This is a genomic window from Phycicoccus flavus (genome assembly GCF_004025965.2).
GTDB lineage: Bacteria > Actinomycetota > Actinomycetes > Actinomycetales > Dermatophilaceae > Phycicoccus > Phycicoccus flavus.
In genome coordinates, this window is record NZ_SAYU02000003.1 from 1 (window position 1) to 110,898 (window position 110,898).

At 72.9% G+C, this 110,898-nt stretch carries 80 protein-coding genes, 1 pseudogene and 2 riboswitches; of the genes and pseudogenes, 27 read left to right on the plus strand and 54 right to left on the minus strand.

All coding sequences use genetic code 11. From position 1 onward, the window contains the following. The first annotated feature begins 322 nt into the window (after nt 1-322). Nucleotides 323-1,177 carry a universal stress protein gene (locus tag EPD83_RS01740; protein ID WP_128367188.1) on the plus strand — a complete coding sequence of 285 codons (855 nt, stop codon included), beginning with the start codon at nt 323-325 and terminating at the stop codon, nt 1,175-1,177. Nucleotides 1,178-1,237: 60 nt separating this feature from the next. Here the strand turns inward: EPD83_RS01740 and EPD83_RS01745 are convergent, their stop codons facing one another. The 24 genes from EPD83_RS01745 to mraZ all read right to left on the minus strand — a co-directional run bounded on the left by EPD83_RS01745 (nt 1,238) and on the right by mraZ (nt 32,739). Beyond that, entirely contained in the window at nt 1,238-3,388 is a 2,151-nt protein-coding gene (locus EPD83_RS01745) for a S9 family peptidase (RefSeq protein ID WP_128367187.1), read from the minus strand. A gap of 80 nt (nt 3,389-3,468) precedes the next feature. Continuing rightward, nucleotides 3,469-5,214 (minus strand): bifunctional metallophosphatase/5'-nucleotidase, encoded by a 1,746-nt coding sequence (locus tag EPD83_RS01750; RefSeq protein ID WP_128367186.1) that lies wholly within the window; start codon nt 5,212-5,214, stop codon nt 3,469-3,471. A gap of 131 nt (nt 5,215-5,345) precedes the next feature. After that, entirely contained in the window at nt 5,346-10,124 is a 4,779-nt protein-coding gene (gene dnaE, locus EPD83_RS01755; protein WP_128367156.1) for a DNA polymerase III subunit alpha, read from the minus strand. Between the two features lie 69 nt (nt 10,125-10,193). Next, nucleotides 10,194-11,117 carry an RluA family pseudouridine synthase gene (locus EPD83_RS01760; protein WP_165566140.1) on the minus strand — a complete coding sequence of 308 codons (924 nt, stop codon included), beginning with the start codon at nt 11,115-11,117 and terminating at the stop codon, nt 10,194-10,196. Further along, nucleotides 11,110-11,703: a signal peptidase II gene (lspA, locus tag EPD83_RS01765; RefSeq protein ID WP_128366921.1), complete on the minus strand. Its 594-nt coding sequence runs from the start codon at nt 11,701-11,703 to the stop codon at nt 11,110-11,112. Before lspA ends, EPD83_RS01760 begins: the two co-directional genes overlap by 8 nt. Continuing rightward, complete coding sequence (locus tag EPD83_RS20925) at nt 11,676-12,728, minus strand: TraR/DksA family transcriptional regulator (RefSeq protein ID WP_165566141.1); 1,053 nt, start codon at nt 12,726-12,728, stop codon at nt 11,676-11,678. Before EPD83_RS20925 ends, lspA begins: the two co-directional genes overlap by 28 nt. A 180-nt stretch (nt 12,729-12,908) precedes the next feature. After that, nucleotides 12,909-14,345, minus strand: a complete 1,437-nt coding sequence (locus EPD83_RS01775; protein ID WP_128366919.1) for a DivIVA domain-containing protein — start codon at nt 14,343-14,345, stop codon at nt 12,909-12,911. 131 nt (nt 14,346-14,476) lie between these two features. After that, nucleotides 14,477-14,770 (minus strand): YggT family protein, encoded by a 294-nt coding sequence (locus EPD83_RS01780; protein ID WP_128366918.1) that lies wholly within the window; start codon nt 14,768-14,770, stop codon nt 14,477-14,479. A 63-nt stretch (nt 14,771-14,833) separates the two neighbouring features. Then, complete coding sequence (locus EPD83_RS01785; protein WP_128366917.1) at nt 14,834-15,307, minus strand: cell division protein SepF; 474 nt, start codon at nt 15,305-15,307, stop codon at nt 14,834-14,836. Nucleotides 15,308-15,362: 55 nt separating this feature from the next. Then, nucleotides 15,363-16,058 carry a YggS family pyridoxal phosphate-dependent enzyme gene (locus EPD83_RS01790; protein WP_128366916.1) on the minus strand — a complete coding sequence of 232 codons (696 nt, stop codon included), beginning with the start codon at nt 16,056-16,058 and terminating at the stop codon, nt 15,363-15,365. After that, a complete protein-coding gene (locus EPD83_RS01795) occupies nt 16,055-16,762 on the minus strand; it encodes a polyphenol oxidase family protein (RefSeq protein ID WP_165566142.1) in 708 nt (235 codons plus the stop codon). Before EPD83_RS01795 ends, EPD83_RS01790 begins: the two co-directional genes overlap by 4 nt. Nucleotides 16,763-16,796: 34 nt before the next feature. Then, entirely contained in the window at nt 16,797-18,098 is a 1,302-nt protein-coding gene (ftsZ, locus tag EPD83_RS01800) for a cell division protein FtsZ (protein ID WP_165566143.1), read from the minus strand. A 275-nt stretch (nt 18,099-18,373) separates the two neighbouring features. Beyond that, nucleotides 18,374-19,123: a cell division protein FtsQ/DivIB gene (locus EPD83_RS01805; protein ID WP_128367490.1), complete on the minus strand. Its 750-nt coding sequence runs from the start codon at nt 19,121-19,123 to the stop codon at nt 18,374-18,376. Further along, the gene (gene murC, locus EPD83_RS01810; RefSeq protein WP_407676009.1) at nt 19,120-20,478 is read right to left on the minus strand and encodes a UDP-N-acetylmuramate--L-alanine ligase; all 1,359 of its coding nucleotides are present in this window, start codon (nt 20,476-20,478) and stop codon (nt 19,120-19,122) included. The genes EPD83_RS01805 and murC overlap by 4 nt, the downstream gene beginning before the upstream one ends. Nucleotides 20,479-20,572: 94 nt before the next feature. Continuing rightward, complete coding sequence (gene murG / locus EPD83_RS01815; protein ID WP_128367488.1) at nt 20,573-21,667, minus strand: undecaprenyldiphospho-muramoylpentapeptide beta-N-acetylglucosaminyltransferase; 1,095 nt, start codon at nt 21,665-21,667, stop codon at nt 20,573-20,575. After that, nucleotides 21,664-22,920, minus strand: a complete 1,257-nt coding sequence (gene ftsW / locus EPD83_RS01820; protein WP_128367125.1) for a putative lipid II flippase FtsW — start codon at nt 22,918-22,920, stop codon at nt 21,664-21,666. Before ftsW ends, murG begins: the two co-directional genes overlap by 4 nt. Before the next feature lie 3 nt (nt 22,921-22,923). Continuing rightward, nucleotides 22,924-24,408 (minus strand): UDP-N-acetylmuramoyl-L-alanine--D-glutamate ligase, encoded by a 1,485-nt coding sequence (murD, locus tag EPD83_RS01825; RefSeq protein ID WP_128367124.1) that lies wholly within the window; start codon nt 24,406-24,408, stop codon nt 22,924-22,926. After that, entirely contained in the window at nt 24,405-25,487 is a 1,083-nt protein-coding gene (gene mraY, locus EPD83_RS01830; protein WP_128367123.1) for a phospho-N-acetylmuramoyl-pentapeptide-transferase, read from the minus strand. The genes murD and mraY overlap by 4 nt, the downstream gene beginning before the upstream one ends. Further along, nucleotides 25,484-26,887, minus strand: a complete 1,404-nt coding sequence (locus tag EPD83_RS01835) for a UDP-N-acetylmuramoyl-tripeptide--D-alanyl-D-alanine ligase (protein ID WP_165566144.1) — start codon at nt 26,885-26,887, stop codon at nt 25,484-25,486. The genes mraY and EPD83_RS01835 overlap by 4 nt, the downstream gene beginning before the upstream one ends. Then, nucleotides 26,884-28,440, minus strand: a complete 1,557-nt coding sequence (locus tag EPD83_RS01840) for a UDP-N-acetylmuramoyl-L-alanyl-D-glutamate--2,6-diaminopimelate ligase (RefSeq protein WP_128366957.1) — start codon at nt 28,438-28,440, stop codon at nt 26,884-26,886. The genes EPD83_RS01835 and EPD83_RS01840 overlap by 4 nt, the downstream gene beginning before the upstream one ends. Before the next feature lie 11 nt (nt 28,441-28,451). Next, the gene (locus EPD83_RS01845) at nt 28,452-30,257 is read right to left on the minus strand and encodes a peptidoglycan D,D-transpeptidase FtsI family protein (protein WP_128366956.1); all 1,806 of its coding nucleotides are present in this window, start codon (nt 30,255-30,257) and stop codon (nt 28,452-28,454) included. A 395-nt stretch (nt 30,258-30,652) separates the two neighbouring features. Next, nucleotides 30,653-31,135, minus strand: coding sequence for a hypothetical protein (locus tag EPD83_RS01850; RefSeq protein ID WP_128366955.1), 483 nt, complete (start codon nt 31,133-31,135; stop codon nt 30,653-30,655). Further along, the gene (gene rsmH / locus EPD83_RS01855; protein WP_128366954.1) at nt 31,132-32,103 is read right to left on the minus strand and encodes a 16S rRNA (cytosine(1402)-N(4))-methyltransferase RsmH; all 972 of its coding nucleotides are present in this window, start codon (nt 32,101-32,103) and stop codon (nt 31,132-31,134) included. The genes EPD83_RS01850 and rsmH overlap by 4 nt, the downstream gene beginning before the upstream one ends. A gap of 186 nt (nt 32,104-32,289) precedes the next feature. Further along, a complete protein-coding gene (gene mraZ, locus EPD83_RS01860) occupies nt 32,290-32,739 on the minus strand; it encodes a division/cell wall cluster transcriptional repressor MraZ (RefSeq protein ID WP_128367899.1) in 450 nt (149 codons plus the stop codon). Nucleotides 32,740-33,188: 449 nt separating this feature from the next. Between mraZ and EPD83_RS01865 the strand changes: the two genes are divergently transcribed. The 3 genes from EPD83_RS01865 to EPD83_RS01875 are packed head-to-tail and all read left to right on the plus strand — an operon-like array spanning nt 33,189 to nt 37,703. Then, nucleotides 33,189-34,115 (plus strand): AAA family ATPase, encoded by a 927-nt coding sequence (locus EPD83_RS01865; RefSeq protein ID WP_128367901.1) that lies wholly within the window; start codon nt 33,189-33,191, stop codon nt 34,113-34,115. Nucleotides 34,116-34,119: 4 nt separating this feature from the next. Beyond that, nucleotides 34,120-35,394 (plus strand): DUF58 domain-containing protein, encoded by a 1,275-nt coding sequence (locus EPD83_RS01870; protein ID WP_128367900.1) that lies wholly within the window; start codon nt 34,120-34,122, stop codon nt 35,392-35,394. Further along, nucleotides 35,391-37,703 carry a transglutaminase TgpA family protein gene (locus tag EPD83_RS01875; RefSeq protein ID WP_165566146.1) on the plus strand — a complete coding sequence of 771 codons (2,313 nt, stop codon included), beginning with the start codon at nt 35,391-35,393 and terminating at the stop codon, nt 37,701-37,703. Before EPD83_RS01870 ends, EPD83_RS01875 begins: the two co-directional genes overlap by 4 nt. Before the next feature lie 75 nt (nt 37,704-37,778). Here EPD83_RS01875 and EPD83_RS01880 read toward each other — a convergent pair whose 3' ends face one another. From EPD83_RS01880 to EPD83_RS01905, 6 genes are all read right to left on the minus strand, one after another. Then, nucleotides 37,779-39,344 (minus strand): RNA polymerase sigma factor, encoded by a 1,566-nt coding sequence (locus EPD83_RS01880; protein ID WP_165566147.1) that lies wholly within the window; start codon nt 39,342-39,344, stop codon nt 37,779-37,781. A 250-nt stretch (nt 39,345-39,594) separates the two neighbouring features. Further along, a complete protein-coding gene (locus tag EPD83_RS01885; RefSeq protein WP_128367312.1) occupies nt 39,595-39,990 on the minus strand; it encodes a universal stress protein in 396 nt (131 codons plus the stop codon). A gap of 52 nt (nt 39,991-40,042) precedes the next feature. Next, nucleotides 40,043-41,173: a homoserine O-acetyltransferase MetX gene (metX, locus tag EPD83_RS01890; RefSeq protein ID WP_128367311.1), complete on the minus strand. Its 1,131-nt coding sequence runs from the start codon at nt 41,171-41,173 to the stop codon at nt 40,043-40,045. Nucleotides 41,174-41,186: 13 nt separating this feature from the next. Continuing rightward, nucleotides 41,187-41,297, minus strand: a riboswitch (SAM riboswitch). Between the two features lie 95 nt (nt 41,298-41,392). Continuing rightward, nucleotides 41,393-42,565: a DUF4192 domain-containing protein gene (locus EPD83_RS01895; RefSeq protein ID WP_128367310.1), complete on the minus strand. Its 1,173-nt coding sequence runs from the start codon at nt 42,563-42,565 to the stop codon at nt 41,393-41,395. Between the two features lie 110 nt (nt 42,566-42,675). Next, complete coding sequence (locus EPD83_RS01900) at nt 42,676-43,056, minus strand: YkvA family protein (RefSeq protein ID WP_165566148.1); 381 nt, start codon at nt 43,054-43,056, stop codon at nt 42,676-42,678. An 84-nt stretch (nt 43,057-43,140) separates the two neighbouring features. After that, nucleotides 43,141-43,875, minus strand: coding sequence for an EcsC family protein (locus EPD83_RS01905; RefSeq protein WP_235950289.1), 735 nt, complete (start codon nt 43,873-43,875; stop codon nt 43,141-43,143). Nucleotides 43,876-44,037: 162 nt separating this feature from the next. Between EPD83_RS01905 and EPD83_RS01910 the strand changes: the two genes are divergently transcribed. Then, on the plus strand, nt 44,038-45,735 hold the full coding sequence (locus EPD83_RS01910; protein ID WP_322095763.1) for a DNA polymerase: 1,698 nt from the start codon (nt 44,038-44,040) through the stop codon (nt 45,733-45,735). 24 nt (nt 45,736-45,759) lie between these two features. Here EPD83_RS01910 and EPD83_RS01915 read toward each other — a convergent pair whose 3' ends face one another. From EPD83_RS01915 to EPD83_RS01935, 5 genes are all read right to left on the minus strand, one after another. After that, nucleotides 45,760-46,668 carry a PAC2 family protein gene (locus EPD83_RS01915; protein WP_128366359.1) on the minus strand — a complete coding sequence of 303 codons (909 nt, stop codon included), beginning with the start codon at nt 46,666-46,668 and terminating at the stop codon, nt 45,760-45,762. A 108-nt stretch (nt 46,669-46,776) separates the two neighbouring features. Then, nucleotides 46,777-50,631 carry an ATP-dependent RNA helicase HrpA gene (gene hrpA / locus EPD83_RS01920; RefSeq protein WP_128366358.1) on the minus strand — a complete coding sequence of 1,285 codons (3,855 nt, stop codon included), beginning with the start codon at nt 50,629-50,631 and terminating at the stop codon, nt 46,777-46,779. A gap of 138 nt (nt 50,632-50,769) precedes the next feature. After that, nucleotides 50,770-51,969: a hypothetical protein gene (locus EPD83_RS01925; RefSeq protein WP_128366357.1), complete on the minus strand. Its 1,200-nt coding sequence runs from the start codon at nt 51,967-51,969 to the stop codon at nt 50,770-50,772. Further along, on the minus strand, nt 51,966-52,253 hold the full coding sequence (locus tag EPD83_RS01930) for a hypothetical protein (RefSeq protein ID WP_128366356.1): 288 nt from the start codon (nt 52,251-52,253) through the stop codon (nt 51,966-51,968). Before EPD83_RS01930 ends, EPD83_RS01925 begins: the two co-directional genes overlap by 4 nt. 95 nt (nt 52,254-52,348) lie before the next feature. Further along, nucleotides 52,349-53,710, minus strand: a complete 1,362-nt coding sequence (locus tag EPD83_RS01935) for a bifunctional o-acetylhomoserine/o-acetylserine sulfhydrylase (RefSeq protein WP_128366355.1) — start codon at nt 53,708-53,710, stop codon at nt 52,349-52,351. Nucleotides 53,711-53,791: 81 nt separating this feature from the next. Then, nucleotides 53,792-53,905: riboswitch (SAM riboswitch) on the minus strand. A gap of 171 nt (nt 53,906-54,076) precedes the next feature. Here EPD83_RS01935 and mgrA point away from each other — a divergent pair. Next, nucleotides 54,077-55,126, plus strand: a complete 1,050-nt coding sequence (mgrA, locus tag EPD83_RS01940) for an L-glyceraldehyde 3-phosphate reductase (RefSeq protein ID WP_164896366.1) — start codon at nt 54,077-54,079, stop codon at nt 55,124-55,126. Between the two features lie 13 nt (nt 55,127-55,139). Continuing rightward, nucleotides 55,140-55,574 carry a nitroreductase family deazaflavin-dependent oxidoreductase gene (locus EPD83_RS01945; RefSeq protein WP_128366621.1) on the plus strand — a complete coding sequence of 145 codons (435 nt, stop codon included), beginning with the start codon at nt 55,140-55,142 and terminating at the stop codon, nt 55,572-55,574. Between the two features lie 22 nt (nt 55,575-55,596). Here EPD83_RS01945 and EPD83_RS01950 read toward each other — a convergent pair whose 3' ends face one another. Continuing rightward, complete coding sequence (locus EPD83_RS01950; protein WP_128366622.1) at nt 55,597-56,046, minus strand: hypothetical protein; 450 nt, start codon at nt 56,044-56,046, stop codon at nt 55,597-55,599. Continuing rightward, nucleotides 56,039-56,401 (minus strand): hypothetical protein, encoded by a 363-nt coding sequence (locus EPD83_RS01955; protein WP_128366623.1) that lies wholly within the window; start codon nt 56,399-56,401, stop codon nt 56,039-56,041. The genes EPD83_RS01950 and EPD83_RS01955 overlap by 8 nt, the downstream gene beginning before the upstream one ends. Nucleotides 56,402-56,506: 105 nt before the next feature. Here EPD83_RS01955 and EPD83_RS01960 point away from each other — a divergent pair, with 105 nt between their 5' ends. Further along, nucleotides 56,507-57,427 (plus strand): alpha/beta fold hydrolase, encoded by a 921-nt coding sequence (locus tag EPD83_RS01960; protein ID WP_128366624.1) that lies wholly within the window; start codon nt 56,507-56,509, stop codon nt 57,425-57,427. A gap of 43 nt (nt 57,428-57,470) precedes the next feature. Here the strand turns inward: EPD83_RS01960 and rocD are convergent, their stop codons facing one another. The 3 genes from rocD to EPD83_RS01975 form a co-directional block, all read right to left on the minus strand. Then, nucleotides 57,471-58,649, minus strand: a complete 1,179-nt coding sequence (rocD, locus tag EPD83_RS01965) for an ornithine--oxo-acid transaminase (RefSeq protein ID WP_235950296.1) — start codon at nt 58,647-58,649, stop codon at nt 57,471-57,473. A gap of 139 nt (nt 58,650-58,788) precedes the next feature. Then, nucleotides 58,789-59,832 carry a patatin-like phospholipase family protein gene (locus EPD83_RS01970; protein WP_128366625.1) on the minus strand — a complete coding sequence of 348 codons (1,044 nt, stop codon included), beginning with the start codon at nt 59,830-59,832 and terminating at the stop codon, nt 58,789-58,791. A 177-nt stretch (nt 59,833-60,009) separates the two neighbouring features. Then, on the minus strand, nt 60,010-60,702 hold the full coding sequence (locus tag EPD83_RS01975; RefSeq protein WP_128366626.1) for a SprT-like domain-containing protein: 693 nt from the start codon (nt 60,700-60,702) through the stop codon (nt 60,010-60,012). A 321-nt stretch (nt 60,703-61,023) separates the two neighbouring features. Between EPD83_RS01975 and EPD83_RS01980 the strand changes: the two genes are divergently transcribed. Both EPD83_RS01980 and EPD83_RS01985 read left to right on the plus strand, forming a co-directional pair. Then, nucleotides 61,024-62,604 (plus strand): OFA family MFS transporter, encoded by a 1,581-nt coding sequence (locus EPD83_RS01980; RefSeq protein ID WP_128368179.1) that lies wholly within the window; start codon nt 61,024-61,026, stop codon nt 62,602-62,604. Between the two features lie 217 nt (nt 62,605-62,821). After that, on the plus strand, nt 62,822-64,513 hold the full coding sequence (locus EPD83_RS01985) for an MFS transporter (protein ID WP_165566149.1): 1,692 nt from the start codon (nt 62,822-62,824) through the stop codon (nt 64,511-64,513). A gap of 67 nt (nt 64,514-64,580) precedes the next feature. Here the strand turns inward: EPD83_RS01985 and EPD83_RS01990 are convergent, their stop codons facing one another. The 3 genes from EPD83_RS01990 to EPD83_RS02000 all read right to left on the minus strand — a co-directional run bounded on the left by EPD83_RS01990 (nt 64,581) and on the right by EPD83_RS02000 (nt 67,078). Then, complete coding sequence (locus EPD83_RS01990; RefSeq protein ID WP_128368017.1) at nt 64,581-65,591, minus strand: aldo/keto reductase family protein; 1,011 nt, start codon at nt 65,589-65,591, stop codon at nt 64,581-64,583. A gap of 60 nt (nt 65,592-65,651) precedes the next feature. Further along, on the minus strand, nt 65,652-66,731 hold the full coding sequence (locus EPD83_RS01995; RefSeq protein ID WP_128367452.1) for a hypothetical protein: 1,080 nt from the start codon (nt 66,729-66,731) through the stop codon (nt 65,652-65,654). A 140-nt stretch (nt 66,732-66,871) separates the two neighbouring features. Continuing rightward, complete coding sequence (locus EPD83_RS02000) at nt 66,872-67,078, minus strand: hypothetical protein (RefSeq protein ID WP_164896563.1); 207 nt, start codon at nt 67,076-67,078, stop codon at nt 66,872-66,874. Nucleotides 67,079-67,135: 57 nt separating this feature from the next. Here EPD83_RS02000 and EPD83_RS02005 point away from each other — a divergent pair, with 57 nt between their 5' ends. Then, entirely contained in the window at nt 67,136-69,535 is a 2,400-nt protein-coding gene (locus EPD83_RS02005) for an ATP-binding protein (protein ID WP_164896564.1), read from the plus strand. Here EPD83_RS02005 and EPD83_RS02010 read toward each other — a convergent pair. After that, complete coding sequence (locus tag EPD83_RS02010; protein ID WP_128367454.1) at nt 69,513-70,190, minus strand: hemerythrin domain-containing protein; 678 nt, start codon at nt 70,188-70,190, stop codon at nt 69,513-69,515. The genes EPD83_RS02005 and EPD83_RS02010 overlap by 23 nt on opposite strands. A 236-nt stretch (nt 70,191-70,426) precedes the next feature. Between EPD83_RS02010 and EPD83_RS02015 the strand changes: the two genes are divergently transcribed. Beyond that, nucleotides 70,427-71,455, plus strand: a complete 1,029-nt coding sequence (locus EPD83_RS02015) for a peptidase (protein ID WP_128367243.1) — start codon at nt 70,427-70,429, stop codon at nt 71,453-71,455. Nucleotides 71,456-71,491: 36 nt separating this feature from the next. Here EPD83_RS02015 and EPD83_RS02020 read toward each other — a convergent pair whose 3' ends face one another. Then, nucleotides 71,492-71,812, minus strand: coding sequence for a putative quinol monooxygenase (locus EPD83_RS02020; RefSeq protein ID WP_128367244.1), 321 nt, complete (start codon nt 71,810-71,812; stop codon nt 71,492-71,494). A 118-nt stretch (nt 71,813-71,930) separates the two neighbouring features. Here EPD83_RS02020 and EPD83_RS02025 point away from each other — a divergent pair, with 118 nt between their 5' ends. Beyond that, complete coding sequence (locus EPD83_RS02025; RefSeq protein ID WP_128367245.1) at nt 71,931-73,073, plus strand: DUF3500 domain-containing protein; 1,143 nt, start codon at nt 71,931-71,933, stop codon at nt 73,071-73,073. A 105-nt stretch (nt 73,074-73,178) separates the two neighbouring features. Then, nucleotides 73,179-74,231: a LacI family DNA-binding transcriptional regulator gene (locus EPD83_RS02030; RefSeq protein WP_128367246.1), complete on the plus strand. Its 1,053-nt coding sequence runs from the start codon at nt 73,179-73,181 to the stop codon at nt 74,229-74,231. 59 nt (nt 74,232-74,290) lie between these two features. Here the strand turns inward: EPD83_RS02030 and EPD83_RS02035 are convergent, their stop codons facing one another. Further along, nucleotides 74,291-76,249, minus strand: a complete 1,959-nt coding sequence (locus EPD83_RS02035) for a glycosyl hydrolase family 28-related protein (protein WP_128368433.1) — start codon at nt 76,247-76,249, stop codon at nt 74,291-74,293. Between the two features lie 175 nt (nt 76,250-76,424). On the opposite strand from EPD83_RS02035, the gene EPD83_RS02040 reads away from it, so the two are divergent. After that, nucleotides 76,425-77,699: a YibE/F family protein gene (locus tag EPD83_RS02040; protein WP_235950290.1), complete on the plus strand. Its 1,275-nt coding sequence runs from the start codon at nt 76,425-76,427 to the stop codon at nt 77,697-77,699. A gap of 441 nt (nt 77,700-78,140) precedes the next feature. On the opposite strand, the gene EPD83_RS02045 is transcribed toward EPD83_RS02040, so the two are convergent. Together EPD83_RS02045 and EPD83_RS02050 are read right to left on the minus strand one after the other, a co-directional pair. Continuing rightward, entirely contained in the window at nt 78,141-79,781 is a 1,641-nt protein-coding gene (locus tag EPD83_RS02045; RefSeq protein WP_128368211.1) for an HNH endonuclease signature motif containing protein, read from the minus strand. An 83-nt stretch (nt 79,782-79,864) separates the two neighbouring features. Continuing rightward, on the minus strand, nt 79,865-80,176 hold the full coding sequence (locus EPD83_RS02050) for a GNAT family N-acetyltransferase (RefSeq protein ID WP_128365301.1): 312 nt from the start codon (nt 80,174-80,176) through the stop codon (nt 79,865-79,867). A gap of 240 nt (nt 80,177-80,416) precedes the next feature. On the opposite strand from EPD83_RS02050, the gene EPD83_RS02055 reads away from it, so the two are divergent. Beyond that, nucleotides 80,417-81,391 carry a hypothetical protein gene (locus EPD83_RS02055; protein WP_128365302.1) on the plus strand — a complete coding sequence of 325 codons (975 nt, stop codon included), beginning with the start codon at nt 80,417-80,419 and terminating at the stop codon, nt 81,389-81,391. Between the two features lie 45 nt (nt 81,392-81,436). On the opposite strand, the gene EPD83_RS02060 is transcribed toward EPD83_RS02055, so the two are convergent. Continuing rightward, nucleotides 81,437-82,741, minus strand: a complete 1,305-nt coding sequence (locus tag EPD83_RS02060) for a nuclease-related domain-containing protein (protein ID WP_128365303.1) — start codon at nt 82,739-82,741, stop codon at nt 81,437-81,439. Nucleotides 82,742-82,922: 181 nt separating this feature from the next. Between EPD83_RS02060 and EPD83_RS02065 the strand changes: the two genes are divergently transcribed. After that, nucleotides 82,923-83,849 carry a PGN_0703 family putative restriction endonuclease gene (locus EPD83_RS02065; protein WP_128365304.1) on the plus strand — a complete coding sequence of 309 codons (927 nt, stop codon included), beginning with the start codon at nt 82,923-82,925 and terminating at the stop codon, nt 83,847-83,849. A 2-nt stretch (nt 83,850-83,851) separates the two neighbouring features. Continuing rightward, the gene (locus EPD83_RS02070; RefSeq protein ID WP_128365305.1) at nt 83,852-84,751 is read left to right on the plus strand and encodes a nuclease-related domain-containing protein; all 900 of its coding nucleotides are present in this window, start codon (nt 83,852-83,854) and stop codon (nt 84,749-84,751) included. Between the two features lie 77 nt (nt 84,752-84,828). Here the strand turns inward: EPD83_RS02070 and EPD83_RS02075 are convergent, their stop codons facing one another. Then, a complete protein-coding gene (locus EPD83_RS02075; RefSeq protein ID WP_235950291.1) occupies nt 84,829-85,752 on the minus strand; it encodes an HNH endonuclease in 924 nt (307 codons plus the stop codon). A 79-nt stretch (nt 85,753-85,831) separates the two neighbouring features. Continuing rightward, on the minus strand, nt 85,832-86,176 hold the full coding sequence (locus EPD83_RS02080; RefSeq protein WP_128365306.1) for a nucleotide pyrophosphohydrolase: 345 nt from the start codon (nt 86,174-86,176) through the stop codon (nt 85,832-85,834). Nucleotides 86,177-86,313: 137 nt separating this feature from the next. Here EPD83_RS02080 and EPD83_RS02085 point away from each other — a divergent pair, with 137 nt between their 5' ends. After that, nucleotides 86,314-88,179 carry a DUF2075 domain-containing protein gene (locus EPD83_RS02085; RefSeq protein WP_235950292.1) on the plus strand — a complete coding sequence of 622 codons (1,866 nt, stop codon included), beginning with the start codon at nt 86,314-86,316 and terminating at the stop codon, nt 88,177-88,179. 112 nt (nt 88,180-88,291) lie between these two features. Then, nucleotides 88,292-89,161 (plus strand): HNH endonuclease, encoded by an 870-nt coding sequence (locus EPD83_RS02090; RefSeq protein ID WP_164896078.1) that lies wholly within the window; start codon nt 88,292-88,294, stop codon nt 89,159-89,161. Nucleotides 89,162-89,170: 9 nt separating this feature from the next. Here EPD83_RS02090 and EPD83_RS02095 read toward each other — a convergent pair whose 3' ends face one another. Both EPD83_RS02095 and EPD83_RS02100 read right to left on the minus strand, forming a co-directional pair. Continuing rightward, complete coding sequence (locus tag EPD83_RS02095) at nt 89,171-89,746, minus strand: GIY-YIG nuclease family protein (RefSeq protein WP_128365308.1); 576 nt, start codon at nt 89,744-89,746, stop codon at nt 89,171-89,173. 42 nt (nt 89,747-89,788) lie between these two features. Next, nucleotides 89,789-90,010, minus strand: a complete 222-nt coding sequence (locus EPD83_RS02100; protein WP_165566150.1) for a PASTA domain-containing protein — start codon at nt 90,008-90,010, stop codon at nt 89,789-89,791. 465 nt (nt 90,011-90,475) lie between these two features. On the opposite strand from EPD83_RS02100, the gene pglW reads away from it, so the two are divergent. Genes pglW through EPD83_RS02135 form a run of 7 tightly spaced genes read left to right on the plus strand, consistent with a single transcriptional unit; the run spans nt 90,476 to nt 110,313 of the window. Next, complete coding sequence (gene pglW / locus EPD83_RS02105) at nt 90,476-94,771, plus strand: BREX system serine/threonine kinase PglW (RefSeq protein WP_164896081.1); 4,296 nt, start codon at nt 90,476-90,478, stop codon at nt 94,769-94,771. After that, nucleotides 94,725-96,755, plus strand: a complete 2,031-nt coding sequence (locus tag EPD83_RS02110; protein ID WP_164896083.1) for a DUF262 domain-containing protein — start codon at nt 94,725-94,727, stop codon at nt 96,753-96,755. Before pglW ends, EPD83_RS02110 begins: the two co-directional genes overlap by 47 nt. A gap of 3 nt (nt 96,756-96,758) precedes the next feature. Continuing rightward, nucleotides 96,759-100,283, plus strand: coding sequence for a BREX-2 system adenine-specific DNA-methyltransferase PglX (pglX, locus tag EPD83_RS02115; RefSeq protein ID WP_128365312.1), 3,525 nt, complete (start codon nt 96,759-96,761; stop codon nt 100,281-100,283). A gap of 25 nt (nt 100,284-100,308) precedes the next feature. Beyond that, entirely contained in the window at nt 100,309-104,052 is a 3,744-nt protein-coding gene (locus EPD83_RS02120; RefSeq protein WP_128365313.1) for a phage resistance protein, read from the plus strand. A gap of 35 nt (nt 104,053-104,087) precedes the next feature. Continuing rightward, complete coding sequence (pglZ, locus tag EPD83_RS02125) at nt 104,088-106,838, plus strand: BREX-2 system phosphatase PglZ (RefSeq protein ID WP_128365314.1); 2,751 nt, start codon at nt 104,088-104,090, stop codon at nt 106,836-106,838. Further along, on the plus strand, nt 106,835-108,190 hold the full coding sequence (brxD, locus tag EPD83_RS02130) for a BREX system ATP-binding protein BrxD (protein ID WP_128365315.1): 1,356 nt from the start codon (nt 106,835-106,837) through the stop codon (nt 108,188-108,190). The genes pglZ and brxD overlap by 4 nt, the downstream gene beginning before the upstream one ends. Then, the gene (locus EPD83_RS02135; protein ID WP_235950293.1) at nt 108,187-110,313 is read left to right on the plus strand and encodes a DEAD/DEAH box helicase; all 2,127 of its coding nucleotides are present in this window, start codon (nt 108,187-108,189) and stop codon (nt 110,311-110,313) included. The genes brxD and EPD83_RS02135 overlap by 4 nt, the downstream gene beginning before the upstream one ends. Before the next feature lie 449 nt (nt 110,314-110,762). Here the strand turns inward: EPD83_RS02135 and EPD83_RS02140 are convergent. After that, nucleotides 110,763-110,898: pseudogene (locus EPD83_RS02140) on the minus strand (IS256 family transposase); the annotation flags it as partial.

Below are 110,898 nucleotides of genomic sequence, written 5' to 3' on the forward strand. Positions count from 1 at the left end.
ACGAGCGTTAGCGTGGGCCACGAGAACCTCCGGGCGGAGTAGGACTTAGACACCCACACCCCACCCGGAGGTTCTCCTCGTCGTCAACGCCTATCCGTCACCAACGTCCTGGCCGGGTACACCTAGGCGGTCGGCTCCCCGGCCCGGACCGGAGGGCGACGGACGACACGGTCCGGCCATGACATCCGTCCCTGGCGGGAAAGGGTGCGGCGGAGCAGGGTCGGAAGTGGGGCCGCACCGGCCCCTGCACGACGACGGACCGTTCCACCGCAGCGCCGCGCCGGCCCGCCGCCGGGTCCTCCACCAGCGGAAAGGACGGACGATGAGCCAGTCCCGTGTCGTCGTCGGAGTCGACGGGTCCCCCCTGTCGACGACGGCGGTCCTCCAGGCCTCCCACTACGCGAGCAGCCGGGGGATGTCCCTCCACGTGCTGCACGCCTTCGCCCCCGACCTGCCGATGCTCGGCTTCGGGGCGCTCAGCGACCGGACGGCGGTGACCGGGCACGGGCGGCAGCTGCTCGCGGCCGCCGCGGCCCGGGCCCACGCCGCCCACCCGGACCTCACCGTGACGACCGGGCTGCAGGACGGCTACGCCAGCCAGGCGCTCATCTCCTCCTCGCGCTCGGCGGACCTCGTCGTCGTCGGCGCCGTCGGGTTCGGGCTGCTGAGCCGGGCGACGATGGGCGCGGTCGCGATGCAGGTGCTCACCCACGCGCAGTGCCCCGTCCTCGTCGTCGGCCACGAGACGGGCGGCGCTCCGGTCCCCGGCAGCCGGGTCGTCGTCGGCGTCGACGGCTCGGACGACTCGCTCGAGGCGCTGCGGGCCGGCGCCCGCGAGGCCGGCGTGCTCGACGGCACCCTCGAGGTCGTGCACACCTGGCAGGCCAAGGGCGCCGCCGACCCCACGCTCGGCCGCGCGTCGAGCTGGGAGGAGTACGAGCGCGTCGTCGAGCAGCGGGTGCGCACCGCCCTCACGAGCACCGAGGTGCCCGAGGTCAAGTGCGAGGTGCACATCCTGCGCGACGAGCCGGTCCACGCCCTGGCGGCGCACACCGAGGGCGCGAGCCTGCTCGTCGTCGGCAGCCGCGGCACCGGCGGCTTCCAGGGGCTGCACGTCGGGTCGACGGCCCTGCGCCTCGTCGCCCGCAGCGCCTGCCCGGTGCTCGTCACCCGCTGACCCTCGTGGAGCCCGCCGGCCGGCGTCACCCGCCGGCCGGCACCGGGCCCGCGCCGCGGGTCAGCGGCCCGTCGGCCCCAGCCGCTCGGTGGCCCCGAGCCGGTCCAGGACGAACGCCCACTCCCAGGCCAGCTGCTCCCACGCGGCGTACCGACCCGAGCGCCCGCCGTGCCCGGCCGACATCTCGGTGCGCAGCACGATGGGCCGCTCGGCGGGGTCGTTGGTCACCGTCTCGCGCAGGCGCGCCACCCACTTGGCGGGCTCGGTGACGTACACGCGCGTGTCGTGCAGGCTGCTCGTCGCGAGAATCGCCGGGTACGTCGTGGCCCGCACGTTCTCGTACGGGGAGTAGGCCCGCATCGCGGCGTACACCGCGGCGTCGTGGAGGGGGTCGCCCCACTCCTCCCACTCCCCCACGGTCAGCGGCAGCTCGGGCTGGAGGATCGTCGTCAGCGCGTCGACGAACGGCACCGCCGCGTGGGCCACCGCGAACAGCTCGGGGGCGCTGTTGAGCACGGCGCCGACGAGCAGCCCGCCGGCCGACCCGCCCTCGAGGCCGAGCCGGTCCGGCGCCACCCAGCCGGAGGACACCAGGTGCCGCGCGACGGCGACGGTGTCGGTGAAGGTGGTGGTCTTGGCCGCCATCTTCCCGCCGTCGTACCAGCGCCGGCCCATCTCTCCGCCGCCGCGCACGTGGGCGGTGGCGTGCACGACACCGCGGTCGAGCAGGGACAGCCGGGCCACCGAGAAGTACGGGTCGCTGGAGATCTCGTAGGCGCCGTACGCCCCGAGCAGGCCCGGGTTGCCGCCGTCGGGGGTGACGCCGCGCCGGCGGACGACGGAGACCGGGACCGGGGTCCCGTCCGGCGCGTCGGCCCACTCCCGCGACTCCTCGTAGTCGGCGGGGTCGAACCCGCCGAGCACCGGCTGGCGCTTCAGGACGGTGCTCTCCCGCGTGCCGAGGTCGACGTCCAGGACGGTCCGCGGGGTCACCCACGACTCGACGACGACCTGGATGGCGCGCTGGTCCGGCTCGGGGTTGTCACCGAGACCGACCGAGGCGACCGCGAGGTCGACCGCCACGTCCCAGGGCGTCCCGTGCCCGGAGACGGACGTGACGTCGCGGGGCAGCACCCGCACCGCCGGCAGCCCGCCGGTCCGCAGCGAGAGCACCGTCGCGGTGTCGAAGGCGTCCACCGACGTGAAGCGCTCACCGTCGCCGGCGGCCAGCAGCGGCACCCACTGCTCGTGGCTCGTCGCCTCCAACGGCGCCCAGGCCAGGTCCGAGTCCGGGTTGTCGGCGTTGTGCAGGACGAGCAGGCGGTCGGCGGCGGGCTCGACGTCGTACTCGACGCCGTCGCGGCGCGGGGCGACGACCCGCCACTCGCCCTCGGGGTCCGCGGCGTCGAGCAGGTGCACCTCGCTCGTCGTCTTCGACCCCAGCACCAGCATGAGCCACCGCTCGTCCCGGCTGGAGCCGACGCCCATCCAGAAGCGCTCGTCGTCCTCCTGATGGACCAGGACGTCCTCGGCGGGGTCGCCGCCGACCCGGTGCCGCCACAGCTGGTGGGGGCGCCAGGCGTCGTCGAGCCGGGTGTAGAAGGCGAAGGACCCGTCACGGCTGAGCTCGACGCCGTAGCCGATGCCGCGCACCGAGTCGTCGAGCACCCGGCCGCTCGCGATCTCGCGGACGACGAGGTCGAAGCGCTCGTCACCGGCCGTGTCGACCCCGAACGCGACGAGCCGGTGGTCGTGGCTGACGGTGAGGGCGCCGACCGCGAAGAACTCCGAGTCGCCGGCCTCGACGTTGCCGTCGAGCACGACCTCCTCCCCCGCGAGCGTCCCGTCCTCGGGCCGGGGCCGGGCATCGCCCTCGGTCCGCGGGACCCGCACGTGGCTCGCGTACTGCTTGCCCTCGGCGGTGCGGCTGAGGTACCACCAGGGCCCGCTGGCGACGGGGACCGAGAGGTCGTCCTCCTGGACGCGCTCGCGGATCTCCTCGAACACCGCCCGGCGCAACGGCGCGAGGGAGGCCGTGACGGCCTCGGCGTAGGCGTTCTCGGCGTCCAGGTACGCCCGCAGCTCGGGGCTCTCCAGGTCGCGCATCCACCAGTAGGGGTCCTCGACGCGGTCGCCGTGGTGCTCGCGCACGTGCGGGTGGCGCGGCGCGACGGGGGGCGTCGGCGAGGCGTCGGGGGTCGGGCTCGGCATGCCGCCACGCTATCCCGGTGCCCCGACGCGGCGAGGGCCGCACCCCGGGTGGGATGCGGCCCTCGTGCGGGTGGGGTCGGTCAGAGACCGGACACCCGGTCCGCCGGGGCGGTGAGCCCCGGGTTGGCCTCGAAGTAGGCGACGAGGTTCGCGAGGTCCTCGTTGCCGCCGAGGATGTTCTTCCCGGCCGAGAAGGCGGTGAAGGAGTCACCGCCGTTGGCGAGGAAGTTCAGGGTGGAGACGCGGTAGGTCGCACCCATGTCCATCGTCTGCCCGTTCAGGGTCATCGAGCCGGGGACGACCCGCGAGCCGGCCGGCTGCGTGGCGTCCCAGGTGTAGGAGAAGCCCTCGGAGACACCGAGCGCCAGCGCGTCGCGGCCGCCCGGACGACCCGGGACGTACTGCTGCTCCAGGACGGCCTTGAGCTCGGCCCCGGTGAGGTCCATCGAGGTGAGGATGTTGCCGAACGGCGCGATGTCGTAGGCCTCCTTGTAGGTGATCTGGCCGGCGCCCTCGGTGTACTTCGGCGCGTAGCGCAGGGAGGCGCGGACACCGCCGATGTTCATGAGCGAGATCTGCGCGCCACCGTTCTCCGGCGCCTGGGTGCCCCAGAGCATCGCGTCGGCGACGAGGTCGCCCATGGGGGTCTCGGCGCAGCGGCAGGTGCTGGAGTCGCCGAGGATGTCCTCGGTGTTGGAGCCGACGACCCGCTGGCCGAGGGCGCCCGCGAGGGAGTTCCACTTGGCGATGATGCTCTGCTGGGTCGGGTCCGCCGGGTAGGTCGACCGGGCGACGAGGACGTTGGTCGCGCTCGTGCGGTCACGCATGACCTCGCCGCTCTTGGTGTTGACCACGAGGGTGGTGTCGGTGACGACCTGGCCGTAGGACGCGGCGCTGGTGACGAGGCGGGGGTTGCCCGCCGGGTCCGGGATGTCGCAGACGTAGGGCTGGTGGGTGTGGCCGGTGACGATGGCGTCGACCTCGGGGGTCATCGTCTCGGCGATCGTCTTGATCGGGTCCGAGATGCCCACGCACTGCTGGTAGGTGCCCGACTGGTAGCCGCCCTCGTGCAGGAGGACGACGATGGCCTTGACGCCCTGCTTCTTCAGGGCCGCGGCCTGCATGTTCGCGGTCTCGACCTCGTCCTTGAAGTCGACGCTCGCGACGCCGGCCGGGTCGACGAGGGTGGGGGTGCCCTCGAGGGTCATGCCGATGAAGCCGACCTTGGTGCCGCCGATGCTCTTCACCCAGGACCCGGGCAGCAGCGTCTGACCGTCGCTCTTCTTGACGACGTTCGCCGCGAGCCACGAGAAGTCGGCGCCGGCGTAGGGCTGGTTCGGGAAGTAGCAGCCGTCGACCGGGTGGCAGCCGCCGTTCTGCATGCGCAGCAGCTCGTCGGTGCCCTCGTCGAACTCGTGGTTGCCGACGCTGCTCACGTCGAGGTGCATCGCGTTGAGTGACTCGACCGAGGGCTCGTCGTGGAACAGCCCGGAGAGGAACGGAGAGCCGGCGATGAGGTCGCCGGCGGCGACCGTCAGCGAGTTCCCGCCGGGCGCGCTCTTGCGCAGCTCCGCGAGCGCCGTGGCCAGGTGGACGCCGCCACCGGCCGGGGTCTGGCTCGGGTCGAGGGTCCTGCTCAGCGGCCCGTCGGTGGGCTCGAGGTGGCCGTGGTAGTCGTTGAACGACAGCAGCTGGATGGAGGTGAGGTTGGGGTTGCCCTTGGTCTCGGGCTTCCCCTTCGCCGCAGCCGGGGTTCCGGCCACGAGGGCCGCGATGGCGGTGGCCGCGATACCGGCACCGAGCACGCGTCGACGAGTCGAGTTCATGTGTTTGGCTCTCCTGGGGTTGGGTCAGGCGCGGCCCACCATAGGTCAATCGCGCGGCGAGGTGAAAGACCCACGGCCGGGGAAACGCGCTGGTCGCGGAGGGTTCACCCGTTCGTGATGTGACGAGCGGGTCAGGAGATACAGCGGGGACCGAGGAGCACCTTGAGGTCCCCGAACAGCCGCTCGTCCGCGGTGACCCGGTAGTCCGGCACGGCCAGGAGGTCCACCGACCGCCCCGGCTGGACCAGCCGCAGCCGCACCTCGGTCTGCCCGGGATGGTCGAGCAGCACCGCCTTGAGCTCGTTGATCGTCTCGTCCGTGGCCCGCCGGGTCTCCATCGTCACGACCACCGGTCCGCGCGGACCGTCCGAGACGTCGGGCAGCGTGAGCTCCTGGGCGTAGATCGACACCGCGTCGTCTCGCTTGTTGAGCTTCCCGCGCACGACGGCGATGAGGTCCTGCTGGAGCATCCCCTGCACGGTCATGTAGGCGCTGGGGAAGAACAGGCACTCGATGGAGCCGGCGAGGTCCTCGACGGTGGCGATGGCCCAGAGGTCGCCCTTCTTCGTGCGCTTGACCTGAAGGCCGGTGATGAGCCCCGCGACCGTGACCATTGCGCCCTCGGGACGCCCGCCCTCGTCGGCGGTGAGGCTCGCGATCTGGGTGTCGGCGTGCGCGGTGAGGACGTGCTCGACGCCGAAGAGCGGGTGGTCGGACACGTAGAGCCCGAGCATCTCGCGCTCCTCCTTGAGCTTGACGCTCTTGTCCCACTCGACCTGCGGCACCGGCGGCAGCCCCATGACGGCCTTCTGGAGGTCGTCCTCCCCGCCGCCGAGCAGCGCGTCGAAGAGGCTGTCCTGGCCGATGACCTGCTGTTTCTGGAGGTTCGCGTACTCGTCGACGTACTGCTCGTAGATCCGGGTGAGACCGAGCCGGGGCTCCTGGAGGCCGTCGAAGGCCCCGCCCTTGACGAGGGACTCGATGGTCCGCTTGTTGAGCGAGGTCGAGCGCTTGCGCTCCTCCTCCGTGGACCCGTGCGGGACCAGCGGCACCTTGGAGACGAAGTCCTCGAAGGACTCGAAGCGGCCCTTGGCCTCGCGGGCGGCGATGATCTCGGCGACGACGTTGGCCCCGACGTTGCGGATCGCGTTGAGCCCGAAGCGGATGTCGGTGCCGACGGCCGCGAACTGGCCGACGGAGTCGTTGACGTCCGGCGGCAGCACCTTGATGCCCATCCGCCGGCACTCGCCGAGGTAGAGGGCGGACTTGTCCTTGTCGTCGCCGACGCTCGTGAGCAGCGCCGCCATGTACTCGGCCGGGTAGTTCGCCTTGAGGTAGGCGGTCCAGTACGAGACCAGCCCGTAGGCCGCGGTGTGCGCCTTGTTGAAGGCGTAGTCCGAGAACGGGACGAGGACGCCCCACAGGGCCGCGACCGAGGCCTCGTTGAACCCCTTCTCCCGCATGCCGGCGGAGAAGGGCTCGTACTCCTTGTCGAGCACCTCCTTCTTCTTCTTGCCCATCGCGCGGCGCAGGAGGTCGGCGGTGCCGAGGGTGTACCCGGCGAGCTTCTGGGCGATCTCCATGACCTGCTCCTGGTAGATGACCAGGCCGTAGGTCGTGCCGAGGATCGGCTCCAGGGCCTGCACCATCTCCGGCTGCAGCTTGCCCTTCAGCTGCGGGTCGAGCGGGACGAGCTCCTGCTTGCCGTTCTTGCGCAGCGCGAAGTTCGTGTGCGCGTTGACGCCCATCGGCCCGGGCCGGTAGAGCGCGAGGGCCGCGGAGATGTCCTCGAAGGTGTCCGGCTGCATGAGCTTGAGCAGCGTGCGCATGCCGCCGCCGTCGAGCTGGAAGACCCCGAGGGTGTCGCCGCGCTGCAGCAGCTCGTAGGCGGGCTTGTCGTCGAGGGTCTTGGTCAGCGCGTCGAGGTCGATGTCCTCGCCGCGGTTGGCCTTCACGTTCTCGATGGCGTCGTCGAGGATCGTGAGGTTGCGCAGGCCGAGAAAGTCCATCTTGACCAGGCCGAGGTTCTCGCAGCTCGGGTAGTCGAACTGGGTGATGACCTGGCCGTCCTGCAGCCGCCGCATGATGGGGATGACGTCGACGAGCGGCTCGCTGGACATGATGACGCCGGCGGCGTGCACGCCCCACTGCCGCTTCAGCCCCTCCAGGCCCTTGGCGGTCTCGACGACCTCCTGGAGGTGGGGCTCGGTGGCGACGAGGTCGCGGAACTCCTTGCCCTCGCCGTAGCGCGGGTGCTCGGGGTCGTAGATGCCCGAGAGCGGCACGCCCTTGCCCATGACGTCGGCCGGCATCGCCTTGGTCAGCTGCTCGCCGACGGCGAACGGGTGACCCATGACCCGCGAGGAGTCCTTGACCGCCTGCTTGGCCTTGATGGTCCCGTAGGTGACGATCTGCGCGACGCGGTCGTCGCCGTACTTCTCGGTGACGTAGCGGATGACCTCACCGCGCCGGCGCTCGTCGAAGTCGACGTCGAAGTCGGGCATCGACGCACGCTCGGGGTTGAGGAACCGCTCGAAGATCAGGCCGTGCGGGACGGGGTCGAGGTCGGTGATCTTCATCGCGTAGGCGCACATCGAGCCCGCACCGGAGCCACGGCCGGGACCGACGCGGATGCCGTTGGTCTTGGCCCAGGTGATGAAGTCGGCGACCACGAGGAAGTAGCCGCAGTTGTGGACGGCGACTCCTTCGGCGACGTAGGTGTGGTCGCCGGACACCGTGAGGTTGTAGACGGTCCCCTCGTAGCGCTCGCGGTCCACGGTCCGGACCCGCACCCACCAGCGGCCGTCGATCAGCCGTGCGTCGTAGGGCTGCTTGCGGTTCTCCGGGATCCACTGGATCTTGTAGGCCCGCTGGCTCGGGCTGCGGGTGACGGTCGCCCACTGCCCCAGGCGCAGGAGTATCCCGCGCAGCTGACGCGCAAGCACGTCGTCGACCGTCGTCACCATCCACTTACCACGCCGGTCGACGTACCCGTCGCCCTCGTGCCATCCCGCGACGAACGCACGGAGGCCGGCCTCGGGCACCGACAGCACCCACTCCGGGACCGACTTGTGGCGGACGCCGCAGCCGAACAGCTCGCGCAGGAGCAGTGCGAGCGGGTGGTTGGTCAGCATGACCGCGACACCCTGGTGCTCGGGCGCGCACGCGGAGGCCTTGGAGTACACCCGAGGCGTGCCGAGGCCCAGACGCTCCGCGACCTCCGTGAGCCGGGAGACGGCGGGCTCGTCGCGGTGCAGGGTCCACCCGACCTGCCCCGGGTTGACCTCGCCGTCGGGGTCGTACAGGTGCCCCTCGGCCACCCACAGCCCGAGGAGCCACATGAGGTCCTCGGACCACTCCACCTTGCCGGGCATGGTGCCGAGGTCGGGTCGCGCGGCCCGCCGCTCGCTCTTGCCCATCCGGGCGACCCGGCCGTCCTCGGTGGTCCGCAGGACCCAGCCGTTGGTCGCCATCATCGACGCCAGATCGAGGTCCTGGTAGGGCGCGACGTCCGGCTGCGGGAGCAGGACCTCGTCGCCCGGCACGACGTCCCGCGCCTCGACCCACCCCCGGTGCGCCACGAGGAACGGGTGCTCGGCCGTCGCCTTGATCGGGAACACCTGGCCGAACGGGCGGATCAGGTGCAGGTCCTCGGCGACCTCGCGGGTGAGGACCCGCTCGACGGTCGCGGCGCGGCCTCGGAAGGACCGGGTGTCGACGGAGGTGACGCGGTCGCCGACCGAGACGTCTGCGATCTCGCGCCAGCCGCCGTCGGCCATGAGGACCGGGGTCTCCGGCGTGAAGCAGTACCCCTTGGTCGTGATGACGTCGGTCTCGTACTCGGCCTGCCGGCGGGCGTAGTCGGGGACGCCCTCGGGGAAGCGCTCGCGCAGGCCCTTCTCGACCTCCTTGACGAACCAGGACTCCTCGGTCTCCCCCGGCGGGCAGGGGAAGCGGGGCATGTACCGGCCCTCGCCCTCGGTGAAGGAGATGTCGCACATCTCGGCGACGAGGAGGGTGTTGTCGCAGGCCTCGGGCAGCTCGCGCCAGGTGTGGCGCATCTCCTCGGCGGACTTGAGGTAGAAGTCGTCGGAGTCGAACTTGAACCGGTTGGGGTCCATCATCGTCGACCCGGACTGCACGCACAGGAGCGCGCCGTGGGCGGTGGCGTCCTCGCGGGCGGTGTAGTGCAGGTCGTTGGTCGCGAGCAGCGGGATGTCGAGCTCGCGGGCGATGCGCAGGAGGTCCTGCTGCACCCGGCGCTCGATGTCCAGGCCGTGGTCCATGAGCTCGCAGAAGTAGTTCTCCGCGCCGAAGAGGTCCCGGTAGTCCGAGGCCGCCTGCTTCGCGAGGTCGTACTGGCCGAGCCGGATCCGGGTCTGGATCTCGCCGGAGGGGCAGCCGGTGGTGGCGACGAGCCCGCTGCCGTAGCGGTCGAGGAGGTCGCGGTCGATGCGCGGCCACTTCGCGTACACCTGGTCCAGCGACGCCTGGCTGTCGAGCCGGAAGAGGTTGCGCAGCCCGTCGTTGTCCTTCGCCAGCAGCGTCATGTGCGTGTAGGCGCCGTTGCCGGACACGTCGTCGCCGGGTCGGGTGCGCTCGTCGCCCCACTTCACGCGGGTCTTGTCGGTGCGGTGCGTGCCCGGCGTGACGTAGGCCTCGACGCCGATGATCGGCTTGACGCCGGTGCCCTGGGCCTTCTTCCAGAACTCGTAGGCGCCGAAGACGTAGCCGTGGTCGGTGGTGGCCAGCGCCGGCATCCCCAACTCGGCCGCGCGGGTGAAGAGGTCACCGATGCGGGCGGCGCCGTCGAGCATCGAGTACTCGGTGTGCACGTGCAGGTGGACGAACTGGTCCGACCCCTTCGGACGGGCGGAGGGGGCGGGGCTGGAGGCGGGCGGGGTCGACATCGCCGCCCATCGTAGATCGGCCCGGTGACACGTCTCGGCGTGTCGTCGTCCGTGTCGCGCGCGGGTGGCTCAGAGACGGTCGAGGGCGTCCTGGAGGTCGCGCGGGTAGCCGCTCTCGAAGGTGACCCACTGCCCTGACCCGGGGTGCTCGAACCCCAGCCCGACGGCGTGCAGCCACTGCCGCTCCAGGCCCAGCCGGCGCGCCAGCGACGGGTCCGCGCCGTACAGCGGGTCCCCGACGCAGGGGTGGCGGACCGCGGCCATGTGCACCCGGATCTGGTGGGTGCGCCCGGTCTCGAGCCGGATGTCGAGCAGGCTGGCGTGCCGGAAGGCCTCGAGGAGCTCGTAGTGGGTGACGGCGGGCTTGCCGGAGTCCATGACCGCGAACTTGTAGTCGTGCCCCGGGTGCCGGCCGATCGGCGCGTCGACCGTGCCGGTGAGCGGGTCGGGCAGGCCCTGCACGAGGGTGTGGTAGGTCTTCTCGACCCGCCGCTCCTTGAACGCACGCTTGAGCACGGAGTACCCGCGCTCGCTCTTGCACACGACCATGAGGCCGGAGGTGCCGACGTCGAGCCGGGAGACGATGCCCTGGCGCTCGCTGGCCCCGCTCGTGGAGATCCGGTAGCCGGCGGCCTTGAGGCCGGCGAGGACGTTCGGCCCGCGCCAGCCGACGCTCGGGTGCGCGGCGACGCCCACGGGCTTGTCGACGACGACGACGTCCTCGTCGTCGTGGACGACCCGCATGCCGGGCACCGGCTCGGCGACGACCTCGAGGCTCGGGCTCGTCGGACCGCTCGGGATCGCGACCTCGAGCAGGTCGCCGGCAGTCACCCGGTGGCTCTTGCCGACGCTGCTGGCGTTGACCGACACCTCACCGGCGGCGGCGAGGTCGGCGGCCTTGGTGCGGGAGAGCCCGAACAGCCGGGCGATGGCCGCGTCGACCCGCTCGCCCTCGAGGCCGTCGGGCACGAGCATCGTGCGCTGCTCAGGCATCGGCGTCCTCGTCGGTCCCGGCGTCCGCCGCCGTGGCCGGGCGCCCGAGCGGGACGCCGCGCTGGGCCAGGAGCACGACGACGCCGGCGGCGAGCACGATGGCGATGTCCGCGACGTTGCCGATGAACCAGCCGAAGTAGTCGATGAAGTCGACGACGTGCCCGCGACCGGGGCCGGGCTCGCGCACGAGCCGGTCGACGAGGTTGCCGATGGCGCCCCCGAGGAGCATCCCCAGCGCCACCGCCCACGGCCGGTTCGCGACCCGGCGGGCGGCGACGACGACCCCGACGAGGATCGCGAGGGAGACGATCGTGAGCACCCACGTGGACCCGTCCCCGAGCGAGAACGCGGCGCCGGGGTTGCGGATGAGGTTGAGCCGGATCGCGGAGCCGATGACGTCGACCGGCTCACCCGGGGTGAGCAGGGCGAGGGCGAGGATCTTGGTCGCCTGGTCCGCGAGGAGCACGACGACGGCGATGAGGACGAGCAGGGTGCGCGGCCGCCGCCGCCCGGCGCTGCCGGCCGGGGCGGCGGGGGGCGGAGCCGGCTCGGCCGCCGTCAGCGGCGTTCCTGCTTCGTCTTGCACGGCATGCACAGGGTCGCGCGCGGAGCCGCCTGGAGCCGCAGCTTGCCGATGGGGTTCCCGCACGACTCGCAGGTGCCGTAGGTGCCCGTGTCGAGCCGCTCCAGGGCGTGCTCGGTCTGTTCCAGCATCTCGCGGGCGTTGTTCGCGAGGCTGATCTCCTGCTCGCGCTCGTAGGTCTTGGCGCCCGCGTCGGCCTCGTCGTCGCCCGCCCCGTCGCCGGAGTCGCGCATGAGGTCGACGAGGTCGCTCTCGGCGTGCCGGAGCTCGTCGGTCAGCTGCTCGATGTCGCGCTCGAGCTCGGCGCGCACCTCGCGGACCTCTGCCGCGGTCCACGCGGACTCGCCCTCACGGACCGGCAGGGTCGCCGGGGTCGCCTTCTTCGCGGACTTCTTGGCTGCCTTCTTCGCCGGCGTGCCGGCGGTGGTCGAGGGGTCGGCGGTCGTGGTCTTCGTCGCGGTGGTCGCGGCGGACTTCTTCGTGTTCGTCGTCTTCTCCGTCGTCGTGGCCTGGGCGGCCGGAGTGGTCGTGGTCCCGGCGGTGCCGGTCGTGCTCGTCCCGGCGGTCTTCTTGCCGGCGGTCTTCGTGCCGGCGGTCTTCGTCGCGGCCGTCGTCTTCGACGCGCTCTTCGTCCCGGCGGTCTTCGTCGCGGACGTGGCCTTCGACGCAGTCTTCGTCCCGGTGGTCTTCGTGCTGGCGGTCTTCGTCGCGGCCGTGGCCTTCGACGCGGTCTTCTTGCCGGCGGTCTTCGTCGCACCGGTCTTCTTGCCGGCGGTCTTCGTCGCGGCGGACGTCTCGCCGGCGGCCTTCTTCCCGGCGGTCTTCTTGGCGGCCGTGGCCTTCGACGCCGGCGCCTTCTTCGCTCCCGAGGACGTCGTCGCCGTGCTCCTCGTCGCCGCGGCACCGTCGGTCGCGGACGCGTCGGCGGCCGCCGTCCCGGAGCGGCCGGTGCCCGCCTGCCGGGCGACGGCCCGGGCGGCCGCCGCGCCGACCTTCTTCGCGGCCGACACCGTCCGCTTGACAACCATGAGGAGCCTTCCGGGGGTCGGGCCGGTCCTGACGACCGGCCGGTACGAGGAGGAGAACTGCGAACGACCTGAGGGCGGGCGGCCCGGAGTCGCGAGGACGCCGGTGAGCCTACCGTCCGGTGACAACGGCCGAGGGGCCCGGGACGTGCCCGGACCCCTCGTACCGTCGTGCGGTGGGTGTCAGCCCTGGTGCTCGTGCTGCGGCTCGTTGGCCTCCTGCACGGACTCCTCCTCGTCCCCGCCGACGCTCCGCAGGTCGTTGAGCTGACCCTGGATGTAGTCGTGCAGGCGGGTGCGGTAGTCGCGCTCGAAGCCGCGCAGCTCCTCGATCTTGCGCTCGAGCAGCCCGCGCTCGCGGCCGAGCTCCTCGAGGATCGAGGCCTTCTTCTGCTGCGCCTCGGCCACCATGCCGGTGGACCGCTCGCGGGCCTCGGTGAGCATCTCGTCGCGCTGCGTCGTCGCGGTGCCGATCATCTCGTCACGCTGCGAGGTCGCGGTCGACACGAGCTCGTCGTGCTGGGACTGGCCCGTGGAGACGAGCTCGTCGTGCTGCGACTGCCCCGAGCTGATCAGCTCGTCGTGCTTGCGCTGCGCGGTGCCGAGCATCTCGTCGTGCTTGCGCTGCCCCTCGGACACGAGCTCGTCGCGCTTGGACTCACCGGCCGCGACGTGCTCGTCGTGGAGGCGCTGCGCGAGGGCGATGACCCCGGCCGCGCTGGCGCCGCCGCCGGCACCCGCGAGGGCCGCCGCACCGACGCCGTCGCCGCCCTGCTGGGCGTTGCGCTCGGCCTGCTCCGCACGGTTCTCGGCCTCGCGGAGGCGGTTCTCGGCGTCCTCGAGGCGGCTCTGGATCTCCTGGGCGCGACCCTCGGCCTCCTGCTGGGCCTGGGTGGCCTCCTGCAGCCGGGCCTCGAGCGTCGAGATCTGCTCGGAGGTCTCGGCGCCGGCGTCCTCACGGGCGGACGCCAGGGCCGCCGCGTGCTGGTCGCGCTCGCCGACGGCGGACGCGGCCTCCCCGCGGGCCTGCTCCAGCTGGCCCTCGAGGTCGCGGACGCGCTCCTCGAGACCGCCGGCGTGCCGCTCGATCTGGGTGGCGTGGTGCTCGAGCTCGGTGGCGCGACGCTCGGCGTCCGCGACCCGGGCGTCGGAGTCACCACCGGCGGAGCGCAGCTCCTCGAGCTGCTGGCGCAGGTCGGCGGACTGCTGCTCGAGCTCGGCGTTGCGGTGCTCCAGCTGGCTCACCGTGCCCTGCAGCTCGGCGGCGCGGGCCTCGCCGTCGCCGCTCTTGTTCTCGAACTCGCCGAGGCGGGCGGTGAGCTCGCTGCGGGTGCCCTCGAGCTCGGAGACCCGGGCGGCCAGCGTCGCGTTCTTGGAGCGCAGCTCCTCGAGGTCGCGGGTCGCGGCGTCGGCGTCGGCGCGCGAGTACGCGGGCGCCATGCCCTTGCCCTCGCGGCAGGTGCTGAGCTCGCCGCGCAGGTCGTCGGACTCCTTGGTCATCCGCCGCATCTCGGCGACGATGTCGTCGAGGAAGTCGTCGACCTCGCGCTCGTCGTACCCACGACGGAACTGGGTCTGGGTGAACGTCTTGTTGAGGACGTCCTCGGGAGAGAGAGCCATGTGAACTCCTGGTGGCCGGTCGGTCACGATCGGTCCCGCGGCTTTCGCCATGGTGCTCGCCGGGGGTCCGCCGGACAGACTACGCGATCGGGGGGCTCGCGTGACAGGTGTGTACGGAAGTGACGCGGCGGTCAGCGGTAGGCGAGGCCCGACAGGATCGCCTGGAGGATGATGACGCCGAAGAACAGGATCATGAAGGACAGGTCGACGTTGACCGCCCCGAGCCGCAGCGGCGGGACGATCCGGCGCAGCGCCTTCAGCGGCGGCTCGGTGAGGGTGTAGACGGGCTCGGCGACGAGCAGCACGGGGCCGCGCGGACGCCAGTCACGCGCGAAGATGCGGATCCAGTCGAAGACCACCCGCCCGATGAGCACGACGAGGTACAGGAAGACCACGAAGGCGAGGATCGCGAGGACGGGCTTCATGAGGACGAGTGTGACCCATCCACCTGCGGCGGAGTCGCCCGGGGGCGCTGCGGTCCGGCCCGGTCAGCTCTGGTTGAAGACGGCCCGGCCGCCGGCGGCGACGGGACCCTCCTCGGCGTTGACCTCCACGGCCTCCGGCGAGAGGAGGAACACCTTGGAGGTGACCCGCTCGATGCTGCCGTGCAGACCGAACACGAGGCCGGCCGCGAAGTCGACGAGGCGCTTGGCGTCGGCGTCGCTCATGTCGGTGAGGTTCATGATCACCGGCACGGAGTCGCGGAAGTTCTCACCGATCGTCTTGGCCTCGTTGTACGTCCGCGGGTGGATCGTCGTGATCCGCGAGACGTTCGTGGCGTCGTGGCTGCGCACGACCTCGGCGACCGGGCGGCGGGTCGGCAGGGGCGTGACCTCGGCCCGGTGCTCGGTGCGCTCGTCGACCTCGGGCTCGTCGTAGCCCTCGTAGTACTCGTCGTCGTAGTGGCCCTGGTCCTCGGCGAGGCCCAGGTAGACCATCGTCTTGCGCAGTGCGCCAGCCATCACGTGCTCCTCGGTCGTCGGCCCCACCTGTCGGTGCCGTGCGTCGTGACCGAAGTTACCGGTGTGACTCGCGAGATCCGAGGATTGCGGACCCGACACGCAGGTGTGTCGCCCCCTCCGCGACCGCGTCCTCGAGGTCGGCGCTCATGCCGGCCGAGAGCCACGTCGCGTCCGGGTGGTCGGCCCGCAGGTCGGCGGCCAGGGCGGCGAGCCGGGCGAAGGCGGGACGGGCGGGCTCCTCGCGCGGCGCGACGGCCATGAGGCCGCGCAGCCGCAGGTGCTCCAGGCCCGCGACCTCCTCGGCGAGGGCGGGCAGCGCGGCGGGCTCGACGCCCCCGCGGCCGCCGGAGGTGTCGAGGCCGACCTGGAGCAGGACGTCGAGGACGCGGCCCTCCCGCGCGGCGGCGCGGTCCAGGGCGTGGGCCAGGCGGTCGCGGTCGAGGGAGTGCACGACGTCGGCGTAGCGCGCCACCGACCCGGCCTTCTTCGTCTGCACCTGCCCGACGAAGTGGACGGTCAGCCGGCCCGGGTCCGCGACCTCCTCGAGCTTGGCGCTCGCCTCCTGGTCGCGGTTCTCACCGACGTCGGTGACCCCGAGGTCGGCGAGCAGGTCGACGTCGCTCGCGGGGAACCACTTGGTGACGGCGACGAGCGTGACGGGGTCCTCGCGCCCGGCGGCGGCCAGCGCCGACTCGACCCGGGCCCGCACGGCGGCCAGCCGCTCGGCCAGCTCCTCGCGGCGGCCGGTCACGCGGCCTCCCGCCGGACGACGCCGGCGAAGCGTCCGGTGGTGCGGGCGCCGCGGTAGGAGTACAGGTCGGGGTGCTCCCTGCTGCAGCCCGGCAGCCGGCGGACCGTGACGCCGAGCCCCTCGAGGACGGCGACGACCCCGGCGCCCACGTCGAGCGCCGGCGTCCCGGTCCACGACTCCGCCGCGGCCGCGGGGTGGCGGGCGACGACGTCGTCGCGCATGGCGGCCGGCACCTCGTAGCAGCGTCCGCAGACCGAGGGTCCGACGACGGCGTCGACGGTGGTGGCGCCGAGGTCGCGCACGGCCTCGAGCGCCGCCGGGACGACACCGGCGACGAGGCCGGGACGGCCCGCGTGGACGGCGGCGAGGACCCCCTCGGGGCTGGCGAGCAGGAGCGGGACGCAGTCGGCGACGAGCACCGCGAGCGTGAGCCCCGGCGTCGTCGTCACGAGGGCGTCGACCGACGGTGCCCGCTCCGGCACGGCGTCGACCACCGCCACCTGCGCGCCGTGGCACTGCTCCATGTAGACGACGGGGTCACCGACCTCCTGCGCGAGCAGACGCCGGTTCTCGTCCACGGCGGCGTCCTCGTCCCCCACGTGCCGGGCGAGGTTGAGCCCGGCGAAGTCGCCGGTGCTCACTCCCCCGCGCCGGTCGGTGACGGCCCGGCGGACCCCGCCGGCCTGCTCGTCCCAGATGAACACGGGTCCACCGTAGACGGCGGCCCGGCGACGCGGCTCAGCGCAGGAAGTCGGGCACGTCGAGGTCGTCGTCACCCTCGAAGGTCACCGTCCGCGGCGGCTGCTGGCGGGCGGGCTCCGGCGCCGTCGTCTCGCGCTCGGTGCGGACGGGGGCGTCGTCCTCGCGGGGCGCGGCGGCGGGCTCGGGACGCTCGGCGGGGGCCGGCGTCGGCGTGCTCGGCGCCGGGGCGGCGTAGGGCGCGGACCCCGGGCTCGGCGGGGCGCCGGGCGTCGAAGGCGCGGCCGGGGCGCTGGGCGGCGGGTCCGCGGGGACCGAGGCGGGCGGGACGGCCGGCGGCACCGGACGGCCCTGGATCGTCCCCAGGGCACGGTCGTCCTGGCGACGGACGGGGGCCCCGCCGTCGAAGCCGGCGGCGATGACGGTGACGCGCACCTCGTCGCCGAGGGCGTCGTCGATGACCGCACCGAAGATGATGTTCGCCTCCGGGTGCGCGGCCTCCTGGACCAGGCGCGCGGCCTCGTTGATCTCGAACAGGCCGAGGTCGCTGCCGCCCTGGATCGACAGGAGCACGCCGTGCGCGCCGTCGATGCTCGCCTCGAGGAGCGGGCTGGAGATCGCGAGCTCGGCGGCCTGGACGGCGCGGTCCTCGCCGCGCGCCGAGCCGATGCCCATGAGCGCCGAGCCGGCGCCCTGCATGACGGACTTGACGTCGGCGAAGTCGAGGTTGATCAGGCCCGGGGTGGTGATGAGGTCGGTGATCCCCTGGACACCCGAGAGCAGCACCTGGTCGGCGCTGCGGAAGGCGTCGAGCATCGACACGCCGCGGTCGCTGATCGACAGCAGCCGGTCGTTGGGGATGACGATGAGGGTGTCGACCTCCTCGCGCAGCCCGGCGATGCCGGTCTCGGCCTGGTTGGCGCGACGGCGGCCCTCGAAGGTGAACGGACGGGTGACGACGCCGATGGTCAGAGCCCCGAGGCCCTTGGCGATGCGGGCCACGACGGGCGCGCCGCCGGTGCCGGTGCCGCCGCCCTCGCCGGCGGTGACGAAGACCATGTCGGCGCCCTTGAGGACCTCCTCGATCTCCTCGGCGTGGTCCTCGGCGGCCTTCTTGCCGACGTCGGGGTCCGCGCCGGCGCCGAGGCCGCGGGTGAGCTCGCGGCCGACGTCGAGCTTGACGTCGGCGTCGCTCATGAGCAGCGCCTGGGCGTCGGTGTTCACCGCGATGAACTCGACCCCCTTGAGGCCGACCTCGATCATCCGGTTGATGGCGTTGACACCGCCGCCGCCGATGCCGACGACCTTGATGACGGCGAGGTAGTTCTGGGGTGATGCCACGGCTGGGGCCTTCCACTTCGGCAGGGTCGGGGCGATGCGGCCGGGGTGACTCTCGACCTCAGGTCGAGCGTTACGGTTCGGTCACGTGCTGTCGAGGGACGACGCTACGTCCGTCCCGGGGGTCTGACCTGACACGGGGTAGGCGTGTCGCGACATCCCGTGGGCGAAATCCTGCCACGCCGATCGCCGTGCGACACACCCGCCTCACGAGTCACACGGACCACACGGCTCACACGCGTCCGGCTGTTCGGCTGCGCGCCGCGACGTCGACGAGGTCAGCGGGTGACCGGGGTCTCGGGCGCGCTGACGTCGATGGTCCGCGCCCGGGTCGTGAGCAGCGTCCGCAGCACCCGCACCTTGAGCTCGCCCTGCGACTCCCCGCCCCAGACGACGGTGCGCCCCGGCATCCGGAAGGTCACGAGGTTCGCGCTGCTGACGCCGACGGCGGTCACCTGCCGCTCGAGGTCCTCGGGCAGCGCCTCGAGGAAGGCGAGCGCGGCGTGCAGGGCCTCCGGGGTCATCGCCTCCTCGCCGCGGGCGGTGACGAGCGGGACGCCGCGCGGCGCCTTGCGGACGGTGCCGAAGGCGACCCCCGTGGCGTCGACGACCTCGAGCCGGTCGTCCGGGGTGCGCACGACGATGGACGCGGTGCGCGGGACGACGTCGACCTCGAGCGTGCGCGGCCAGGCCCGGTGCACGGAGACCTCGGCCACGGTGACCCGGCGGCGGACCGCGGCCTCGACGGCCCCGGTGTCGACCCGGGCCAGCGGCGTGCCCTCGGGCACCCCGACGAGCCGGCGGACGGCGCGCTCCTCGGCCCCGCTCACCCCGACGACCTGAACGTCGTGAACGCCGAGCAGGTCGGTCCACCCGGCGACGTACCCGCCCCCGGCGACGACGGCGGCGGCGAGCAGGCCACCGAGCACGCGGCGCCAGGGTCGGCGGCGCCGGTCGATGGCCCGGTCGCGGAACCGGGTGGCCGACGACGCGAGGCCGACGGCGGGGTCGGTGCGGGTGGCGGTCACGCGTCGTCCTCCCCCTCGGCCAGGGCCGCGAGCAGGTGGGGCCCGAGCGCGGTGACGTCACCGGCGCCGACGGTGAGCACGAGGTCCCCGGGCGCGGCGAGCCCGGCGACGTGCCGCACGGCCTCCTCGGGCGAGAGCCCGACCCGCACCGACCGCTCCCCCGGCAGCGCCGCGAGCGGGTCGCCGACCAGCGCCGAGGACACCCCGGGCATGGGCTCCTCGCGGGCGCCGTAGATCTCGAGGAGCACGACGTGGTCGGCGGGGGCGAGACCCTCGGCGAAGCCCTGCGCGAAGTCGCGGGTGCGGCTGTAGAGGTGCGGCTGGAACACGACGAGCACCCGGCCCCGCCCGGCGCGCCGGACGACGTCGGCGGCGGTGGACACGACGGCGGCGACCTTGGCCGGGTTGTGCGCGTAGTCGTCGACGACGGTGACGCCGCGGACCTCGCCGCGGACCTCGAACCTCCGGCGCGCGCCGGTGAACGCCGCGAGGCCGGCGAGCACCGAGGCGGCGTCGGCCCCGAGGCCCTCGACGGCGGCGGTGAACGCGGCGACGGCGTCGAGGACGTTGTGCGGCCCGGGGACGTGGAGGGTGAGCGGCTGCTCTCCACCGGACCAGCGCAGCACCGACTCCGAGCCGAGCCCGACCGCCCGGCTCTGCAGCACCCGCACGTCCGCGTCCTCGGCGGTGCCGTAGGTGAGGACCCGCCTGCCGGCCGCGCGCACCGCGTCGGCCAGCGCGCGGGCGCCCGGGTCGTCCTGGCAGGCGACGAGGAGGCCGTCGGCGGCGATCGTGGCGGCGAACTCCCCGTAGGCGGCGGCGACGTTCTCGGCCGTGCCGTAGAAGTCGAGGTGGTCGGGCTGGACGCTCGTGACGACGCCGATCTCGGGCCGGTAGACGACGAAGGTGCCGTCGCTCTCGTCGGCCTCGACGACGAACGCGTCCCCGGAGCCGATGGCGGCGTTCGTCCCCAGCCGGGCGACCTCGCCGCCGCAGGCGAAGGACGGGTCGGCCCCGGCGAGGACGAGGGCGTCGGCGAGCATCGCGGTCGTCGTCGTCTTGCCGTTGGCCCCGGCGACGGCCACCCCGCGCGAGCCGGCCATGAGCGAGGCCAGCGCCTGCGAGCGGTGCAGCACCCGCAGTCCGGCGGCGCGGGCCGCGGCGAGCTCGGGGTTGTCCTCCCGCACTGCGGAGGAGACGACGAGGGTGTCGGCGCCCTCGACGTGCGCGGCGTCGTGGCCGACCCAGGTGCGGGCCCCGGCGGCGGTCAGGGCGCGCAGGCCGGGGGTGTCGGCGGCGTCCGAGCCGCTCACGGCGACCCCGCGAGCCAGGAGGAGGCGCGCGACGGCGGACATCCCCGCGCCCCCGATGGCGACGAGGTGCACGGCGCCGAGCGCGTCCCACGGCGGGACGGGCGCGTCGAGGTCGAACCGGGAGCGGCCGGGCACGTCAGCGCCCCTGCGCGGCGCGCACGACGAGGTCGGCGAGCTTCTCGTCGCCGTCACGCTCCCCCACCGAGGCCGCGGCCGCGGACATCGCCGCCACCCGCGGGGTGTCCTGCGCCAGCGGGACGACGACCTCGCGCACCCAGTCGGCGTTGACCGCGGCGTCCTCGACGAGCAGCCCGCCGCCGGCGTCCAGCACGGTGGCCGCGTTGAGCCGCTGCTCGCCGTTGCCCACCGGCAGCGGCACGTAGACGGCCGGCAGCCCGACGGCGCTGAGCTCGGCGACGGTGTTCGCCCCGGAGCGCACGACGGCGAGGTCGGCGGCGGCGTAGGCGAGGTCCATCCGGTCGCAGTAGTCCAGGACCCGGTACGTGGCGCCGGTGACGTCCTGCGGGGTGACGTCCTTGCCGGCCCCGGTGACGTGGAGGACCTGGACGCCGGCCGCCGACAGCGCGCCCGCCGCCCCGGCGAACGCGTCGTTGAGCCGCTGTGCCCCGAGCGAGCCGCCGGTGACGAGCAGGGTCGGGCGGTCCTCGAGCCCGAAGTGCTCCAGCGCCTCCGCGCGCCGGGCGGGGCGGTCCAGGGTGGCGATCTCCTGCCGCAGCGGGATGCCGGTGACGACGGCGCGGCGCAGCGGGGTGCCCGGGAAGGCGACGGCGACGTGGGCGGCCATCCGGGCCCCGAGCCGGTTGGCCAGGCCGGGACGGGCGTTGGCCTCGTGGACGACGACGGGGGTGCCGGTGCGGCGGGCGGCGAGGTAGGCGGGCGAGGCGACGAAGCCGCCGAAGCCGACGACGACCTGGGCCCCGGTGGTCTCGATGGCGCGCTCGGCCGCAGTGACGGCGCCGCCGAGGTTCTTCGGCAGCCGCAGGAGCGCGGCGTCGGGCCGGCGCGGGAAGGGCACCCGGGGCACCTCGTGCAGCGGGTAGCCACGGGCCGGGACGAGCCGGGCCTCCAGGCCGGTGTGGGTGCCGAGGGCGGCGACGTCGACGTCGGGGTCGTGGCGGCGCAGGCAGTCGGCGAGGGCGAGCAGCGGCGAGACGTGCCCGGCCGTGCCGCCGCCGGCGAGCAGCACCGAGCGCAGGGCGGCGGCGCTCACGTGGCGCGTCCCCGCCGGACGGCGCCGGAGACGACGGCCATCGACCGTCGCAGCGAGGACGAGCGTGCGCGCAGGGACTCGGCGCAGCCGGGCTCGTGCCGGGCGAAGGACAGGAGGATGCCGAGGGCGCCCATCGTCGTGATGAGCGAGGACCCGCCGGAGGACACGAGCGGCAGCGGCACGCCGATGACCGGGAGCAGGCCGATGACGGCACCGATGTTCACCGCCGCCTGGACCACGATCCAGGTCATGACCCCGGCCGTGACGACCCGGACGAAGAAGTCGTCGGACCGGCTGACGAGCCGGTAGCAGGTGAGCGCCAGGCCGCCGAAGAGCAGGAGGATCGCGAGCGTGCCCGGCAGCCCGAGCTCCTCGCCGATGATCGCGAAGATGAAGTCGTTGTGCGGCTCGGAGAGCAGGCCCCACTTCTCGCGGGACTGCCCAAGGCCGAGGCCGAGCCAGCCGCCGTCGGCGAGGGCGTAGCGGCCGTGGATCGGCTGACGGGCCGGCCCCCACGGGTCGGTGTCGCGGCCGAGCCAGACCTCCAACCGGCCGAGCCGGTTGGAGCTGGAGAGGACGAACGCGACGACCATGCCGACGAAGGGGACGCCCGCGACGGCGAACCAGCGCACCGGGACCCCGGCGGCGTAGAGGACCCCGGCGACGATGGCGCCGAGCACCATGACGGTGCCGAGGTCGTGTCCGAGGGCGACGAGCCCGACCGCGACGGCGACCATGGGCACGAGGTAGGGCACGAGGACGTGGGTGAAGGAGCGCAGGTGCCGGCGCTTGCGGGCCAGGACCGCGCCGCCGGCGAGGACGAGCCCGATCTTGACGACCTCGCTGGGCTGGATGCTCACCGGCCCGAGGCGCACCCAGTTCCGGTTGCCCTGGAAGGCGTCGCCGAGCGGGGTGAAGACGAGCATCTGCAGGGCCATGCCGCCGAGCAGCACCGGGACCGCCAGCCGCTTCCAGCCGCCGACGGAGATCCTCGAGGCGACGAGGAGGACGACGGCGCCGAGCGTCGCGTAGACCGCCTGGGTGGTGAAGATCGAGTACGCGGACCGGGTCTCGTCGAGGGAGACGATGGCGCTCGCCGACAGCACCATGATGAGGCCGAAGACGACGAGGGCCGCCGTGAGCGCCAGCAGCAGGTAGTACGTGGCGACCGGGCTGTCCAGCCGCTGCGCCCAGCCCCGCAGGCCCGTGGCGCCGCGGACCGGCTCGCGCGCCGGCGCGGTGGTGCTCGTCACCCGCTACTCCCGACCGAGCCGCCGCACCGCCTCGCAGAAGGCGTCGCCGCGCGCACCGTAGTTCGCGAACATGTCCATGGACGCCGCGGCCGGGGCCAGCAGCACGACGTCACCCTCGTGGGCGAGCGCCAGCGACTGCTCCACCACCGCGTCCATGGCACCAGTGTCGGTGCGGGACACCTCGACCACGGGGACATCCGGCGCGTGTCGGGACAGAGCCTGCGCGAGCGCGGCCCGGTCCCGGCCGATGAGGACGACCCCCCGCAGCCGGCCCGCGGCGCCGGCGACGAGGTCCTCGACGTCGGCCCCCTTGAGCAGCCCGCCGGCCACCCAGACGACGTGCTCGTAGGCGGCCAGGCTCGCGGCGGCGGCGTGCGGGTTCGTCGCCTTGCTGTCGTCGACCCAGCGCACCCCGCGCACGACGCCGGCGTCGGCGATCCGGTGCGGCTCGGGGACGAAGTCGCGCAGGCCCTGCCGGACGGCGGCGGGCGGGACGCCGTGGGCCCGGGCCAGGGCGGCGGCGGCCAGCGCGTTGGCGAGGAGGTGCGGCGCGGGCGGCGGGGCGTCGGGTCCGCCGCGCAGGTCCTCCAGGGTGCCGAGCTCGGCGGCGGAGGTCGCGCGCTCGGCGACGAAGGCGCGGTCGGCGAGGACGTCCTCGACCAGACCCACCTCGGAGAGCCCGGGCGTCCCGAGGGTGAAGCCGACGGCGCGGCAGCCCTCGCGGACGTCGGCCTCCTCGACGAGCCGTCTCGTGGCCGGGTCCTGGACGTTGTAGACGCAGGCGACCTCGGTGCCCGCGTAGACCTTGCCCTTGGCGCGGGCGTACTCCTCGAGCGAGCCGTGCCAGTCGACGTGGTCCGGCGCGATGTTCAGGCAGGCCGAGGCGCGCGGCACGATCGAGTGCGACCAGTGCAGCTGGAAGCTCGACAGCTCGACGGCGACGACGTCGTAGGGGTCGGGGTCCATGACGACCTCGAGCAGCGGCGTCCCGACGTTGCCGGCGCTCGTGGCCCGCAGCCCGGCCGCCCGCAGCATCGCCGTGAGCATCTGCACCGTCGTCGTCTTGCCGTTCGTGCCGGTGACCGTGAGCCAGGGCGCGGCGCCGGTGGCGGGCCGCATCCGCCAGGCGAGCTCGACCTCGCCCCACACCGGGACCCCCGCGGCGGCCGCGGCGGCGAGGAGGGGCTGGTCCGGGCGCCAGCCGGGCGAGGTGACGACGAGGTCGAGCGGCTGCCCGGGCAGGCCGGACACCGCGTCCTCGCCGTGGCGCAGGTCGGCGCCGAGGATCTCGAGGATGCGGGCCCGCTCGGCGAGGACCGAGCCGCCCGCGGGCTCCTGGGCGTCGACGACGAGCACGTGCGCGCCGCGCTCGAGGAGGGCGTCGGCGGCGGCGAACCCGCTGACGCCGAGCCCGGCGACGAGGACGCGCAGCCCGGCCCAGTCGGCGTCGCGGTGGGTCAGGGTGGCGAGGCGGTCGGGCCCGCTCATCCGGCGGCCACGACCCACTCGGCGTAGAACAGCCCGAGGCCGAGGGCGACGAACAGTCCGGCGATGATCCAGAACCGGATGACGATCGTCACCTCCTGCCAGCCGAGCAGCTCGAAGTGGTGCTGCAGGGGCGCCATCCGGAAGACCCGCTTGCCGGTCGTCTTGAACGAGGCCACCTGGATGATGACCGACAGGGTGATGGTGACGAACAGGCCGCCGAGGATGACGACGAGCAGCTCGGTGCGGGTGAGGATGGCCAGGCCGGCCAGCGCCCCGCCGAGGGCCAGCGAGCCGGTGTCGCCCATGAAGATCTTGGCCGGCGAGGCGTTCCACCACAGGAACCCGAAGCAGGCGCCCATGCCGCAGGCGGCGACGATGGCCAGGTCGTGCGGGTCGCGGACCTCGTAGCACTTCGTGCCCGGGTTCCACTGGCAGTTCTGGTTGAACTGCCAGATGCCGATGAGCACGTAGGACGCGAAGACCATGACCGAGGCGCCGGTGGCGAGGCCGTCGAGGCCGTCGGTGAGGTTCACCCCGTTCGAGGTGCCGGCGACGATGACGTTGGCCCAGATGACGAAGAGGATGACCCCGAGGACGGTCCCCGCGAACGCGAGGTTGACCGGGGTGTCCCGCACGAAGGACACGAACGTCGAGGCCGGGGTGCGGAAGGACTCGTTGGGGAAGCGCAGCGCGAGGACGGCGAAGACCGTGGCGACGAGGGTCTGCCCGGCGAGCTTCTGCCCCGAGCGCAGGCCGAGGCTGCGCTGCTTGCTGATCTTGATGTAGTCGTCGAGGAACCCGACCAGCCCCATGCCCGCCATGAGGAAGAGGACGAGCAGCCCGCTCACCGACGGGACCTGCACGGTCACCAGGTGCGCGACGAGGTAGGCCGCGAGCGAGGACAGGACGATGACCGCCCCGCCCATCGTCGGGGTGCCGCGCTTGGTGTGGTGCGAGGTCGGCCCGTCGTCGCGGATGAACTGGCCGTAGCCCTGCCGGACGAGGAAGCGGATGAGGGTCGGGGTGCCGAAGAGGGAGAGGACGAGGGAGACGACGGCGGCGATGAGGACGGCCTTCACGTCGTCTGCTCCTCCGTGCTCGCGAACCGGTCTCCGAGCCACCGTAGACCGGCGTCCCGGGAGGACTTGAACAGGGCCACGTCGCCGGCGCGCAGCTCTGCGCGCAGCAGGGTCTCGGCCGCGTCGGCGTCCTCGACGTGACGCACCCGGGTCTCTCCGCCGGCCGCGCGCGCGGCGTCCGCGAGGGGCCGGGCGGCCGCGCCGACGACGACGAGCTCGTCGACGCCGCGGGCCGCGGCCTCGGTGCCGACCTCGGCGTGGAGGGCGTCGGACTCCTCCCCGAGCTCGAGCATCGTGCCGAGCACGGCCCAGGTCCGCCGCCCCTCCCCCATCCGCTCCAGGGTGGCCAGGGCCGCGCGCATGGAGTCGGCGTTGGCGTTGTAGGCGTCGTTGACGACGGTGACGCCGTCGCGGCGCTCGGTGACCTCCATCCGCCAGCGGCTGCGCGGCCGGGCGGCGGCGAGGGCTTCGGCGACGTCGGGCAGGGCGAGCCCGAGCTCGAGGGCCACCGCCGCGACGGCGAGGGCGTTGCCGACGTGGTGGCGGCCGACGAGGCCCATGGTCACCTCGGCGGAGCCGTCCGGGGTCCGCAGCACGAAGGAGGGACGGCCGGCGGCGTCGAGGGCGACGTCGGTGGCGCGCACCTGCGCGTCCTCCGCCTCGCCGACGAGCACGACGCGGGCGGGGGTGACCTCGGCCATGGCCCGCACGGCGGGGTCGTCGGCGTTGAGGACGGCCAGCCCGTCCGCGGGCAGCGCGGCGGGCAGCTCGGACTTGGCCCGGGCGATGGCCTCGCGCGAGCCGAACTCGCCGACGTGCGCGGTGCCGACGTTGAGGACGACGCCGACGCGCGGCGGGGCCATCGTCGCGAGGTAGGCGATGTGTCCGGCGCCGCGCGCGCCCATCTCGACGACGAGGAAGCGGGTGTCGGGCGCCACCCGGCAGACGGTGAGCGGCACGCCGACCTCGGAGTTGTACGACCCGACGGGGGCGATCGTGGCCCCGGCGGTGCCGAGGACCTCGCCGAGCAGGTCCTTCGTGCTCGTCTTGCCGGAGGAGCCGGTGACGCCGACGACGGCGAGCCCGGGGCTGCGGTCGACGACCGAGCGGGCCAGCGCGGCGAACGCGTCCTGGGTGTCGGCGACGACGACGCACGGCAGGCCCTCGAGGGGCCGGGTGGTGAGGGCGGCGACGCACCCGTCGCGGAGGGCGGCGGCGGCGTAGTCGTGGCCGTCGGCGTGCTCGCCGACCCGGGCGACGTACAGCCCGCCCGGTCCGGCCTCGCGGGAGTCGGTGACGACCGGGCCGTCGACGAGCAGGGCGCGGGCCTCGTCCTCGGTGACGCCGGCGAGCCGGCCGCCGGTGAGGACCGCGACCTCGGCCAGCGGGGTCGGGATCACCGGGCCACCGCCCCGGCGGCGAGCCGCAGCGCCTCGCGCAGCTCGTCACGGTCGTCGAAGGGGTGGACGGTGCCGCCGACGTCCTGGCCGCTCTCGTGGCCCTTGCCGACGACGGCGACGGTGGCCTGCTCGCCCTGCGCCCAGACGGCGGCGACGGCCTCGCGGACGGCCCGGCGGCGGTCCCCGACCTCGACGACCTCGACGTCGCGGCCGCCGTCGCGGACCTCGTCGGCGCCGGCGCGCACGGCGGCCCGGATGGCGGCCGGGTCCTCGGTGCGGGGGTTGTCGTCGGTGACGACGACGAGGTCGGCGACGCTCGCGGCGGCGACGCCCATGGCGTGCCGCTTCTCGCGGTCGCGGTCCCCGCCGGCGCCGGTGACGCAGACGAGGCGGCCGGGGGTGACCGGCCGCAGCGCCCGCAGCGCCGCGGCGATGGCGTCCGGGGTGTGCGCGTAGTCGACGAGGGCCAGCGGCTGCTCGCCCGCCCCGTCGAGGACGACGCGCTCCATCCGGCCCGGCACGTGCGGGTCGGCGAGCACGGCCTCGCCCGCCGCGGCCGCGTCCTCGCCGAGCAGGACGAGGGCGGCGGCGGCCATCGCCGTGTTCGTCACGTTGAAGGCGCCGGGCAGGGCCGAGCGCAGCGCCAGCGCCACCCCGTCCGGTCCGGTGAGGACGAAGGCCGCGGGGTCCTCGCCGTCGGGCGTGGCCACCCAGTCGGCCTCGGGCGCGTCGCCGCCGGGCGCGCCCGTGGCCAGGGTCTGCACCGGGACCCGCGCCTCGACGGCCAGCCGGTGGCCCCAGGCGTCGTCGACGCACACGAGCCCTCGGCGTGCGCGCTGCGGCGTGAAGAGCGAGGCCTTGGCCCGGAAATAGTCCTCCATGCCGTCGTGGAAGTCGAGGTGGTCCTGGCTGAGGTTGGTGAAGAGCGCGACGTCGTACACGGCACCGTCGACCCGGTGCTGGGCCAGGGCGTGGCTCGAGACCTCCATGACGAGGGTGTCGAGGCGCCGCTCGGTCATCACGGCGAGCAGCGCGTGCAGCTCGGGGGCCTCGGGCGTCGTGCGGACGCTGTCGACGCGCTCGTCGCCGATCCGGGTCTCGACCGTGCCGATGAGCCCCGGCGCGCGGCCGAGGGCCCACAGCGCGGAGTGGACGAGGTAGGCGGTCGTCGTCTTGCCGTTGGTGCCGGTGATGCCGACGAGCCGCAGCGCCGGGTCCTCGGTGCCGTAGACGCGGGCGGCGACGGCCCCGAGGACGGCCCGCGGGTCGGCGACGACGACGGCCGGCAGGGCGACTCCCGCGTCCGCCGCCCGGCGGGCGCCCTCGTCGTCGGTGAGGAGGGCCGCCGCGCCGGAGGTGGCGGCCGCGGCGGCGAAGTCGGCGCCGTGCGCGCGGGCGCCCGGCAACGCGGCGTACAGGTCGCCCGGGAGCACCCCGCGGGAGTCCAGCGTCACGCCCGTGACGTCCGTCGCGGACCCGGGGACGGGTGCCCCGACGAGCGTCGCGACCTCCGTCAGCGGGGTGCGGCGCGGAGAGGTCGGCCGGGGGAACACGTCGCGAGACCCTACCGTCTGCTGTGCTCGACGCCGTCGCGCAGGAGGGTGGGGTCGGCGAGTGCCTTCTCCGGGTCCACCTCGAGCGTGAGCTTCGGCGACTTGCGCCCCGTCGGGGGGATCTTCAGCTCCTGGAGGGCGTAGGTCGCGATGTCCTTGAACACCGGCCCCGCGACGTAGCCGCCGAAGTAGGGGTAGCGCGGCTTCTGGACGATGACGGCGACGACGATCTGCGGGTCGTCGGCCGGGGCGTAGCCGATGAAGCTCGCCGTGTAGCCGCTGTACTTGCGCTTGGTCTCGTCGTAGAAGTCGGCGGTCCCGGTCTTGCCCGCGATGCGGTAGCCGGGCACCTCGGCCTCCGGCGCGGTCCCCTCGTCGCTGACGACGCCCTCGAGCATCCGCGAGACGTCGTTCGCGGTGCGCGGCGAGACGACCCGCTTGGTCGGCGAGGCCGGCATCTCGTGCGTCGTGCCGTCGGCGTCGGTGACCGAGTCGATGAGCCGCGGCGAGCAGCGGACCCCGCCGTTGGCGATGGTCTGGAAGACGCTGGCGTCCTGGACGGCCGTCACCGAGACGCCCTGGCCGAAGGCGACGGTGGCCTGCTGGGTGCCGCTCCACTTCGAGGACGGGGTGAGGATGCCGCCGGACTCGCCCGGGTAGCCGAGGCCGGAGGTCCGGCCCAGCCCGAACTTGCGGAAGTAGCGCTCCAGCGTCGAGGACTTGAGGGTCTCGCTGACGAGGATGGTCCCGATGTTGCTGGACTCGGCGAGGGTGCCGGCGACCGTCCGGTACTCCGTGGGGTGCTCGTGGCTGTCCTTGAAGCTCTTGTCGTAGCGCGGCAGCCGGTTGGGGATGACGACCGGCGTCGACGGGGTCACCGTCCCCTCCTGAAGCGCGGCGGCCATCGTCATGATCTTCGCGGTCGAACCGGGCTCGAAGACGTCGCTGAAGGCCTTGTTGTCCAGCTGCGCACCGTCCTTGCCGACGTCGGTGTTCGGGTTGAACGTCGGGTAGGAGGCCACCGAGAGCAGGTCGCAGGACTTGGCGTCCATGATGACGACGGTGCCGCTCGTCGCCTTGGTCTGCTGGATCCGCTGGGCCAGCGCGTTCTGGGCGTACCACTGCAGCGAGGAGTTGATGGTGAGCCGGACGTCCTGGCCGTCGACCGCCGGGGTGACGCTGCTCTGCCCAGCCGGGATGGCCGTGCCGTCGGCGCCCTCCTCGTAGGTCTGCTTGCCGGGCGTGCCCTGGAGCTGCTCGTCGGCCATGAGCTCGACACCCCCGCCGGGCTTGCCGTCGTCGAGGACGTAGCCGACGAGCGCGGCGGTCGTCTGCCCCTGCGGGTAGGTCCGCTCGGACCGGGTCTCGCGGCGGTCGCGGGCGATGCCGGGGATGCCGAGCGCCGCGATGCGGTTCCAGGTCAGCGGGGTGACGTCCTTGCTGAGGATGCGGTACCTGCTCGTCCCGGTCAGCTCGGTGACGAGCTCGTCGACCGAGGTGCCGAGCAGTGGCGCGAGCTCCTCGGCGGCGGCCCGGACGGCGTCGGCGCTCGTCGCGGGGTCGCACGTGGGCCGCGAAGTGCCGTACGTGCACACCGCCTGCTGGTTGGCGACGACGACCTCGCGCACGACGCTGGAGGCGAGCACGGTGCCGTCGGCGGAGAGGATCTGCCCGCGCATGGCCGGGAGGATCTGCGCGGCCACCCGCTGGGACTCGGCCTCGGCGGCGACGGCGTGGGCGTCCAGGCCCTGCAGGCGCACGAGCTGGGCACCGAAGATGCTCAGCACGAAGACGACGGCGACGGTCAGGGTGCGCATCCGGCGGCGCGGGCTCGGCCCCGGGCCGCTCGGACGACGCGGCGGGCGACGGGGGTCACGGCCCCCCGGGCCGCGGCCGCCGGGACCCGCGGCCCGGCTCGCCCCGGCGTCGGGCCGCGTGCCGTTCCGGGGTCCGGGCTTCCTGGGCCCGGGCTTCCTGGGCCCGGGCGTCGAGGGAGTGCTGTTCCTCGGCGTGGGACGCGCCCCGGCCGGCGCGCCCGCCGCCGGCCTCGGCCGCGCGGTCCCGCGGGTGCGGGGGGTGCCCCCGGCCTGCCCCGCCGCCCCCTGCGAGCGACGGGGACGACCCGTGGGCGCACCGCGGCGCGGTGCCGGACCGGACGGGCGGCGGCCCGGCGGCGGTGGCTTCGGCGGGGTCACGGTGCTCCTGCGGACGGTCAGCGACGGGGGGCGGTGGGGGCGGCGCGCGGCGCGGGCCGCACGACCTTCGAGGACTCGGTGACCACGCTAAAGCGCTCGTCCGCACGGGCTTTCGACGCCACGCCGAGGACCCGGTCGTCGGAGAGCCGGAGGAAGGCCGCCGTCCGGGCCGGGACCATGCCCAGCTGCCGCGCCTCGCGGGCCAGCGGACCCGGACCGGAGACGGTGTCGAGGGCGTGGCGCAGGTCGTCCTGGGTGTCGGTGAGCTCGTCGGAGCGGTGCTGGAGGTCGCGCATCGTGAACGAGCCCTTGGCCATCGCCGTGTTGAGCAGGAGCACCCCGACGAGCCCGCCGAGGAGCAGGGCGACGCAGAGCGCGACGAACAGCCCGCTGCCGTCGGCGGCGGGCGGGGCGACGACCCGCAGCCGTCGCGGCGTGGGGCCGGTGGCCCGGCGCGGCGCGAGTCGGTGCTGCGGGCGGGCCGCGGCGGTCTGGCTCACGGGTGTCCTCCTGTCGTGAGACGCTCCGCGGCCCGCAGTCGGGCCGAGGCGGATCGGGGGTTGGCGTGCCGTTCGGCGTCGGTGGGTACCTCGGCCCCGCGGGTCAGCAGCCGCAGGTACGCGGCGTCCTCGGGGCGCTCCACCGGCATGCCGGCCGGGGCGGCGCTGCGGGCGCCGGCGGCCAGGACCCGCTTGGCGATCCGGTCCTCGAGGGAGTGGTAGGAGAGGACGACGATCCGCCCGCCCGGGGCCAGGGCCGCGACGGCGGCGTCGGCCGCGTGCTGCCAGACCTCGAGCTCGGCGTTGACCTCGATGCGCAGCGCCTGGAAGGTCCGCTTGGCGGGGTGCCCGCCGGTGCGCTGGGCCGCGGCCGGGATGGCACCGCGGATGGTCTCGACGAGCCGGGCCGAGGTCGTGAACGGCTCGGTCTCGCGCTCCCGCAGCACCGCCGAGGCGATGCGGCCCGCGAAGCGCTCCTCGCCGTAGGTGCGCAGCACCCGCGCCAGGTCGCCGTGGGAGTAGGTGTTGAGGACGTCGGCGGCGGTCCGGCCGGTCCCCTGGTCCATCCGCATGTCCAGCGGCGCGTCGTGCCGGTAGGCGAAGCCGCGCTCCTCCTCGTCGAGCTGGTAGGAGGAGACGCCGAGGTCGAAGAGGATGCCCCGGGCGAGGCCGTCGGCCTCCTGGGCGAGGACGTCGGCGATCTCGTCGTAGACGGCGTGGACGGCGGTGAAGCGCTCGCCGAACGGGGCCAGCCGCGCGCGGGCGATCTCGATGGCCTCGGCGTCGCGGTCGAGCCCGACGACCCGCGCCTGCGGGCAGCGCCGCAGGAGCGCCTCGCTGTGCCCGCCCATCCCGAGGGTGGCGTCGACGCAGACGCTGCCGGCGTCGGCCAGCGCGGGCTCGAGCAGCGTCAGGACGCGCTCGAGGAACACCGGCACGTGGCGGTCGGCGGCGGGCTGGTCGGACATCTCACTCCTCTCGGGGTCCGGGGCGGGGGTGGTCTGCGGGCGGAGGGCCGGGACGACCCGGCGGCGGGTCCCCATCCGATCCACGCCCGGCGCGGGGGAAGACGCGTCGGGAGCGGGTCGGCTGGAGGCCGGCGGCCGGGTCGGTGGTGGGGCGTGGTGGAGGTCGGGGGGCGGAGGTCCGGAGGGTCAGAGGCCGGGGACCACCTCCTCGGTGCCGGCCGAGTAGGCGGAGTAGGCGGGCATGACCTGGTCGAGGTACTCGCCCCAGCGGGCGGTGTCCCACACCTCGAGGCGCGAGCCGTTGCCGATGACGGTGCAGTCCTTGTCCAGCCCCGCGTAGGCACGCAGGGCCGCGGGCACGGTGACCCGGCCCTGCTTGTCCGGCGTGTCCGGGTGGGCGCTGGCGCGGAAGACGCGGACGAAGTCGCGCACGCCCTTGGTCGAGCCGGAGACCGACTGCATGCCCTGGGAGATGCGGTGGAACTCGGCGGTGGGGAAGACGTAGAGGCAGGCCTCCTGGCCGCGGGTGATGACGAGCCCCTCGGCGAGGGCGCCGCGGAAGCGGGCCGGGAGGAAGAGGCGGCCCTTCTCGTCGAGCCGGGGCGTGTGGGTGCCGAGGAACTCGTCCACCGACATCACCTCCTGGCCCGCCCGGTGGCTCCCTCTCGCCTCCGGATTCCCCCACTTTACTCCACCCAGACCCTCCACGACGCGAATTCTGGGCGAGAACGCGCCCCACGTCGCACGAAGGTCCAGGTCAACAGCGGTGGAGCGAAGTGGGGAAGATTCTCGTTGCCGGGGTTGCCCGCCCCGCTCGTCGACCGCGTCGACTCCCGCGCCGGTGCCGCGCGACCGCCGATCGGGCCCGGAGCACGGCCCCAGGTGGGGCACGGTGGGTGGTGGTGGGAGCGGTTCCGTCCTCCTCGTCGCCGGCGTGTAGCAAGATCGAGGGCACTCCGGCACCGCCTCTGTCGTTGGGCGGGGGACGGACCGACGAAGGGACCCCTCGCGTGAGCGACCTCGAGCACGACCGCCGCACGACCACCGACCCCGCACGGGGCGCCTCGCTGGACCAGGTCCTGCAGATGTCCGCCTCGCTGATGTCGGCGATGAACTCGGTCATCGAGGGGAAGCAGTCGGTCGTCCGCACCGCGATCACCGTGCTGCTCGCCGAGGGACACCTGCTCCTGGAGGACGTGCCGGGCACCGGGAAGACGCTGCTGGCCAAGACCCTCGGCCGCTGCATCGACGCCTCGGTCCGCCGGGTGCAGTTCACCCCCGACCTGCTGCCGAGCGACATCACCGGCGTCTCCGTCTACAACCAGGACGTCCGCGACTTCGAGTTCCGGCCCGGCGCGATCTTCGCCAACGTCGTCGTCGGGGACGAGATCAACCGCGCCTCCCCGAAGACCCAGAGCGCGCTGCTGGAGTCGATGGAGGAGGTCCAGGTCACCGTCGACGGGACGACCTACGGCCTGCCCCGGCCCTTCATCGTCATGGCGACCCAGAACCCCATCGAGATGGAGGGCACCTACCCCCTCCCGGAGGCGCAGCGGGACCGCTTCATGGCCCGCATCTCCATGGGCTACCCCTCCGCCCGCGCCGAGCTCGACATGCTCGACACCCACGGCGGGGTCTCGCCGCTGGAGGGGCTGCAGCCGGTCACCGACGCCGCGACCGTGCAGGCCATGGTCGAGGCCGTCCGCCGGGTGCACGCCTCCCCCGCCGTCCGGCAGTACATCGTCGACCTCGCCCACGCGACCCGGTCCAGCTCCGCGCTGCGGCTCGGCGCCTCCCCCCGCGCCACGCTGCACCTGCTGCGCGCGGCCCGCGCCCACGCCGCGCTCGCCGGCCGGGACCACGTGCTGCCCGACGACGTCCAGCAGGTCGCGGTCCCGGTCGTCGCGCACCGGCTCATCCCCACCGGGGAGACCCAGATGGCCCGCCGCACCCCGGCCGACGTCCTGAACGACCTGCTCCAGCGGGTCCGCGTCCCCGCCCCCACCCGCTGAGCCCGTGCGTGCGCTGACGGCCACCCTCACCACCCGCGGGGCCTGCTTCGCCGGCTGCGGGCTCGTGCTCGTCGCCGCGGGCGTCCTCCTCGGCCAGCACGACGTCACCCGGGTCGGGGTCCTCCTGCTCGTGCTCGTCGGGCTGTGCCTGCTGCTCGTGCGGCGCCACGGCCTGCGGGTCGAGGTCGCCCGCACCCTCTCCCCCGGCCAGGTCGCCATCGACCAGCGGTCCCTCGTCACCGTCGCCGTCCGCAACACCGAGGACGCGCCCACCCCGATCCTCATGGCCGAGGAGTCGATGGACTACGCGCTCGGCGACCGGCCCCGCTTCGTCCTGCCGTCGCTGCGCCCCGGTGCGACCCGCGAGGTGCAGTACGCCGTCCGCTCGCACACCCGCGGCGTGCACCGCGTGGGACCCCTGCGGGTCCGGGTGCGCGACCCCTTCGGCCTCACCCTGCGCACCGCGGCGGTGAGCGGCGAAGCCGAGGTCGTCGTCCTCCCCCGCGTGGTCCCCCTGGCGATGGCCCGCTCGCTCGGCAGCGGCATCGGCAGCGAGGGCTCGATCCCGCACATGGTCGCCCTGCACGGCGAGGACGACCAGACCATCCGCGAGTACCGCGACGGCGACGACCTCCGCCGCATCCACTGGCCCGCCACCGCCCGCACCGGCGACCTCATGGTCCGCCAGGAGGACCGGCCCGCGAAGCGCCGCGGGGTCGTCCTGCACGACAGCCGGGCGGTCGGCCACGCCGGCACCGGGCGCGCCGGCTCCTTCGAGTGGGCGGTGACGATGGCCGCCTCCGTCGTCGGGCACCTCGTCGACTCCCGGTACGCCGTGCACCTCCTCGTCGCCGACCCCGGCACCGACAGCGGCACCCGCCACGACGACTCCATGCCCGGCGCCCTCGACGCCCTGGCCCGGATCACCCCGACCGGCGAGGACTCGACCCGGGCGCTGCTCCACGACGCGAGCACCCTCACCGCCCAGGGCGGGCTCGTCGTCTACGTCGGCGGACCGCTGCCGGACGACGACGCGCACACCCTCGCCGCCCTCCGCCAGCCCGGTTCCAGCGCTGTCGCCCTCGTCGTCGAGCCCCGCTCCTTCGCGGGCCGCCGCGCGAGCGGGACCCCGGAGGCCGGCAGCGAGTCCTCGGCCAGGGCGACGACCGGCACCCTGTCGTCCTCGGGCTGGCTCACGGCGGTGGTCGAGGCCGGCACCGACCCGGCGCAGGCCTGGTCGACCGCCGTCGGCGGCGTCCTCGCGGGGGCCGGCCGATGACCCGCTCCCGCCTCGCCGACGTCCTGCTCGGGGTCCTCGCGACCCTCCTCGTGACGCTGCCGCTCGCCGACCTCTTCGCCCCCACCGGCGCCTGGGCCCGCCCCAGCCTGCTGCTCGTCGCGCTCGTCGCCCTCACCGGGCTCGGCCTGCGGGCGCTCACGACGGTCCGCCCGCTCGTCGTCGCCGGGCAGCTGCTCGTGCTCCTCGAGGGCACGGCCCTGCTCCACGGCCGCGGTCACCTGTGGGCCGGGGTCGTCCCGACGACGGACACCGGCGCCGCCTTCGGGGTGCTGCTCACCGACGCCTACACCTCGATCGTCAGCTACAGCGCCCCGGTTCCCGCGGGGCGCGGCGCCGTCCTCGGCATCAGCCTGCTCGTCGGCCTGACCGGCCTCCTCGTCGACGCCGTCGCCGTCACCTACCGCAGCCCCGCTCTCGCGGGCATCCCGCTCCTCACCGCGTTCCTCTCCGCCGCGACGAACACGACCGCCGGCCTGGCCTCCTGGCTCGTCGTCCCGCCGGCCCTGGCCTGGCTGGCCCTCGTCGGCCGGCAGGGGGTCGGCGCGCTGCGGTCCTGGGGCGGCACCGCGTCGGCCGGCGACCAGCGCACCACCGACCCGGCCGGGTCCTTCGCCACCGTCGGCCGGGTCGTCGGCGTCGTGGCCCTCGCCGCGGCGGTCGTCGTGCCCGGGCTCGTGCCCCACCTCCCGACGACCTTCGTCGCCGACGGTCTGGCCCGCGGCAACGGCGGGTCGGGCGGGGGCGGGGCGGTCCGGCTCTCGACGAGCGTCGACATCGCCCGCGACCTCGCCCAGCGCTCCACCGACCCCGTGCTCGTCTACCGCACGAGCGACCCCCGCCCGCAGCCCCTGCGGGTCGGCCTGCTCGACACCTACGAGGGCGGGCAGTGGACCGCCTCCCGCGACGCCACGTTCGTCCCGCTCGACGGCCGGCTGCCCGGCAGCGACGCCGTGCCCGCGGTCGAGCGCACCACCGAGCGGATCGAGGTGTCCCGCTCGACCGTCGGGCTGCCCCAGGTGGCGCTGCCGGAGAACGCCGTCGGGACCCCCTTCGCGCCCGGCTCGTGGCAGGTCACGGCGTCCGGCCTGGTCCAGCTGACCCGGCCGACGAGCCAGTACACCGTCGAGTACGTCTCCCTCCAGCCCGAGCCGGGGCAGTTCGCCGGCAGCGTGGACCCCTCGGGGCCGCTCGCCGACGACCTCGCGGTCGACGCGGCCGCCGGGTCGGAGGTGCGCGCCCTGCTCGACCGGATCACCGCCCCCGGGGACACCCCCCTGGAGACCGCGGTGAAGATCCAGGACCACCTGCGCGGCCCCGGCTACACCTACTCCGAGGACCTCGTCGACGAGACCGCCGACGGCCGCCGTCCCGAGGAGCCGCTGGTCCGCTTCCTCGAGACGCGCACCGGCTACTGCGTCCAGTTCTCCAGCGCGATGATCATGATGGCCCGGGCCGCCGGCATCCCCGCCCGGATGGCGGTCGGCTTCCTGCCCGGCAGCCTGAACGGCGAGGAGCGCGTCATCACCGCCGAGGACGCGCACGCCTGGCCCGAGCTGTACTTCCCGGACCTGGGGTGGATGCGCTTCGAGCCCACCCCCGGCGTCCGCAGCGGCCTGGCTCCCGCCTACGCCGTCGCGCCCGCCGAGGACACCGGCACCGAGACCTCCTCCCCCGAGCCGACGGCCTCCGCGACGCCGACCGACCCGACGCGCCCGGAGGGCGACGTCACCGCCGACAACCAGCCCGACGTCACCGTGACGCCGACGACGACGGCCACCGACGTCGTCCGCGACCACCTCGGCACCGTGCTCGGCGTCCTCGGGGTGCTACTCCTCGCCGCGCTCACCCCGCTCGGAGCGTGGCTGGCCCGTCGTCGTGCCCGCCGCGACGCCCGCGACGACGCCCGGCGGGTCGAGGCCGAGTGGCAGTCGCTGCTCTCCCGGCTCGGCGACATCGGGCTCGTGCCCGGCGACGGCGCCACCCCCCGGCAGGCCTCCCGTCAGATCGGCCGCGCCGCCTATCTCTCCCCCGACGAGAACGCCGCCCTCACCCGGGTCGTCGACACCCTCGAGCAGGCCCGCTACGCCCGGCCCGGCGCCCCGCTGCCGGACGTCGCCGACGACGCGCACACCGTGTGGCGGGCCGCCCTCGGACGCCGGCGCCGGCTCGACCAGGCCCGGGCGCTGCTGCTGCCCGCCGAGGGCCGCCGGCACTGGACCGGGCTGTTCCGCCGCAGCTCCCCCACGTCGGTCGAGGACGACTCCGAGCAGCGCACCCCCGTCGGCTGAGGCTCCTTTCCACCACGACGCGACGGCCGCGACCCCGGGTGGGGTCGCGGCCGTCGTCGGTGCCTGCGGTGGGGCTCAGTCGAGGTAGTCGCGCAGTGCCTGGCTGCGGCTCGGGTGGCGCAGCTTGGACATCGTCTTGGACTCGATCTGGCGGATCCGCTCGCGGGTCACGCCGTAGACCTTGCCGATCTCGTCGAGCGTCTTGGGCTGGCCGTCGGTGAGCCCGAAGCGCATGGACACGACGCCGGCCTCACGCTCGGAGAGGGTGTCGAGCACCGAGTGCAGCTGCTCCTGGAGGAGGGTGAAGCTCACGGCGTCGGCCGGGACGACGGCCTCGGAGTCCTCGATGAGGTCACCGAACTCGCTGTCGCCGTCCTCGCCGAGCGGGGTGTGCAGCGAGATCGGCTCGCGGCCGTACTTCTGCACCTCGACGACCTTCTCGGGCGTCATGTCCAGCTCGAGCGCGAGCTCCTCGGGGGTCGGCTCGCGGCCGAGGTCCTGGAGCATCTGGCGCTGCACGCGGGCGAGCTTGTTGATGACCTCGACCATGTGCACGGGGATGCGGATGGTGCGGGCCTGGTCGGCCATGGCGCGGGTGATGGCCTGACGGATCCACCACGTCGCGTAGGTCGAGAACTTGTAGCCCTTGGTGTAGTCGAACTTCTCGACCGCACGGATGAGGCCGAGGTTGCCCTCCTGGATGAGGTCGAGGAAGAGCATGCCGCGGCCGGTGTAGCGCTTGGCCAGGCTGACGACGAGCCGCAGGTTGGCCTCGAGGAGGTGGTTCTTGGCCTTCTTGCCGTCCTGGGCGATCCACCACAGCTCACGCTTGAGCTTCATGTCGAGCTTGTCGCCCGAGTTGAGCTTCTCCTCGGCGAACAGGCCGGCCTCGATGCGCTTGGCCAGCTCGACCTCCTGCTCGGCGTTGAGCAGCGCGACCTTGCCGATCTGCTTGAGGTAGTCCTTGACCGGGTCGGCGGTGGCACCGGCGGTGACGACCTGTTGGGCCGGGGCGTCCTCGTCGTCGTTGCTCATGACGAAGCCGGAGTCCTCGCCGTCGCCGCCCTTGCCGGCGCCGGCGGCGGGCGTGGGCGTGGCGACGCTGGCGTCCTCGGGGTCGTCCGACCCGGCCGCGGCCTCGGCGGCGGTCTCGTCGTCGATCTCGACGTCCTCGTCGGCGGTGTCGTCGGACGCCGGGGACGCGGCCGCCTTCTTCGCGGTCTTCGCGGTCTTGGCGGCGCTCTTGGTCGTCTTCGCGGCCGCGGACTTCGTGCTCGCGCTCTTGGTGGTCCCGCCCGTGGACGAGGAGTCCTCGTCGGCCGGCGTCGCGGCGGCCTTCTTCGTCGTCGTCTTGGCGGCCGTCTTCTTCGTCGAGGCGGTGGCGCTCGGCTTCTTGGCCGTGCGGGTCGCGGCGGCGGCGACACCGCTGGTGTCGTCGGCCCGCACCTCGATCCCCTGGTCGCCGAGGGCGCGCAGCACGACGCGGCCCCGGCTCGGGCGCACGTCGGCGGCGCGCATCGCGTCGGCGACCTGCTCGCCGGTGACCGAGCCGCTCGTCGAGCCCTGGCGCACCAGGGTCTGCAGGGCGGGGTGGGAGAGCTCCGGCGGGAGGGCGCTCGGTTCCGGGGGGGTCGTGGACACAGGCGACACGGCTACCTTTCGTCGCGGGTGACCGCAGGCCGCGACGGGGTCGCGGGAGCGGGCGGTGAGGGTCCGGGAGGGCACTCCGACCGGTCGGTGATCGCTCCGCCTGGCCAGGTGCTCCCCACCATTATAACTTTCGACCCCCGCCGAGAGCACATCGTCCCCGGGGACGCCGGGGGCCGGGCGCACGGGACCCGGTGCCGGACGGCCGGATCCGCGCGGTGCCGCCCGCGGGCGACCGGCCGGGTCAGCCCTTGACCGCGAGCACCGCGCACGGGGCGTCGAGAAGGATCCGCTGGGCGTTGGAGCCGAGAATGAGCTTGCCCACCGGGGTACGGCGGCGCAGGCCGATGACGATGAGGTCGGCGTCGGTCTCGGCGGCGGCGGCGATGAGGTCCTCGGCGGGCTCGTTGCCCCGGCCGAGCCGGCGCACCTCCACCTCGACCCCGTCGCCGGACAGGCCGTCGGCGACCTGCTGGATCTCGGTCTCCGCCTCGCGGGCGGAGTCGTCGTGCGCGTCTCCCGTGCTGCGGTGGGAGTTGACGACGACGAGCCGCGAGTGCCGCCCCCGGGCCTCCTCGGCGGCCCGCGCGAGTGCCGCGCGACCCTCCTTCGTGGGGACGAAGCCAACGACGATGGTCACGGGTCCTCCTCGGGCGGCCGACTGGGACCCCGACGCTACCGCAGGGAGGCGCTCACGCTCCCGCCAGCGCCGCACGGATGACGGCGCCCACCTGGGCCGTCTCGACGAGGAACCCGTCGTGGCCGTGCGCGGACTCGATGACGTGCAGCGTCGTGCCCGGGCGGGCGGTGACGATGTCCTCCGACAGCCGCAGCGGGTAGAGCCGGTCCGTGGTGACGCCGGCGACGTGCAGCTCGCCCGGGAAGCGCTGCAGCGCGGCGGCGACGCCGCCGCGGTCCCGCCCGACGTCGTGGCTGTTCATCGACTCCGAGAGGACGAGGTAGCTGCCGGCGTCGAAGCGGCGGGCCAGCTTCGTCGCGTGGTGGTCGAGGTAGGACTCGACGTCGTAGCGGCCGCCGCCACCGAGCGGGTCCTCCCCCGCCCGCGGGCGCCGACCGAACCGCTCGTCGAGCTCGCCCTCGTGGCGGTAGGTCGTGTGCGCGATCCGCCGGGCGATGCCGAGCCCGGTGAGGGGCGCGCGGCCGGTCTCGTAGTAGTCGCCGTCCTGGAAGTCGGGGTCGGACCGGATGGACAGCAGCTGCGGCAGGCACCAGGCGACCTGGTCGGCGGTGGCGGCGGCGGTCGAGGCGAGGACGAGGGCGCGCCGGACCCGGCCCGGGTGGGTCACGGCCCACTCGAGGGTCCGCATGCCGCCCATCGAGCCGCCGAGCACGAGCTGCCAGTCCTCGATGCCGAGGGCGTCGGCCAGCCGTCGCTCGACCTCGACCTGGTCGCGGACGGTGACGAACGGGAAGCGGCTGCCCCACGCGCGCCCGTCCGGGTCGGGCGAGGACGGGCCGGTGGTGCCCTGGCAGCCACCGAGGACGTTGGCGGCCAAGACGAACCAGCGGTCGGTGTCCAGGGGGGCGCCGGGCCCGATGAGCCCGGGCCACCAGCCGGGCGTCGGGTGCCCGGGCCCCGGGTCTCCGACGACGTGGCTGTCCCCGGTGAGGGCGTGCTCGACGAGGACGGCGTTGCCGCCGTTCGGGGCGAGGGTGCCCCACGTCTCGTAGGCGACGGTGACCGACGGTAGCCGGCCGCCGCGCTCGTGCTCGAGGGCGCCGACGTCGACGAAGCGGCGGTCGCCGGGAGGGTCGCCGACCCGCCACACGGCATCGGCCCACCGGGTCGTCGTGGCGGTCATCGGAACTGCTCCTCGCTCGCGCTTGCCCCCTCGGCTCGAGGGGGCCGGGTCATCACCCGGGGCACCCCACCGCGAGGAGGGTTGCCGCCCAGCAAACCGGGGTTTGACACTGGGACTCATGACCTGCGCCCATGGTAGCGGGAGGAGGACCCGCCTCCACCCCGGTCCGGGGAGCGAGCGGCACCCGCCACCGGTGCCGGCGAGCGTCGGCCCGCGCGGTCAGCCGGCCCAGCGGTGGACGGTCCGCGGCGCGCGGACGCCGGTCGGTCGGATGCCTTGCGCCACGAGCTGCTCGAGGAGCACCGCGAGCCGGTAGCCCGGGGCGAGACGGAGCGCCCGGTCCAGGCCGGCCCGGGCCAGGGCGCCCTCGCCGACGGACCAGGCGACGTGGGCGGTGACGGTGCACAGGGCCGCGGCCGCGTCCGGCCGGTCGTCCGGCACGGCCCGGCAGGCCTGCCCGAGCAGGGCGAGCAGCAGGCGACGCTCGTCCGAGCGGGTCACCCGTTGCGCCTCCCGTCCCGCGTCGTCACCGTCGGCCGATGCACCGCGGGCACCGCCGGCGCCGTCCGCGTCGTCGACGCCCTCGGCGTCCGGGTCGCCGTCGTCCACGCCCATGCCGCCCCAGCGCGGGAGCGCCTCCAGGAGCGGACGCACGGTCGCGTCCACGGCGTCGGGGGACAGCACACCCGGGACGAGCCAGGCGACGAGCCCGTCGCGGAGGGGGACGTCGAGCAGGCCGGCCGCGGCCGTGGCGACGCGGGCCACCCAGGCGGCGTCGCGGACCGTCGACGTCGGTCCGGCTCCCGGCGGCACGCTGCCGAGCAGGGCGGCCCAGGCCCCCACCACCGTCCGGCGCGACGGACGACGGCCGCGTCCGGCGGGCGGCCGGGGCAGGGCCGGGTCGGGGGCCACGGCGCGGTCGACGGCGTCCCGGTCCGCCAGCGGCGCGCTGCCGAGGGCCACGAGCTCGGCGACGGCGGGGATCGCGTGGGGCGGGGGCACCGGCACCCCGTCCGGTGGGCAGCACCCCGCGCCCTCGCAGAACGGGGCGTACCAGCGGCCGCCGCGCACGGTGGCGACGTCCATGACCCGGGCTCCCCCGGCGCGCACGGCGTCGGCGACGGCCCGGAGGAACGGGAGCGCCTCGCCCTCGTCGTCCTCGTAGCCCACGAGCAGCACGCCGTCCGGACCCTCGCGGCGGAACGGACCGAGGAACGCCTCGACCGCGGCCGGGACGGCGTGGGGCGGTGGGAGGTCGACGCGGGCGACGAGACCGACGGTGCCGCCGTGCAGCCCGACGGCCACGGCGGAGCGCCGGGGGTGGTAGCCCAGCTGGTAGGGAAGGGTGGCGACGAGGTCGCCCGAGCCGCGGAGGCTGATCGGAGTGGTCATGCCGCCAGCCTCGGCGCGCAGCGTGCAACGCGGAAGCGGGGGCGGCGGATCTGTGGACGGCAGGGCCGCCGGAGGCCGCCTGTGGACGACGGCCGGAGCGTCCAGCGGCGTCAGTCGACGACGCCGGAGGGAACGGTGGACGGACCCTGCGGCCCGCGGCCCTGCGCCCGCTCCCACTCCAGGAAGCGCTCGGTCTCCTCGACGACGGTCGTCGCGACCCAGCCGAGGACCATCGCGTCGTCGGCGAGCCCGAGGATGCCGAGGACCCCCTCGGGCAGGAGGTCGACGGGCGAGACGACGTAGGCCGTCCCCGCGGCGACGAGCGCGAGCCTCGTCATCGAGGTGCCGGTGTACTCACCGCTGCGGACGGCCGCGAGCATCCGCGGGAGCGCGGAGGCGCGGTCACCGAGGGAGGGACCGCCGGGACGGGTGGCGAGCTTGTAGGCGCGGCCGAGCGCGCCGACGTAGGCGAGGGTGCGGGCTTTGGCCATGGGGTCCTCCTGGTCGTGGACGCGGGGGTCGGTCGTGCGGGGTGAACGGCCGGCGGGCGGGGCGGGTGCCCCGGCCGACCGGGGTCAGGCGGGCCCGATCTGCTGGGTCACCTGGGGGAACTCCTTCTGCGCGTCCTTGGCGACGCGGCGCAGGAGCACGACGTCGACGCCCGCGCCGACGAGGCCGCCGGCCACCGGGACCCCACGGCCGAAGCGCGCGAGGACGGTCTTGCCGGAGCCCGCGACGATGCGGAAGAAGACGCCCTTCTTGATGACCATCTCCACCGGGCCGGGCAGCCGCTGGGCGGCGAGGTTGATGAGCCGCCCACTGGCCGGGGCCGCGAGCTGGGCCTTCTTGATGAGGTCGTCGGCGTCGGCGCCGACGAGGGTGAGCAGCACCGCGGCGCGGATGGGCTCGCGGTCGATGTCGTGCCCGCGCAGCCGGGCGATGGCGGCGGTCATCCGGGTGGCGACGGCGTAGAACGCGACGACGTTGGACGGCAGCGCGACCGGCAGGGTGACGAACCCGCCGAGGCCGGTGACGAAGCCCTCGACGGCGGCACCGACGGTGTGCGAGCGGACGACGGCGTCGACCGCCTTCTCGACGTCACCGCCGGCCGAGCGCAGCGCCTTGTCCGCGACGGTGGCGGCCGAGGCGAAGGGCCCCTTGCCGTCGATGCCCAGGTCGAGGATGGTGTCGACGACCCGGACGGCCTGCTCGCCGAGCATCCCGTTCTCGTCGTGCGCGTCCGCGGCGCGTTCGATGGCGCTCCGGGTGTCGTCCCGGTCGCCGCGGCGTCCTCGGTCCAGCAGTCCCACGTGGTCCTCCCGCGTCGGGCCGGGGCGGTGCCTGGGCGGACCGCGCACTCACCGGCTCCGCCATCCTGCCACGCACGGGCCCGCGACCTGCGCGTCCGTGCTCCGGGCCTGCCCGCCCGGGCCGTCCGCGTCGTGACGGTGCCCGCCCGTACGCTGCTGCCCGTGCTCGGACCCGACGTCGCCGTGCTCGTCGCCGGCCCGGGCCGCCCCGGGGAGCGGTCCACCGCCGTCCTGCACGCCGGAGGGGTGGAGACGGGTCCGGCCGTGCGGACGGCGCAGCTCGTGGGCCGCATCGAGGAGGCCCATGCGCCCCGCTGGGTCCTGTGGTCGGCCGCCGACGCCGTCGAGGTGGTGGCGGCCGGCATCCCGCTGGCCCGCGCCTGGGACGTCGCCGAGACGCACCGGCTGCTGCACGGCGGATGGGAGGCCGGACCCGCCCTGGCCTGGGCCGCGTCCCAGGGGCTCGCGCCGGACTCGGTGCCGGCGCCGCCGTCCGGCGACCTCTTCGACCTCGTCGCGGCCCCCGACCTCCCGGCCGACGACGTGCTCGTCGATGCCGCGGGCCACCTGCGGGCCGACCACGGACGCTGGCTGGAGGACCCGCGGCGGCTGCGCCCGTGGGCGGAGGCGGCGCTGGCCGTCGCCCGCGCGCAGCTGGCCGCCGCCGAGCGGGTGTCGCCGCGGCTGGTGCGTACCGTCGCGTCGGAGTCGGCGGCCGCCCTGCTGTGCCTGGAGCTCGAGCGCGACGGCCTGCCCCTGGACCGGGCCACGACCGAGGAGCTCGTCGCCGCGGCCGCCGGCCCCCGCTCCGCCACGCCCGCGGACGAGGACGCCGCCCGGCGGGCCCGCGACGCCCGCGTGCTGCGGCACGTCCCCGGCCGCGAGGGCACCGACCTGCGCAACCCGGCCCAGGTCCGCGAGCTGCTCGCGGCCGCCGGCGTCGACGTGCCCTCGACCCGCAAGTGGGTGCTGGAGCCCTACCGGCAGACGCACCCGGTGGTCGACGCGCTGCTGGAGTGGCGCCGCGACGAGCGGATCGTCACGACCTACGGCTACCGCTGGCTCGACGCGCACGTCGGCCCCGACGACCGGCTGCGGGGGCACTGGACGGCCTGCGACGGCGCCGCGGGCCGGATGACGGCGGAGAACGGGCTGCACAACCTCCCCGCCCTCCTGCGGCCGGGTGTCGCCGCGCACGCCGGGCACGCCCTGGTCCGGGCCGACCTCGGCCAGGTCGAGCCGCGGGTGCTGGCCGTCGTCTCGGGGGACACCGCGTTCGCGGCCGCGACCCGGGCCGACGACCTCTACGCCCCGGTGGCGCAACGGCTGGGCGTCGAGCGCCCCGTGGCCAAGGTCGCGGTGCTGGCCGCGATGTACGGCCAGCGCAGCGGCGCCGCCGGCCGGGCGCTCGAGGGTCTCGAGGCCGCCTACCCCGTCGCGATGGGCCTGCTGGAGCGGGCCGCGGCGGCCGGGCGGCGCGGCGAGCCCCTGCGCACCTTCGGTGGCCGGCTCGTCCCCACGGGGCGGTTCCTCACGGCGTCACCGCCGGGCACCGACCCCCGGCTGGACGCGGCGCGCGGCCGGTTCGCCCGCAACGCCGTCGTCCAGGGCTCGGCCGCCGAGCTGTTCAAGGCCTGGGCGGCGACGGTGCGGGCGACCGTCCGCGACCTCGACGCCGCCGTCGTCCTCTGCCTGCACGACGAGCTGCTCGTCCACGTGCCGCGGGAGCACGCCGACGAGGCCGCGCACCGGGTCGACGTCGCGCTGCAGGACGCCGCCCGACGGTGGTCGGGCGGCGCGCCGGTGCGGTTCGTCGCCGACACCTCGGTCATCGCCCGGTGGTCGGACGCCAAGGACTGAGGCGCGGGAACCTCGCGAGCGACCTCAGTCGTCGTCGGAGACGGTGCGCAGGAAGTCCTCGAACTCGGCGCCGAGCTCGTCCGCGGAGGGGATCTGCGAGGCCTCGGTGGCGAGGAGGCTCGGGCGCTCCTGGCCCTCGACGAACGCGTCGTACTGGTGCTCCAGCTGGGTGATGACCGCCCGCGCCTCGTCGCTCTTGTCGACCTCGGCGGCGATGGCCTGCTGGCCGGCCCGGGCCCGCGCGACGAGGTCGTCGTTCGGCAGGTCCAGCCCGGTGGCCTGCGAGATCGCGCCCAGCGCGGCGAGCGCGCCCTCGGCCCACTCGGCGTTCGCGAGGTAGTGCGGGGTGTGGATCGCGAACCCGAGGGCCTGCCGCCCGGCCTCGCCGAGCCGCAGCTCGAGGAGGGCGGCGAACGAGGCGGGCACCTGCACGCGGCCGAACGGGGACCGCGCGTCGCCGACGAGCGCCTCGTCGGTCGCGTGCGCGGTCATGCCGACCGGCCGGGTGTGCGGGACGGCCATGGGGATGCCGTGGGTGGTCACGACCATCGAGACCTCCAGCCGGTCCATGAGCTCGCGGACGGCGTCGACGACCCCCTCCCATCGGTAGTCCGGCTCGGGCCCGGTGAGCAGGTAGTACGTCTGCCCGTCGCGGTCGACGAGCCGGTGCAGGAGCATGGCCGGGTCCTCGTACTCGACCCACCGGTTGGTGTCGAACACCATCGCCGGCCGCCGGTCGCGGTAGTCGAGCAGCCGGTCGACGTCGAAGGACGCGACGACCTCGGGGTCCCCGGACTCCAGCAGGTGGTCGCCGAGGGTGTTCTGGATCTGGCCGGCGTCGACGAAGCCGCCGAGCAGCACGACGAGGACCCCGGGGCGCGGGGTCGTGAGGTCGGCGTCGGACTCGATGCGGTACAGGTCGTTGTGCTCCACGGTGATGCCTTTCGGAAGACGGCTCGTCCGGTGGAACACCTCCCCCGGTGCGGCGATTCCCTCGCGAGGCGACCCGCGCACCGGCCACGGGGAGCCCCGGCGGAACGGTCAGCGGCCGGGCTCGGCGGCCGCGGCGATGGCCCGGCGGACCCGCTTCTCGGACACCGGGTAGGCGGTGCCGAGCGACTGGGCGAACAGCCCCACCCGCAGCTCCTCGACCATCCACGCGATGTCGACGACCTCCGGGGCGCGGCGGCGTGCGGACGGCAGCCCGTCGAGGAGGTCCGCGTAGGCGGACTCGACCGCGTCGACCTGCTCCTGCAGCACCGGTTCGCGGGCGTTGGCGGCGGCGCGCTCGAGCCGGTGCTCCGCGGCTCGCAGGTAGCGGACGAGGTCGCGCAGGCGGGCCAGGCCGGTGGCCGCGACGAAGCCGGGCCGGACGAGGCCGTCGACCTGGGCGCGCACGTCGGCCCGGGTGGTCGCCGTGGCCCGGGCGGCACCGCCCCGCTCCAGCGCGTCGAGGGTGCGGCGCACCTGTGCGGCGAGGGCGAGGACGGGCTCGACCGCCTCGACGACGGTGAGGACGCGGGTGGCGGCGTGGGTGCGCACGGCGGCCAGGGCGGCGGCGAAGTCGTCCTCGGTGCGGACGGCCCCGGTGACGTGCTCGGCGACGAGGTCGTCGACGGCGGCGTCGAGGCAGTCCTGGAGCAGGGCCGGGACCGACCCGTGCGGGTTGTCGGCCAGCGCCAGCTTCTGGGCGTTGGTGAGCCGGGCGAGCACCCGCTTCCACGGCGCCGTCGTCGCGAGCAGCAGCAGCCGGCGGACCCCGGCCCGGTGGGCGGCGGCCGCGGACCCGGGGTCGGGCAGCACCCGCAGCGCCACCGACGTGCCCTCGTCGACGAGCGCCGGGTACCCGAGCACCGTCTGGCCCCCGGCCCGTCCCTCGAAGGTCTCCGGCACCGTGCCGACGTCCCACGTCGTGATGCCCTCGCGCTCGATGCCGCGCCCGGCCCGGGCCATGCCCGCCCGCACCGCGCCGCCGGTGCGCTCCCGCAGCTCGTCGAGGTCCTTGCCGGTGGCGACGACCTGGGGGCCGCGGCGTCCCGGCCGCTCGATCGAGAACGTCACGCGCAGGTGGTCCGGCACCCGGGCCAGGTCGAACTCGGCCGGGTCGACGCGGGTGCCGGTCCGGGCCTGCAGGGCGCGGGCGAGCTCCTCGGCGAGGGAGCCGCGCGTGGGGTCGGCCTCGCGCAGCGCGGCGGCGGCGTGGTCCGGCGCCGGCACGAGGTGGCGGCGGGTGGCCTTGGGCAGCGAGCGGACGAGGGCGACCGCGAGGTCCTCGCGCAGCCCGGGGACCTGCCAGTCGAAGCCGTCGGGGGTGAGCCGGTTGAGGACGGCGACGGGGACGTGGACGGTGACCCCGTCGGCCGCCTGCCCCGGCGCGAACTGGTAGGTGACGTCGAGCGCGATGTCGCCCTGGTGCCACGTGTGCGGGTAGTCCGACGCCGACACCGCCTCGCCGGCGGCCGAGGTGAGGTCGTCCTCGGTGAGGGTCAGCAGGTCCGGACGCCGCCGCCGCTCGCCCCGCCACCAGCGGTCGAAGTGCCGCTCGGAGACGACGTCCGGCGGGATCCGGGCGTCGTAGAAGGCGTGGACGACCTCGTCGTCGACGACGATGTCGCGGCGCCGGGCGCGCTCCTCGAGCTCGGCCACCCGCGCCAGCGTCCGCCGGTTCCTCGCCCAGAAGTCGTGCCGCGGGTCCCAGTCGCCCTCGACGAGCGCCGAGCGGACGAAGATCTCCCGGCTGGCCACCGGGTCGATGCGCGCGTACTGGACGGTGCGGTCGGTGACGAGCGGGACGCCGTAGAGCGTCACCCGTTCGGTGGCCACCGCGGCGCCGGCCCTCTTGCTCCAGCGCGGCTCGCTGACGGTGCGCGTGACGACGTGCGCACCGACCTCCTCGGCCCACTCCGGGTCGATCGTCGCGACCGTGCGCGCCCAGAGCCGCGTCGTCTCGACGAGCTCGCCGGCCATGACGTACTCCGGCTTCCGGCGGAAGAGGGTCGAGCCGGGGTTGATGCCGAACCGGGCGCCGCGCGCGCCGAGGTAGTCGCGCCGCACCTCGTCGCGCACGCCGACGTGCGAGAGCAGTCCGGCGAGCAGGGCCCGGTGCACGGTGTCCCAGTCCGGCTCGGCGTCCTTGGCCGCGGTCGCCCGGTCCGGGTCGATCTTCGCCTGGCGGGCGGCGCGCCGGAGCTGGGCGTGCAGGTCCTGCCACTCCCGGATCCGCAGGTAGTGCAGGTACTCGTTCTTGCACATCCGCCGGAACGCGCTGTGCGAGAGCTCCTTCTGCTGACCCTTGAGGTAGCGCCACAGGGCGAGGTAGGCGGCGAAGTCGGAGCGCTCGTCCTTGAAGCGGGCGTGCTGCTGGTCGGCCTGGGCCTCCTTGTCGGCCGGGCGCTCGCGGGGGTCCTGGATGGAGAGGGCGGCGACGAGGACGAGCACCTCGCGGGTGCAGCCGAGCCGCCCGGCCTCCACGACCATCCGGGCCAACCGCGGGTCCAGCGGCATCCGGGCCAGGGCCCGGCCGGTGCGGGTGAGCCGGCGCGCCCGGCCCCGGTGCCGTCCCGGGCCCCGCTCCTCGGCCGAGAAGGCCCCGAGCTCCTCGAGCAGGCGGACGCCGTCGGCCACCTGCCGGGCGTCCGGCGGGTCGACGAAGGGGAAGCGGGCGACGTCGCCGAGGCCGAGCGCGGTCATCTGGAGGATCACCGACGCCAGCGAGGTGCGCTGGATCTCGGGCTCGGTGAACTCCTCGCGCGCCTCGAGGTCCTCCTGCGAGTACAGCCGCACGCAGACCCCGGGGGCCACGCGCCCGCAGCGGCCGGCCCGCTGGGCGGCGCTGGCCCGGCTCACCGGCTCGATGGGCAGCCGCTGGACCTTGGTGCGCTGGCTGTACCGGCTGATCCGGGCGGTGCCGGTGTCGACGACGTAGCCGATGCCGGGCACGGTGAGCGAGGTCTCGGCGACGTTCGTCGCGAGGACGACCCGCCGCCCGCTCCCCCGCCGGAACACCCGGTGCTGCTCGGCGGCGGACAGCCGCGCGTAGAGGGGGAGCACCTCGGTGCCGGGCAGCCGGCGGGCGGTGAGGGCGTCGGCGGCGTCACGGATCTCGCGCTCGCCGGAGAAGAACACGAGGATGTCGGTGGCGTCCGGGCTGGGCGGGGTCTCGGTCCACAGCTCCTCGACCGCCTCGACCACGCCCTGGGTCTGGTCCTTCTCGGCGACGACGTGCCGCCCGTCGGGGTCGAGCTCGACGAGCGGGCGGTAGCGCACCTCGACGGGGTAGGTCCGCCCGGACACCTCGAGCACCGGCACCTCGCGCACCGTCCGTCCCTCCTCGTCGGTGCCGAAGTGCCGCGCGAAGCGGGCGGGGTCGATGGTCGCCGAGGTGACGACGACCTTGAGGTCCGGCCGGCGCGGCAGCAGCTGCTTGAGGTAGCCGAGGATGAAGTCGATGTTGAGGCTGCGCTCGTGCGCCTCGTCGATGACGATCGTGTCGTAGCGGCGCAGGTCGCGGTCGCGCTGCATCTCGTTGAGAAGGATGCCGTCGGTCATCACCTTGACCCGGGTGGCGTCGCTGCTGTGGTCGCCGAAGCGCACCTGGTACCCGACGAGCCCGCCGAGGTCGACGTGCAGCTCCTCGGCGATCCGCTCGGCCACCGACCGCGCCGCGATCCGCCGCGGCTGGGTGTGCCCGATCTGGCGGCCCCCCGCCCCTCGCCCGAGCTCGAGGCACATCTTCGGCAGCTGCGTCGTCTTCCCCGACCCGGTCTCGCCGGCGACGACGACGACCTGGTGGTCGCGGATCGCCGCGAGCAGGTCCTCGCGGCGGGCGACGACGGGCAGGTGCCCGGGGTAGTGCAGCTCCGCCGCCGGGAGGGCGTCGAGGGGCGGAGCGGGCATGGCCGACAGGATAGGTCGGCCGGCTCCGCGGGCTCACGGGGCTTTCCGGGACACCCCGCCCACCGTCCACCGTCCGCCCGCGCCGACCACCGCCCGGCCGCCCGGCGGTCGCGACCTCCGCCCGCGGCGTCCTGCACGTCACCGCGCGCCCCGGAGCGTCGGGGGCGGCGCCGCCGGGCGCTCCTCGTCCGCGGGCACGACCCGGTCGGCCGAGCGCGAGGCGGCGGTCAGGGTGACCCCGGCCCCGTACAGGCGCTGCGTGCTGCGGCCGCCGGCCGAGGCCAGCGCGAGCTCGGAGCGCACGGCGTCGACCCGCTCCCGGGCCAGCCGGCGGGCGGCGTCGGCCGTCCGGGCGCGCAGCGTCCCGGACCCACGCAGGGCCGGGCCGCCGACGAGCGCGGACGCCGTGGCCCGTTCGTCGACGTCGACCATGCTGCGGGCCGCGCGCACCCGCTCCCGCGCGGTCTGCGTCATCCCGAGCACGATGCGCTCCTGGGCCGACAGCCGGGCCAGGGGGACGGCGGCGCCGTCGGCCCGCAGGACCGCCCCGGCCTTGGCGCCGGTCCGCAGGGCGTCACCGCCGACGCCGAGCACCGAGGCGCCCGCGGTCACCGCGAGGTCGCGCCCGCTGCCCTCGCCGTACCCCACGAGGAGGACACCGTCGGCGGCGAGTCCGACCGCGTCGCCCGCGACGGCGACCGGCTTCGCGGGCGGCGCCACGCGCACCATGAGACCGGCGAGGGACCCCACCCCGTGGCCGACGCCGCTCGCCCCACGCAGCCCCCGGTAGACGGCGCCGTCGGCCAGCTCGTCGTCGGCGAGCCCCCGGAGCACCCGCGCGCAGTGTCCGTCCGCGGCGTGGAGCCGCTCGGTGGCGGCGCGGTGCCGCTGCTCGGCGTCCTGCAGCTGCGCCACCTGTTCGCGCTGGAGCGCTCGCAGCGTGAGCAGCTCCGAGGAGGTCTCGTCCCGCCCGGCGGCCACCAGCGCGGCGGCCCGGTCCTCGAGCACGAGGTAGCGGTCGCCGGCCTCGGCGTGGTCCTCGACGGCCCGCTGGACGACGGCCTGCTCGACCTCGAGGACGTCGGCGAAGGCCCGCAGCGGCGCGGCGGCGCAGACGTGCCGGCGCGCGGCGCGGTCGAGCACGGTGGGCACCGGGCCGATACGGGCGCCGAAGGCCGACCCGCCCGGTCCGTCCCAGACGGCGCCGTCCCGCAGCCGGACCAGGTCCGTGCAGGCGTCGGCCAGCCGCTGCCCGCTCGCCTCGAGCGCGTCGGCGAGCGCCCGGACCCCCGGCGCGTCGCCCGGGACGGGCTCGAGGACCGGCCACACGCCGCTCACGTGCGGCCCCCTCCGAGCCCGTGGGACAGGCCGGCCTCGGTGTCCAGGTACAGCCCGCCGGCGTCCGCCGTGGCCTCCCCCAGCTCGGCCAGGGACGCCGCGAGGACGAGCCGCGCGTGCCGCCAGCCCCCGAGCAGGTCCTCGACGGCGGGGCCGACCTCGCCCGGCCCCAGCGCCCAGCGGTCCGCCGACGGGTCGCCGGCCAGCGTCAGCGCGTCCGCGAGGTCGACGAGGCCGGCCCCCAGGGTGAGGACCGTCGCGGCGTCGACCCGGTAGCTCGTCATCCCGACACGCTAGGCCGGGCCGGCCGGCCGACCTCCGGGTTTTCCACAGGCGCCGGGCGGGGGCCGGGACGCGCGGTCCCGGCCCCCGGGCACCGTCAGGCGTCGGAGGTGGCGAGCTCCGGCTCGCGGGGCCCGCCCGAGCCCAGCGCCGCGGCGAAGCCGGCGTCGAGGTCGGCGAGGATGTCCTCGACCGTCTCGATCCCGACCGCGAGGCGCACGAGGCCCGGCGTCACCCCGGCCGCCAGCCGGTCCTCGTCGCCGCCCTGGCTGTGCGTCGTCGACGCCGGGTGGATCGCGAGCGAGCGCACGTCGCCGATGTTCGCGACGTGGCTGTGCAGGGCGAGCCCCTCGACGAAGCGCCGTCCGGCCTCGACGCCGCCGCGGATCTCGAAGGCGAGGACCGCCCCGGCGCCCTCCGGGGCGTACTTGTCGGCCAGCTCCTTGCCGGGGCTGCCCTCGAGCGAGGCCCACCGCACCGACTCCACCTGCGGGTGCTGCGAGAGGTAGGAGGCGACCCGCCGGGCGTTGGCGACGTGCCGCTCCAGGCGCAGGCTGAGGGTCTCCAGGCCCTGGGCGATGAGGAAGGCGTTGAACGGGCTGATCGCCGTGCCGAGGTCGCGCAGCAGCTGGACGCGCGCCTTGAGGATGTAGGAGAGGTTGGCGCCGAACGGGCTGCCGACGCCGAGGTCCGGGCCGTAGCGCAGGCCGTGGTAGCTCTCGTCGGGGGTGTTGTAGTTCGGGAACCGCTCGGGGTCGGCGGTGTAGTCGAAGGTGCCGCCGTCGACGATGACGCCGGCGATCGTCGTGCCGTGCCCGCCGAGGTACTTCGTCGCCGAGTGGATGACGACGTCGGCGCCCCACTCCAGCGGGCGGATGAGGTACGGCGTCGCGATGGTGTTGTCGACGACGAGCGGCACGCCGACCTCGTGCGCGACGGCCGCGACGGTCTCGATGTCGAGCACCTCGGCCTTGGGGTTGGCGATCGTCTCGCCGAAGAAGGCCTTCGTGTTCGGGCGCACCGCAGCCCGCCAGGCGTCGGCGTCGGTGTGGTCGGCGACGAAGGTCACCTCGACGCCGAGCTTGGCGAAGGTGTACTTCAGCAGGTTCGTCGTCCCGCCGTACAGGGCGGCGCCGGCGACGATGTGGTCGCCCGCCTCGGCGAGGTTGAGCAGGCCGAGCGTCGTCGCGGCCTGGCCGGAGGACAGGAGCAGCGCGCCGACGCCGCCCTCCAGCGCCGCCACGCGCTGCTCGACGGCGTCCTGGGTCGGGTTCATGATCCGGGTGTAGATGTTCCCGAACTGCTTGAGCGCGAACAGGTCCGCCGCGTGGTCGGTGCTGTCGAAGACGTAGGACGTCGTCTGGTAGATGGGCAGGGCCCGGGCGCCGGTGGCGCTGTCGGGCTGCTGCCCGGCGTGCACCTGACGGGTCTCGAAACCCCACTGGGACTGGTCGGTCATCGGGTCGCTCCCAACTCCTGGTGCGTCCGGCCGTGGGCCGGGCGCACGCGCTGCGTGTGCTCGGCGGGGTCCCCGGGAGGTCTCCCGCGCTTGCGGGCGACGGGTGCCGCACGCCAGGTCCTCACCCGGGGCACCCCACCGCGGGTGGAGGGTTGCCGGCCAGCGAGCCGGGGCTTGGCGCTGGCGCTCATGACCTCCCGGCACGGTACGCCCGCGGGCCCGGCGGCAGGAGCGGCGTCCGGTCACCGTCTCAGCACCCGGGCACACCCCGGGGGTATCCCGGGGTATCCCGGGCGCCGGACCGGCGCGGACGTCCGGGTGCGGCCCCGCCCCCCGCGACCCGCCGCGCGTGGGCAGGATGGGCCCATGACCTACCACGCGCTCGACTACACCGCCGCTGCCGACCGCTACGAGGCCGGCATGCCCTACCGCCGGACCGGTCGCTCCGGCCTGGACCTGCCCGCGATCAGTCTCGGCCTCTGGCACAACTTCGGCGACGACGTGCCGCTGGAGCGCCAGCAGGCGACGCTGCGCCGGGCCTTCGACCGCGGTCTCACCCATTTCGACCTCGCGAACAACTACGGGCCGCCGTACGGCTCCGCCGAGCGCAACGCCGGGGCGATCCTCGCCCGCGACTTCCGTCCGTACCGCGACGAGCTCGTCATCAGCTCCAAGGCCGGGTACGACATGTGGCCCGGGCCGTACGGGCAGGGCGGGGGGTCGCGCAAGTACGTCATCGCCAGCTGCGAGCAGTCGCTGCGCCGTCTCGGCCTGGACTACGTCGACATCTTCTACAGCCACCGCTTCGACGAGACGACCCCGCTGGAGGAGACCTGCGGCGCGCTGGACTCCCTCGTCCGCTCCGGCAAGGCGCTCTACGTCGGGATCTCCTCCTACTCGGCCGAGCGCACCCGCGAGGCCCACGCGATCCTGCAGGAGATGGGCACGCCCCTGCTCATCCACCAGCCCTCGTACTCCCTGCTCAACCGCTGGGTCGAGACCGAGGGGCTGCTCGACACCCTCGGCGACCTCGGGGTCGGCTGCATCGCCTTCTCGCCGCTGGCGCAGGGCATGCTCACGGACAAGTACCTCGACGGGATCCCCGAGGGGTCGCGGGCCAGCCAGGGCAAGTCGCTGGACCCCTCGCTGCTCACCGACGAGGCGCTCGAGCACGTCCGCAGGCTGAACGACCTGGCCCGGGAGCGCGGGCAGTCGCTGGCCCAGATGGCGCTGGCCTGGCTGCTGCGCGACGAGCGGGTCACCTCGGTCCTCATCGGCGCCTCCTCGGTCGAGCAGCTCGACGACAGCCTCGACGCGACGCGGAACCTCGACTTCGACGACGCGGAGCTGGAGGCCATCGACCGGTACGCCGTCGACGCCGGCATCAACCTGTGGAAGACATCGAGCGAGAAGTGAGTTGGACCTCGACATGAGCGACGAGTACATCCCCTCCCCCACCGAGTGGGTCCGCGACCAGGTGTCGACGATCGAGGAGACCGGCGACACCCGTTCGGTCCAGGTCATGGACCGCCCGGTCGTCATGCTGACGATGCGCGGCCGCAAGAGCGGTGCGCTGCGCAAGGTGCCGCTGATGAGGGTCGAGCACGAGGGCGTCTACGCCGCCGTGGCGAGCAAGGGCGGCGCCCCCGAGCACCCGGTCTGGTACGGCAACCTCCGCGCCGACCCCCACCTCACCCTCCAGGACGGCACCGAGTCGTGGCCGGCCGTGGCCCGCGAGATCCACGGCGAGGAGCGGGCGCAGTGGTGGGACCGCTGCGTCGCCGCCTACCCGCCGTACACCGAGTACCAGGAGAAGACCGACCGGCAGATCCCGGTGCTCGTCCTGGAGCGCGCGCAGGACTGACGGCTCGTGCTCCCGGCCCGCCTCAGCGCGGGCCGGGGGCCAGCCCGTCGCCGCGCTCGGCCGCCGCGGCGTCGTGCTCGACCTTGCGGAACCACAGCAGGCCGAGGACGGGCAGGACGAGCGGGACGAACCCGTAGCCCTGGCCGAAGTGCGACCAGACGGTCTTGTCCGGGAAGGCGCTCGGCACCACGTAGGACGCCGTGCCGACGACGAGCACGCCGGCCAGCTCGACCGCGCAGGCGACGACGCCGACCCGCACCCAGCGCCCGCCGCGGGCCAGGCACCACGTGGCGAGGACGTAGACGACCGCCGCGACCGCCGAGAGCAGGTAGGCCAGCGGCGCCCGGTCGAAGTACTCGGAGATCTGCAGGACCGAGCGGCCGGTGGCGGCGAGGGCGAGCACCCCGTAGACGACGACGAGCAGGACGCCGGGGCCGCCGAGGGCACGCCGGTCGGGGCGGGGCTCAGCCATAGGACATCCAGATCTGCAACAGGCGGGCGGCCATGACGGCCACCGCGAACGCGCCCACCGCGATCGAGCCCATGGCCCACCGCGACTTCTCCTTGATGGCGAGGAACGCCGTCCCGGCCGGGATCACCGGCAGGCTCACGAGGTAGGCGATGAACGTCGCCTTCTCGGCGGTGTCGCCGATGTGGTCCAGGCCGAGCAGCCCCCCGACGAGGAGGACGACGAGCCCGACCTCGACGAGCCCCGCGACGACGAGCAGGCGGTCGTCGATGAGCCGGTCCCGCGCGGCGTACCAGACGGCCGCGACGCACAGGACGGCGGCGAGTCCCACGACGGCGTACGTCAGGGGCTCGATCACGTCGCCACCCTAGCCGCGCCGCCTGCGGACGCGGGGACGGGCTCGGACCTCGGCCGGCCCGACCCCCTTCCGGCGCACCCCGGTCCGGGTGCCAGACTCTCGCGCATGGGCACGGTCACGGTGGGTGAGGTCGAGATCGCCTACGAGGTCGACGGCCCCGAGGACGGCGAGCCGATGCTCCTCCTCATGGGCCTCGGCACCCAGCTCGTCGCGTGGCCCGCCGAGGTCGTCGACGGGCTGGCCTCCCGCGGGTTCCGGGTCGTGCGCGTCGACAACCGCGACATCGGGCTCTCCTCGCGCACGAGCACGCCGGCGCCCACCCGCGCGGCCGTCGTCCGCGCCCTCGTCCACCGCGGCGCCGCCCGGTCCGACTACCTGCTCGCCGACCTCGCGGCCGACGCCGTCGCCGTCCTGGACCACCTCGGCATCGACCGGGCCCACGTCGTCGGGGTCTCGATGGGCGGGATGATCGCCCAGCAGCTGACCATCGACCACCCGGGACGGGTCCGCTCGCTGGCGTCGGTGATGTCGACCACCGGCAGCCGCCGCCGGGGCAACGTCTCGGCCCGGCTGCTGCCGCGGATGGCGCGCTCGCTCACCGCGCCCCGGCCCACCGACGAGGAGGAGGCGGTCCGGCTCGGGGTCGAGGGGTGGCGCGTCATCGCCGGGCCGCACTTCGACGAGGACGAGATCGAGGCCCAGGTCCGGGCCGCGGTGGCCCGCAGCACGAGCCCGCTCGGGGCCGTCCGACAGCTGCTCGCCATCCTCGCCAGCCCCGACCGCACGCCGGGGCTGCGGCAGGTGCGGGTGCCGACCCTCGTCGTCCACGGTCTCGCCGACCCGCTCGTCGCCTGGAGCGGCGGCGTGGCCACGGCCCGGGCCGTCCCCGGCTCGCGGCTGCTGCTGTTCCCGGACATGGGTCACGACCTGCCCCGGCCGCGCCGGGGCGAGATCGTCGAGGCCATCGCCCGCAACGCCGCCCGGGCCGCCGCACCCACCGCCGACGACGACCGCCCCCGCTCCTGACCCCCCAGCCTCGGCCGGGCTCCGGCGGAGGCCGGGGGTGGCGTCAGGCGAGGCTGTCGGCGACGGCGTCGACGAGGACGCCGATCTCGTCCTCGGTGACCACGAGCGGCGGGGCGATGCGGATCGTCGAGCCGTGGGTGTCCTTGACGAGCACGCCGCGGTCGAGCAGGCGCTCGCTCAGGCCGCGGCCGCTCGGCCCGCCGGGCTCGATGTCGAGCCCCGCCCAGAGCCCGCGCACCCGGATGGCGGCCAGGCCCCGGCCGACGAGCGGACGCAGCCGCTCCTCCAGGACGCCGCCCAGGGTGGCGGCCCGCTGCTGGAACTCGCCCTCGGCGAGCATCGTCACGACCTCGTGGCCGATCGCGGCGGCGAGGGGGTTGCCGCCGAAGGTCGAGCCGTGGGTGCCGGGCTTGATGACGTCGAGCACGTCGTGGTTGGCCGCGATGGCGCTCACCGGGTACAGGCCGCCGCCGAGCGCCTTGCCGAGCACGTAGATGTCGGGGACGACGTCCTCGTGCTCGCAGGCGAAGGTGCGACCGGTCCGGGCCAGGCCCGACTGGATCTCGTCGGCGACCATGAGGGTCCCCGTGGCGTCGCAGATCTCGCGGACCTCGCGCAGGTACCCCTCGGGCGGGATGACGACCCCGCCCTCGCCCTGGATGGGCTCGAGCAGCACGGCCACGGTGCTGTCGTCGACGGCCTCGCGCAGCGCCTGCGCGTCGCCGTAGGTCACGCTGCGGAAGCCGGGGGTGAACGGGCCGTACTCGTCGCGGGCGACCTTGTCGTCGGAGAAGCTGACGATGGTCGTCGTCCGGCCGTGGAAGTTGCCCTCCATGACGACGATGTTCGCGGCCCCCTCGGGCACGCCCTTGACGACGTAGCCCCACTTGCGGGCCACCTTGACGGCCGTCTCGACCGCCTCGGCGCCGGTGTTCATCGGCAGGACGACCTCCTTGCCGGTGAGCTCGGCCAGGCCTTGGGCGAACGGGCCCAGCAGGTCGTTGTAGAAGGCGCGGCTGGTCAGCGTCAGCCGGTCCAGCTGGGCGTGGGCGCGCGCGAGCAGCCGCGGGTGGCCGTGGCCGAAGTTCAGCGCGGAGTAGCCGGCCAGGCAGTCCAGGTACCGCCTGCCCTCGACGTCGGTCACCCAGGCGCCCTCGCCGTGGCTGAGCACCACCGGCAGCGGGTGGTAGTTGTGCGCCGCGTACCGCTCGGTGAGGGTCATGTGGGCGTTCGAGTCGAGCGTCTCGCTCGTCTCCTGCGCGGGCCGGGTCTCGGTCATCGTCTGGGCCTCCTTCATCCGGGCGACTCTAACGAGGGTCCCCCCTCGGGCCGAAAACGCGGCGCCCCCGCCCGCGGCCCGGTCAGCCGTTCCACAGCGCACCGACCCGGCGGGCGATGCGCCGGCCGTGCTCGCGGGCACGGTCCATCGTCGGGCCGCCGCGGCTCACCTCGAGCGGGTTGGCGCCCATGGTCCACACGTCGCGGGCGTCGGGGACGACGAGGTGGGTGCGGCTCTTCGGGCGCAGCGACCAGGCCTGGACCCGGGGCAGCTCGGTGACCTGGCCGCCGACCGGGTAGGGCGCGAGGACGAGCACCCGGGCGTGCCCGGCGGCGAGGTCGACGTTGGCGATGGAGCGCAGCCCGCCGTCGACGTAGCGGCGCCCGGCGATCTCGACCGCGGGGAAGACCCCGGGCACGGCGCAGCTGGCGGCGACGGCGCGCTCCAGCGGCACGCCGCCGGAGCCGTCGAAGACGACCGAGGTGCCGCTCTCGGCGTCGACCGCGGTGAGCAACAGTCGCCGGTCCGGCCACTGGTGGCCGACGAGCCCGTAGCCGACGGTGTCCAGCCACACCTCCTCGGCGACGGTGCTCGCGCCGAGGGCCGCCCGGCCGACGATGGCGCGGCCGCCGCGCGGGTCGCGGCTCAGCTGGGCCCGCAGGTACCGGCCGGCGTCGACCGGGCCGAGCCGTCCGACGTCGGTCATCGGGACGCCGCTGCGGACGAGGTCGAAGGCCTCGTCGTCGGTGCCGAGCCGCAGGTGCGCGGCGACCATGGCCCCGGCGGAGGTGCCGATGACGGTGTCGGCGTCGCGGACGTCGACGCCCTCGTCGCGCAGCCCGAGGACGACGCCGGCCTCCCAGGCGATGCCGGTGACCCCACCCCCGGCGAGGACGAGCGCGCGCTCCAGCGCGGTGTCCGGAGGCTGCCAGTCGGCGAAGACCCGCGACCCGCCGTCGGCGTAGCGGCCGGGCGGCTCGGTGCGGGGGTCCGGCCCGGGCGGGACGGGTCCTCCCGGTCCGAGGCCGCCGGGTCGTGGGCCGTCCGGGCCGGGGCCGACGGCGTCCGGGGCCGTGCGCGGCGGGCTCGCGGCGGGGGTGGCCGTGTCGTCGGTGGTCTCCTGCATACCGTCGATTGTCCGGCCGGGACCCCTGGGGCTCCGAACCCTCCGGGCGTGAGGGTGCTCACGCCCCGACGGCCCGCGGCGCCCGACGGGCGACGGCCGTCCCCGCCGGCGACGGCGCGCCGACACGTCACGCCCGCTCCCGGTCCCGAGCCCGAGCCGGTCCCGCGGCCGACGAGGTCAGGCCGCGCCGTGCGGCACCGGGGCACGCACGGCCTCGACGGGCAGGGACAGCAGGTCCTCCCCGACCCGCACCTGACAGCGGGCGGCGCCGACGAGCTCGACCTCGCCGACGCGCCCCGCCCAGGGCCCGGCCGCGACCTCGACGACGTCCCCGAGCCGGGGCGGCGCGGTGGGCCGGCTCCGGGCCTGCGCGCCGCGGAGGGCGGCGAGCTCGGCGGCGTAGCGCGGCGGCATCGTCGCCGGCCCGCCGCGGTAGGTCCACGTGAACAGGTGGCGCGCGTCGAAGCGGCGGGAGCAGCGGCCGCAGGAGGCGAGCCGGGTCGGAGCCCGGTGCCGTGTCTTCTCGTGCCCGGCGGGACAGCGCCCGACCCAGTCCCCCGGCACCCGCGGGGCGTCCGGGGAGACGCAGCGCTCCCCGCTGCACCCGATGCGCACGGCGGTGGCGCGCCAGACCGCGTCGTGGCCGTGCTCGGGACCGACGAGGGCGTGCGCGATCTCGTGGAGGAGGGTGTCGCGGACCTCCTCCTCGGGGTGCAGGGCGGTGAGCGGACCGCTGATGCCGATCTCCCGGCGGCCGAAGCGGCACACCCCCGCCCGGGTCTTGGCGCGGTCGGCGACGACGGTCCACCCCTCGAGCCCGTGCTCGCGCAGCAGCCGCCGGCCGAGCGCCACCGCGTGCCCCACCTCCACCGCGACCTCCTGTCCGCACGGCCGTCCCTCATCGGTCGGGACCACGGTAGGGCCGGCCACCGACAGCCCCCGGCAGGCCGCACCGGGGCCTGTGGAGAACCTCGCGGGCACCGCCGCCGCCGTCGCCGACGGGACGCTCGACCCGCCGCCCCGCCGGTCCGGTCCCCGCACCCGCCGGCCGCGGACCCGACACGCCGGAGGAACTGCGGTGCGCGCAACCGCCCCGGCGGACCCCGCCCTCCCTACGCTTCGTCTCGGCGCCCTCCCCGGCGCCGACGGCGACGGACGCAACGACGCGTCCGGCCGAGTGGAAGGACGGGCATGACCACGACCACGAAGCACCAGGGCGCGCCGTCCGGCGGGCTCCTGTCGTTCCTCGACCGGCGCCACACCGTGGCCCCACGCGACTACAACCGCTGGCTCATCCCCCCGGCCGCGCTCGCCATCCACCTGTGCATCGGCCAGGTCTACGCGACGAGCGTCTACAAGGCCTCGATGGTGGCCCACTTCGACAGCTCGCTGACCGCCGTCGGTCTCGTCTTCTCCATCGCCATCGTCGTGCTCGGGCTCGCGGCGGCGGTCATGGGGACCTGGGTCGACCGCGTCGGCCCCCGGATGGCGATGTTCGCCGCCGCCTGCGCCTGGGCGCTGGGCTTCCTCGTCGGCGCCGTCGGCATGGCCACCTCGCAGCTGTGGCTCGTCTACCTCGGGTACGGCGTCATCGGCGGCATCGGGCTCGGCATCGGCTACATCTCGCCGGTCTCGACGCTCATTAAGTGGTTCCCGGACCGCCCCGGCCTGGCCACCGGCATGGCGATCATGGGCTTCGGCGGCGGCGCCATGGTCGCCTCGCCGCTCTCGCGCCAGCTCATGTCGTTCTTCGACTCCGGCTACGACCCCTCGACGCCGGGCTCCCTCGCCAACGGCACGGCGCTCACCGGCCTCTTCGTCAGCCTCGGCGTCATCTACTTCCTCATCATGATGATCGGCGTCGCCAACGTCCGCATCCCGCCGCCGGGCTGGGCGCCGGAGGGCTGGGACCCGTCGACGAAGAAGACGAGCTCGCTCATCACCACCGACCACGTCTCGGCGGCCACCGCGATCCGCACGCCCCAGTTCTGGTTCGTCTGGGTCGTGCTGTTCTGCAACGTCACCGCCGGGATCGGCATCCTCGAGCAGGCCTCCCCGATGATCCAGGACTTCTTCCGCGGCTCCGACGGCACCTCGACCGTCGCCGCGGCGGCCGCCGGCGGCTTCGTCGGCCTCCTGTCGCTGTTCAACATGGCGGGCCGCTTCGTGTGGTCCTCGACCTCGGACAAGATCGGCCGCAAGCCGATCTACATGGTCTACCTCGGCGTCGGGATCGTCCTCTACCTCGTCCTCGCGCTCGCGGGCTCGACGGCCACGGCCGTCTTCGTCCTCGTCGCCGCCATCATCATCAGCTTCTACGGCGGCGGCTTCGCCACGGTGCCGGCGTACCTGCGTGACCTCTTCGGCACCTTCCAGGTCGGCGCCATCCACGGCCGGCTGCTCACCGCCTGGTCGGCGGCCGGCATCGCGGGGCCGCTCATCATCAACGGCTTCCTCGACGCCGCCGGCAAGCCCGGCGAGCTCACCGCGGCCGACTACCGCCCGGCGCTCTTCACGATGGTCGGCGTGCTCGCCGTCGGGTTCGCCGCCAACCTCCTCATCAAGCCCGTCGCCGACCGCTTCCACGAGCCGGCCGACCGGGTCGAGGCCGCCGCCGCGGCCGACAAGGAGGCCGTGCGGGACGTCGAGGCGAACACCGGGTCGGCGAGCGCGTCGGCGGTCCGGGTCTACCTGTCCTGGGGCCTGATGATCGCGCTCCTGGTCTACGGCGTCTCCCAGACCCTCGTGACGGCGAGCAAGCTCTTCGCCTGAGCCCTCGAGGCCCTGCCCCGGTCCGGAGGGGCGTCGGCGCCGTGGCGGTCCGTCGTGACCGCCACGGCGTCGTCGGGTCCGCACCCCTGCCGCCCGACGAGGGCCGCGGCCCGCCGTGGCGTGCGCGGATGGCTCGATCGGACTATGGACCGCCGGGATCTCGCCGCCCGATGATCAGCGCACGACATCTCGTCGTCGCGACAAGAGGGGACGTGGTGTGACGGTCGACACCGGTCCCGGTCCGGCGCCCACGTCCGCCGTCCGCTCTGCGTTCACCGACGCCTGGACCTCGCTGCGGTCCGTCTTCGCCAACCCCTCCCTCCGGCGCATCCAGCTCGCCCTCGCGGGCTCGATGATCGGCGACTGGGCCTACTCGACCGCCGTCGTCGTCTGGGCGTACGGGGCCGGCGGCGCGAAGCTCATCGGGGCCTGGGGCGCCATCCGCCTCGTGCTCATGGCCGTGACCTCCCCCGTCGCGGCGGGGCTCGCCGACCGGCTCCCGCGCAAGACCGTGCTCGTCGGCGCCGACATCGCGCGGGCGGTGCTCGTCGCCGTCGCCACCGTCATGCTCGTCGCCGGGTCCCCGACGCTGGCCATCCTCGTCGTCGCCACGCTCGTCTCCCTCGTCGGCTGCCTCTTCCGCCCCGCGCAGATGGCCTGGCTCCCCTCTCTCACCGAGGAGCCCGCCGAGCTCACGGCGGCCAACGGCGCGGCGAGCACGATCGAGAGCCTCGCCTTCTTCCTCGGCCCGGCCATCGGCGCGCTGCTGGTCTCGGTGACGAACGTCGAGACGGTCTTCGTCCTCAACGCCGTCACCTACCTCTGGTCCGCGCTGCTCATCCTCGGCATCCGCCCGCGCCGGGCCACCGCCGCGGAGACCGGTGACGACGGCGAGGAGGCGGGCGGCGGCATGTGGTCGGAGATGGCCGGCGGCTTCGTCCACATCGCCCGCAACCGCGAGCTCGTCATGGTCGCCGTGCTCACGAGCACCCAGACGCTCGTCGCCGGCGCGACGATCGTCCTCGGGGTCGTCTTCGCCGTCGACATCCTCCGGACGGGTCCGGAGGGGGTCGGGGTCATCGACTCCGCGTTCGGCGTCGGTGCCATCGTCGGCGGGTTCGTCGCCATCACCCGGGCGGCCCGGAACCGGATCGCCGGGGACCTCGCCGTGGGCACGGCGCTGTGGTCGCTGCCGCTGCTGCTCGTCGTCGCCTTCCCCTCCCCGGCCACCGTCTTCGCGGCCGTCGTGCTCCTGGGGCTCGGCAACCCGCTCGTCGACGTCAACTTCGCGACGATCGTCCAGCGGCTCACCCCGGACGCCGTCCTCGGCCGGGTGTTCGGCGCCTTCGAGGGCCTGCTCATCGGGACGATGGCCCTGGGGTCGGCGGTCACCCCGCTGCTCATCTCCGGGTTCGGGCTGCGGTGGGCGCTGGTCGTCCTCGCGCTCGTCGTCGGGGTGCCGGCGCTGCTCTTCCTCCCCCGCTGCCTCCGCCTCGACGCGACGCTCCGCCCGCCCGAGGGCGCCGACCTGCTGCGCACCGTCCCGATCTTCGCGCCGATGTCGCCGAGCGCGCTCGAGGCGCTGGCCCGCGGAGCCGTCCGCCGGCAGGTGCCCGCCGGCACGACCGTCGTCCGCGAGGGCGAGGAGTCCGACCTGTTCTACGTCATCGACACCGGCCGGGTCACCGTCACCCAGGAGGGCCGGCACCTGCGCGAGGAGGGTCCGGGCGACTTCTTCGGCGAGATCGGCCTGCTCCAGGACGTCCGGCGCACGGCGACCATCACCGCCCTCGAGGACACCGGGCTCTTCGCCATCAGCCGTGAGGACTTCCTCGACGCCGTCCGCGGTACCGAGGAGTCGATGACCGTGGCCAACGACGTCGTCGTCCGCCGGCTCGGCCGGGCGTAGGACCCCCGGACACGACTCGGGGAGCCCGGCCGGCGGCCGGGCTCCCCGAGCGGGTCGTCCCGGTGGCTCAGGCCACGCGGGTCTTCGGCGCGTTCTCGGCGGTCTGCGCGGGGTCGCGGACGACGGCGTCGCCCAGCGCCTCGTCGATGGCGTCCAGCGCGGACTGCTCGAGCCGCACGCCCGCGGCCTCGACGTTGCTCACGACCTGCTCGGGCCGGGAGGCGCCGACGAGCGCGGCGGAGACGTTGTCGTTCTGGAGCACCCAGGCGATGGCCAGCTGGGCCATGGTCAGCCCGGCCTCGTCGGCGATGGGGGCGAGCTTCTGCACCCGGGTGAGGACGTCGTCGTCCATCCAGCGCTTGATCATGTCGGCGCCGCCCTTGTCGTCGGTGGCCCGCGAGCCCTCGGGCGGGGCCTCGCCGGGCTTGTACTTCCCGGACAGGACGCCCTGGGCCATCGGGCTCCAGACGATCTGGCCGATCCCGAGCTCCTCGCAGGCGGGGACGACCTCGCCCTCGATGACGCGCCACAGCATCGAGTACTGCGGCTGGCTGGAGATCAGCGAGATGCCGAGGTCCTGGGCGAGCGCGTGACCGGCGCGGATCTGGTCGGCGGTCCACTCGCTGACGCCGATGTAGAGCGCCTTGCCCTGCCGGACGACGTCGGCGAACGCCTGCATCGTCTCCTCGAGCGGGGTCTCGGTGTCGTAGCGGTGCGCCTGGTAGAGGTCGACGTAGTCGGTCTGCAGGCGGCGCAGCGAGCCGTCGATCGACTCCATGATGTGCTTGCGCGACAGCCCGGTGTCGTTCTTCCCACCGGGACCGGTGGGCCAGTAGACCTTGGTGAAGATCTCCAGGCCCTCGCGCCGCTCGCCCTTGAGGGCCTCGCCGAGGACGGTCTCGGCCTTGGTGTTCGCGTAGACGTCGGCGGTGTCGAAGGTGCTGATGCCCTGGTCGAGGGCGGCGCGCACGCAGGCCGTCGCCGCGTCGTTCTCGACCTGGGAGCCGTGGGTGAGCCAGTTGCCGTAGGTGATCTCGGAGATCTTGAGTCCGCTGTTGCCGAGGTATCGGAAGTCCATGGTCCGACCGTATGCCCGGGCACCGGTCCCGCGGTGCGGCGGGTGCCGGTCGGGGCGCGCTCAGGCGAAGGCGGTGGCCCGCTCGGGCTCGAGCGCCCGCGGCTCCTCGTCGACGAAGCGGCAGAGCCGGGCCAGGAGCGGGGCGATCTCGGGGACGTCGTCCAGCGGCAGCGCGCGCAGCTCGCCGGTGAGGCCGTCCACCTGCCAGCGCAGCGCGTCGGCGACCCGGGACAGGACGGTCTCGGCGTCGGGGCCGAGGTCCGCGGCCTCGAGCGATGCGCGGGTGACCTCGAGCACGGCGACCGGCGAGACGTCCGCGTGGTGACCGCGGTGGCGCGCCCGGACGACGACGACCCGCACGACGGTCAGGCCCGGGGCGGCGGCCAGCGCTCGGTGGACGGCGGCGACGACGACCCCGGCGACGACCTGGCGGTGCAGCGAGGCCCGGCGCTCGGCCGAGGGCCGGCGGATGGACAGCACGCCGCCGGCGGTCAGCCCGACCGACTGGGCGGGCAGGACGTGCTCGCCGGGCGCGAGGACCGCGACCTCGGCGTACCCGCCGACGACCGTGGTCGGGGTCGCGGGGAGCCCGGCCTCGGCGAACACCTCCCCGAGGCGCGCGATGACGGTCTCGGGGTCGTTCCCGGTGAGGGCGTCCCACCAGGTGACCGGCCCGGGTGCGGCGTCGACCGGGCCGCCGGCCTCGACGAGCTCGGCCGGCTCGACGGACGCGGTCGGCGCGTCCGCGGCGGCGTGACGGCGGGTCGCCCGGTCGATCCACCGGGCCAGGCCGCGCGAGCGGGCCGAGCCGGGCCCGTCCGCGCGCACCAGCAGCGGCTCCGGGGGTGTGGCGGGCGGGTAGGAGACGCGGTGCAGGGAGGTGAGCGCGTCCTCCTCGTCGAGGATGGCCTGGGCCCGTTCGGCCATCTGGGGCGTCACCGGCCCGGCCGCGAGCTCGAGGGTCCGCCGGGTCCGCCGGCGGGTCTCGCCGCCGCGCACCGCGTCGGCGGGCAGGCCGGTGACGGCGAGGCGCGCCGCGCGCAGGGGCTCGGTCAGCGTGCCGAGACCGAAGGCCTCGCGCACCGCAGGGCTCGGGACACGGAACGTCGTTCCCGACACCAGACCGACGGTGACGTCCATCCGGGCACTCTCCACTCTCCCTGCACCACGAACGGTAGGGCCCGGGGGCGGGTCGAGGAAGCGACTGGCCGGGACCTTTACCGTTCCTTGACCGAGTGCCGACCGCGGCGGTGCCGACCAGCGCGCACCCGCCCCACCCGTCACACGACGTCGAGCCGGACCCCGCGGAACCGGAGCACCCCGAGCACCGCCGCGACAACCAGCAGCGCGACGTGGGCGTCGTTCTCGACCCAGCCGACGACGGTCTGCTGCTCCGGGCCGAACATCGAGGGGTAGACGAGCACGGCGACCGCCAGGAGCAGGCCGAGCCCGCCGAGGACGACGGCCTGCGCCGCCCGGGCCGGCACCCGCACACCCGGTCGTGGGGCTCGTCGTGGAGGCCGCTCGCCCACTACGGTCCTCTCGTGAGCGGCGGACCGGACACGGGGCGTGGGGACTTCGCCGTCCTGCTGCGCCGCCTTCGGGAGGCGCGCTCGGTGACCCAGGAGGAGCTCGCCGGGTCCTCCGGCGTCACCGCCAAGGCGATCAGTGCCCTGGAGCGCGGCGAGCGCAGACGGCCGTACCCGCACACCGTCCGGTCCCTGGCCGACGGGCTGGGCCTCACCGACGACGAGCGCGCCGCCCTCGTCGCCGCCGTGCCGCGTCGTGCGACGCCGTCGACCGGCGGCGCGACGACGTCCGGGTCCGCGACGGCGCCGGCTGGTACGGACCCCCCGCCTCCCCCTCGGCCGGTCGCGCCGCCCCCCGCCCCGGCCGCCCCGCTCGTCGGGCGCGAGGCGGACGTCGCGGCCGTCCTCGACCTCGTGACGACGGGGGCGCGTCTCGTCACGCTGACCGGGGCGGGCGGCGTCGGCAAGACGCGGCTGGCGCGCGAGGTGCTGGCCCGGGCCGCCCCCGCCTTCCCCGACGGCACTGGTTTCGCCGACCTCGCCCCCGTCCGCGAGCCCACGGCCGTGCTCCCCCGGCTGGCGACGGCCCTCGGCCTCTCCGAGCCGCCGGGCGGGGTGAGCACGGCGTCGCTCGCCGCGGCGCTGCACGACCGGCGGCTGCTCGTCGTCCTCGACAACCTCGAGCAGGTGCTCGCCGCCGCCCCGGCGGTCGCGGACCTCGTCGAGCGCTGCCCGGACCTCGTCGTGCTCGCCACGAGCCGGGCGCCGCTGCGGGTGCGGGCCGAGCGCGAGATGCCTCTCGCCCCGCTCGGCACCCCCGCCGGCGACGGCGCCGAGGAGGTCGCGGCCTCGCCGGCGGTCCGGCTGCTGCTGGACCGGGCGGCCGCCGCGGGCGCCTCGCTGCCGCTGACCCCCGACACTGCTCCCCTGCTGGCCGCGGTGACGCGGCGGCTCGACGGCATCCCGCTCGCGGTCGAGCTCGCCGCCGCCAGCGCCCGCTTCCTCACCCCCGCCGCGCTGCTCGCCCGGCTGGACCGGCACGGCCTCGACGCCGCGAGCGGGGCGCCCCGCGACCTGCCGGACCGGCAGCGGACGATGACGGCGGTCCTCGACGCCAGCGCGGACCTGCTCGACCCCGACGACGCCGCGCTGCTCGGCCGGCTCGCCGTCTTCGCGGGAGGCTTCTCGCTGGACAGCGCCGAGGCCGTCGCCGACGACCCCGGCGGCGCGGACGTCGTCGGCGGCATCGGCGCCCTCGTCGAGCAGTCCCTCCTCGTCCCCGTCCCCGCCCCGGACGACGTGCCGCGCTTCCGGCTGCTGGAACCGGTGCGCCAGTACGCCGCGGTGCGCCTGCGCGACGCCGAGGCCGCCCTGTCCACCGCGACCGCGCACGCCGACCACCTCCTGGACCTCGGGACGGCGGCCCACCGGCGCCTGCAGACGGCCCGCATCGGGCCACCGCTGGACCGTCTCGAGGCCGACCACGCCAACCTGCGCTCGGCCTTCCTGCGGCTGCTCGAGCTCGACCGCCCGGACGACGCGGCGCGCCTCGCGGGCGGCGTCTGGCTCTACCTCGGGCTGCGCGGGCGGGCGCGCGAGGGGCTGGACTGGCTGGGCCGGCTGCCCGGCGGAGAGTCCGACGTCGGGGTCGCGTGGGCCGCGGTGGCCCGGATGGGGCTGCGGCTCGTCGTCGGGGACGTGGCCGGCCTGCGGCAGGAGGCCGCCGTCGGGGTGCCGGTGGCCGCCCGGTGCGGCGACCCCGTGCTGGCGAGCGAGGCCTCGGTGCTCGCCGGGCTCGGGGCCGTGTTCGCGGGCGACCTCGCGGCCGCGGACGACCTGCTCACCCTGCACCCGGGCCTGCACGCGGCCGACGCCCCATGGGCGCAGATCCTGCGCGACTTCGGCCGCGGCCAGCTGGCGCTCGTGGCCGGGGACGCGCCCCGGGCGGCGCGGCTGCTGGACGCGAGCCTGGCGGCGGCGCGGGACCTCGGCAACGAGTTCACGGTCGCCACCGCCCTCAACGTGCGGGCCAGTGCGGCCGAGATCCTCGGCGACGACGTCCGCGCCGCCGTCCTGCTGGGTGAGGCGCTCGAGCTGTCGGTCCGGCTGCGGCTCGGCTGGACCCTCGGCTACGCCGTCCCGCAGCTGGCCGGTGTCGCGGCCCGCTCCGGCCACCCGGTCGTCGCGGCCACGCTCTTCGGCGCCGCCGCCACCCTCACCGTGTCCGACGCGGTCGACGCCCACTTCCCGCCGACCCGGGTGACGACCGACCGCGGCCTGGCCGCCGCCCGGGAGGCCCTCGACGAGCGCGCCTTCGCGCAGGCCTGGGAGGCCGGACGCTCGGCGACCCCGGCGGGGGTCGCCGAGCTCGCGGCCCGGGTCGTCGCCGACGTCACGCGCCGCGGACCCGCCTGACGTAGCGGCGGTACTGCCACGCGCCGACGGTGCGAAGGAGCAGCCGCACCGGCGCCGGGACCTTGCCGAGCATGGCGCGGCGCTCGGCCGCGTCGCACTCCTCGAGGATGGCGCCGAAGAGCAGCGGCAGCTGGGACCGCTCGATCGAGGCCTGGCCGTGCTCGCCCAGGCTGTCCCACTCGGCCACGGTGACGTGGCGCAGGCACAGGGGCAGGATCTCCCGCTCCTCGAGGTCGAGGTGCTCGAACAGGGCCACCGCCAGGGCGTGGACGGTGTCCGCGAGCGCGGTGCCCGCGGCGCGCGAGGGGTCGCGCTCCCAGGCGTCGATGCCCGCCTCGACGCGCTCGAGCAGCTCCTCGACGCGGTGGTGCTGGGCCTGCATGGTCTCGACGAGCCCGGTCGACGGCGCGGCCCGCTCCAGCAGCGCCGGCCAGAGGACGGCGTCCTCGCCGGTGTGGTGCTGGTGCAGGCCGCCGAGGACGAGGCGAAGGGCGCCCGCCAGGGTGGCGGCCCGCTCGGCGTCGCCGTCCGATGCCCGGCGCACGAGCCGCGGCAGGACGACGAGCTCGCGCCGGAAGACGCGGTGGACGATGACCATCTCGTGGACCCACGGGCGGTCGGTGGTGGGGGTGGTGCTGAAGGTCGTGCTGCTCACGGCGGTGCCTCCCGGCTCGGTGCTGGTGTGTGCCTCCAGCCTCGGCCGGGGGCGTGCCCCGCCCCACCCACGGCGGGTCCCACACCACCCCCCCACCCGGTGGGGACGCGACGCCTGGCGGAGGCGGTCCGTCGCCGCCACCCGGCCCGGCCGCCCATCCCGGGCCCGTGGACCGAACGGCCGACGATCGGGCCGAACGCCCCTGCCCGGCACGGACCCGGACGTAGCCTGACCGGGTGCCGAGCGGGGGATCCGAGGACTGGTGGGACGCCCCGCCCGAGGACGACCGTGCCCGACCGGGCGCCCTGCTGCGGCTGGGACCGGCGGACCACCGCCCGCCGTCGTCGGGGCCCTCCGGCCCGACCGACCGGCCGCCGCACCTGCCCGACCGGCCGCCGCACCTGCTCGACCCGCCGCCGCACCTGCTCGACCCGCCGCCGGGACAGTCACCGGGGACGTCCGGACGCTCGTTCGGTGTCCTCGTCCTCGTCGTGCTGCTCGGGGCGCTCGTGGCGCTGCTGCCGCGCATCTCCCGGCTCGTCGAGGAGTCGATGCTCGGCCCGCCCTCCCCCGCCGTGACCCCGGCCGGCGGCGCCCAGGGCGTCGGCGGGGCCGAGGGCCGGCTGCTGCCCCCGGTCGACGCCGAGGACGTGCCCGCGGCCTCGCAGTACGCCTTCATGCAGACCCAGGACGGCAGCGCCGAGCCGGTCACCTGGGACCCCTGCGACGCCATCCACTACGTCGTCCGCGAGGCGCCCGGGGTCGGTGCGGCCGGCCGGGAGGCGGTCGAGGGCGCCGTCGCGCAGATCTCGGCGGCCACCGGGCTGGCCTTCGTCAGCGACGGCCTGACCAGCGAGGCGCCGAACGAGAGCCGCCCGCTGGTCCGGACCGACGCGGGTGGCTCGCGCGTCGCGCCGGTTCTCATCGCCTGGAGCGACCGGGCCGAGACCCCCGAGCTCGGGGACGACGCCATCGGCCTCGGCGGCGGGCGGTCGGTCCGGGCGCCGGACGGACGGCGGGTGTACGTCTCGGGGATGGTGCGGCTCGACACCCCGGCGCTGCGGGAGATGCTGGACAGCCGGCGCGGCCGGGCCGAGGTGCAGGCCGTCATCGCCCACGAGCTCGGGCACGTCGTCGGCGCCGGCCACGCGAGCAGCGGGACAGAGCTGATGTCGGCGGAGAACCGCGGCCAGACCTCGCTGGGCACGGGCGACCGCTACGTCCTGTCGGTCCTCGGCCGGGGCCGATGCGTGCCCGGGCTCTGACGCCGGGACGGTGACGCCCGGGACCCGGCGCCCCGGTCAGGCGATGCGGCGCACCCGGTTCACGGTGAGCCCGTCGCCGTCGAGGAGGTCGGGGATGCGCTCGGCGAAGGCGACGAGGTGCGGCGCCGCGAGGTGGGCATCGAGGTGCTCGCCGGAGTGCCAGTTCTCGTAGAAGAAGAAGCGGCCCGGGTCCTCGACCGACTCGTGGAGGTCGTAGTTGACGTAGCCGTCCTCCTGGCGGGTCGGCTCGATGAGCTGTTCCAGCGCCGCGCGCAGCTGGTCCTCCTTGCCCGGGGCGGCCTTCATGGAGGCGATGACGGTGAGCAGGTCGCGGTTGTCGTCGGTGGGCGTGGTCATCGGTCCTCCAGGGGGAGCTGGCCGCCGCGGGACGCCGGTGTCCTCGCGCGTCGGATGCTGCCGAACCTAGCCCCGTGGAGGGCGCCGCACCACTGCCCGCCGGACTAGGGTTCCGGGCATGCCAGACCAGCTCCCGGGCCGGCGCGAGGTGGCGTCGGCCATGGCCGAGGCGGCGTCCGCGTGGCTCGCGACGCTCACCCCCGACCAGCGCGCCGACGCCGTCGGCGCCGGTCCCACCGACGGGCCGGAGGACGCCGAGCGACGCCGCTGGTTCTACACGCCCACCGACCACGGCGGGCTCACCGTGCACGCGCAGCGCCCGGCGCAGCAGCGGGCGGCGATGCGGCTCGTCGCGTCCGGGCTGTCGATGGCCGGCTACGTCACGGTGTCGACGGTCATGGGGCTCGAGAACGTCCTGGACCGGGTCGAGGGCTTCGCCGCGATCTTCGACCGCGAGCGCGGGCGCGACCCCGGCCTGTACTACCTGCGGGTCTTCGGCGACCCCGCGTCCGGCACCTGGGGGTGGCGCTACGGCGGCCACCACGTGTCGCTCAACAACCTCGTCGTCGACGGCGAGCTGGTGTCGACGACGCCGTGCTTCCTCGGCGCCGACCCCGCCACCTCGCCGCTGCTCGGCGGCGCCCTCAACCGTCCGCTCGGGCGCGTCGAGGACCTCGGCCGCGAGCTGGTCCGCTCCCTCGACCCGGACCTCGCCCGCCGTGCCGTCCTGCACCCGGTCGCGCCCTCGGACCTCGTCACCGCGAACCGGACGCGCGTCTCGCCCGGCGACCGGGTCGTCCCGCTGGCCGGGATCTGGCGCGACGCGCGCTTCCCCGACGACGAGCAGCAGGCCAGGCTCCAGGCCCTGTCCGACGCCATCGACGACGCGGCCGGCTACACCGACGCCGACCACGCGAGGCTCGAGTACACGAGCACGCCCCAGGGCGTCGCCGGCCGCGAGCTCGACGCCGGCCAGCGCGAGCTGCTCGTCGCCCTGCTCGGTACGCACTTCGACCGGGTGCCGGACGGGGTGTCGCCGGCGCCGGCGTACGACGACGCCGCCCTGGACGAGGTGCATCTGGCCTGGGCCGGGCCGACCGACGCCGGCGAACCGCACTACTACCGGGTGCAGGGTCCCGGGCTGCTGCTGGAGTGGGACAACACCCAGCGCGGCGCGAACCACGCGCACTCGGTGTGGCGGGACCCCGACCGCGACTTCGGACTGGACGTGCTGGCCCGGCACCACGCCCGCCACCACTGACGCCGCCCGTCGACGGCTCCGGCATGCCCTCGGCGGGGGTGGGGTCCTGGCTACCATCGGGGCCATGCCGTCCCCGTCCCGCCGTCGACGCCGGACACCCGCGGCATGACCCCCCCTCGCTCCCCCCGGCCGACCCTGGAGCAGGTCGCCGCGCGCGCCGGTGTCTCGCGCGCCACGGTCTCGCGGGTCGTCAACGGCTCGGAGTCGGTGGACGCCGGCCTGGCCGACGTCGTCCGCCGCGCCGTCGACGAGCTGGGGTACGTGCCCAACCCGGCCGCCCGGGCGCTGATGACCCGGCGGGTCGACACCGTGGCCCTCGTCGCCGCCGAGGCCCCGAGCCGGGTGTTCGGCGACCCGTTCTTCGCCGCCGTCGCGCGCGGCGCGAGCCAGGAGCTCGCCCGGTCGGGGCTGCACATGGTGCTCTCGATGGTGCAGACGCCGGAGGACCGCGCGCGCCTCGCCGCGTTCCTGCGCGGCGGGCACGTCGACGGCGCGCTCGTCATCTCCGAGCACGGGGACGAGGACGTCGTCGGGGCGGCAGTCGGGGCGGGCATCGCCGTCGTCGTCGGGGGGCGGCCGGTGACGCCGCACGAGGGCGTCGCGTCGGTCGACCACGACAACGTCGAGGGGGGCCGGCTGGCGGCGCAGCGCCTCCTGGACCGCGGGTGCCGGTGCGTCGGCACCGTCGCCGGGCCGCAGGACATGTCGGCCGGCGTCGACCGGCTCGTGGGGTTCACCGAGGCCCTGGGCGCGCGGTTCGACCCCGCGCTCGTCGAGGCCGGGGACTTCACGACGACCGGGGGCGGCGCGGCGGCCGAGCGGCTGCTGGCGCGCGCGCCGGGGCTCGACGGGCTGTTCGTCGCCAGCGACCTCATGGCGCTCGGCGCGCTGGGGGCGCTGCGGGCGGGCGGCCGGCGGGTGCCGGAGGACGTCGCGGTGGTCGGGTTCGACGACGCGTCCGTGGCCGCCGTCGCCGCTCCCCCGCTGACGACGGTGCGTCAGCGCACCGAGGTGCAGGGACGGCTCATGGCGCAGCTGCTGCTGGACGGGCTGGGCCGGACCGTCGCCGACCCGCTGCCCGAGCTCGTGTCCGGGGACGGGGCGGCGGGGGCCGGCGTCGTCCTGCCGGTCGAGCTCGTCGTCCGCGACAGCGCCTGAGCGGGGAACCGCGCCCTGGGGCTGCCGCGGACGACGAGGTCAGCGGGACCGGCGGTCCGTCACGGGTACTCGGTGACGTAGGCCGGCGTGCCGGTGTTGCTGTTGTCGACCTGGCCGCCGGTGTCGTTGACGACGTGGCGGATGGTGCCCGCGCCGAGGTTGACCGTCAGCAGGTGGTGCAGCTTCACCCCGGGGGTCACCGGCACCTGGAAGCCGTGCTCGGTGACGATGTCCGGGTTGTTGCGGTTGTAGACGTAGGACCCGCCGCCCCAGAGCTCGTGGGTCTTGACCGTCGGGGAGACGACGTAGCCCGCGTAGCCGAGGGTGCCGTCCGGCTGGGTCCAGTCCGCCTGGGTCGGCGGGTCGTACGGCAGCTCGTTCTGGTAGAGCACCGTCCGGCCGTTCTCGCCGTTCCAGATCGTGTTGTGCTGCTGGAAGTGCTCGACGAACAGGCCGGTCGCGGTCACGTCGTCGCCGTCGACGATGACGCCGTTGGTGCCGGTGTTGACCGCCCAGCGCTCGTCGTCGCCGAGGAAGCCGCCGCTGAAGTCCTCGACGCCGTGGTCGGCGCGCCACACCCAGGTGTGGTCGATGAGGACGTGGTCGGCGTCGACCTCGAGGGCCACCTTGGTCTTGCCGATGTGCGGACCGCCGACGCGGAAGTACACGTCGCTGAGGGTCAGCGGGTCCGCGGGGCTCGAGCCCCGGCCGGACGCCGTTCCGCCCTTGCCCTGGTCGTGCCGGGCGACGTGCAGCAGGGTGTCGGAGAGCTTCGTCCCGGCGTCGATGGTGACGCCGGCGACGACGGTGCCGGCGCCGTCGGACACCTCGAGCGGCGTGGCGCCGTTCTGGGCGGTGAGGGTGGCGTGGCCCATCCCGAGCACGACCGTGCCGGGGCGCTTGACCTTGATGCTCTGCGCGACGTCGTAGATGCCGGGCGTGAGGAGGAGGTTCTTGCCCCGGGCCAGCGCGGCGTTCATGGTCTTGACCGAGTCACCGGGCCTGGCGACGTGGAACGCCGACAGGGGCAGGGTGCGGCCGTCGCTCGCGTCGTCGGACCAGCTCGTGCCGCGGGTGTCGGTGTGCGCCGCGGGGACGTGCACCGACCAGGAGTCGCCGTCCGCGGTGAGGAACGGCTTCTCGCGGCTGACCGGCGTCGTGTCCAGCGTCGTGTAGGGCGGGTCCGGGAAGGAGGCGTCGTCCGGCGCGCCCTCGACCCCGGCGAAGACCTGGTTCCAGACGGCGTTGCTCCAGCCGCCGACCTCGCTGTTGCGGGTCAGCCACTGCTGCTGCGAGCCGTTGATGACGAAGTCGGCCTTGGTGTCGGCGATGAAGCCGCCGCTGGCGTACTGCGGACCGGCGGTGCAGTAGTCCATGAGCGAGAGGTTGCCGCCGTGGACGGCGACGCGGCGCATGGAGACCGCCTGGGACACGGCCCAGAAGTTCGCCGAGGCCCGGCAGCCGTCCTGACCGGCGCCGTTGACATCGATCGTGAGGTTGGACAGGGTCCGCCAGAAGTTGTTGAGGGCGATGCAGTTGCTCGTCCCGTTGTCCTCGAGGCAGCGGTTGTAGACCTCGATCTTGCCGTTGATGTGGACGTCGTCCGGGGTGGCGCCGAGGCCCGCGACCTCGGTGTAGTAGCCGACCTTCAGCTGCAGCGGCTCGGCGGCGGTGCCGTAGGTGCCGGGCTTGAAGAGGATGCTCCAGCGGTTGGTGCCCATCTCGTCGTCGGTCTGGACGTCGCTGATGGAGTCGACCGCGGCCTTGATCTCGGCCGTCGGCATGCTCGGGTCGAGGACGAGTACGTGCTCGCCGAGCGGGCTGTCGGTGCCGGGCAGCGCGGCGGCCAGCGGCACGGCGGCCAGGGGCGCGGCCGGGGCGGGGGCAGCGGCGGCGGGGGCGCTCGCGGCGGCCACGCCACCGCCGAGGACGAGGCCGGCGGTCGCGACGGCGACCCCGACCCGGGCTCTCGTCGGGCGCTGCGGCGTTCGTGCAGGTGGGGACAGGTGTCGCGTCATCGGGGTCCGTTCCGTGCGGGGGCTCCCTCGCCGATGAGAGAGCGCTCTCTAGCGCGGTACCCAACCACATGACGTCGGCGATGACAACCGGAGCCGCCCGCACCCTCGACGGGTGACGTGGGACGCTGTCCCGGCATCCCGACACCCGACCCCAGCACCCGGAAGGTGGAGCCGAGTGGGCGCGCACGGACACGACGGCGAGACCGTCCTGCCGATGACCCGGATCGCCTGGGTGGTCCTGGTCCCCCTCGCGGTCCTCACCCTCGTGGGGCTCGTCGTGCTGTGGCCGTCGGGGGCGCCGGCCGCCACCGAGCGCTCCTCCGCGGTCGAGTACGACGGGGTCGTGCTGTCCGTCAGTGAGGAGGCGTGCCCGCCCACCGTCCCCGACCCGGCGGCGCAGTGCGGGACGGTGTCGGTGCGAATCGACACGCCCGAGGGGTCGCGGGACGTCGAGGCGCCGCTGTCCGGCAACCCGGGGGCGCCGGACCTCGAGGCCGGAGACGAGGTCGTCGTCGCGGCGGCCGAGACGCCGGACGGGTTCCTCTACGGGGTCGTCGACCACCAGCGCGGGACGGGGCTCGTCGTCCTGCTGGCGGCGCTCGCGGTCGCGCTGCTCGTCTTCGGGCGGTGGCGTGGGCTCAGCGCGCTCGTCGGGCTGGCCATCACGTTCGTCGCCCTCTTCGTCTTCATCGTGCCCGCGGTCATCGGCGGCGAGTCGCCGGTGCTCGTCGCGCTCGTCGGCGCGTCGTTCGTCACCCTGTCGGTCCTCTACCTCACGCACGGCGTCTCCCTGACGACGACGGTCGCGGTCATGGGGACGATGGCGAGCCTGGGCCTCACGGCCGCGCTGTCGGAGCTGGCCGTCGGCGCCCTGCGGCTCACCGGGGTCACCGACGACATCTCGACGGCGGTCGCCACGAACTACGGCGTCGACACCCGGGGCCTGCTCGTCGCCAGCACCATCATCGGCTCGGTCGGCGTTCTCGACGACGTCACGGTCACCCAGGCGGCCACCGTCGCCGAGGTCGGGCGCGCCAACCCCACCTACCGCTTCACCGAGCTCTACGGCGCCGGCTCCCGGGTCGGCCGCTCGCACATCGCGTCCGTCGTCAACACCATCGTCCTCGCCTACGCCGGCTCCTCGCTCCCCCTCCTCGTGCTCGTCGTCGCCGACAACGGCTCGCTCACCGGCGCGGCGACTACGCAGCTGATCTCCCAGGAGGTCGTCCGCAGCGCGGTCGCGACGATCGGGCTCATCGCCGCCGTCCCCCTCACGACCGCGCTCGCCGCGCTCGCCACGCGCACCGCACCGACAACGACACCGACGGCCCACGACGACGGCCGGAGCGGCGGCCCCTCCGACACCGACCCGACCGGCCCCGCCGACGACCGCCCGCACCCCACGACCCGGCGCGAGGCCAGGGAGGCACGCGAGGCGTCCGGTCACTGACGTCCCCCGCCTCCTCCAGAGACGTCCCACCCACGGGAGTCGCGACGGTCGTCCGGCCACCGACGTCCGGCGCGCCCAACGACCCGAGGCCCATCGGGGCGGAGCGAGGACCTCCGGCCGCCGACCCTGCGCACCCGTGGACCACTCGCCCATCGCGACGTCGTGAGAGCAGTCCGGCTGCTGACGTCCGACCCACGGGAGTCGCGACATTCATCCGGCCGGCGCCGGCCCGGGGCGCGCCCGCTGTCCAACACTGTTCTCCCCCGCCCCCCGGACCACCCCCTGTCCGTCACGCTGCTCCCTCGACCCCGGACTCCCTCCTGTCCATCACGCTGCTCCCTCGACCCCGGACTCCCTCCTGTCCATCACGCTGCTCCCTCGACCCCGGACTCCCTCCTGTCCATCACGCTGCTCCCTCGACCCCGGACCACCCCCTGTCCATCACGCTGCTCCTTCGACCCCTGACTTCTCTGTGGCACAGGTCGACTCGTCCCCAGAGTCGAACCGCGGCCCTCCCGACTCGTCCCCGCCGTCGAAACGCGGCGCTCGACACTCGGCCCACGCCTCGAACCACGGGGCTTCCCTCTCGTGCGAGAGATCCGGCTCGTCCCGGCCGATCCGGGACCTTGCCCACCGACGCACGCCGGGGTCCTTGTCGACCACGGCGTCGATGAGCGACTCCAGTCGCTGCGGCGTCATCGGTGGCGGGTCAAGCGCCGCGCGTTCCGCCCGCAGTTGGTCGAGCCGGCGGTCGTAGCTGCCGGGGCTCAGGTCCCACAGCACGTACCGCCCGCGGTCGTCGGGTCTGCGTCGGACCTCGGCGACGAGGCGGCGCTCGTGGACGTGGGTGTGGTGGCGCTGGCACAGCAGGGCGGCGTTGTCGAGGTCGGACGGGCCGCCGTCGGCCCAGTGCAGGACGTGGTGGGCCCTGGTCCACGCCGCCGGAGCCGCGCAGCCCGGATAGGTGCAGCCGCGGTCCCGACGCCACAGCCGCCGGCGCTGGGCGCGCGTGAAGAGACGTACCACCCGGCCGAGGTCGAGGTCCTCCCCCGCGACGCCGAGGACGACCGGGACGAGGTCGGCCTCGCAGCAGATGCGGCGCAGGATCTCGGGTGACAGCACCGTGCCCGACGCGGTCGACCCGAGCACCTCGCCGCCTCCGACCCGTTCCTGCAGCTCGGTGAGCCCGATCGTCACGTGCACCGCGGCGGCCGCCCCGGCAGCGCCGTCCGGGCCGACGCCGTCGGCGTCGAGGGCCGACGAGCGGCGACACACCTCGGCCAGCGCCTCGACGCGCCGTTGTCCGGCGGGCCGCAGGTCGCGCTCCTTCGTCTCCTCGTTCGGGCAGGGCGCGCTGAGCGGGCCGATGGCCGCCTCCAGGGCCGCGGCCTGCTCCGGAGTCATGAGCAGCTGGTACTCGGTGAGGTCGCCGGACTCGACGACCGGCGAGGACAGCCGCGCCGCCGACACCAGCCGCTGCTGCAGGTCGTCGAGCTCTCCGGGCCTTCCGTACTCGGCGAGCAGCCGCGGACGGAGGCGTCGCATCAGACCCGGGCCCCACTGCAGACCGAGGTCCACGAGCGCGCGGGCCACCGTCGGGAGGGCGTCGTCACGCAGGTGCGGGGCCAGCCGCTCGAGCTCGCGGCTCACGGCGGTCGCGAGTCCAGGCGACACCGAGCCGTCGAGCACCCCCTCGGCCACGACCGCCGTCGCCGTGTCGACGCCCTCGTCGCCGGTCTCCGCACCCGTCGCCCGACGCCAGACCGGGGAGACCCCGGCGAGAGCCGAGGCGGCCGCGGCGACGTGGGCCGCGCCGCCCTGTCGCAGGGACGGGGCGTGCTCGAGGACCCAGGTGTGCGCGGTGTCACCGGAGGCGGAGACCTCGCCCCGGCTGAGCGCCTCGGCGGTGATGGCGACCCGCGCCGCCGAGGCCTGGGCCGCCACGGAGTCGACGACGGTCAGCAGCTGCGCGAGCTCGGCACCGGACGCCTCGTGCAGCACGCGCGTGATGCCGGTCAGGCGCTCCCCGGCAGCCTCGATGACGGAGCGACGCTCCGCGAGACCGATGACCCCCTCATCCATGCACCGACACTACGACCGACCACTGACAGCCCTCCGACCTGCGACGACGCGCCCACCACGGCCCTTGGCCATCACCGGCCCGGTCAGTCGCGGGCGGTGCCGGCCGGCCGGTCGTAGAGCAGGTCCGCGTAGTCCCAGTGCCGCTCGATCCAGCCCTTGATGAACGGGCAGATCGCCAACACCTTGCGCCGCCCGTCGGCGCGGACGAGGTCCAGCGACTGCCGGGCCAGCGCCGAGCCCACGCCCTGCCCCTCGCAGCGGCCGTCGACCTCGGTGTGCGTGAACACGACGAGGGCGTCGGTCAGCTGGTAGGCCGCGAAGCCCGCCGGCTCCCCGTCCACCTGCGCCTCGAACCGCGACGCGTCCCTGTTGTCCGTGACGACGACCTCGCTCATGCCCCGACCTCCCGTGCGTCCTCGGCCGCGGGCCACCCGCCGCCGCTGGACCCAACACCGAGAGCGCGCTCGTTCGTCCCGCCCCGCCCCGCCACGGGAGGGACCAGCGCGTCCACCCCGCTCGCGACGTCGGCGCTCCACGGTCCCCCCGCGTACAGAGGACGGCGCCGGGGCCTGTGGACAACTCCTCACGTCGTGCGCGCCGACATCGCAGAGTGGTCCCTCGACGGAAGGACTGCCATGACCGAACCCATCCCGCTCACCCCGTCCGACGAGGAGCTCGAGTCCACCGCCCTGCTCGCCCTCGCCGACGGCCCACTCCCCGCCACCGACCTCGCGTCGCGCATGCGCCGACGGTTCCGCTCCCGAACCATGGACGCGCGGCTCGTGGAGATGCTCGTCGAGCGCAGTGAGCTGCTCGTCGGCCGACCGGACGGGTCCGTCATCCGGCTCATCGACCTGCTCGAGGGGTCGGTGTTCACCCAGCGGATGCCGCACTCCGACGGCAGCCGGCGCGACCTGTGGAGCGACCTGGCGCTCGCCCCGCTCGTGTCCTGGCTGGTCCGCGAGGGGTTGTGCCTGGCCTCCGGGGACCCGCTCTCGCTGGGGCAGCTCGGGCACGCCACGATCGTCGGACCTGCGGGGTGGCTCCCGCCCGTCAGACCCGGCGGCCTCGTCTCCCTGACCGTCCGCGGCGGGTCGGTCGCCGTCGCCGCGGTCGACGACGACGACCTCCTGGATCCGAGGGCGGAGGGCCGGGTGAGACGGGCCCTCACCCGCCATTACCGGACGAGCACCTGGTGGACCGAGGAGGACCTCGCGGAGCAGCCCGTCGCGCTGACGGCGGCCGTGGCCCACGCCCTCGTCGAGGATCCGGACCTGCTGGAGCGACCCACGCTTCCCCTAGACGAGCTGCTGTACCTCGCCGTGCGGACGTGCGAGCAGGACCACCACCTGCGCGACCTGGCCGCCTGGAGACCCGGGGAGAACGTCAGCTTCAGCATCTCCGGCATGCCCGACGCCCTGCACCACGAGATCCAGGCGCGCGCCCGGCGGTACGGCATGTCCGGCGACCAGTACGCGATCCTCGCCCTCGGTCACCTCTGCTGGCGCACGCCGTTCGCCGAAGACCTCGGCGGCGACGAGTGGGGCTGGGAGCCGCCGCATGTCCGACCGGGCCCGTCGTCCGACCCGCCGCGGCTGAGGCCGGTCTGACAACTCCCCGCCAGGTGTCGAGCACCGTACTTCTGCGGGCGTCGGTCAGCGATCATGGGCCGCATTCGCCGACCTGGCCACGGCCCGCGCCACGGACCGTCCCTCCGTCGCCGACAGCCCGAGAGCCTGGTGCGAGACGTGGACGACGACGCTGAGCGACATCGTGGTCGAGCCCTCCGTGGTCGTGAGCGGGTAGCCCTTCGGAGCCCACAGGACGGACGCCTCACCCTGCCCGGTCGGCACCGTGTGCAGACCGGCGACGCCGTCGTCGCGGGCGCGCTGCAGCATCGGGTCGAGCTGGTCGGTGATCTCGGTGAGGCCGAGCATGCGCACGACCATCACCTGACGGCCGCCGTCGGTGGTCAGGGACCACTCGCACCCCAGCGGGGACGGTCGTTCCGTCAGCTCGAGCTTCCGCAGCGTCCTTGTCCTCGCCGGGTCGAAGTCCTCGCACGACGGCGGGTCCGGCCGGACGTCGGCAGGCCCACCGGTCGGCATCACCCCCTGGGTGAGGCGCTGCGCCACGGCGGACCCCACCCACGACGCGGCGGCGGAGTAGACGCCGCTCAGCAGCAGCCACAGCACCATGCCGATCAGGAGAACGAGCCCGAGGCCGCGCAGGGCGCGCCGGTCCGAGCGCCGGGCCGGCGGCGCGGTGACACGGCGATCCCGACGCGCCCGCGGCTGGGCCGGCTGACGGTACCGCGCGGTGACGCCTCCCCTGCTGCGCGCGAGGTCAGCGCCGATGGCCGCCAGCAGCTCGGCATCGGTCGTGGTGGAGGGGAACTCGGTCATGACGAGCGTCAGGGCCCGTGGGAGGTCGACGAGGGGGACGGTCGGAGGGAACGCGGCGATCCAGCCGGTGACGCGACCGGCCGGGACGACCCAGACCCCGCGCAGGTACTGCGCCTCACCGAAGCGCTCGGCCCGTGATCCGGCGAGGCACAGGACGGGCACGACGGGCAGGCCGAGGCGCGCGGCCATCTCGTGGGCCATGCCGTGCACCTTCATCAGCTCTGCGTGCTTCGACTCGCTGGTCCGGCGCCCGGTGGAGTCCCGGCGGTGCTGGAAGAGCCCGCCCTCCCAGGCCGTCACCTCGCCCGCCCAGTTCTTCGCGTCGACGAGGAAGATCCCGCCGGGTCCGACGGCGATGTGGTCGAGGTTGGACTCGCTGAGCCCCGGCGTCAGCAGGCGGTCGTGCAGGACGACCCACGGCGCCGCCAGTCCGGCGAGCGCGGCCGCGACGCGCCGCTCCCCCTCGGCCCCGGCCGCCCACGCGCCGGCACCCGCCGCCCCGGCAGCCGTCATGGACGCGGCCAGCCGCTCCGCGCTCCCCCCGGCATCACCCATGCTGATCCTCCGTCAGACCCCACCGCGTGGACGTCCGCTGCGGACGACGTCCGTCACGGTCCCACCGATGCAGACGAAGGTACGTGCAGGTCAGGAGCTTCGGGGGGCGTTCACCGGAAGTCGGCGAGCCACCCTCGCCGAACCCCGGACACGCGCGAGCTCCTGGCTCTACCGTCACCCCATGCTGACCGAGGCCGTGCTGCGGCACCACCAGGCGTACTACGCGGGCGACCGCAGCGAGTGGCAGCGGACGGCGCGCCTGCTGCAGTCGCTTTGGCGTCAGTCGCGTGGACTACCTCCGGGCGGCGAGGAGTCGTACCACGGCTCGTACCTGCCCGATACGGACGAGGTCCGCCATTCCGGCGACGCCTACATCTGCGACGACGCCAAGGCCGCGGTCCGGCGTGCCGTCGCGGACAAGCAGCGCGGTGCCGTGATGCAGCCGACGCGGCTGTGGTCCAACCTGCTGTCCAGCCAGCCGTTGTGCTTCAACCTGTTCGGTCCGCTGTCCGAGCACGTCGACGACCCCCGCATCTCCCGTGCGCTGGCCCGGGTGTGGCCGGACATCGCGACCGTGACCAGCATCCGCTACGAGTGGTCGCCCGGTCGCAACGACCCACGCTTCCTCGGCAACGGCACCGCGTTCGACGTCTACGTCGAGTTCGTGGCGACGGACGGGTCCGCCCGCTTCCTCGGCATCGAGGTGAAGTACCACGAGGACCTCGCCGTGAAGCCGCCGACGGTGGGCGGGCGGCCCCGGCAGGTGTTCGAGCAGTCGGGCGCGTTCCGGCCCGGCTCGTTCGAGCGGATGAGCACGGGCGCGACGGCCCAGCTCCTCCTCGACCACCTGCTCGCGCTGAGCATGAACCTCTCCCCCGGCAGCGAGCGAACCGGCCGCTTCGTCCTGCTCTACCCGGACAAGAACGATAAGGTCGCGGAGGTGGTCGAGGCCTACGCACCCGATGTCGTCGACGACACGTTCGCCCCCACGACGCTCGAGTCGGTCGTCGCCGCTCTGCGAGACGAGTACGCCGGGCCGTGGATCGACGAGCTGGACCAGCGCTACCTCGACACCTCGGCCCTCGCCCGCCTCGACCAGGACCGCTGACGGTGCCTACGTCCGACGTCAAGGTCATGCGACTGCGCTACGCCGGCTCGTGCTCGTGTGGCGCCGCGGTCGACAAGGGTGAGCGCGCCGGCTGGGACCGCTCCGCCAGACAGGTCGTCTGCCTCAGGTGCCTCGACGCGTCGGCCCCATCACCGCCGACGCCCACCGCGTCCACGACGCCGCCACCCGAGGTCACCGTCGAGCCGGTCGAGGACGAGCCCGGTCCGGGTCCCCTTGACATCGGGGTCGCCGGCGCCGCGGCCCAGCGCGAGTACGAGCGACGCAAAACCAAGGACGACGCCGCCCGCACCGAACGAAGCCGGATCTGGCGAGCGCTCAACGGGTTCTTCTACCCCGACGGGCGCCAGAGCACCCACGCCTGGAAGGTCGGCGCCGAGGGCGAGACCCGCGTCGCCGCCGCCCTGTTGGCCGCGACGGAGGCGGGCACGGGGTACGCCCTCCACGACCGGCGCGTCCCGGGCAAGCGCTCGAACATCGACCACCTCTTCGTCGGCGCGGCCGGCGTCTACGTCATCGACGCCAAGTTCTACAAGAACGCCGAGATCTCGGTCGAACGCAGCGGCGGACTGTTCGGCCCGCAGGTCGAGACACTGAAGGTCAAGGGCCGCAAGCGCGACGCCCTCGTAACGGCCATGAAGGCGCAGCAGGAGGTGGTCACGGCGGCCCTGGCCGGAACCAACGCGGCGGGCACCCCGGTGGTCCCCGTCCTCTGCTTCGTCGACGGCCTGCTCCCGATGTGGGAGCGCAACCGGCGGGTCGACGGAGTCCGACTCTGCGGGCTCAAGGGCCTGAGCAAGCTCGTCGCCTCGCAGGGCGACTGTGACGACGCCCGCCGCCTGGAGGTCGCTCGCCTGCTCGCGATCCGCCTTCCGTCGATGTAGCAGTTACTACACCGATTGCCTCCGTACACGCAACGCGACTGTTGGCTGCGCGTTTGGGCGTTCCGATTGACGCGTGGTCAGCCGGGCCGTGCCGTCCGGAAGCGTTCGTAGGACAGATCGAGCAAATCGCGGTCTGGTCTTTCCTTGCGGGCGCTTGGCAGGGCCATCAATCGCTGGCCGTGTCGCTCTTGCAGTCCGTGCCGCAACATCGGGCCGTCGATCTCGTCCAAAAGGTCGCGTCGGATCTCAACGACCAGGTCAGGACGGACCCCGAGGATGTGCGCGTCGAAGGCAGCGTGGTGGATCTTGCACAACGCCAGTCCGTTGCGGATGGCTGCAACGCCTGCCTCCTCCCGGTCCGGGACGATGTGGGCGGCATCCAGAAGTTGGCTGTGTCGAAGAGCGCAGACGGCGCAACGAGTGTTGTAAGCACGCATGACCGTGGCACGGAAGATGGGCTGGTGGAGGCGACGACGGGTCTCCACCGTGATGTACCGCTTGAGCGTCCCTTCGAGCACGGAATCCGAGCTAATGACTCCGTCCGAAACGGCATCGACAACGAACTGGAACTGGCTGGGCTCCTCCCGAATGAGGTACACGGGGTAGGTGGGCAGATAAGCGGCGGCACCGACGCCGAAGAACCAGATCAGCGGCAGCCGCCGCTCCATCGCCACGCGCAAAGCGCGATTCTCTGGATGCTGCGGGTCGGTACCCCGGTACTTGTAGCGAATCAGCCCGTCGTGCCCGACGGAGTCTTCGTATGGCCGCTCCAGTCCCTCCGGCCGATACACCGTGCGGAAGGAGAGCGCGGCGTCGAGCACCGCGGGCTTGCGGATGCCCCGCTGCATGTCCATCAGCGGCATTGGCTCGCCGCGGAACCGAAACTCCTTGATCTCGTCGGTAGTCAGCGAGTCCGCGCCGTCGTTGGTTCGAAGGGCGAGCCAATTCATGGCGGCCGCCCGCAATTCGGCGTCGACGTCCGATCCCCACGTCCGCGGCATCGAGCCAGCTTGCCACGCACATGATCATCCGGCCTCTAGTTCGTGCAGGTCGCGCTCTACCTCCTCCGAGCGAGCTCACTCATACGCCCGGAGCTCGACCTCGAACCCTCTTGGCCGCATGCTTCACTCCTGACTTTGCGATCTTCGACAGCGCGGCCTCATGAAGATCGACGTCCAACTTGTCCGCGAGGGTGACGAGGTAGACCAGCACATCGGCGAGCTCATCCGTCACCGCTGTTCGTAGCGGCTCTTGGCAAAGCCTTCGTGCCGCGTCGTCCGCTGGCAGCCACTGCATCAACTCGGCGAGCTCCCCCACCTCGCCGACGAGCGCCAGCATCACCGACTTGGGGTCCTGGAACTTCTCCCAGTCCCGCTCGGCGCGGAAGGCTCGGGCGGCGTCGCGGATCTCGTGCAGGTCGGACACGCCCGCGAGTATGCCCGTTCCTGTCGCGCGGCATCCCCTAGAAGTTAGGGTCGTCGTGCAATTGCGGCCCGACGGGCTTCCCACGTGGACACGCCCCCACCCGCACGATCACTTCGTGCTGCCTGGGGTTCCTACACGTGACGCTTCTTCGTACTTCGGTTGCCGAGTTCTCGGCACTCGAGCACCGCCTGAGCGAGGTGCTGGCCGAACAGATGGCGATCCGCACGGGCCACTCCGCCAGCCCCTCCGAGCGACGCTCGTGGGAGCGGAGCCTTCCCGCGCTGCGAGCGGACCTGCAGGACGCGGGACTCACCGGCGTTGAGATGCTCATCGAGTACCAGCTGCCGCTCACGAGCAAGCGAGCGGACGTCGTCCTTGCAGGGGTGCATCCCCGGACCGGCCGCCCCTCGTACGTCGTGATCGAGCTGAAGCAGTGGAGTGCCGCCCAGCAGTTCGAGGACAGCGACGTCCTCGTCACCATCGACGAGTACCACGGTCGGCCCGTCACCCACCCCGCACTGCAGGTGCGCGACTACTGCGACTACCTGCTCGGCTTCACCAGCGCCCTGGCGGACGACCCGGGGTCGGTCGCCGGCGCCGCGTATCTGCACAACGCCACCGACCACGGCGTCGACGACCTGTTCCGTCTTGCCGGCGACGACCACGGGCGGGTCTTCACCAGCCAACAACGCGCAGAGTTCCGTGAGTTCCTCCTGTCCCGCCTGTCAACGGACGCCTCGGGTGCCGCGGCCGCCGATCAGCTGCTCTCGAGCCGGATCGCGCCTACCAAGCAGCTGCTCGCCGTCGCGGCCGAGGAGGTCCAGCACCGAGAGATGTTCACGCTCCTCGACGAGCAGCGTGACGCCTACAACTTCGTGCTCCACGCTGTCGAGCGGGCGCGGCGCGGCAACACCAAGACTGCCGTCGTCGTGTCGGGTGGACCCGGCAGCGGCAAGAGCGTCATCGCACTCTCGCTGCTCGGAGAGCTGTCACGGCAGGGTCGGAGCGTCTTGCATGCGACCGGCTCGCGATCCTTCACCCAGACGCTGCGGAAGGTCGCAGGGCGGAGGGCACCGCGCGTCCAGAAGATGTTCCTGTACTTCAACTCGTTCATCACCGCCGCTCCGAACGACCTCGACGCTCTGATCCTCGACGAGGCTCACCGAATCCGAGAGACGTCGGCGTCACGCTGGACGCGGGCCGAGCACCGTACGCGCAAGGCGCAGGTGGACGAGCTCCTGGACGCCGCAAGGGTCCCGGTGTTCCTGCTCGACCAGCATCAGGTCGTCCGTCCTGGCGAGCTGGGCACGGTCGAGGACATCCGTGCGCACGCGGTCAAGCACGGCATCGAGGTCACCGAGATCGACCTTGACGCGCAGTTCCGGTGCGGCGGGTCGGAGGAGTACGTCCGCTGGGTCCGGCGGCTGCTGGGCCTCGAGTCCGGCGGTGAGATGCCGTGGTCGGGAGATGCCAACTTCGACGTCGTGGTCGTCGACGGCCCCAAAGAGTTGGAGGCGATGCTGCGTTCTCGGCTTGACGCCGGCTACTCGGCGCGTATCGCCGCCGGCTACTGCTGGCCGTGGAGCGACCCCCGGCCCGACGGCACGCTAGTCCCCGACGTCCGCGTGGGTGACTGGGCCCGTCCGTGGAACCTTAAGGGTGACCGCTCGGTCGGCGGAGCGCCCGCCGCGGCCCTGTGGGCGACCGACCCGGCGGGCTTCGGCCAGGTCGGCTGCATCTACACGGCCCAAGGCTTCGAGTACGACTACGCGGGCGTGATCCTCGGCCCCGACCTGGTCTGGCGCGACGGCGTCTGGACCTCAGTGCGCGATGCGAACAGGGATCCCGACCTTAAGAACCGCGCCAAGGTCGGAGACCGCGACTTCGACCGCTTGGTCCGCAACGTCTACAAGGTGCTCCTGACCCGCGGGATGCGGGGGGTCGCCCTGTACTCGACAGACCGACAAACGCAAGACCACCTCCGCGACCTCGTCGCGAGGTAGGGACGCCGCATACCCGCGGCAATCACCACACGGCCCGACCGGCTTCCGCCATAGGACATGCCACCACCCGTGACGACACGGGAAGGGCTGTGCTCTTATGACGAGTTGGGTCGTGACGGTTTCTGATGACTATCCGCAGCATTGGACGATCGCACAAGAGCATCAATTCTGGGACATGACGAGTCTTCAGCGCATCAAGGCTGGCGTCCCCGTCTACTTCTGGCAGATTGGCGCGAGCTGGCTTGGCATGGCGGTGGCCACATCTGACGCCGAAAGATTATCCAGTGACGCAGACAAGCCTTGGGACGATACAGGTAAGCGGGTCTACCGGGCTCGATTTACATTCGACATGCTAACGACAGAGCCCCTTACCCAGCCGACATGGGGGCAGGTCCAGAGAGACTCTGGCATTAAATCGGGTCTGAACAGGTCGGTATTCGAGGTTGACAAACCGGCCCAGCAATTATGGCTCGGCTCACAGTTCAGCGACCGATCGTCGCAAGCAGAATTTTCATTCTCCTCGGACGACCTTTTCTTCAAGGCTGCCGCAGACGCGGAAGACGATCAAAGGGACCGCGCTAGCCGTATGGTGGTCATACGGCAAGGTCAAGAGCGATTCCGTTCCGAAGTCTTAGAGGCTTACGAAGGGATGTGCGCGATCTCCGGCTCAGATATAGCCGACGCGTTGGAAGCCGCCCACATTCGCCGCTATCTCGGTCACTGGACCAACCCGGTCACTAACGGCATCCTGTTGCGTGCGGATCTTCACCGACTATTTGATCGGCACCTGCTTACCGTACTCCCAGATGCAACGATCCTTTTGGCACCCGAACTACGCTCGAGTGCCTACGCAGAATTCGATGGCGCCACGCTTGCTATGCCGTCATCAAAAACTAGCAGGCCGGACGCTGAATCATTACGAGAGCACAACCGCGACTGCCCATGGCTGAGTGACAGGTCGATACCAGTCGTCGGCACATAGGCCGTCCCATCAACGCGGCTCGACGCGCCTCATGTAGTCATCGTGGTCAGACCAGCGGATCTGCTTCCACTCGACTGCAGCGCGGAAGGTCTCTTGACGACGGTTACCCACGTTGATCGTGCCGAGTGCGTAGATCAGCAGGCTCTCAAGGTCATTGACCGTGTCTGTGGAGTCGGTGAGCAGCGTGCTCGGCGTGGCTCGAAGTTTCCGTAGCCCTCGCGGATCGACCCCTGAGAGGGTTCCGCGCCAGCCGAACCACGAGAAGCGGTCCCACTTCCCCTGATGTGGACTGCCGTTCGTCCCGTGCCAGTGCTGGCGCAGTCGAAGCCCGAGGTTCATGCCAGCGCCGACAGTCCGGCCGACGTAATACGGGCCGTAGTCGTTGTAGAGGATGTAGATCCCCTGCTGGTCCCAAAAGTTCGACACTTGGATCTTCGGTTGCCGTTCGCCGTACCGGCCAAGCAGCTCGAGTCGCCGACTCGACTCCTCTCCCGTCCAGTCCACCTCCTCCGCGTGCCAGAACATCCCGTAGGCGCGGATAAAGCCCGCCCGAGAGGTCGCCTGTCGCTGCAGCGCGTCAGCCACGACGATGCCGCACCGCCGCACGCAGGACTGATGTCGTGACGCTCACGGGCAGCCCTCGTCGAGCTTGACGGACGAGAGCGTGATGAGTGCGTCGATCGAGACCTTCGTCCCGGCCTTCGGATCCTGGGAGCAGACCTTCCAGTTGGAGTCCAGGACCTGGATCCGGTCGAGACCGGCAGCGTCCTCCTGGTCCAGGAGGTATGAGTCCTTGCTCTGCAGGATGTCCTGCGCCAGCTGAAGGTTCTTGCCCACGAGCTTCGGCATCCTAAAGGTCTCAGAGTCGTCTGTGAGCGCACTGTCGTCCTCGGCGGGGTCGCTCAGCTCCTGGGCCTCTTCGGCCGTCGTTTCAGATGGCTCGCTCGTCGTTTCGGGCTCGACGGTTACGGTCGGTGCGGCCTCCGTCACCGTCACGGCCGGGGAGGGCGAGCCTCCGCATCCGGCCAGAAGGGCCGCACAACCAAGGGCAGCGGCAAGAGCGATCGAGCGAGTCATGGGGTCCCCAAACGTGAGCTTCTAGAAGCGCGCCCATCGCTTGGGCGAGCGCGTGGCCACGGTAGGCATGCGTGTCTCCGATCTCGAATCAGGAGGGTGACGATCCGTGAATCGTGTCCGAACGGACGATCTTGCCGCCGACGCCCACCACCTGCTTCACGCCTGCTACCTGGACAGTTAGGTTTGGACGCGCTTGGGGAAGCAGCCCGGACGTAGGGACTCGACGAGGAGGTGGACGTGCCCGAGTCGAACGAGAGTCGATGGCTCGAGGTCACGCACTCCCCGTTTCCGCACGAGTCCGCAGGCCTCGACCTCGTTCGCCAGATCCTGCCGAACGAGGCTCCGTTCCGCGCGTGGAGCAACCTCACCTTCATGGACCAGCGGGGCCGCTGGCACGAGGTCGACCTCCTTGTCCTGGGTCGCGGAGCTCTCCACCTCATCGAGCTGAAGTACTACGAGGGTGTGCTCCGCGGAAACGAGCACACCTGGCGACGCGACGGTAAACGCCCGGAGGAGTCGCCGCTCCGTCTCGCCAACGACAAGGCCAAGTTTCTCAAGTCGCGCCTCGCGCATGAGATCCACGAGCTGACCCGCAAGAGCGGCGAGAACGCGGATCCACGAGAAGTGGTCCCGTTCGTCAAGGCCTCGGTCTTCTTACACCACCCGCGCTTCCACTGCGCCGTCACCGACTTGGGCAAGAACGGCTTGTACGGACCCGACGACATCGAGGCTCAGACAGGCCTACCCGGCATCTCGCACCTCGTGCTCGAAGAACCGCATCACGACGCCGTCAACGCTCGGCAGGAGCGCATTCTCAGCGCGCTCATCACGCGCATCAGCCACGTGCAGCGTCGCGAGCGCACCTTCGGCGCCTGGGAGCTCGCTGGCGCAGCAGCCGACAGTGGCGACGGTTGGCAGGACTGGGACGGGACGCACACGACGACGCAGGAGCGGGTGCGGATCCGCTTTCAGACGCCTCCCCCCGGGTCGGCACCAGACACTCGCAAGGCCATGCTGTCGATGGCGGTCAACGAGCTGAAGACACTCGGACGCCTCCACCACGACGGCCTCGTCCCGGTCCGTGACGTCGTCGACTGCGAGCTCGGGATCGGTCTGGCGTATCCGTACGACGAGAGCTGGGAGCGGCTCGACCTCTGGCTGAGCGCCCAACCCCAGGGAGTCCCTCTCGCGACGCACCTCTCGATCCTTCGCCAGGTCGGCGAGACCCTGCAGTACGCCCATTCCAACCGGGTCGTGCACCGCAGTCTCTCGCCGCGGGCCGTCTGGGTTCGGCCGGTGTCGGGGACGTCCGGCGAGGTCAAGGTCCGGATCGGTGACTGGCGGGTCGCCGGCGCCGTCGACCCCACGGCGACCACGACCTCGAACGGCGTCACTCGTCTCGCTGCCCTTGGTGGAGCCGTCCCCACGCCACAAGGTCCTCCCCCGCCGGCTGGTCTCGCCGCAACGGTACGCAGCGAGGTCGCCGACGTGCTCAGTGACCGATGGCTGACTGAGGGCTTCGCCGCCCCCGAGAGCTTCTTCAACCCCGATGTGGACCGGATCCGGCTCGACGTGTTCGGACTGGGCGCCATCGCGTTCTACCTGCTCGCGGGTGTGCCCGCGGCGCGCACCACTCAGGCACTCCGTACTCGGCTGCGGGAACAGGAGGGACTGGACGTCGCCATCGAGCTGCCTCAGGTCTCGAGCGCGCTCCGAGCTCTAATGCAACGAGCCACCCATCCCATGCCCACCCAGCGCCCAGTCGACATGGCGTCCTTCCTCGAGCTGCTCGCCGCTGCCGAGCGTGAGGCGACAGCGGACGACGCTGCTGACGTGGATCCGCTCGACGCCGGCCCCGGCAGTGTGATCGACGGGCGCTTCAGACTGGAGCGACGCCTCGGTCAAGGCTCAACGGCCGTGGGCCTACTCGTCACCGACCTCACGGTCGACGGCAACGACTCGCAGCGCGTGCTCAAGGTAGCCCTCGACGACGAGTCCGCCCGCCGTCTGGGAGACGAGGCCGACGTCCTCCGTGGCCTGTCCTCGCCACGCATCGTCAAGCTGGTCGACGGGCCGATCGTCGTCGGTGGACGACAGGCTCTCCTGCTCGAGAGCGCCGGACCGCAAACACTCACCGAGGCGCTGCGCGGTCGCACGCGGCTCTCCCTGGACCTTCTCGAGCGTTTCGGGTCCGACCTGCTTCAGGCCCTCGTCACGCTCGACAAGGCAGGCGTTGACCACCGCGACATCAAGCCGTCCAACCTGGGAGTTCGAGAAGGGCGTGGCGACCGCACCAAGCACCTCGTGCTGTTCGACTTCTCCCTCACACGGGCGGCTGCCTCGGCGACGTCGGCCGGCACACCCCCCTACCTCGACCCGTTCCTCGTCGACGACCGCGACCACTACGACAGCGCCGCCGAACGGTACGCCGCGGCTGTGGTCCTGTTCGAGATGGCGACCGGCGCGACGCCGCTCTACGGCGACGGCCAGGCCGACCCCGCGTCCATCACCGCGGATGCGTCCGTCGAGTCGGAGCTCTTCGACCCGATCCTCGCGCCGCGACTCATGGACTTCTTCACTCGCGCCCTCGCTCGAGACGCGTCGCAGCGGCACGACACTGCGAGCGCGATGCAGCGCGAGTGGCAGGCCATCTTCGCGACCGACGCGACCACCGAGCCGGACGAGAGCAACGACGACCTCGCTGCTCGGGCCGCGCTCGACACTCCCCTGGCCGAGTCGGGCCTGACTGCTCGGGCCCTGTCCGCCTTGGAGCCGTACGCCGTCGCGACGGTCGGCGAGCTCCTCACCGTCGACTCGGTCCGGCTGTCCCGGCTGCAAGGGGTCGCCAACGCCACCCGGCTACAGATCTCGCGCCGCGTCAAGGAGTGGCGGAAGCGGCTGGGCGACCCGCGCCGCGTCCCCGCCCGTGACGAGAGGACGCCAACCCCCACCGACGCCGCCGAACGCCTCCTCGCGGCCGTCAGCACAAGCAGGTCACCGTCCCGCGGCGCGCTCGTCCGGCTCATTCTCGGCGTCGGCACCGACCTCGACGCCTTCGCAACGCAACCACAGCTCGGTGCACGCCTCCCCGAGCCGGTGACGCGAGCCCGCGTCGGACAGATTCTCGCCACCCTGCAGGAGAAGTGGGCCGCCGACGACGCCTGCCGGTCGCTGCTGGACCACCTGGTGGAAGCCGTGGACGCGCGGCTCGACGAGCTCGGTCACGTCGCCGCGGTCCGCGAGCTCACAACGGCCGTCGCCGACTGTCTGTCGTCCGAAGTCAGCCCGGATGAGCGGCGGCTGCGCGGCCTGCTCCGCCTCGCCCTGGAACGTCGTCAAGCGGTGCACCGCGCTAACGACACCGGGGAGTCGCTCTGGCTACGACGCCGGGACGACCTCGTGCTCGTCGCCACGGAGCAGGCGCTACTCGACGTCGCCGAGACCCTCGGCGCGGAGGCCGACGACCTCGTCGCCGCCCTGGGTGACTGGACGTCCGAGGTCGTCCCCGCACCCACGGTGACGTCGCGACTTCAGCGAGCTCTGCCGGCCGAGTCGCTGCCGGCGAACATGAGAGACGGCGCTCGGTTGGCGCGGTTGGCCGCTGCCACGTCCCGCACCGCGGCAGCGTCGGGTGCCGGCGAGCTGCATCACCGTGACTTCTCGCGACGTGCCGCCCTCGCCGTCACCTTCTCGGGCTTTGGCGGTGGACAGCAGCTCAGCCCAGAAGAGCTGCGTCAGCGCGTCCGCATCCGGTTCCCGAGTGTTCCTGTCCTGCCCGAGGGTGAGGCGCTGAGCCGGCTCGTCACCGATGCAGGACTCGGCCTCGTCTTCGACGACCAGACCCGCGTCTACCGGGCTCCGACGACGGCCGGACGCACGACCGGGCTTGAGACCCGCGAGCCCACTCGTCACGCGGTGCGCACATCGCCGGTGAGCGACGGAGCGATCGGTAGCCGCCTCGAAAGGTCCATCAGCTCACGAGCGTTCCTGGCGCTCGGCGTGCGCGCAGACCGCGTATCGCGTTTCGTCGACGGCGCCCAGCGTCAGTTCGACGCCGAGGTCATCGACCTCACCGAGGTGCTGCTCGATGCGTTGCGCGCTGCCTCAGCAGATGCCGGCCTGCCGTGGGACCTGGTCCGCGCGGCAGACGCCGATGGCGTCGGAAGTCGCGGTCAGCAGGGACTGCACGAGCTCGTTCGCCGCTCGTGGCCCAAGGTCGCCCTAGCGGTCGACACTGCCCTGGCCGCGCCCGGCCGGGGACCCGTGCTCGTCACCGAGGCCTCGCCACTGGCGCGATACGACAACCTCGGTCTGCTGGCGCAGTGGACTGACCTGGGGGCGACACGTCCCCGCGCTGTCTGGCTCGCCCTGCCGCAGCTCGCTGCAAACCATGGCCCCCTCGTCGACGGTCGACCCGTCCCCCTGGCCGCTCCCAGCCAATACGTCGCCCTCGACAACGACTGGGTGGACGCAATTGCGACACCCGTTGCAGCGCACGCTGTTCACACCGGAGAAGAGACACATGGCAGCTAAAGACGCAGTCACGCTTGCATCGGTCCTCGGCGAGCGCCTCCTACTGGTCCCGGACTACCAAAGGCCCTACGCCTGGCAGCAACGTCAACTTGAGGAGCTGTGGCAGGACTTGGACCTCATGGGTGACCAGACCAGGCATTACGCGGGCACGCTCGTGCTTCGAGACCGTGACCGGCAGCACATGACCACGTCCGGCGCGACGCTCCTCGAGTCAGAGGTGGTTGACGGTCAGCAACGGTTGACCACGTGCCTGCTGCTCCTGGACCGCATCCGACGGGCATTTGCCGAACTCGAATCGGACAAGAATCCCGCAGCCCGCGAGACCGTAGCGCACATCACGAGCACCTACGGGATGGTCACGATCGGCGGTGTCCGACAGCCGCGACTTCACCTTGGCGACATGCTTCACGACTTCTGGACGCAGACCGTCCTTGGTGACCAACCGCACCACCAAGGGCGGCTGACCGACACCCAGCAACGACTTCAAGACGCGGCACGTTACTTCGACGCTCAGATCCAGCAGCTTGTCAGCGGCCTGAACTCGGACGAGTCTCTCGTGCAGCTGCGACGGCTACTTTCACGCGTGACCAATGGGCTTCGGTTCCTCGTCTACGACGTGGACTCGAGCTCTGATGCCGGGGTCATCTTCGAGACGCTCAATGGTCGTGGTCGCGATCTCACCGAGCTCGACAAGATCAAGAACTATCTTCTCTTCCTCGCCAATACGCTGCCGTCAGCGATGGCAGAGCACCTTTCGCAACGGGTCAACGTTGCGTGGTCGGACATTTATGGCCACCTGGCTGGCACACCAGCTAACGAGGACCTGCTGCTACGCGCGCACTGGCTGACCACGGTAAGCCCTGACGTGCGGACGTGGAAGGGTGCCACCTCTCTCAAGCAGCACTTCGCGCGAGAGAAGTACGTTCCTGACGCGTCGCGACTCGTCACGGTCTCGACAGCGCCGTCAGATGCTGACGATCGCCACCAGACCCTCATGGAGTGCGTCGAGTCCTACGTCGACACCTTGCGCCTCTGCGCGATGTTCACGCGGGAGATGGCAGAGCCCTCTACCGCATTCAAGAGTTTCGGGTCCTATGCCCCCAGAGTGCAGTCACGAACGGCGGCCCTGCTGCGCAGTGGCGTCGTTGCCAACTTCCGACCCCTGCTGTTCGCAGCTCGCCTCAGCCACCCCGACGACGGAGACCTCTATCTCCGCCTCACCGACATGTGCGAGCGGTACTCAGCCCGCGTGTTCACCATCTCTCGTTACCGCACGAACGCTGGACAGGCTCGCCTCTTTCGCCGCGCCCACGACTTGATAGCCGGCGTACCTGGGGATGATGTGCTCGCCAGGCTGGAAGCCATGATCTGGGAGTACGCCGACGACGACCGAGTCCGCAGGAATCTCGACGCGTCAGAGAACTGGTACGGGCGCGACGGACACAAGTACTTCCTTTATGAGTACGAGCTGTCCAAAGCTCGACGAGAAGACGACGTTGCCGCCTTCGAAAAGTTCACAGGGAGCAACACTGGTCGCACGACAGAGCACATCGCACCGCAGAACCCGGACTGGGAGAGCGACGACTGGTCCGTCTTGAGCAAGGAGGACCACGCCAAGCTGAAGCACTCGATCGGCAACCTAGTCCTGACCTACGACAACTCCTCCTACTCCAACAAGTCATTCGCGGCCAAGAAGGGCACGCGAGGGCAGGGAGCCCCACCCTGCTACGCCGACTCGACCCTGGCGCAGGAGTCGGAACTCGTGAAGTACGACAACTGGACTGCGGAGTCGATCCTCGATCGAGGTCAGCACCTCACCGAGTGGGCGCTGACGCGGTGGGCGATTACGCCTCCCTCCTCGCCGACGGACGTCGACGACGATGACCTCGTCCTCGACGATGGCAGGGCTGAACCGACAGAGGACCTCGCTCTCGTCCCAGACGACGCAGAGCAACCAACCGCAGCAACCGCTCAGGAGTCCTGACCCGTGCCCGTCTCGTCCGATCTCACCAATGCGCTCAAGAAGGTCGTTCTCCGGCTTGAGGACGACCTGCGCGAGCGGGTCGCGTCGCAGCCTGATGTCAATGCCGCGTGGCGGGGCCTTCATGCGCAGGCGGTCAACCGCGAGCGCACAGCGATGTCGTGGCAGGCGTGGCGCGACGACCGAGTGACGCAAGCCGCCGTCGCCTGGGTCCTGACGAGCGTCTTCATCCGCTTCTGCGAGGACAACCAGCTGCTCAAGCCGGTGTGGATCGCCGGTCCAGGGGCGCGACGGCAGGAGGCCCTGGACGCACAGCTGCAGTATTTCCGAAAGAACCCCGAACACACCGACCGCGAGTGGTTTGTCCAGGCAGTCGAGTACCTCGGCGGCCTGCGGTCCACGCGCGAGCTTGTGGGGTCACATTCGCCGTTGTGGACCGTCTCGCCGTCGGGTCAGGCCGTCCGCCAGCTGCTGACCTTCTGGCGCGAGACGCGTGATGACGGGACGTTGGTCTGGGACTTCACCGACGAGCAGTTGTCGACGCGGTTCCTCGGCGACCTCTACCAGGACCTGTCCGACTACGCGAAGAAGACCTTCGCGCTGCTCCAGACGCCGGAGTTCGTCGAGGAGTTCATCCTCGACCAGACGATGGAGGCCGCTCTCACGGAGCGGCCACTCGAGGGCTTCCGGATGATCGACCCGACCTGCGGGTCGGGCCACTTCCTGCTCGGCGCTTTCGCTCGGCTCAACGACCGATGGGCCGCACACGCTCCGGGCCTTGAGCCCCGGGCCCGCGTGCAGAAGGCACTCGACGCCGTGCACGGCGTCGACCTCAACCCCTTCGCCGTGGCAATCGCCCGCTTCCGCCTGATGGTCGCGGCCCTCCAGTCCTGCGGCGAGACCTCACTCGAGAACGCACCCGGTTTCACATTTCACCTAGCCGCCGGCGACTCCCTGCTCCACGGCGGCCACCAGCTTGAGATGCGGTTCCAAGGCTTCGACGCGGCGTCCGAGCTCACCGATTTCGCCTACGACACTGAAGACCTCGATCAGCTTCTAGAGATCCTCACCCCCGGCCGCTACGACGTGGTGGTGGGTAATCCACCTTATATTGAGGTGTCTGACCCATCGCTTAGAAGTGCCTACAAGACCCGATACCTTACCTGCGTCAAACAGTGGACCCTGGTCGCACCATTTATGGAGCGATTCTTTGAGTTGGCGCACCCATCAGGTGCCTGGCCGGCGGGGTGGGTGGGCCAGATCACGGCGAATAACTTTATGAGACGCGACTTTGGCAAGAAATTAGTCGAAGCGTATCTCGCTCGAATAGACCTTCGCCTTTTGGCGGACACTTCCGGCATGGAAATTCCGGGACACGGGACGCCCACCGTGATTCTGGTGGGCCGAAACTCAACTACAGGCGGGATGGTCCGAGTTTGCAGGCGCGTGGGTCGCGAATCGCGCGCCACTAAAGCGCCGGGACCTGCCTGGAAGGCGATGACCGAGAACCTCGGCATGCCGCATTTCTCGGACGACTATGTGGCGGTCAGCGTTGAGAATCAGACGAAGTTCCACGTCCACCCATGGAATCTGGCGGGGGGCGGCGAGAGCGACCTGAAAGTTCTCCTTGAGAGTCGGACTAATAGGAAGGTGAGCGACTACGCCAGCCGCATTGGCTTTTACGGAGACACACACGCGGACGATGCCTTCATCCACCCACCCCACTTCCTCCGCAGAATGAGCTTGCGGGAAGAACTGCGGCCTCCAATCGTGCCGGGTGCTGCCATTCGCGACTGGGCTATGCGTGAAGACCGCCATGTTCTTCGCCCGTATGTCCAGGGCAAACTGGTTTCGTACGAGTCGCTCCCTATAGCGGCGAAGAGGGCGCTCTGGCCACTTCGAACGACCCTGTGGTCGCGAGCCGCCTTTTCCGGGGGAACCTACCGCTCCGCCGGTCTCTCATGGCTGCAATGGCATCAGTTCCCCCTCGATGCGAATTGCATTCCCAGGAAACTCGCATTCTCATTCAAGGCTCCTCAGTTGCACGTTGTCTCAGACAACCAAGACCGTGCCTTCAACAGCACCTCCCCTGTTGTTCGATTTGCACGTGGCACCTCGGAAGAAGTGACGCTGAACGTGCAGGCACTTCTTGCCTCCTCGACAGCGTCATTCTGGGCGCGCCAGGTGGCTCAGCACCAAGGCGGCGGGGCTACGGGTGATCCGGCCGCGTGGACCTTCGAGTTCTCCGCGGCGATCGTTGGCAAGATTCCCATGCCGCAGTCGGTGCCCGGGAGACTCGCGCGACGGCTGGAGCTGGCGCAAGAGGGTCGTCAGGAGGTCATTGCTCGACTACTGCGCCTCGCGGACGACTGTTCTCCCAATGTCTATAACGCGCTTGAAAGTGAGTGGCTTTCTGCTGGGGCAGAACTGGTGTCTTTTCAGGAGGAACTTGACTGGGCCTTATATTCTGCGTTCGGGCTGGTGGAGAGTTCACTGACCTACGGGGAAGACCCACCCGGGCTAAAGGTGGGCGAGCGCGCGTTTGAGATCGCCCTGGCACGAGAGTTCGCCGCCAGCGCGGAACAGATGGAGTGGTTCACGCGCCATGGCTCAACGCCGACTATCGACATCCCGTTGCATTGGCCGGAGGGCTACCGGTCTCTCGTTCAGCAGCGTCTTGATGCGATCGCGTCGAATAAGCTCATCCGTCTGTTGGAGAAACCGGAGTACAAGCGGCGATGGGCCACGGAGCCTTGGGAGAAGCAGGTCGAGAAGGCCCTTCGCGGGTGGCTACTCGACCGGCTCGAGGACCGTCGGTTCTGGTTCGACAGCGCTGGTCGTCCGCGGGTGCGATCCGTGGGTCAGCTCGCCGACGACGTCTCCCGCGACGCCGACCTCAGCTCCGTCCTCGAACTGTGGAGCGGTCGCAAGGACCAGTCCGTCACCGCCGCACTCACCTCGCTTCTCGACACCGAATCCGTGCCATTCCTGGCCGCGCACCGGCTTAAGGACTCCGGGCTGCGTAAGCGGGAGGCGTGGGAGCACACCTGGGACCTGCAGCGCCGTGAGGACGGGGATGAGAACGTCAGCGACATCCCCGTCCCGCCGAAGTACACAAGCGCCGACTTTCGCAAGACCGCGTGGTGGCAGCACCGCGGGAAGCTCGACGTGCCCAAGGAGCGCTTTGTTTTCTACCCGGGTGCGGGGCGAGACACCGACCCCACCGCCGTCCTTGGGTGGGCCGGGTGGGACCACGCCCAGCAGGCCCTCGCTCTCGCCTCGCTCATCCAGGAGCGCGAAGTTGACGGCTGGGAAGACGAGCGGCTCGTCCCCCTCGTCGCCGGGCTCGCCGAGCTCCAGCCATGGGTGCGCCAGTGGCACGACGAGACCGACCCGACATTCCAGCTCAACCTCGCCGACTACCTCGACGAACAGCTCCGCAACCGGGCGTCGCAGGTCGGCCGTACCCTCGACGAGCTCAAGGCCTGGCGGCCTCCGGCCGCCACCCGCGAACGTCGAGCCCGATCCTGACCTTCATCACTGAGAGAGAGACGACGTGACCACGCTGCTCCGGGACGTCATCGACATCCCCGAACGCGCCGGCGCCGAGGACTACGTGCTGCGCCTTACTGACTCCGTCGGGGAGAGTGTGGTGGCGCGGGTCATCGACGACTACGTCGTCACCCCCCCAATCGCCGACGCCTTCGACGGCGCGCTCGGACTCGTCGCGGAAGCCATTTCGTCCGGGGTCAGCCGTGGCGCTTTTCTCACCGGCTCGTTCGGCTCGGGCAAGTCCCACTTCATGGCCGTGCTGCACGCGCTGCTGCGTCATGAGACCGCAGCGCGTGCCAAAGCCGAGCTGCAGGGCGTCATCGCCAGGCACGACGGTCAGCTGTACGAGCGTCGCATCCTTCCGCTGGCCTTCCACCTCCTCGGCGCCAAGACCATGGAAGAGGCCCTCTTCACGGGCTATATCCGACAGGTCACCGCTCTCCACCCCGATGCACCGCTGCCCGCGGTTCACAAGTCCGACGCCCTGCTCGCCGACGCAGAGGGTCTGCGCACCAGCATGGGAGACGACGCGTTCTTCGGTCGCCTCAACGGTGGCTCGGGATCATCGGGCGGCGACGATCCCTGGTCCGGACTGCTGGGGGGTGGCTCTTGGGACCGCGCGCGCTACGACGAGGCCCGTGCCGCGAGTGCAGCGAGCGAGCCGCGCCAGCAGCTGGTGTCGGCTCTCGTGCAGACGTACTTCGGCGCCTACACGCAGCAGGCGGAGTTCGTCGATCTCGACACCGGCCTCGCGGCCATCTCGGCTCACGCGAAGGGCCTGGGCTACGACGCCGTCGTCCTCTTCCTGGACGAGCTCGTCCTGTGGCTCGCGTTCGCCGTCCGAGACAGCGCCTTCTTCCGCAGCGAGTCCCAGAAGCTCACCAAGCTCGTCGAGTCCAGTGTCGGCGGCCGACCCATCCCCCTCGTCTCGTTCGTCGCCCGACAGATGGACCTGAGGCGCTGGTTCGCCGACTCCGGTGCCAGTGGTGCCGAGCAAGAGGCTCTCGACCAGGCGTTCCGTCACCAGGAAGGTCGCTTCGCAAAGATCGTCCTAGGTGACGACAACCTGCCCTTCGTCGCCAACCGACGGCTGCTTCGGCCCAAGAACGCCGAGGCCCGGTCCGAGCTCGAGACCGCGTTCCGCGGCATCGACCGCCGGGAGTCGGTGTGGGACGTCCTGCTGGACGGGGTCAACACCGACGAGCGACACCGCGGTGCGGACGAAGAGGCGTTCCGCCTCACCTACCCGTTCTCCCCCGCGCTCGTCTCCACCCTCCGGTCGCTGGCCTGTGTCATGCAGCGCGAACGGACGGCGCTCAAGGTCATGCAGCAGATGCTCGTGGACCGGCGAGAGACCCTGACCATCAACGAGGTGCTGCCCGTCGGCGACTCCTTCGACCTGGTCGTCCAGGGACAGACCGGGCAGGCGCTTGATCCGACATCGGCAGCGCTCTTCCGCTCCGCGAACAAGCTGTACACCGAGAAGCTCCGTCCCCTTCTGCTCCGCACCCACGGCATCGACGAGCGTTCCCTCGCCGAGCGGCCGGACTCGGTCCCAGCGATCTTCCACGCCGACGACCGCCTCGCCAAAACGCTGCTGCTCTCCGCCGTCGCCCCCAACGTGCCGGCGCTGAAGGCGCTGACCGCCGCGCGTCTCGCGTCCCTCAACCACGGGTCGATCGTGTCTCCGCTTCCGGGCGGTGAGGCTGCGGTCGTCCTGTCGAAGATCCGGACCTGGGCCCGCGACGTCCCGGAGATCCACCTCGACGGCGAGGACCGCAACCCGACGATTCGCGTCCAGCTCTCGGATGTCGATTACGAGTCCATCGTCGAGCGCGCCAAGGGTGAGGACAACGAGGGGCGCCGTCGCGAGCTGCTCAAGGAGATCGTCAGCGACAGCCTGGGTGTCGCCCTGGGCGACCAGGACATCCAAGGTGCCTACCGGCACGAGGTGGTCTGGCGAGGCTCTCGCCGACAGGTCGACATCGTCTTCGGCAACGTTCGCGATCGGTCCTGGTTGTCCGACGACCACTTCATCAACACCCCCGGCACCTGGCGCGTCGTCGTCGACCACCCGTTCGACGACGCCGGGCACTCCAGCGCCGAGGACCTGCAGCGCCTCGACGACATGATCGCCAAGGGTTTCGGTGCCCGGACCATCGTGTGGCTGCCGAAGTTCCTCTCGGACGAGAAGGTCAAGGAGCTGCGCCGTCTCACCATCCTCAACTGGCTTCTCGAGGGGACCGGTGAGCGCTGGCGGGCGAACGCCGACCACCTCAACGAGGCCGACCGGGCGCTGGCGCGCACCATCCTCGAGTCGCAGCGCAACACCCTGCGCCGCAGTCTCGAGGACGCTGTCCAACAGGCCTACGGTGCGGCGTCGGTGCGGCCTGGGGTGCTGCTGGACGAAGAGGGGCACGACCGTGTCCTGGTGTCCCTTGACCGGGCCTTCGCGCCGGCACACCCCGTCGGAGCGACGCTGGCCGCCGCCTTCGAGCACCTGCTGCACCAGGCGCTGGAAGCCACCTATCCCAGCCACCCCTCCTTCGAGCCGGGGGATGTCGAGGTGAAAGTCCGGGATCTCAAACTCGTTGCTGCCCACGTCGCTCGCGCCGCCGCGGACAAGGAGAAGCGCGTCGACCTGCAGGGAGACATCGTCACCGTGCGCCGAGTAGCCAACCCCCTCGGGGTCGGCACCGCGACCGAGATGAACTACATCCTCGGTGACGACCGGTTCAGCCCCTGGGGCCAAGAGATCGAGCGCGCCCTCGGCCGGCGAGAGCAGGACGGTGGCGCCGAGCCTCTGGACCCCGTCACCGTGCCGGAGCTGCGGTCGTGGATCGAGGCCGTCACGCCGGCGCACGGGTTGCGTCCGGAGGTGGCCGACCTCGTCATCATCACGTGGGCGGCCTTGCGGCAGCGTGCGTGGTTCGCGCACGGGGCCCCGCTCGGGACGGTGCCAGAACCTGGGCAGGTCACCTGCGCGATGGAGCTGCGGACGCAGCCAATGCCGACGGCCGCGGAGTGGTCAGCGGCGACGGCGATGGCGGGGGCTCTGCTGGGCGTCAATGCCTCCGCGCACCTCACCGCGCCCGCCGTGGCCGACTTCGTCGGCAAGGTCGTCGAACGGTCCACGGCTCTGGCCACGACGGCCCCTGCTCTGGTGGCAGCAGTCGAACAGGCCTACTCGTCGGGTGGTCTCGAGGGCGGTGCTCGCCTCAACACCGCACAGAGGACCGCTCAGCTCGTCCAGCAGTTGCGGCACCTCTCGGGTGTGGAGTTGGTGCAGGCAGTCGCCGGAGCGGACTTTGGAGCGGCTAGCCCAACCGCGGCCGGGCGGTCCTTGGCATCGGCCGGCGACGTCACGGCGGCACTGGCGCGCTTCCAGTGGTCACGCATGGAGCCCCTCATGACGGCCATGCGCGGAGAGGGCGAGCGCGCGGACGACGCGGCACGCGTCGTGGCGGACCTCCGGGCGGCGCTCGCGCATGACGAAGCCGTCACTGGCATCGCGCGCGCGTTGAAGGATGCCGAGGACGGGGCGTTCGAGTGGCTTCGACGGACACCGGATCCCACTCCCCCGCCGCCTGGGCCTGGACCTACGCCGCCCTCGATTGATCACGGGATGTGGCGAGGTCAGGCTCAGCGGTCGACCGGGGCGCACGATGAGGTCGTGGCACGGCTGCGGGCGTTCCTCGACGAGCACCCGGACGACCGGGTCGAGGTCACCTGGCGGGTTCTGGAGTGAGCTCGGTAACGGCCGCGACACCCCTCAGTGTGGCGATGGCGCTGGCCATCGTCGACGAGGCCCGTGAGAAGTACCCCGTGGGCGTCGTCGGAGTGCGGGGAGTGCCGGACCGCGCTTTGAAACAGGACGTCCTGCATCGTGGCGAGCCTGTCCTTATCCGTCCCGCCGAGTCGGCCTTGGCCGTGCGTGAGGTTCTGAGCGAACGACCCGACGGTGGCTGGCTCGTCGTGGTGACGGACCGGGATGACGACGACCTCGGCGCTGGCATCCTGGCTCACTTTGCGTGGCAGCGGCTCCGCAGCCCCGACCCGTGGGAAGCAGTCCGTCACCGCTTCTCGGCCAGTGGTATCGACCCGACGTTGACCCAGGTCACCGAGAGCAGAGATCTAGCCGCGGGCCTTCTGGCCGCGGCGCCGCCGCACGGCTGGCCCGCGGCACCCGCCGGCATCCTGACGCGCAACCACGCGCTGTCCGCGGTGGCATCGACCCACTTCGACCTGGAGCAGAACGGTGTCGACGCACTCGCCGTGCTGCGCTGGACGATGCGCCCGGGAAGTGCGGCCGCCGTCGCTGCGCTGCGGGCATCGAGCGGTGACCGCATCGTCGACGAGACCCTGCGGTGGGTGGCACAGCAGTGCGGTTCAGCCGCTGATGCGGTCGCTTCTCTGCTCCGGCATGGAGAGATCGCCGATGTCATGCCGGTGGCCGTCACCCTGGCTCTGCTGACGGGAGATGGGTTCACCACTGACGAGCAGCACGAGGCGCAGCTTGCTCTCGTGCGCCTCGAGCCGCGGTGGGGCTCCAGCCGACCGTCCGACCGTGCGATGCAGGCGCTCGGGCAGACGGCGCGGCTGCTCTTGGCGGATCTCGTGCACGATCGGCGGTGGTCCGAGAACGTCGACCGTGCACTTCGTCGGGCCGACGAGGTCGTGGCTCAATGCCAGGCTGACGGCCTCGCAGGATTCAGCGACCTGCTCCCCCGAGGGCTTCGCGCTCGACTCACAACCTTGGCCGGAGCCTTGCGTCGTGTCCCGTCAGCCAATGTGACCTCTCCCGTGTGGGACGAGGTCGAAGGTGCTTGGTCCCGCGTTCAGACTCACGCACTCAGTGCGACCTCCCAGCGTGAGCTGGCACCGTTCCACGCCGCCGTCCGGCTGACCCGGTGGCTCGGGTCGGATCTCGAGCCCAAGTCCGTCGAGCTGCTTGCTCTGACGCGTCAGCACATGAGGACCGGTGCGTGGGTCGACGCCGCGGTCAACGACGTCCTGACCGGAGCCGACGGGGACTCTCTGGCCGCCGGACTCGGTGCCGTCTCCGGCGCAGTTCGTGCACGCCGCCGCGACGAAGAGCGCGCCCTCGCCCGCGCCTTGGCCGAGTCGTCCCCGCGGATGGTCGGGACCCGCCGCATCGACGAACCCGGCAGTCCGGGCGCTCAGGTGTGGACGCTGGAAAGCCTCTTGCCGGACCTCGTCATCCCGATGGCCAGAACCGCGCCCGTCCTGCTGCTCGTCATGGACGGGATGAGTGCCGCCACCGCGACGGAGGTCGTGGAGGACGCCGTCGCCCGCCACGGCTGGTACGAAGCCGCGCTGCCCGGAGACGACGCCGCGGCACGTGCCGCCGGCCTCGCCGTCCTTCCCTCCCTGACCGAGGTCAGCCGTTGCTCGATGCTCACCGGCCGTCTGTCTCGCGGGCAACAGGCCGCCGAGCTCAAGGGCTACGCCGAGCTCACGAGCGCGGGTGGCAAGATCACGGCAGCCCTCTTCCACAAGAAGGAGGTCGACACCCGCATCGCTGGGTGGGCCATCGGCGATGAGGTCGGCCGTGCCATCAACGACATCGAGACGCAGCTCGTCACCGTCGTTCTCAACACCATCGACGACGCCCTGGACCGGAGCGATCCGGCCGGCACCACGTGGACGGCCGACGCCATCAAGCACCTCGGCCCGCTGCTCGCGCGAGCACGCGCCGCCGGGCGAACCATCGTCATGACAGCCGACCACGGACACGTTGTCGAGCGTCGGGCCGGAACACAGCGCTCCTACCCCGACGTCAGCAGCGGACGGTCCCGTGCGGTGACTGGAACGGTAGAGGACGGCGAAGTGGAAGTCTCCGGGCCTCGCGTGCTGGCGGAGGACCATCGGGCCGTCCTCGCCGTCGACGAGGACCTTCGGTACGGACCGCTCAAGGCGGGCTATCACGGTGGTGCCAGCGCAGCCGAGGTCGTTGTCCCGATCATCGCCTTGGTGTCCGATCCCGAGCGCAACCCGCACGGTCTACAACTGCTCCCTCCCCAGGCTCCCGTGTGGTGGTTCGCCAATGCGCCCACGTCTGCGACCCCTTCGTCGTTGGCCGGTGCTGCGCCGTCGATCGCGCGGGCGTCCTCCTCGACGCTGGCCACGGCGAGCGCGGCTGGACCGACCCTCTTCGACGCGCTCGAGGAGGTCGAGCCCAACGCCGACGAAACGAGCGGCGAGCTGTCGCTGGGCCGAGCCGTCGTCGAGAGCTCCGTCTACGGCGGTCAGCGGCGCGTGACGGGGCGACTCATCGTTACCGACGAGCAGGTGACCCGGCTGATCGACGTCCTGGCCGCAGGTTCGGGCCGAGTCCCGGACGTGGTCGCGGCCACGGCACTCCGACTCAACCCAGTTCGCCTGCGTGGTGCCTTGGCCCAGGTTCAGCAGTTGCTGAACCTCGACGGATATCCGGTCCTGGGCGCTGACCTGTCCGCGCGAGCCGTGACGCTCGACGTCGCGCTCCTGCGAGAGCAGTTCGAGATCCGATGAATGCCTCGGATGTCTCCGCCCGTCGTCGCCGCGAGGTGATCGACGCCCTCCGCCGCGGAACAGTGCCGGATTCCGGTCTGGACCTGCTCGCTGTGGGCATCGACCGGTTCGATGCCACGCTCGATGCTGAGCTCGATGCCGTAGCGGGTGGGGGCGCCGTCTTCAAGGCGGTCCGGGGTGAGTACGGCGCGGGCAAGACGTTCTTCACGCGGCACCTGGCCGAACGCGCCATGCGCCGCGGCTTCGCTGCAGCCGAGGTGCAGGTCTCGGAAACCCAGACTCCGCTCCATCGACTGGAGACCGTCTACCGGCGTGTGACCGAGTCGATGCGCACCACGTCCATCCCGCCGAGTGCCTTGCGGGCGGTGCTGGACTCTTGGCTCTTCACCATCGAGAACGACGCCTTCGGGTCCGACCCTGCTTTGGAGTCGGCCAGCGAGGCCGAGGTGTCGCGGGCAGTGGAACGCCTGCTGGAGGAACGGTTGGCTGCCGTCAGCAGCCGGACGCCCGTCTTCGCGCAGGCGCTGCGCGGCTATCGCGCCGCGGTCACGGCAGGTGACGGACAGACCGCCGATGCCCTCGTGGCGTGGATGGGGGGTCAGCCGCAGGTCGCGGCGTCCGCCAAGCGATCCGCAGGGATCCGCGGGGACCTGGACCACTTCGGTGCCATGGGGTTTCTCCAGGGGGTCCTGACGGTGCTGCGGGATGCTGGGCATCCGGGTCTCGTCCTCGTCCTTGACGAGGTGGAGACGCTGCAGCGGGTGCGAGGCGACGTCCGCGATAAGGCGCTCAACGCACTTCGGCAACTCATCGACGAGGTGGACAGCGGTCGCTATCCCGGCCTCTACCTGGTCATCACTGGCACGCCGGCCTTCTTCGACGGTCCGTCCGGGGTTCCGCGTCTCCTTCCGCTGGCGCAGCGGCTCGCCACGGACTTCGGTACGGACGCTCGCTTCGACAACCCTCGTGCCGTCCAGGTCCGGCTGCCTGGCTTCGACGCACAATCGCTGGGCGCTCTTGGCCGCCGGGTCCGCAACCTGTATGCCGGCGGCAGCTCATCACCCAAGCGCATCCTTGGAACGGTCGACGACGACTACATCTCGTCCTTGGCCACCGCGGTCACCGGCCACCTCGGCGGGCGAGTCGGGATCGCTCCGCGAATCTTCCTCAAGAAGCTCATCGCGGATGTCCTCGACCGCGTCGACCAGTTCCCTGACTTCGACCCGCGTGAGCACTACGCCCTGACCGTCGGAAGCACCGAGCTGACCGACGAGGAACGAGCCGCTGCCGCAGGAAGGCCGGTGTCGGTCGACGACATCGACCTCGACCTCGAGGACGAGGAGCCCGGGTGAGCGACGTGGACGCGTTCGACCTTCTGCATCCGGTCATTCAGCACCACGTCGTCAACACCCTTGGGTGGCACGGCCTGAGGCCCCTCCAGGCTGAAGCGGTCAGCCCGCTGTCGTCCGGCGAGGACGCGATCCTGCTGGCTCCCACTGCTGGGGGGAAGACGGAGGCAGCCATGCTGCCGCTCTTGTCTGCGATGGAGCAGCAGTCGTGGTTGGGGCTGTCGCTGCTCTACGTCTGCCCGCTGAAGGCGCTCCTGAACAACCTGCAGCCACGCATCGGGCAGTACGCGTCCTGGCTCGGCCGGGTCGCGTCCACGCGGCACGGCGACACCACCGCTGGCGCGCGGGCCCGGATGTCGCGGGACCGGCCCGACATTCTGCTCACGACCCCCGAGTCCCTCGAGGCCATGCTCGTCTCGACGCTCATCGACGCGCCACGCATGTTCGCCGACGTCCGCGCCATCGTCGTCGACGAGGTCCACGCCTTCGCTGGGGACGACCGCGGATGGCATCTGCTGTCAGTGCTGGACCGCATCGAGGAGCTGACAAACCGTCGCATCCAGCGGGTCGGGCTGTCGGCCACTGTCGGAAACGCGCCGGAGCTGCTGGGCTGGCTGCAGGGCCATGACGCCGCGGAGCGTAGGGGATCCGTCATCGCGCCGGAGGTGGCGTCGCCCGTTGTGCCCGAGCTAATCCTCGACTACGTCGGCAACGTAGGCAATGCCGCGACCGTGGTGGGCCGCACCGGTGTGGGCGAGAAGCGCCTCGTCTTTGCCGACTCGCGGCGCACCGTCGAGGACCTCGCTGTCCGGGTGCGCGAGCAGGGTGTCGAGACATTCGTGTCGCACTCGTCCCTGTCTCTAAACGAGCGCAAGCGCGCGGAGGCCGCGTTCGCGGAGGCGCGGGAGTGCGTCATCGTGTCCACCTCCACCTTGGAGCTCGGCATCGACGTCGGCGACCTCGACCGCATCGTGCAGATCGGATCGCCCATGACGGTGGCGTCGATGCTGCAGCGGTTGGGCCGGACGGGGCGCCGTCCTGGCACGAGTCGCAACATGACGTTCCTTGCGTTGGACGACGCCGAACTGATGCGGGCGTGCGGGCTGCTGCTCCTGCACGGCGAGCGATTCATCGAGCCTGTCGTTCCTCCGCCGGCTCCGCGTCACGTCGCGTCGCAACAGATCGTCGGCCGCGCTCTCCAGAAGGGACGGGTGCATCTTGACGTCGAGGCGGGCGCGGTTGCCAGGCTTGGGCTGTGCACGCCGGACGAATCGGTGGAGATCGGCGAATGGCTCGCCACCACGGGACACCTCGACGAGGACTCCGGTCTGTACTTCGTTGGTCCCACCGCGGAGCAGCGTTTCGGTCGCCGAAACTTCATGGAGCTGCTTGCGGTGTTCACAGCCGCTCCCGAGGTCACGATCCTTCACGGTCGCACCGAGATCGGGAGCGTCGACCCCACCCTGCTGACGCTGAAGGTGACGGGACCGCGCATCATCGCCTTGGCGGGTAAGCCTTGGCGCGTCACGTACATCGACTGGCGACGGAAGCGTGCCTACGTGGAGCCCAGCGACGATGTCGGCCGCTCTCGTTGGACCGGCGATTCGCGTGCCTATTCGTTCGAGCTCTCCGACGCCATCCGTCGCGTTCTGCTCGGGGAAGAGCCCGCAGGGGTGACACTAAGCACTCGGGCTTCTCAACGCTTGTTGGCACTCCGCGAGGCATTTGAACCGCGTGTCAGTGCCGACTCAACCGTCGTTGCGATGGACGGCACCAGGCTTCGTTGGTGGACCTTCGCCGGCGCGCGCGCCAACGCAGTTCTCGTGGCTGCGCTGGGCGCGGTGGCACCTGACCTCCTGGACGAGTGGAGCTATAGCAATCTCGCCGTCGCGCTTCGATCCGACGCAACGCCTGCTCAGATCTCCGTGGCCTTGCGGGACGCGCTAGAGCAGTTCGGGTCCGAGCTGGCCGGTGTACAGCCCGAAGTCAGCCCACAGGCACTCAAGAAGCTGAAGTTCTCTGAGCTGCTGACGCCTCAGCTCGCCGTTGCAACGCTGGCACACCGCACAGGTGACTGGGCCTCGGCGGCGAACGTTGCCCGACGTCGCGTCATTCCACACACATGAGGCGTTGGCACGCCATTCTGCACGAGTACCGTTCAGTTCTGGTCAAGCAACGGCGACAGACGAAGTTCGCCGGTCTGGCCTCCTGACGGAGAGCCAAACAGTCGCAAGATCAGTTCGCGATTGCGGGATCGACAATTTTTAGACCCCTCGAGAGCCACCCCGCATGCAGCAATAACGACGACCACGTGCCCCACGGGCTCGTGGGTCAACTGCAGGAGTTCACCTCGACCCAGCGAACATCGCGGCCAACGCCATCGCAGCGACTCCTCACTCGCTCTACTGCCTGGGGGGGTTGACCGCCGCGCGACACAGTCCGACCTCACCGTCCAGCACGCGTGGGTCCCCACCGGCTGATGAGCAAAACCTCGAGCTAGGACGGCTGTGGCTGGTCCTGCGAGGTAAGAGTCCCGCGGAGTGGTGGGCTTTGAGGTCATCTCGATGCCTACCGGTCAGCCCTGGCTGAGGGCGACGTGGTCATCATTGCCGGTTGTGCCGATCTTGGCCATGGATGCCTCGGAGAGGTAGCGGCGTTCGTCGGTGGCCCACTCGTCGTGGGTGTCGGCCAGGACGGCTCCGATGAGGCGG

Coding starts and splice junctions, on each gene's coding strand:
- EPD83_RS01740 (WP_128367188.1), top strand. CDS start 323: ATGAGCCAGTCCCGTGTCGTCGTCGGAGTCGACGGGTCCCCCCTGTCG.
- EPD83_RS01745 (WP_128367187.1), bottom strand. CDS start 3,388: ATGCCGAGCCCGACCCCCGACGCCTCGCCGACGCCCCCCGTCGCGCCG.
- EPD83_RS01750 (WP_128367186.1), bottom strand. CDS start 5,214: ATGAACTCGACTCGTCGACGCGTGCTCGGTGCCGGTATCGCGGCCACC.
- dnaE (WP_128367156.1), bottom strand. CDS start 10,124: ATGTCGACCCCGCCCGCCTCCAGCCCCGCCCCCTCCGCCCGTCCGAAG.
- EPD83_RS01760 (WP_165566140.1), bottom strand. CDS start 11,117: ATGCCTGAGCAGCGCACGATGCTCGTGCCCGACGGCCTCGAGGGCGAG.
- EPD83_RS20925 (WP_165566141.1), bottom strand. CDS start 12,728: ATGGTTGTCAAGCGGACGGTGTCGGCCGCGAAGAAGGTCGGCGCGGCG.
- EPD83_RS01775 (WP_128366919.1), bottom strand. CDS start 14,345: ATGGCTCTCTCTCCCGAGGACGTCCTCAACAAGACGTTCACCCAGACC.
- EPD83_RS01780 (WP_128366918.1), bottom strand. CDS start 14,770: ATGAAGCCCGTCCTCGCGATCCTCGCCTTCGTGGTCTTCCTGTACCTC.
- EPD83_RS01785 (WP_128366917.1), bottom strand. CDS start 15,307: ATGGCTGGCGCACTGCGCAAGACGATGGTCTACCTGGGCCTCGCCGAG.
- murC (WP_407676009.1), bottom strand. CDS start 20,478: ATGTCCGCCGTCGCGCGCCTCCTCCTGGCTCGCGGGGTCGCCGTGAGC.
- murD (WP_128367124.1), bottom strand. CDS start 24,408: ATGAGCGGGCCCGACCGCCTCGCCACCCTGACCCACCGCGACGCCGAC.
- EPD83_RS01845 (WP_128366956.1), bottom strand. CDS start 30,257: ATGCGCACCCTGACCGTCGCCGTCGTCTTCGTGCTGAGCATCTTCGGT.
- rsmH (WP_128366954.1), bottom strand. CDS start 32,103: ATGTCCGACCAGCCCGCCGCCGACCGCCACGTGCCGGTGTTCCTCGAG.
- mraZ (WP_128367899.1), bottom strand. CDS start 32,739: ATGTCGGTGGACGAGTTCCTCGGCACCCACACGCCCCGGCTCGACGAG.
- EPD83_RS01865 (WP_128367901.1), top strand. CDS start 33,189: ATGTCCGCCTCGCTGATGTCGGCGATGAACTCGGTCATCGAGGGGAAG.
- EPD83_RS01875 (WP_165566146.1), top strand. CDS start 35,391: ATGACCCGCTCCCGCCTCGCCGACGTCCTGCTCGGGGTCCTCGCGACC.
- metX (WP_128367311.1), bottom strand. CDS start 41,173: ATGACCGCCACGACGACCCGGTGGGCCGATGCCGTGTGGCGGGTCGGC.
- EPD83_RS01895 (WP_128367310.1), bottom strand. CDS start 42,565: ATGACCACTCCGATCAGCCTCCGCGGCTCGGGCGACCTCGTCGCCACC.
- EPD83_RS01900 (WP_165566148.1), bottom strand. CDS start 43,056: ATGGCCAAAGCCCGCACCCTCGCCTACGTCGGCGCGCTCGGCCGCGCC.
- hrpA (WP_128366358.1), bottom strand. CDS start 50,631: ATGCCCGCTCCGCCCCTCGACGCCCTCCCGGCGGCGGAGCTGCACTAC.
- EPD83_RS01930 (WP_128366356.1), bottom strand. CDS start 52,253: ATGACGAGCTACCGGGTCGACGCCGCGACGGTCCTCACCCTGGGGGCC.
- EPD83_RS01935 (WP_128366355.1), bottom strand. CDS start 53,710: ATGACCGACCAGTCCCAGTGGGGTTTCGAGACCCGTCAGGTGCACGCC.
- mgrA (WP_164896366.1), top strand. CDS start 54,077: ATGACCTACCACGCGCTCGACTACACCGCCGCTGCCGACCGCTACGAG.
- EPD83_RS01945 (WP_128366621.1), top strand. CDS start 55,140: ATGAGCGACGAGTACATCCCCTCCCCCACCGAGTGGGTCCGCGACCAG.
- EPD83_RS01950 (WP_128366622.1), bottom strand. CDS start 56,046: ATGGCTGAGCCCCGCCCCGACCGGCGTGCCCTCGGCGGCCCCGGCGTC.
- EPD83_RS01960 (WP_128366624.1), top strand. CDS start 56,507: ATGGGCACGGTCACGGTGGGTGAGGTCGAGATCGCCTACGAGGTCGAC.
- rocD (WP_235950296.1), bottom strand. CDS start 58,649: ATGACCCTCACCGAGCGGTACGCGGCGCACAACTACCACCCGCTGCCG.
- EPD83_RS01970 (WP_128366625.1), bottom strand. CDS start 59,832: ATGCAGGAGACCACCGACGACACGGCCACCCCCGCCGCGAGCCCGCCG.
- EPD83_RS01980 (WP_128368179.1), top strand. CDS start 61,024: ATGACCACGACCACGAAGCACCAGGGCGCGCCGTCCGGCGGGCTCCTG.
- EPD83_RS01990 (WP_128368017.1), bottom strand. CDS start 65,591: ATGGACTTCCGATACCTCGGCAACAGCGGACTCAAGATCTCCGAGATC.
- EPD83_RS01995 (WP_128367452.1), bottom strand. CDS start 66,731: ATGGACGTCACCGTCGGTCTGGTGTCGGGAACGACGTTCCGTGTCCCG.
- EPD83_RS02020 (WP_128367244.1), bottom strand. CDS start 71,812: ATGACCACGCCCACCGACGACAACCGCGACCTGCTCACCGTCATCGCC.
- EPD83_RS02025 (WP_128367245.1), top strand. CDS start 71,931: ATGCCAGACCAGCTCCCGGGCCGGCGCGAGGTGGCGTCGGCCATGGCC.
- EPD83_RS02030 (WP_128367246.1), top strand. CDS start 73,179: ATGACCCCCCCTCGCTCCCCCCGGCCGACCCTGGAGCAGGTCGCCGCG.
- EPD83_RS02035 (WP_128368433.1), bottom strand. CDS start 76,249: ATGACGCGACACCTGTCCCCACCTGCACGAACGCCGCAGCGCCCGACG.
- EPD83_RS02045 (WP_128368211.1), bottom strand. CDS start 79,781: ATGGATGAGGGGGTCATCGGTCTCGCGGAGCGTCGCTCCGTCATCGAG.
- EPD83_RS02050 (WP_128365301.1), bottom strand. CDS start 80,176: ATGAGCGAGGTCGTCGTCACGGACAACAGGGACGCGTCGCGGTTCGAG.
- EPD83_RS02055 (WP_128365302.1), top strand. CDS start 80,417: ATGACCGAACCCATCCCGCTCACCCCGTCCGACGAGGAGCTCGAGTCC.
- EPD83_RS02060 (WP_128365303.1), bottom strand. CDS start 82,741: ATGGGTGATGCCGGGGGGAGCGCGGAGCGGCTGGCCGCGTCCATGACG.
- EPD83_RS02065 (WP_128365304.1), top strand. CDS start 82,923: ATGCTGACCGAGGCCGTGCTGCGGCACCACCAGGCGTACTACGCGGGC.
- EPD83_RS02075 (WP_235950291.1), bottom strand. CDS start 85,752: ATGCCGCGGACGTGGGGATCGGACGTCGACGCCGAATTGCGGGCGGCC.
- EPD83_RS02100 (WP_165566150.1), bottom strand. CDS start 90,010: ATGCCGAAGCTCGTGGGCAAGAACCTTCAGCTGGCGCAGGACATCCTG.
- pglZ (WP_128365314.1), top strand. CDS start 104,088: ATGGCGCTGGCCATCGTCGACGAGGCCCGTGAGAAGTACCCCGTGGGC.
- brxD (WP_128365315.1), top strand. CDS start 106,835: ATGAATGCCTCGGATGTCTCCGCCCGTCGTCGCCGCGAGGTGATCGAC.